Origin of the sequence: Bacillus sp. L75 (genome assembly GCF_003676355.1) — a bacterium.
GTDB classification, from domain to species: domain Bacteria; phylum Bacillota; class Bacilli; order Bacillales; family Bacillaceae; genus Bacillus; species Bacillus velezensis.
The window spans coordinates 115,343-230,685 of sequence record NZ_ML064902.1 but is presented as its reverse complement, the minus strand read 5'-3'; the positions used below and the strand labels follow the sequence as shown (position 1 = coordinate 230,685).

Here is a 115,343-nt window from a genome sequence, read left to right as displayed (position 1 = left end):
AATGGGCGCTACCTTTATCGTTCCGGAGAAGCTTGGGGCAAGCCTCGGCCATGAAATGCTGTTAAACGGCGGCCACTACCGCGGCGGTGACCTGGAGAAAAGAGGGGTGCCTTTTCCGGTGCTTCCTCGGCAGGAAGTACTAGACTATGCGCAGGAATTGGCCCGTGAGCTAGCAGAAAAACCGAGAAACTCTTTAATTACATTGAAAAGGCACTTGGTGACGCCGTTTCGCGAGCAGCTTCCGGCCGTCATTGAGAAGGAGTTAATCATGCACGATGAGACGTTTCATGATGATGAAGTGAAAAAACGAATCACGACGATGTACGGAGTATAAGACATACATCTTACATACAGATGAAATGGAGGCAGCTCTATGAAAAGTGATATGAAGGCAAGCGGGTTACTCAAGCCATCTGTCAGCTATGGAAAATCATTGCGGCTTTCAGCGGATCAGCCGATGACGATTCCTGAAGTCCTGCACAAAACCGCCGCGGCAGCGGGAGATCAAAAGGGCATCACATATATACAGCCTGACGGCACCAAAGTGTACCAGACTTACAGCAGCCTGAAAAAGATCGCTCTTTCGATTGTGAAAGGGCTCCGCCAATCAGGAGTGAAGGCTCAGGATGAAGTCATATTACAGCTCAGTGACAATTCCCAGCTGATTCCTGCTTTTTGGGGCTGTGTTTTTTTAGGAGCGATCCCGGTTCCGCTTGCGGCCGCTCCGGCTTATACAGAAATGAACAGCGGGACGCAAAAACTGAAAGACGCCTGGACGCTTTTGAATCAGCCGTATGTCATCACAAGCCGTGACGTGCTGCCGGAGATGACTGAATGGGCGGAGGAGCAGGAGCTTTCCGGGTTTTGCGCTTTGGCGGCAGAAGATCTCAGTGCGCACGAAATGGATACGGACTGTCATCATCCCCGTCCGGAAGATTTGGCGATGCTGCTTTTGACCTCGGGAAGCACGGGCACGCCGAAAGCCGTGATGCTCAGCCATGAAAACATCGTCTGCATGGTCAAAGGAAATATTCAGATGCAGGGCTATACAAGTGAGGATGTCACGTTTAACTGGATGCCTTTTGACCATGTCGGCGGCATCGGAATGCTTCATCTGCGTGATGTTTATCTCGGATGTGAGGAAATCAACATACCGAGCGAATCCATTTTGATGGACCCTTTAAAATGGCTCGACCTGATTGATCATTACCGCGCTTCGGTCACGTGGGCCCCAAATTTTGCCTTTGGGCTGCTTGCTGATTTTGCAGAAGAGATTCAAACGCGGAAATGGGACTTATCTTCCATGCGTTACATGCTGAACGGCGGGGAGGCCGCGGTTGCGAAAGTCGGACGCAGAATTATGGAGCTTTTAGAGCCGCACGGTCTGCCGGCTAATGCCATCCGTCCCGCATGGGGAATGTCCGAAACGTCTTCGGGCGTTATTTTCTCAGATGAGTTTACACTGGAAAACACGAGTGACGACGATCGTTTCGTCGAGATCGGTCTGCCGATCCCGGGATTTAATATGAGAATTACGGATGACCGCAATCAAGTGGTGGAAGAAGGAGAAATCGGCCGCTTCCAAGTGTCGGGTCTGACTGTAACGAGCGGATATTATGAGCGCCCGGACTTAAACGAGAGTGTCTTTACAGAAGACGGCTGGTTTGAAACGGGAGATCTCGGATTTCTGCGTGAAGGCCGCCTGACGATAACGGGGCGCACGAAAGATGCCATCATTATCAACGGTGTGAATTATTACAGCCATGCCATTGAATCAGCCGTTGAGGAATTGCCGGAAATTGAAACGTCATATACAGCGGCATGCGCCGTCCGGCCGAATCAAAGCACGACAGATGAGCTGGCGATTTTCTTTGTGACATCTGTTCCGTTGGATGAGAACCGCATGACGAAGCTTCTTCATCACATTCACCAGCACGTGACACAGAGAATCGGCGTTACCCCTGATTATCTGCTTCCGGTCGCAAAAGAAGACATTCCTAAGACGGCGATCGGGAAAATCCAGCGCACTCAGCTGAAACATTCATTTGAACAAGGGCAATTTGATTCATTACATAATAACAGACAAGAAGGCGGCAATTCAGACACGGCTTCTGCAGAGAAAGAAATTGAACGGGATTTTATCCGTTTTCTGAAAGAGGAACTTTCCATCGCGGATGAGCTCGTTGATCCAAATACACCGTTTCAAAGTCTTGGCGTCAATTCCATCAAGATGATGAAACTCGCCAGATCAATTGAAAAAACGTATCACATCCGGCTGACGGCAAGAGAGCTGCACAAAAACCCGACGATTGGCGCTTTAGCGGCTTATACTGCTGAAAAAGCGGCAAACATGTCAGCGGACCATCATCCCCAAAAAGCCGAACCGCCGGCAGAACGGGAGAGACGGCAAACGGCGCCAGCGTTTTCAGAAGTCCAAAAAGGGCTGTGGACATTGCAGAAAATGTCGCCTGAAACGACTGCATACCATGTCCCGCTCTGTTTCCGATTCACATCCGGAATCGACAAAGAGAAACTGAAACAGGCGTTTCAGCTCGTATTAAAGCAGCATCCGATGCTCAAAAGCGCCGTGAATGAAACAGACGGCGGGTTTTATTTCATAGAAGCGGCAGATCCTTTTGTATTCTCGGAAGAAGATATTTCTGACGTCAATGAATCACAAATATCCGCTCTGATACGGAAAAAAGTGAAAGAGCCGTTTGTCAAAGAAGGCGGGCCTTTGCTGCGCGTGCAGCTGCTTTCAAAATCCGCCGAGGAACATTATCTTTTGACGGTCATTCACCACATCGTGTTTGACGGCATTTCATCCATTACATTTATTCACAGTCTGCTGGATCATTATCAGGCGCTGCTGGAGGGAAAAGAAGAGTTTACGGCTGCTGCTCCCGGTATTCATCCCGATTTCGCGGCTTGGGAAAAGGGGTATTTAGCGGGTGAAGAAAGCAAAGCTGCCCGCGCTTACTGGATGAAACAGCTCGAGGGCGATCTGCCTGACCTTCAACTTCCGCCGATGCGCACGGAAAGCAGTGTTCCGGAGTTTACAGAAGATACGCTGACACGCCGTCTTCCCGAACGGCTGCTGAATAATATAACGGCGTTTGCCGCATCCCGTTCGATTCATTTGTCTACCGTCATGCTGAGCTGCTATATGGTGCTTTTAAGCAAATATACGGATAAGGAAGATATTGTGACAGGTATGCCTGCAATGGTCAGACCCGAAGAACGCTTTGACGGAGTGGTCGGCCATTTCCTTAACATGCTTCCCATACGGAGCAGAGCCGGACGAAAAGAAACATTTGCTGACTTTGTTCAAAAGGTGCAGGATGCCGTTCTGGACGGGCTGGATCACTCCTTTTATCCGTTTCCGAAAATGGTGCGTGATGTGCATGCGAAACCCCGGCAGAACGGTTCGCCTGTTTTCAGCAATGCCTTTTTCTATCAGAACTTTCTGCAGCATTCGAGCTATCAATCGATGCTTGATGAATACAAGGAATTCTCCTGTGAGTTTGTAAAAGACATTCATCAGGAGGGGGAATATGATCTTGTATTTGAAATGTGGGAAGAAGCATCAGGCATGGATCTTACGATTAAATACAGCACCGAACTATTCGACGAAGCAGGGGCGGCCAGGCTTTTCAGCCAATTTGTACAGGCTGCTGAAGCTTTGACGGCGAATCCGGATATGCCGCTTGAGAACGTTTCTCTCATGACAAAAAGAGAGGAGCACATGCTTCTTAAGACTTGGAATGAAACAAGCCGTGAATATCCGGATGCCTGCTTCCATGAATTGTTCGAACGTCAGGCGGCAGAAACGCCGGACGCTTGTGCGGTCGTGTATGAAGAGCAAAAGCTGACGTACCGTGAGCTTGATGAAAAAAGCACGAAGCTGGCGCTCTATTTGCAGGCGCACGGTGCAGGCCCTGATGACCTCATCGGCATTTATACAGACCGTTCATTGCATATGGCTGTCGGCCTTCTCGGCATTTTAAAAGCAGGGGGAGCGTATGTGCCGCTTGATCCTTCTTATCCCGCTGACAGATTGGAATATATGATCGCCGACAGCAGGATTTCAATGTGCCTGACGACAGCTGATTTAGAGCACTCTTTGAACTGGGGAGGCGTGCAGACAACTGCCATTGACCGCGATTGGTCTCATATTGAAAGTACAGCCGCGGAAAGACCGTCGCTGAAGCGGTTAGTGACACCTGACGATCTGGCGTACGTCATTTACACGTCGGGCAGCACGGGCAAACCGAAAGGCGTGATGATTCCGCACCGGGCGCTGACCAATTTCTTACTCTCGATGGCGAATGAACCGGGGCTTTCGTCTAAAGACAAACTGCTTGCCGTCACGACATATTGCTTTGACATCGCGGCACTGGAGCTTTACCTTCCTTTAATCAAAGGAGCGGAGTGCAACATCTGTAAGACAGAAGTCACAAAAGACGCACGGAAGCTGAAAGAGCTGATTCAAGAGTACAAACCGACGATCATGCAGGCGACCCCGTTTACGTGGAAAATGCTCTTTCATTCCGGATGGTCAAATGAAGAAAATGTGAAAATCCTTTGCGGCGGAGAGGCGCTTAGCGAACAATTGAAGCAGCAGTTTCTCGATACGAAAAGTGAGGCTTGGAATATGTTCGGGCCGACAGAGACGACAATCTGGTCCGCGGTGCAGCGGATAACGGAGAATGAGAGCGCGCTTACGATCGGACGCCCGATCGCCAATACCCGCGTGTATATTATGGATTCCGGTCTCAACCCTGTTTTAGAAGGGGTGCCGGGAGAACTTTGTATTGCGGGAGACGGATTGGCAAGAGGGTATTTCAACAAGCCTGAGCTGACAGATAAAGCTTTCGTCAGCCACCGGCTCGAACTGGGATCAAAGCTTTATAAAACAGGCGATATGGCGCGTTTTCTTCCCGGCGGCCGCATTGAATACATGGGACGGATGGACACCCAAGTCAAAATCCGCGGCTACCGCATTGAACCCGGAGATATTGAGAGCAGGCTGAATGCCCATCCGGCCGTACAGGAAAGTGTAGTGGTTGTGAACAATCACTCCGGAAATGAGAAGCTTTGCGCGTTTTATATCCGGAAAAACGGAGAGCCGCTTCCGTCTGCAAAGGAATTGCGCAATCATTTGAAACAAGCGCTGCCGGCCTATATGACGCCAGCTTCGTTTATCCGTCTTGAAGAGCTGCCGCTCACACCGAACGGAAAAGTGGACCGCAAGCTTCTTGCTGCCCGCGATCTGACGGAAAAGCAGCCGGACACACAAACATTTTCATCATCTCATATCCAGCAGGCGGTGCTGGCGATTTGGCAGGATGTATTGAAAAGCAAAGATATAGAGCTTGATGACCGCTTTTTTGATGCGGGGGGAGATTCGCTTCTTGCCGTGACTGTCACTGACCGGATGACGCAGGAATTGGATTGTGAATTCAGTGTAACGGAGCTGTTTGAATACGCGACGGTAAAAGACATCAGCCGGTATATCGCTGAACAAAAACCGAAAGAAGCCGTTTTGGCTCCTGTACCGCAAAAGAAAGTGAATGCAGAAGACCGGGAACACCCGGCGGGAGAATTTCCCGATTATTACGAGGACAGTCTTGCGGTTATCGGTATATCCTGTGAGTTTCCGGGAGCGAAAGATCATTATGAATTTTGGAATAACATCAAAGAAGGCAAAGAAAGCATCACCTTCTTTTCAAAAGAAGAGCTCCGCCGATTCGGTATTTCTGAAGAACTGGCTGATCATCCCGGCTTCGTTCCGGCTAAATCAGTTTTAGAGGGGAAAGAAATGTTTGATCCCGGTTTCTTCGGCTTTTCACCGAAAGATGCGGAATATATGGACCCTCAGCTGAGAATGCTTTTGCTCCATTCATGGAAGGCAATCGAGGATGCGGGGTATATCTCCAAAGAAATTCCGGAAACAAGCGTGTATATGTCTGCCAGCACGAACTCTTACCGCAGCCTGCTGCCGGGGGAGACGACAGCACAGCTGGAAACGCCGGATGGCTACGTGTCATGGGTGCTTGCCCAAAGCGGTACGATTCCGACGATGATTTCTCATAAACTCGGGTTGAAAGGGCCGAGCTATTTTGTTCATGCCAACTGCTCATCTTCGTTAATCGGCCTGCATTCGGCTTTTCAAAGCCTGCAGTCCGGCGAAGCCAAGTACGCCCTTGTCGGCGGTGCGACCCTTCATACGGAATCAAGCGCCGGGTATGTTCATCAGCCGGGGCTGAATTTTTCGAGCGACGGGCATATTAAAGCGTTTGACGCGGATGCTGACGGAATGATCGGCGGTGAAGGGGCCGGCGCCGTGCTCTTGAAAAAAGCGTCTGATGCGGTTAAGGACGGCGACCATATTTATGCGCTGCTGCGCGGAATCGGCGTCAATAACGACGGAGCGGATAAGGTCGGATTTTATGCGCCGAGCGTCAAAGGACAAGCTGAGGTCATTCAGAAGGTCATTGATCAGACGGGCATCCATCCCGAAACGATCGCGTACGTCGAAGCTCACGGCACAGGAACAAAACTCGGCGATCCGATCGAACTGTCCGCACTTCAATCGGTGTACGGCCGATATACAGATAAAAAACAATACTGCGGCATCGGTTCAGTCAAAACAAATCTCGGGCATTTGGATACAGCGGCCGGAATGGCGGGCTGCATCAAGGTTGTCATGAGCTTATATCATCAGGAAATCGCGCCGAGCATCAATTACAAAGAGCCGAATCCGAATCTTCATTTAGAAGACTCTCCGTTTTACGTAGCGGGAGAAAAGAAAGAGTTAACCCGTGAGAACAGAGCGCACCGCATGGCTTTAAGCTCTTTCGGTCTTGGCGGAACAAACACACACGCGATTTTTGAACAATATCCGGATGCATCCGAAGCAGCAGACGCTGCCGGTCCGTTCATCATTCCGTTGTCTGCCAGAAAAAAAGATCGTCTGAAGGAGTACGCAAAACAGCTGCTGGCTTTTCTGGAAAGAAAAACGGACGCCGGCCTCGCTGATCTTGCCTACACGTTCCAAGTCGGAAGGGAAGCGATGGAAGAGCGTGCGGCCTTTATCACAAGCGGCACTGCGGAGCTGAAGCGGCAGCTTGCCGATTTTATCAATGATAAGCCGGCTGTAACAGGCTGCTTCAGAGGAGAAAAACAGCAGGTGAAAGATATTGCCTGGCTTTCTGATGATGATGACAGCGCTGAACTCATTGAGAAATGGCTTGCGAAAGGAAAAGGACCGAAGCTCTGTGAAATGTGGAGTAAAGGCGTCGCCATCAATTGGCACAAGCTTTACAAAGACAAGCATCCGAAACGAATCAGCGTGCCGGTCTACCCGTTTGCAAAGGAGCCGTACTGGCCGAAAAAAGCAGAAAAGAACACATCTGCCGCACACACCGGAGTCTCAGTTTTACACCCGATCGTGCAGCAAAATACGTCAGATTTGGCCGTTCAGCGGTTCAGCTCACGGTTTACAGGCTCAGAATTTTTCCTGAAGGATCATGTGGTCAGGGAAAAAGCGGTGCTGCCGGGAGCGGCATATTTGGAAATGTCTTATGAAGCGGTAAAACGGGCGCTTGGCGGCTTATTAAAAGACCAAGACAGAATAACGCTCCATCATACCGTCTGGATGAAGCCGATCGTCGTTCACGAACAAGAGCGCCAGGTCCATATTGCGCTGTTCCCTGAAGAGGACGGCATCATCTCATATGACATTTACAGCGTAAACGCTGACGGCGAAGAAGTGCTGCACAGCCAAGGACGGGCCGAAATCATTAAGGTTGAACAAGAGCCTGAGAGAGACCTTTCTGCCATACAAAACAGATGCACAGCGGACATTCTTGATCCGGCGGCCTTTTATCGGGAAGGCCGGAGCAGGGGGATGTTCCACGGAAAAGCCTTCCAAGGCATTAAGTCCGCCTTTATCGGCGAGAAAGAAGTGCTCTCGGACATACAGCTTCCGGATTCTGTTTCTTACACGAACGGACAATTTACGCTTCATCCGAGCATCATTGATTCGGCTATTCAGACGGCGACGATCTGCATTATGCAGGAGTTTTCCGGACAAAAGCTGATTCTGCCGTTTGCGCTGGAATATCTTGAAGTCATCAAAGCATGCACGCCGACTATGCGGGCGCATGCACGCTTCAGCGAAGGATATCAAACCGGTGATTCCGTGCAGAAAGCCGACATTGACCTGTTCGACGAAACAGGAGCGCTTTGCGTGAAGGTGAGAGGATTCTCTACGAGAGTGCTTGAAGGCGATGCAGAATCGGCTCAGCGGCTATCAGGCTCGGAAAAGGTCTTGTTTGCACCGGTCTGGAAAGAAGCCGCCGCATCCGAGAAAGCTTCTGTCCATGCTGATGAGCATTTGATCATACTTTGTGAAGATGCCTGCCGTATAAAAGATGAAGCGGCATCCGGCCTGAAAGACGCCGAACTGTTGATTGCAGAAGGTGAGGGTGAAACAGCCGCTGAACGCTTCCAAAGCTTTGCGCAGACAATCGCCGAACACATCCGGCGGATCATCAGCGAAAAAAGGCAGGGCCGCATTCTGATTCAGACCGTTATCTCAGCAGACGGCAGCCAGCAATTGTTTGCGGGGTTAACAGGTTTGTTAAAAACAGCCGAGCTGGAATACGGAAAACTTGACTGTCAGCTCATCGAAATGGAATCAATCGGCGAAATGCCGGCTGTCGCTCAAAAACTGAAAAACGACAGTCATCGGCCGCATGATAAACATATCCGTTATAAAGGAGAAAAACGGTATGTGAAGGCTTGGGAAGAAATGCATCCCGCAGGGGGCGGCATCGTCTGGAAGGACGAAGGTGTATATCTGATTACCGGAGGCGCGGGAAGCCTGGGCTTGATGTTCGCAAAAGAAATCGCAGGTCGCGTAAAACACCCGAAAATCATTCTGACCGGCCGCTCAAATCTGGCAGAAGCCAAACAGCGTGAGCTTGCTATGCTTCAGCACTCCGGCGCAAATGTCGTCTACAAAAAGCTGAATGCGGCAGACCGGCGGGAAAATGAAGCGCTGATCAAAGAGATTACGGCGGAATTCGGAAAGCTTAACGGAATTATTCACGCTGCGGGAGTGATACAAGACCGCTTCCTGCTGCAAAAAACGAAGGAAGAGTTCAGAGAAGTACTTGACCCGAAAGTCATCGGAACCGCTTATTTAGATGAAGCCAGCAAAGACTGCAATCTTGACTTTTTCGTATTGTTCTCCAGTGTTTCCGGCGTTCTCGGCAATGTCGGGCAGGCTGATTATGCCGCCGGCAACGCGTTTATGGATGCATACGCCGCTTACAGGCAATCCCTTACGGAGAATGGCCTTCGGCACGGAAAAACGGTCGCCTTTAACTGGACGCTGTGGAAAGATGGCGGTATGCAGGCGGGAGACGAGACGGAGAAAATGATGAAAAAAGCTTTCGGCATGGTTCCGCTTCAAAAGGCGTCAGGCCTGGCTGCATTTTATGAAGGAATGGCTCAGGAAAAGCCGCAACTTTTAGCAGCCGAAGGACACGCAGCAAAATTAAAACAGTCGTTCCTATCTGTTTCTGAAACTGAAAAGCCGCAGGTGCAGAGTATAGAGCCTGTATCCGCCGTTTCGGGAGACAAATGGCACGGTGCGCTTATCCGATTGGTCAGTTCAATTTTAAAAGTCGGCCAAGACGAGATTGATATTGATACGGAACTGAGTGAATACGGTTTTGATTCCGTATCGTTTACCGTCTTTACGAATCAATTAAATGAAGCGTATCAGCTGGAGCTGGCGCCGACGATCTTCTTCGAACACGGGACGATCCGCAGTTTAGCAGAGTATTTGACGGATGAGGCAGAAGCCGGCCTTCCTTCTCAGCCGGAAGAAAAACACGATGCAGAAGAATCTCTTCAAACGCTTCACACCGCTTTGACAGCCATGGTAAGCGGCATTTTAAAAGTTGACCGTGAGGACATTGAGACAGATACGGAATTGAGTGAATACGGTTTTGATTCCGTATCCTTTACCGTCTTTACGAATCAATTAAATGAAGCGTATCAGCTGGAGCTGGCGCCGACGATTTTCTTTGAGTACGGAACGATCAGCAATCTCGCCGGATATTTGGCAAAAGAGCATCCGGGCCGTTTCGGCGAAAAGAAGAAAGAGTCTCCGAAAAAAGAGCAGCCAAAAGCCCAAAAACCGAAAATGCAGCGGAAAAAGCGCTTCGCAACGGTAATGAACGCTGCGGCAGCGACACAAGAGCCGCGCCGCTTGGACCCGGTTGCCATTGTCGGAATCAGCGGCCGATTCCCGGGTGCAAAGGATATAGAGGAATTTTGGCGCAATTTGAAAGAAGGAAAGGATTCGATCACAACCATTCCGAAAGAACGCTGGGATTGGCAAGCGTTTGATGACGACCCGAATCTTGAAGGGAACAAAACGAATATCAAGTGGGGCGGCTTTATCGACGGAATAGCTGAATTTGATCCGCTGTTCTTTGGGATTTCACCGCGGGAAGCCCAATATTTAGATCCGCAGCAGCGGCTGTTATTGACTTATGCATGGCGGGCGATAGAAGATGCGGGCTGTAAGCCGGAAAGCCTTTCCGGCACAAATACGGGCGTCTTTATCGGCACCGGAAATACTGGTTATAAAGATTTGTTCACAAGGGCAGGTCTTGCGCCGGAAGGACATGCGGCGACAGGCAGCATGATTCCTTCCATTGGTCCGAACCGTTTGAGCTATTTGTTAAATCTTCACGGGCCGAGCGAGCCGATTGAAACGGCATGCTCAAGCTCGCTTGTGGCGATTCACCGGGCGGTATCCGCTATAGAAAACGGAGAATGCGACATGGCGATTGCCGGGGGAATCAACACGATTCTGACGGAAGAAGCGCATATCAGCTACAGCAAAGCAGGCATGCTCAGCAAAGACGGAAAATGCAAAACCTTCTCCAAAGATGCCAACGGGTATGTCAGAGGAGAAGGCGCGGGAATTCTGATGCTGAAGAAACTGACAGATGCAGAACGTGACGGCAATCCGATTTACGGCGTGATCCGCGGTACGGCTGAAAACCACGGCGGCCGGGCGAATACGTTAACCTCGCCGAATCCGAAACTGCAGGCTGATTTATTGGTGAAAGCATATCGGAAAGCGGGAGTGGACCCGAGCACCGTCACGTATATTGAAGCGCACGGTACAGGAACGGAATTGGGCGATCCGATTGAAATAAATGGTCTGAAAGCGGCGTTTCACGAGCTGGCGAAAACAAATCAAGAGCCTGAAGTCTCCGGTCACCGCTGCGGCATCGGTTCGGTCAAAAGCAATATCGGCCATTTAGAGCTTGCCGCGGGAGTATCAGGCGTCATGAAAGTGCTTTTGCAAATGAAGCACAAAACGCTGGTGAAAAGCCTGCATTGCGAGACGATCAATCCGTACATTCAGCTTGATGACAGTCCTTTCTACATCGTGCGGGAAAATCAGGAATGGACGGCAGCAAAAGATAGAAACGGAAATGCCATTCCGCGCCGGGCCGGGGTCAGCTCATTTGGCATCGGCGGGGTCAACGCCCATATCGTCATTGAAGAGTATGTCCCGAAAGCAGCCGCTCAGCCTGAGCATAGCCCGGAAAATCCGGCAATCATCCTTTTGTCCGCCAAATCAAAAGAAAAATTGTTTGAACAGGCGCAGCAGCTGCAAAAAGCGATCCGTCAAACGCCGTATACAGATCAAGACTTGGCGGGCGTCGCTTATACGCTGCAAACCGGAAGGGACGAAATGGAAGAGCGCTTGGCCATTCTTGCAGCGACGATGGCGGAATTGGAAACAAAGCTGGAAGCATTTACGAAAAATGAGAAAAACATCGCCGGGCTGTATACCGGCCAGTCTCACCGCAATAAAGATACGTTTGCCTTGTTCACGGCAGATGAAGATATGGACATCGTCATTGACGCCTGGATCAGAAAAGGCAAATTCGCCAAGCTGGCAGAGGTATGGGTGAAAGGCGGTGTGTTGAATTGGAACCGGCTGTATGAAAAGGGTACGCCGCGTTTACTCAGTCTACCGTCTTATCCGTTTGCAAAAGACACGTATTGGGTACCGGAGAATCCTGACAAAAATAAGGTCCATACAGAGGAACGGATGAAACGTATTCTGACGAAACAATGGGAACCGAGCCCGCTCGAACTGCGTGAACCGTGCCCACGTTCCGTTGCGATTTTGACAGGCGGGGACACGATCAATCTCGCAGAAGAGATCGCAGCGCATATGCCGAATCACCGTATTATCACAACATCAGACCTTACCGGTGTATATGACTGGCAGGCGTTTGGCGGAGTCATCGATCTTCTCGGCGCAGCGAAAGAAGAAGCTTCTGGAGATATGACCGGTATCAAATGGCTTCAGCAATTGATTGAGCATGGGCATAAAGAAGGGATAACACTGCTTTGTGTCACGAAAGACCTTGAGTCATTAAATAAAGAGGCCAATCAAACAACAGGAGCAAAACGGGCCGGTCTGTACAGAATGCTGGCATGTGAGTACGGTCATCTGTCTTCAAGGCATCTCGACCTTGAAGGAGCGCTTTCTGATGACAAACTGGCGAAGCAGATTGCCGATGAGTTTCATGCCCGTACTGATGACGCGGAAGTTTGCCGGAGGGACGGCTTGCGCTACCGCGCCGTATTGAGCGGCTCAGAAAATATGAATATGCAAGGCGAGAGAATTGATTTTCCGGACAACCATGTGCTTCTGATCACCGGAGGGACGAGAGGGATCGGTCTTTTATGCGCACGCCATTTTGCCGAACATTACGGAGTGAAAAAACTGGTGCTTACAGGACGTGAGACCCTTCCGCCGCGAAGTGAGTGGACAGGCGGACTGAATGGGGTGACGGCTTCTGTAAAAGCGAAAATTGAAGCTGTTCTCGACTTGGAATCCAAAGGTGTACAAGTGAAGGTATTGTCAGTCCCGTTAGCTGATGAAGCCGGGCTGAGACAGGAACTGAGTCAGATAAAACAGACGCTCGGACCTATCGGCGGCGTGATTCACTGCGCGGGTGTGACCGATAAAGAGACGCTCGCATTCATCAGAAAAACCGATGAAGACATACAGCGCGTGCTCGAGCCGAAAGTAGACGGGCTTCAGGCGTTATACAGTGTGCTCAGCGAAGAGCCGCTGAAGTTTTTCGTCTTGTTCTCTTCCGTGTCAGCTGCGATACCGGCGCTTTCGGCAGGACAGGCCGACTATGCCATGGCCAATGCGTATATGGACTATTTTGCAAACTCATACAAAGAGCAGCTGCCGATCGTAAGCATTCAGTGGCCGAACTGGAAAGAAACCGGAATGGGCGAAGTAACGAACAAAGCTTATAAAGAGAGCGGGCTATACAGCATCACGAATGCAGAAGGATTACAGCTCCTTGACGGCATACTTATTGAATCAGCAAGGGGCCCGGTGCTGCCGGCCGTTCTGAATCCTAAGCTGTGGAAGCCGGAGCGATTCCTGCGGCGGAGCAGGCAGGATCAGCCAATGAGTCCGGCTATGGTAAAACCGGCGGAAAAAACCGCTGATACTGCCGCAGACAACGCTCAATTAACAAGGAAAACAGAAGAATGGCTGAAAGAATTATTTTCTGAAGAGCTGCGGATTGACCAGGATCAGCTTGAGACAGACGTATTATTCCAAGATTACGGAGTGGACTCCATTATCCTTGCCCAGCTTCTGCAGCGGATCAATCGGAATCTCTCGGCATCGCTTGACCCGTCCATTCTGTATGAATATCCAACGATTCAATCTTTCGCAAATTGGCTTCTCGAAGGATATACAGAAGTTTTGTCAGAACGGTTTGATTTGGCGGCGGCGGAGCCTGTTATGAAGAAGCCGGCTGAGCCGGTAATTGAAACACAAGCCGTTAAGGTGCAAGAAGAGCCGGCCGAAAAACAGATTCACCGGGAAGATATCGCGGTCGTCGGCATGTCCTGCCGGTTTCCGGGGGCGGCTTCCTTAGAGGCATACTGGTCGCTTTTGGCTGAAGGCCGTTCGGCTATCGGTCCTGTTCCGGCTGAGCGATGGGGTTTGAAGACGCCTTATTACGCGGGAATGCTTGATGGAATTCATCAATTTGATCCGGACTTCTTTTTACTGGCTGAAGAAGATGTAAAGGCAATGGACCCTCAAGCTTTGGCCGCTCTGGAAGAATGTCTTAACCTGTGGTATCACGCGGGCTATACGCCGGATGAGATAAAGGGAGAAGCAATAGGTGTGTATCTCGGCGGACGCAGCCGTCACAGACCGGGTGAAGAGAAACTGCTGGACGCGAAAAACCCGATCGTCGCGCTTGGCCAGAATTATTTGGCCGCCAATCTCTCTCAATACTTTGATATGCGCGGCCCGAGCGTTGTCCTCGATACGGCTTGTTCTTCTGCTTTAGTCGGAATGAATATGGCCGTGCAGGCTCTTGTAACAGGAGAAATAAAAGCGGCCGTCGTCGGCGGCGTGAGCCTGTTTGAATCAGAAGAAACCCATAAATTATTTGAACAGCGCGGCATATTAAGTAAAGCGCAGTCGTTCCATGTATTTGACGAACGCGCCGATGGAGTCGTGCTGGGCGAGGGTGTCGGAATGGTTCTATTAAAAACCGTGTCTCAGGCGATTGAAGACGGAGATTCTATTTATGCCGTAGTGAAGGCGGCATCCGTCAATAATGACGGAAGAACGGCCGGCCCGGCTACGCCGAGTCTGGAAGCGCAAAAATCCGTCATGAAGACGGCTCTTGAAAAAAGCGGAAAACAGCCGGAAGACATTACTCATATTGAAGCGAACGGTTCAGGCACGGTCGTGACGGATCTGTTAGAACTGAAGGCCATTCAATCCGTCTACCGTTCAAAAGACGCCGGCCCGCTCGGAATCGGATCTGTGAAACCGAACATCGGGCACCCGCTTTGCGCGGAAGGAATTGCAAGTTTCATAAAAGTTGTTCTCATGCTGAAAGAAAAGAGCTTTATTCCGTTTTTATCAGGCGAGCATGAAAACACACATTTTGATAGAGAAAAGGCCAATATTCAGTTCAGCCGCACTCTGGCAGACTGGCCGTCACCAATACCGGCGGCAGGAATTAACTGCTTTGCCGACGGCGGAACAAACGCCCACGTCATTGTGGAAGCGTGGCAGGAAGACGAAGGGCGCCGAATCAAGCGCCATCCTTTAACACCGCCTGCATTAAATAAGCGGCTGATTTCGCCGGACAGCAAAGAAGAAACGAACGAAAAAGCTGCGGCAAACATCTGGGATACCTATGAAGTGGAGGTTTAACGTGAAGAACTTCAATAAGCAAATCACTTTATCGCTGAAAAATCCGTTTATTTTACATCATGACGTTTACGGACAAAAAGTCCTTCCGGGATTGGCTTATATTGATATGTTTTATCAGATTTTCAAAGAGCGCGGCTATTCATACGACGGGCTTCAGCTGCGCCATTTATCCATATATCAGCCGCTTATTGCGAAAGAAGACAGCGCCGTCAAGCTTACGGTCGAATGTACAAAGGTAAAAGAAGGGCGCTGGAAACTTACCGCAAAAGGGGCTGAGGTCAGCGGCGGACGAGTACAGCCGGAAGAACGTATTTACGTCAAAGCGGAAATGCACGAGACGGCACCCGCAATTTTCAGTGACACGCTTGATCTTGACTCTGTCAAACGCGAGGCGGAACGCACCATCGATTTAAATGAGCTGTATGCACAATGCAGAAGCCAGGAATTGGTTCACAGCGGATATATGAAAGCAGAAGGAGAAGTGTTTGAGGAGCGGGACGGCGTCATCTTTGATGTATCGCTCGGAAAAGACGCGATGGGACAGGCCGGGGGGCTTTTGTTCCATCCGACTCTCCTTGACGGAAGCGGCGTCGGCGCAAACCTATTGATCTCATCGCTGTTAAATGGGGAAAAGAGGCTGTTTCTGCCTCTTTTCTACGAATCTTTTACAGCTTCCGAACCTTTGCAGGCCGGCTGCATCACGAGAATCAAACGTTCGTCGCTTCGGCAGGAAAAGGAGCTCATTTACATTACACTGGAGTTTTTTAACGCATCCGGCCGAAAAGTAGCCGAGCTGAAAGATTTCACAAGCAAGCTCGTGCGGGATGCCGAGCTGATCAATACAGAACGAAAGACTGCTGAGAAATCTCCTGAAAAAGCCGGTTTACCGGAAGTTGCGGCATCGCTTGAAGGCGGACACCCGCATGAGGAAGCGGAACGGTATGTCATGAATCTGATGGCGGAAAAAATCGGCAAGCCGCTTGAACAGATTGATTCTCAAGTCGGCTACTATGAAATGGGGCTGACATCGTCCGGACTGCTTGACGTCGTCGAAACGATCAGCGAAAAAATCGGCGAAACCCTTTCTCCGACTTTGCTGTTTGAATATACGACGGCAGCAGAGCTGGCAGCTTTCCTGACTGAGCAGTACGGGAGCCATTTCAGCGCGTCTCCGGCAAAAATGGAGAAGCCGGTTGAGCCGCAAACAGAGAGAAGACGGAAAAGCAGTGTTCCGCAAGATGAAGATATCGCGATTATCGGCATGGCCGGCCGCTACCCGCAGGCCGAAAATATTCATGAATTCTGGGAAAACCTGAAAGAAGGAAAAAACTGTGTCACCGAAATTCCGGAGTCTCGCTGGGACTGGCGCCGGTTTGAAAATGTAAAGTCGCCTTCCGGAAAGAGCATTTCAAAATGGGGCGGATTTATTGATGATCCGGATTGCTTTGATCCCCAATTTTTCCGGATTACGCCGCGGGAAGCTGAAACAATGGACCCTCAGGAACGGCTGTTTTTACAAACATGCTGGGAAACGATTGAGGATGCCGGATATACGCCGAAGTCGCTCGCAGAATCGCGCGGACGGAATAAGAGACAGCGCGTCGGCGTCTTCGCAGGGGTGATGCATAAGGATTATACGTTGGTCGGGGCTGAAGCTTCTTCTGAAGATCATGTATTCCCGCTTTCTCTTAATTATGCGCAAATCGCAAACAGAGTTTCATATTTTTGCAATTTTCACGGGCCGAGCATGGCGGTCGATACGGTCTGTTCATCTTCGCTGACTGCGGTTCACCTTGCTGCGGAAAGCATTCGGCGCGGGGAATGTGAATCGGCGGTTGCCGGAGGCGTCAATTTGTCGCTGCATCCGAATAAATATCTGACATACGGTTTATGGGACATGTTTTCAACAGACGGGGTTTGTCATACATTCGGGAAAGACGGAGACGGCTATGTACCGGCTGAAGGAATCGGTGCCGTTTTATTAAAACCGCTGCGAGAGGCGGTAAAAGACGGCGACCGGATTTATGCGGTGATAAAGGGCAGTGCCGTCAATCACGTGGGGACAGTGAGCGGAATTTCCGTGCCGAGTCCTGTCGCGCAGGCTGATTTGATTGAAGAATGCCTGGACAAAGCGGGCATCGATCCGCGCACGGTCAGTTATATTGAGGCGCACGGGACGGGAACTTCTCTCGGCGATCCGATCGAGGTTCAAGGCCTTGTCAAGGCGTTCCGCCAGTACACACAGGACAAACAGTTCTGTTCGATCGGATCAGTGAAGTCCAATATCGGCCATGCGGAATCGGCTGCGGGCATCAGCGGCTTAAGCAAGGTTGCCCTGCAGCTTCACCATAAAACTTTGGTGCCGTCTCTTCATTCGGAGGAGCTGAATCCGTATTTAGATTTTGAACAATCACCGTTTTACGTCCAGCATCATACCGAAGCATGGCAGCAGCCATCAGTGACGGAAAACGGAACCGAAACCGTATATCCCCGGCGTGCGGGCATCAGCTCTTTCGGGGCGACAGGTTCAAACGTGCATCTCATTCTGGAGGAATTTATCCCTGAAGAATCACACGGAACAAATGCTGAACCGGCAGAAGAACAGACATTCATTTTCCCGGTTTCAGCCCGGAATGAAGAACGGCTAAAAGAGTATGTTGCGAAGCTGTCTGCATTTATTCATCCCGGCCTGCCGCTTGAGGATGCGGCGTATACACTTCAGATCGGCCGTGAACAGATGGAGGAGCGGGTTGCGTTCACCGCTCAGAATATGACACAGCTCAAAGAGCGGCTGGAAGGCTTTCTGGCGGGTAAAACGGTCAGCGGGTGCTGGCGGAACCGAGCTGATAAAAGCAAACAGGCAGAGCTTGCTCCGGACTTGATACATAAATGGCTTTCTTCCGGGAGTCTGGGGATGATTGCCGAAAAGTGGGCCGGCGGAGGAACGATGGATTGGAATCTCTTGTACGGTGAAAACAAACCGAATCGGATCAGCCTGCCGACGTATCCGTTTGAAAAAATCCGGTATTGGGTGCCGAAGGCGGAGAAAAGAGAATCGCTGCCGCAAAAAAATGCAGGCATGCTGCATCCGCTCCTGCATGAAAATGTATCAAACATGTCAGGCGTCCGTTTTCGGTCCTCGTTTAGCGGCGGAGAATTTTTCCTGAAAGATCACGTCGTCAAAAACGAGCGGACGTTACCGGGCGCGGCTTATCTGGAAATGGTCCGGGCGGCCGTTGAACACGCGGCAGAAACGAAGGAAGAAGGAACAGTCCGTCTGAAACATGTTGTATGGATACGTCCGTTTACAGCGGCAGATGAGTCCGCAGAACTGTATCTCCGCCTTTATGACGAAGAAAATGGAGAGATGGGATTTACGGTTTACAGTGAATCGGCTTCCTCGGAAGAAGAGCCCGTACTCTATGCGCAAGGAAGCGCAGCGTTTGTCCGAGCGGGCGAACCGGCCAAAATCGAGATTGACAAATTAAGAGAGTCACGCCGTCTGATCACACCTGACGCTTGCTATCAGGCATACAAACAAATGGGGATTGAATACGGGGATGCTCACAAAGCGGTCACGGAAATCTATGCAAAAGACAGCAAAGTGCTCGCGAAGCTCTCACTCCCGTCATCTATTTCTCATACAAAAGATCAGTTTGTCCTCCATCCGAGCCTTTTGGATGCGGCCTTCCACGCGACAATCGGGTTAATGCTTGACAGAGACGGGACTGACATACGGCCGATGCTGCCGTTTGCTCTCGAACAGATTGATGTGTTGAAAAGCTGTAAAAGCAATATGTGGGTTTCCATTGCGTACAGCGGCGAAAGCAAGCCTGAAGATGCCGTGCAGAAGCTGGATATTGATGTATGTGACGAACAAGGCAATGTATGTGTGAAAATGACTGGTTATTCCGCACGGGAAATTGAAACGGATAAAACAGATACACTATATTTTGAACACGTATGGGAAGAGAAGGCCGCTGTACATGAAAAAGCGCCGATCCATTTCAAAGCCCGTCACGTGATGATATCTGACCGGTTTACGGATCAAATGAACAGCATACAGAGAGACTTCAGCTGTCATGTGCTCCGTGATCAGCATAAGAGTGAAGACGAACGGTTTGAAGCTTGTGCGCTTCAGGCGTTCGAAGAAGTGAAGAAAATCCTCGCTTCAAATTCCGGCGGGCGCGAGCTCATTCAGATTGTCGTGCCTCAAGAAGCGGATACGCAGCTCCTTTGCGGCTTAACAGGGCTTTTGAAAACAGCGGCGCTTGAAAACCCGAACCTGACAGGCCAGCTGATTGAAACGGAGCCGGACGTCAAGGCAGACACGCTGTCCCGATATGTAAAAGAATGCAGCGCTCATCCTGATGACAAGCATATTCGCTATGAAAACGGCAGGCGCTATACGGCACAATGGCAGGAAACAGGGCTTGAACAGTTCGGCGCCGAAAAGCCGTGGAAGGATAAAGGTGTTTATCTGATCACAGGCGGTGCGGGCGGACTCGGATTTTTATTCGCCAAAGAAATCGCCCGGCATGCAAAAGACGCCGTTCTTATTTTAACGGGGCGTTCTCTGTTGGATAACCGTAAAAAAGCCCAGCTTCAAGAACTGTCCGATCTCGGCGCGCAAGCTGTGTACAAACAAACAGACATAACGGAAAAACAAGAAGTTCAATCGCTCATAGCTGACATCTGTCGGCAGTACGGCGGCTTAAACGGTATCATTCACAGCGCCGGAACGATAAAAGACAACTATATTCTGAAAAAGCACAAAGATGAAATCCGTGATGTACTGGCGCCGAAAGTCTCCGGGCTGGTTCATCTTGATGAAGCGGCAAAGGACATTGAGCTTGATTTTCTGATTCTTTTCTCTTCCGGAGCCGGAAGCGCCGGAAGCGCGGGCCAGGCTGATTATGCGATGGCCAATGCGTTTATGAACGCCTTCAGTGAAAAAAGAAACCGTAAAAAAGCCCGAAATGAACGCTATGGACATACCCTTTCAATCTGCTGGCCGCTTTGGAAAGACGGCGGCATGACGGTTGATGCTGAAACGGAAGCCATGCTGACAAAAGAAAGCGGCATGGTCCCTATGCAAACAGAAAACGGCATTCAGGCTTTATACCGCGGGTGGGCGGCAAACACATCCCAAGTCATGGTGACGGAAGGCTACGCCGCAAAAATCCGGGCGTTTCTGAAAAAATCAGCGGATGATCAGCCGGATAAGGGCAGCGAAACGGAAGAAACGGCAGGTCGTACAGCAGGCGGAGAGAACATGCTTGCAGAAAAAACGGAGCATTTCTTGAAACAAGTGCTTTCGGAAGTGACCAAACTTCCTGTCGGCAAAATTGATGCCAAGGCGCCTATGGAAGATTACGGAATTGATTCGATTATGATTATGCATTTGACGGGCCGGCTGGAAAAGAGCTTCGGCTCATTATCAAAAACATTGTTTTTCGAGTACCAGAATATCGAATCGCTGGCGCAGTATTTTATGAAAGCACACCGGGACACGCTGCTGGAAGTGACCGGGATGAAAACAGAAGAAACCCCTGCAGCCAAACCTGCGCTGTCTGAGAAAGCGAAAGTAAAGCCCGTTTTCAAACGGAATGAAGGCAAAAAAGGCTTTGCGCAAGTCCGTCCAGACACGCGGAAAAATCAGCAGCTGACAGAGCGTGAAGATATCGCAATTATCGGTATATCAGGACGATATCCGCAGGCCGAAAATCTTCAGGAATTTTGGAAGAATTTGAGTGAAGGCACTGACTGCATAACCGAAATTCCAAACGATCGCTGGGATCACAGTCTTTATTACGACGCTGATAAAGATAAAGAAGGCAAGACGTACGGAAAATGGGGAGGATTTTTGAAAGACGTGGACAAATTTGATCCGCAATTCTTCTCTATTTCGCCCCGGGATGCAAAATTGATGGACCCGCAGGAGCGGTTATTCCTGCAATGTGTCTACGAAACGATGGAAGATGCCGGTTACACGCGCAAAAAGCTCACGGAAAAATCGGGTGATTTGCTTGGCGCCAATGTCGGTGTTTACGTCGGCGTCATGTACGAGGAATATCAGCTTTACGGAGCCGAAGAACAGGCGCGCGGAAAATCGCTTGCGCTGACCGGAAATCCGTCATCAATTGCGAACAGGGCTTCCTATGTATTCGGTTTTAACGGCCCGAGCATGGCTCTGGATACGATGTGCTCTTCTTCTTTAACAGCCATTCATCTGGCATGCCAAAGCTTGCGGAACGGGGAATGCGAGGCAGCATTTGCCGGTGGTGTCAATGTATCCGTTCATCCGAATAAATATTTGATGCTCGGCCAGAACAGATTTTTATCAAGCAAAGGCAGATGTGAAAGTTTCGGAGAAGGCGGAGACGGTTATGTGCCCGGTGAAGGAGTGGGCGCCGTACTCCTTAAGCCGCTTTCTAAAGCGAAAGCGGACGGTGATCATATTTACGGCCTGATCAAAGGAACGGCCGTGAACCATGATGGAAAAACAAACGGGTATTCCGTACCGAATCCGAACGCCCAAGCCGCGGTGATCAAACAGGCGTTAAAAGACGCGGGAACCGATCCGAGGGCGGTCAGCTACATCGAAGCCCACGGCACCGGGACTTCACTCGGCGATCCGATTGAAATCACGGGTCTGACAAAAGCCTTTTCAGAACAAACACAAGATAAACAGTTTTGTGCCATCGGCTCAGCGAAATCCAATATCGGCCACTGTGAAAGCGCGGCGGGCATCGCCGGGCTGACGAAGGTGCTCCTGCAAATGAAGCATAAGCAGCTCGCACCGTCATTGCATTCCCGGACGCTTAACCCGAATATTGATTTTCCGAGTACGCCGTTCAAAGTGCAGCAGACGCTTGAAGAGTGGAAAAGACCGGTCATAAATGAAAACGGAGTAAATAAAGAATTGCCGAGAACCGCGGGGCTTTCCTCATTCGGAGCCGGCGGCGTCAACGCTCATATTGTCATCGAAGAATATTCCGCTGATGAGGATAAGGAGACGGCTTATGCTGCGCCTCATCCGTCGATGATCGTCCTTTCTGCGAAAAATGAGCAACGGCTTCAAAAACAGGCGAAACGTCTTCTTGATGCACTGCGGAGCGGGCGTTACCGGGAAGCAGATCTGAGCCGGATCGCATATACGCTTCAAATCGGCCGTGAACCGATGGAAGAGCGTCTCGGAATGATCGTCAGCAATTTACGCGAGCTTGAAGAGAAGCTTGACGAATTTACGGGCGGCAAGAAGTCAATTGACCAGCTCTACCGCGGACAAGTCAAACAGAATAAAGACACGATGGCGCTGTTTGCGGCTGATGAGGACATGGAAAAAACCATTGAGGCGTGGCTTGAAAAAGGCAAAGCCGCAAAGGTATTAGAGCTTTGGGTGAAGGGCCTTCCGCTGAATTGGGATAAGCTGTATCAAATGGGCAGACCGCAAAAAATCAGTCTTCCGGCCTACCCGTTTGCAAAAGACAGTTATTGGATCGACATATCAGCAGATGCAGCTGTCAAAAGACCGGCCGAAACACAGTCTGCGCCGATCGCACCGGCGGCCGCCCCGGAACCGGTCATTGAAGTAACAACTCTTCACGAGGAGACTGTCAAAGAAAAACCGTCAAACATTACACTGCAGTCTTTGAGCGGCGCGAAACCGAAAAGAACCGTACAGCCCGCTTCCCGTCCGGCGGTTTCCGCTGAAAAAGTAAGTGCCGTATTGACCGAAAGTTTGGCAGACGTTTTATATATGGATGCCGACGATATCGACGCAGACGACACATTTATTGATATCGGCATGGATTCAATTACAGGTCTTGAATGGATAAAGTCTGTTAATAAAGCATACGGCACGTCCCTTACGGTGACGAAAGTATATGATTATCCGACAATCCGCCAGTTTGCGGCCTTCTTGCAAAAAGAGCTCGGGACAGAACCGATCCTTGAGAAAGCAACCGAACCGCAGAAAACAGAAGCCGTGAAAAAACCGTCAAACATCATGCTGCAGCCTTTAAACGCTCATAAGCAGCATGTGATCCAAGCAGAAGCGGATATTCTGGAGGCGATGTCAGAAACGGCAGCTTCCGCCGAACCGGAACAACCGATTGAAGCGGTGCATGATGAGTTATCAAAAGCACTGGCTGATGTATTGTACATGGAGCGGCATGAAGTAGATATTGATGAGGCCTTTATTGACTTGGGTATGGATTCGATTACCGGTCTTGAATGGATAAAGGCCGTCAATAAACGGTACGGCACGGACTGTAACGTAACGAAAGTGTATGATTATCCGACAATCCGTCAATTTGCCGATTTTCTGCGTACGCAGCCGTCTGTCCGCGGAAGAAAAAAACAGGCGGTTCCCGTACGTCCAAAGCCGCTTACGCAGCAACATGCCCCGCAGGAGAAAACACCTGCCGAGCCGGAGAGATTAACGGTTCAAAAGGAACCTGAACCGGTGCAGGCCAAACGGGAGCCTAAAGACGAGATAGCGGACGCGATAGCCATCGTCGGCATGTCGGGCAAGTACCCGGATGCGCCGGACCTAAAGACATATTGGGACAACTTAGCCCGTGCGAAAAACGCCATTCGCGACATCCCGCTTTCCCGCTGGGATGTAAACAAATACTATGATCCGGCCTTAAACAAGAAGGGCAAAGTATACTGCAGATCAATCGGTATGCTTGACGGCATTGAAGAGTTTGATCCGCTGTTCTTTAATATATCTCCGTCTGAAGCGGAACTTATGGACCCGCAGCACCGGATATTTTTACAGGAAGGTTTTAAAGCCTTTGAAGATGCGGGTTACAGCTCAAAAGAATTAAACGGGAAAAATTGCGGCGTTTATTTGGGGATTATGAACAATGAATACGGCATGATGTTAAACAAACATCAGACAGGAGGAAGCGCGACGGGCAACAGTTTCAGCATCGCGGCGGCCCGCCTGCCTTATTATCTCAATTTGAAAGGACCGGCCATTCCGATCGATACGGCATGCTCTTCATCTCTCGTCGGGGCTCATTTGGCGCGTCAGGCGCTGTTGAATCATGAAATTGACATGGCGCTTGTCGGCGGTGTGACCTTGTATTTAACGCCTGAATCATACATCAGCATGTGTGAAGCCGGAATGCTGTCTCCTGACGGCCAATGTAAAGCATTTGATAACAGTGCGAACGGATTTGTGCCTGGCGAAGGCGCGGGGGCGCTCGTTTTGAAGAGGCTGAAAGATGCGGAAGCCGATCAAGACCATATTTACGGAGTCATTATCGGATCTGGAATTAACCAGGACGGAAAAACCAACGGCATTACCGCACCAAGCGCGAAAAGCCAAATGGATTTAGAGCGCCAAGTGTATGAAGCGCACAACATCCACCCTGAGAGCATCACCTATGCGGAAATGCACGGCACCGGCACAAAGCAGGGGGATCCGATTGAATTAGAAGCCCTGTCTTCTGTATTTAAGGAAAAAACGGACCGCAAACAATTTTGCGCCATCGGTTCGGTTAAATCGAATATTGGGCACACGTCGGCGGCGGCAGGTGTAGCAAGCGTCCAGAAGGTTCTGCTGTCGATGAAGCATCAGCAGCTTGTGCCGACCCTTCATTTCAGCACGCCGAATGAACATTTTGATTTCGATGACTCGCCTTTATTTGTCAATACCGAACTCAAACCTTGGGAAACAGGCGGAGCACCGCGGCGGGCCTGTGTCAGCTCGTTCGGCTACAGCGGCACAAACGCTCATCTCGTTATCGAAGAGTATCAGCCGAAAGACCGGGGAAGCCGAAAGCCTGATGAGACAAACATTTTTGTGCTGTCGGCGAAAAAAGCGCCTCAGGTAAAAACCTATGCCGAGTCTGTGATCGAATTTGCAAAAGCCAATCAGAATATCAATCTTTCAGATATGGCGTACACGCTTCAAACCGGGCGTGATGCGATGGATTACCGTCTTGCGGTTACAGCCGGTTCGAGAGAAGAACTGATCAGCCGTTTAACCGATTTTGTAAACGGAAATACGGGTGAAGGGATATATGAAGCCCATATCAAAACGGCTAAAAAAGAAATCAAAGCATTTGAAACGGACGATGACCTGAAGCAGCTTGTGAGGTCATGGTTCGATAAGAAAAAATACGCCAAAATAGCGGAATTATGGGCCAAAGGGCTTCAGATGGACTGGGACAGACTCTATCAAGGCAAAAAACCCCGCAGAATCAGTCTGCCGGCTTACCCATTTGCGAAGGAGCCGTACTGGCTGCCTGAGCCGAAAGCCGTACCGCAGGAAACAGAAGACCGGCGCGAGGCTGTGCTTTTAGAAAAGCAATGGGTTCCGTGTGAGATCGATTCGGCCGGTGAGAAAAGCGGCAAGACGGTCATGATTCTGGCTGATGGAAGAACAGCGGAGCTAGCCGAAGAGACTGCAAAGCATTTCGCTGACTCATTCATTCTCCCGGTCGATTCGGCTGACACTGCAGCTAGCGATTGGAATCACATAGATGGCGCAATCGATCTGACGGGATGCGGAGACGAAGACCCTTCACTGGAAGGGATCAGCCGGCTCCAGACTCTGATTGATACAAGCCGCCGGCAAGCGCGGCCGCTGACGCTGCTATATGTAACAAAAGGCTTGGAGCCATTTCAGCAGAAAACGATTCATCTTGCAGGAGCGGCAAAAAGCGGCCTGTACAGAATGCTTCAAAATGAGTATCAAAACGTGACGTCCAGACACATGGATGCCGATACAGATACGGATCAGCAGACGCTTGCCAAACAGATTGCAGATGAATTTTCGGCGGACTGCACAGAACCGGAAATCTGCCGCCGAAACGGACAGAGATACCGTGCTTTATTCAGGGAGATACCAAGCGGGAAGCGAGCAGAACATAAGCCCGCACCGTTTCCTGAAGACCATGTGCTTTTCATTACCGGAGGCACGAGGGGACTGGGTCTCTTATGCGCCCGCCATTTCACAGAAAAACACGGCGTGAAAAAAGTAGTGCTGACAGGCAGGGAGCCGATTCCTCCCCGCGATGAACGGTCAGCCGTTAATACGAGACTGAAAGAGAAGATACGGGCGATTGAAGAGCTTGAAGCAAAAGGAGTGCAGGTGGCGGTGATCAGTCTGAAATTGTCTGATCATGATGCGGCGGCAGCGGAAATTGAAACGATCCGGCGCACGATGGGACCGATAGGCGGCGTCATTCACTGTGCGGGATCGGTTAATTCAGTAAATCCGGCGTTTATCAGAAAGACTGCTGACGATATACAAGAAGTGCTGGAACCGAAAGTCGCCGGGCTTCAAACATTAAGCAGCCTTTTCACAAATGATCCTTTGAAATTTTTTGTCTTATTTTCTTCAGTATCTGCAGTCGTTCCGGCGCTCGCGGCGGGACAGTCGGATTATGCGATGGCAAATGCGTACATGGATTATTTCGCGGCGGCTCATCAGCATCAATATCCGTTAGTCAGCATTCAATGGCCGAACTGGAAGGAAACCGGATTGGGTGAAGTCCGCACAGAAAGCCTGAAGCAGACCGGGCTGCTGGGACTGTCCAACGCGGAAGGACTTGACTTGCTGGACCGCATTTTATCTGAAAACATCCGCCCGTCCGTTCTGCCGGCTATCATTGATCGGAGCGAATGGCATCCTGACAGGCTGCTCTGTCAAGAGAAAAAACAAAAAGAGACTGAAGCCGTAATAAACGGCAAAGCCGCTGAAAAACATTCAGACAGAGAACTGCTTATTGATACGAAGGCGTGGCTTGTGAAACTGTTTTCCGATGAGCTGAAAATCGCTCCGGAAGAACTGGAAACAGACGAACCGTTTCAGGATTACGGGGTTGATTCGATCATTTTAGCGCAGCTTTTACAGCAAATGAATCAAGCGCTCAAAGAGGACTTAGATCCGTCTGTTTTATATGAACATCCGACGATTGACGCGTTTTCCGAATGGCTTGTATCCAATGGGCAGCCGCTGCTTGCAGAAAGGGAGGAACCTGATACAGCATTGTTGGTTCCGGCTGCCGTACAAACGGTTCACACTGACCAAAAGCGTGATGCCGTAACTGAAGACATTGCTGTCGTCGGAATGAGCTGCCGTTTTCCGGGAGCGGAATCGTTAGAACAATATTGGGACTTGCTGAGAAGCGGCAGGTCCGCAATCGGCTCCGTCCCGGCGGAACGTTTCGGATATGCAAATCAATACGTTGCGGGATTGATTGACAATATGGATCACTTTGATTCCGAATTCTTTTTCATTCCGGAAAACGACGCGAAAGCGATGGACCCTCAGGCATTGGCGGTGTTGGAAGAGAGCTTGAAACTTTGGTGCCATGCCGGCTATTCCCGTGAAGAAATCAAGGGTATAGAGGCCGGTGTGTATATCGGAGGCCGAAGCCAGCATCAGCCTGATCCTGAAATTCTTGCGAATACCCGCAACCCGATCGTTGCGGGCGGGCAGAATTATTTAGCGGCAAACGTTTCGCAATTTTTTGATCTGCGCGGGCCGAGCATCGTGCTTGATACGGCTTGTTCATCGGCTTTGACAGGAATGAACATGGCCGTTCAGGCACTGAGAAGCGGCGATATCAAAGCGGCGGTAGTTGGCGGTGTCAGCCTGCTGAACACGGATGCGGCGCACCGGATGTTCCAAGAGCGCGGGCTGTTAAACGAAAAGCCGGCATTTCACGTATTTGACAAGCGTTCAGGCGGAGTTGTCCTCGGTGAAGGCGTCGGCATGGTGCTGTTAAAAACAGTAAGCCAGGCGCAAAAAGACGGCGACACGATACACGCGGTCATTAAGGCCGCCGCCATGAACAATGACGGCAGAACGGCAGGCCCGTCAGCTCCTAATATGCAGGCGCAAAAAGATGTCATGCAAAGCGCGCTTTTCAAAAGCGGCAAAAAGCCGGAAGACATCAGTTATATCGAAGCAAACGGATCGGGTTCCGCTGTAACTGATTTGCTTGAGCTGAAGGCGATTCAATCCGTATACCGCTCTGGCCAGCATGTTCCGCTCGGCATCGGGTCAATTAAGCCGAACATCGGGCATCCGCTTTGCGCAGAAGGCATCGCAAGCTTCATTAAAGTCGTATTAATGCTGAAGCATAAACAAACGGTTCCGTTTCTCTCAGGAGATGAACCGATGCCGCATTTTGATATAACAAAGACAGATTTTCATTTTCATAAAACAGCCGGCGAATGGGATGCAGCCAGACCGTCAGCAGCCATCAACTGCTTTGCCGACGGCGGAACGAACGCCCACGTCATTCTGGAAGCTTGGGAAGAAAAAGACACCCGAATGAAAAGAAAGCCGCTGCCGGTACCGTCATTAAGACGTAAGGCTCTGGTAAAAGAGCCTGACGCACCGGCGGAGAAACAAGAGCTTCCTGCGAAAAAAATGTTTTGGAAAGCATTTAAATGAGAGAGGAGTGGGAAGGAATGATATCGGAAAAAATCAATATCTCACTGGATCATCCCATCATGAAGGGCCATAAGGTCTTTGGTGAAGCGGTATTGCCCGGTCTTGCTTATATCGATTTGATTTATCAGGTTTTTCAGGAACACGGTTATGTATACAATGAGCTCGAATTGAAGCACGTTACGATTTATCAGCCTTTAACCGTCAGTGAAACGGCTGCAATCATTCTGACCATTCAATGTTCTGATAGCGGAGATGGAAAGTGGCTCATCTCCCTTTCAGGGCAGAAACAGCAAGGTGACGAGCTGTCAGACAATATACAATATGCGACAGCTGAAATGGTGAAAAGAGACGCTGTGACATTTGACGAAACCATTGATTTCGGCGATGTGAAGCAGTCAGGCAGATCTCTGAATCTTGATGACATGTATAACCGATGCCTGGATCATGACTTGGTTCATTCCGGCATGATGAAATCGAACGGACGATTGTACGAAACAGAAGGCGGAATGCTGGCTGAGCTTTCTTGCGAAGAAGGAAAAGATTTCTTTTTATTCCATCCGGCACTTTTGGATGCGAGCGGAATCGGGGCGAGCGGTTTGCTTTCTGAAACAAACCGGCTTCATCTGCCTTTATATTATGAATCGTTCACGGCCGCCGACAGGCTGCAATCTGAGTGCACGGCGCGTATCGCCGCTTCCGGCGTCCGTCAGGAAAAAGAACTCACAACGATGACGATCGAGTACTTCAGCCGATCCGGACAAAAGGTGGCGGAGCTTAAAAACATTACGGGAAAAGCGGTTCGGTTCGAAGAAGACGAGAATACAGCCGAACAGAATCAACAGGCTGCAACTGAGCCGGAAAGCGCAGATGAAAAAGACATCATTCTGTTTTTAAAGAAGCTTTTGGCTGATAAGCTTGGGCAGCCTTGGGAGACGCTGGACGTTCTTGCAGGCTACTATGAGCTTGGGCTGGATTCATCTTCTTTGCTTGAGATTGTACAGGATATCAATAAAAAGACGGGTGCGGACCTCGCGCCCACTCTTCTCTTTGAATATACAAATATAAAAGAACTCGCAGCCTATCTGAAAAAGACCGTTTCATTTGAATGTGCGGAACGTGCAGCCGAACCATCACGGTCTGAAGCTGAAGCGCCGGACGCGCCAGAACATCATAAAAACACCGGAGACATCGCGATTATCGGAATGGCCGGCCGCTATCCGAAAGCGAAAAGTGTGGCGGAGTTTTGGGAAAACCTGAAGGCAGGCACGGATTGCATCACTGAAGTTCCGAAGTCCCGATGGGATTGGAAAACATATAAAAACGTAACGTCCCCGTCAGGAAAAACAGTATCAAAATGGGGCGGTTTCATTGAAGATGCCGACTGCTTCGATCCGCAGTTTTTCAGAATCTCACCGCGTGAGGCGGAAACGATGGACCCGCAGGAGCGCCTGTTTTTAGAAACATGCTGGGAAACGATTGAAGATGCGGGGTATACGCCTGAAACGCTGGGAAATAAAGGGGAGAAACAGCATCCGATCGGCGTATTTGCAGGGGTGATGCATAAAGATTATTCCTTAATCGGCGCAGAACAATTATCTGAGACTGATCCGTTTCCGGTTTCACTGAATTATGCGCAGATCGCCAACAGAGTGTCCTATTATTGTGACTTCCACGGGCCGAGCATCGCGGTGGATACCGTTTGTTCCTCATCATTGACCGCCGTCCATCTGGCCATTGAGAGCATCCGCCGCGGCGAATGTGAGGCCGCGCTTGCGGGAGGGGTGAACTTGTCACTGCACCCGGCGAAATATCTCAGCTACGGAAGCGTGGGCATGCACTCAAGTGACGGCCGCTGCCGTACATTCGGCGAGGGCGGGGACGGCTACGTTTCCGGAGAAGGAGTCGGTGCGGTATTGCTGAAGCCGCTGGAAAAAGCCGAACAAGACGGCGACCGCATTTACGCGGTCATTAAAGGAAGCGCCGTTAACCACGTCGGGAAAGTAAGCGGAATTACCGTCCCGAATCCTGCTGCACAGGCAGAAGTCATTAAGGCCTGTCTGAAAAAAGCAGGTATCAGCCCGCGGACCGTCAGTTATGTGGAAGCCCATGGCACAGGTACTTCGTTAGGAGACCCGATTGAAATTGAAGGTCTGTCAAAAGCGTTCAGCCAAGGGACGCAGGATCAGCAATTTTGTTCCATCGGTTCGGTCAAATCAAATATCGGTCACGCAGAATCAGCGGCGGGGATCAGCGGGTTAACAAAAGCGGCGTTGCAGCTTCATCACAAAACGCTTGTCAAATCACTGCATTCTGCGGAATTAAATCCTTACCTGAAATTTGAGGAATCTCCTTTTTACGTACAGCAGCAGACTGCTCCGTGGAAGCAACCGTCAGCTGAAGAAAACGGTAAAGTCACACATTATCCGCGCAGGGCCGGGCTCAGTTCCTTCGGTGCATCAGGTTCGAATGCCCATATCATTTTAGAAGAATACATTCAGCCTGAACAAAAAGCGCCTGCACCTGAGAACGATGCAGCAAAACTCATCCCGCTGTCAGCAAGAAATAAAGACAGGCTTCTGGCCTATGCGGAAAAACTAGCCCGATCGCTTTCAGAAAAGACGGTGCTGTCTGAACTGGCTTATACAATTCAGACAGGACGTCAAGCAATGGAGGAGAGAGCTGTCTTCCTTGTAAATGACATCCGCGACTTGAAGCAAAAGCTGAATGATTTCGTAAAAGGAAACGAAAACATCCCCGGTTTATGGCGCGGACAAGCTGAGCTGCCGGAGATGAGCGAAGCCGCTCCTGAGACGGATGATCCGATACGGCTTGCCGAGGTATGGGCAGAAGGGAAAACAGTAGATTGGAATAAGCTGTACGGTTCGGATAAACCGCGTAAAACAAGCGTTCCGACTTATCCGTTTGCAAAAGAACGCTATTGGATTCCGAAGCAGAAAAAACAGGAGAAAAGCCCGTCAGGCACAGTGCTGCATCCGCTTTTACAAGAAAATACGTCAGATTTTTCGCAGCAGCGCTTCACGTCTCTTTTTACGGGAGATGAATTTTTCCTATCTGACCATGTCGTCAACGGACAAAAAATACTGCCGGGCGTCGCCTATTTGGAAATGGCCGCAGAGGCGGTCAAAAAGGCTGCTGCCGTGACGGAAAAAGACCATAGCGTCACACTCAGGCAGGTTGTTTGGGTCCGGCCGGTCATGATTGAAGACAAACCGAAGGAAATACATATTGCCCTTTACCCAGAAGATAATGGTGAGATTACCTATGAAATATACAGTGAGGCAGAAAACGGCGAAGATCCGGTTATTCACAGCCAGGGTGAAGCGGTCATTACCGAACCGGGAAGCGCCCAGATTGATATCGAGTCTGTCAAAACTTCCTGCAATTTAGGAATTGTGACTGCGGAAGAATGTTACGGTGCTTTTGAGAAGATCGGTCTGGATTACGGAGAGGCATACAGGGGCGTACAGCAATTGCTGATCGGAGAAGACCGATTATTGGCCCGTATTTCACTCCCAGCAGCTGTACATGACAAAAAAGAACAGTATACGCTTCACCCGAGTATGATGGACGCCGCTTTTCACGCATCCGTCGGTCTGCTTGTCCGATCGATACATGACGATGCAGACAGCCACGAGCTTTCTTTGCCGTTTGCGATGCAGGAAGTGGAAGTGTTCGGGCCGTGTCCTGAACATATCTGGTCATATATCCGGTACACAGAAGGCAGCAAAGCAGATGACAACGTAAGAAAATTTGACATTGATATGTGCGATGATGCCGGTACAGTTTATGTCCGGATGAAAGGCGCGTCCGTCCGGGCGCTTGACACAGGCCAAACAGCGGGCGGAGAAACCTCGGAGGCGCCTGTCGGCCATACAATGCTGATTCCGGCTTGGGAGCCTGTTGCGCTTGAAAAAGCCGGGGAAGCAGCGGTGGATAAGCAGACGGCAGTATTCGGCGGAACGGATTCGAGACATACGCGCATAAAAGAACACCTGCCGAACGCTTCCTATTATCCGATCAGAGGTACGGATGATATCACATCTCTTACGCACATGCTTGAAGGACAAAAAGAACTGGAGCAAATCATTTGGCTTGCTCCGCAGGCTGAGAGTGCGGACAGCCTCAAAGAACAGGAAAGAAACGTTCTTCATGTGTTCAAGCTGATGAAAGCATTACTTGCCTTAGGGTACGGAGAAAAACGTTTGGACTGGTGCATCGTCACAGCAAATGCCCAGCCGTTTTCGGATCAAGACAGCGCCGACCCGTCACAAGCCGCAGTCAGCGGACTTGCCGGAACAATGGCGAAAGAATATCCGCACTGGCATATCCGCATGATTGACACAGAAACGGACGGCAGCTGGCCGATCGAAGAGGCGCTCAGTCTTTCTGCCGGGAAAAACGGTCAAATTTGGGCGTACCGCAATCAGCAACTGTTTGAGCGGCAACTGATACCGCTTGACAATATGCCGAAAAACGGCACGCTGTACCAAACAGGCGGGGTTTATGCCGTGATCGGAGGCGCGGGGTATCTTGGCGAGGCATGGAGTGAATACATGATCCGCCGCTACAAAGCACGCATCATTTGGATCGGAAGAAGCACACTGAATGATTCCATACAGGCGAAACTCGACCGGCTCAGCGCATTCGGCCCGGCGCCTGAATATGTTTCCGCCGATGCCGCCGACAGTGCTTCCTTAGAGAGGGCTTATCAGTTCATAAAAGAGCACCACACAAAAATAAACGGAATCATCCACTCGGCAATGGATCTGTCTGAGCAAAGCTTAAATAATATGAAGACAGAAGAGTTCAAATCGGTGCTGCGGGCAAAAGCCGATGTAAGTGTGTCCATGGCGGAGGTATTTGGACGGGAGCCGCTTGACTTTGCGCTCTTCTTCTCCTCGCTTGTGGCATTTATTCATAACGTGAAACAAAGCCATTATGCCGCGGGATGCGCTTTCAGTGACGCATTTGCGAAAGAACTTGATCAGACATGGAATTGTCCGGTCAAAGTGATGAATTGGGGCTATTGGGGCAATAGCGAAGCGGCTGAAGACGGGGATTTTATTCAGCTGATGGATCAGATCGGATTGGGATTAATCGAACCGGACGCTGCAATGGAGGCGCTTGAAACCCTTATGACGCTGCCGGTTGATCAGGCGGCTTTCATTCATACGACAAAACCGGTCGCAGTCGAAGGGATGAATGAAAGAGAAAAGATTTCCGTTTATCCGCCTCAGCCGCTTGTCTTTTCACAACAGCCGAAGGTCGCTCCGCCCGGCGCACGTCTTGTTAGAGAGGCTGAACATCAGGAGCTTGATGATTTTCTGTATCAGCTGTTGATCGCCCAGCTTAAAGAAGCAGACTTGCTGACGCCGCAAAGCCTTAAAGCGTATGAGCCCGAACATGAATACTTTAAAAAATGGCTCAATCAAACGATCGCTTTCCTTCTGGAACATGGCTATCTGGAAGGGAATGCGGATTCATATAAACTGTCGGCGCGAGCCGAAAACACAACCGCCGCGCTATGGCAAAAATGGGAGCGGGAAAAAGAGGAATGGCTCAATAACGCCGATACAAAAGCGATGACTGTTTTAGCCGAGACGATGCTTAAAGCACTGCCGGACATTCTGCGCGAAGACGTGCCGGCGACAGATATCATGTTCCCGCACTCTTCAATGGAACTTGTTGAAGGAATTTATAAGCACAATCAAGTCGCGGATTACTTTAACAGCGCCCTGTCAGATACATTAACGGCTTATGTGAAAGAAAACATCAGCAAACATTCAAAAGCCGAGATCCGCATACTGGAAATCGGAGCGGGCACAGGCGGCACAAGCGCAGGCATATTTGAAAAGCTTAGGCCGTATCAAAACCATATAAAAGAATACTGTTACACCGATGTATCGAAAGCTTTTCTCGTGCATGCGGAGACGGAATACGGCAAACGGAATCCTTATCTGACGTATAAGCTTTTTAACGCAGAAGCGCCGCTTGCCGGCCAGGACATAGAGCCGGGCGCATACGACATCGTCGTTGCGGCCAATGTGCTCCACGCGACGAAAGACATCCGCCAGACGCTGAGAAACGCCAAAGCCGTTTTAAAAGACAACGGTTTGCTGCTCTTAAATGAAATGGCGGGAAACAGCCTGTTCCCGCATATTACTTTCGGACTACTTGAAGGCTGGTGGCTGCATGAAGATTCTGCCCTTCGTATTCCGGGGTGCCCGGGCTTGTATCCGGAAAGCTGGAAGCGCGTGTTAGAAAGTGAAGGCTGGCATTCTGTCTTCTTCCCGGCAGAAGCGGCACATGAATTAAGCCATCAGATTATAGCGGCAAAAAGCAACGGCATTGTTCGCCAAAAAACGCTTAAATCAGGGGCCGGAAAACGGACCTCTCCGCCAAAAGCAGTACATGCGCCGGAACTTCAGGCGCAAACAACGGTGCAAAAAGGCGACACGTCTTTAACAGAAAAAAGCACCGAGTACTTGAAAACGTTAATCGGAGAAACATTAAAAATTCCGCCGGCTCAAATTGATCCGAAAGCGCCGCTTGAAAAATACGGAATTGATTCTATCGTCGTCGTACAGCTGACAAACGCGTTACGAAATGTATTGGACCAAGTCAGCAGCACTTTATTTTTTGAATATCAGACGATTGAGGCGCTCGTCGCTCACTTAATCAAAACGAAAAAAGACGCGATGATCAAACTGACGGGACAAACGCCTGTTCAGGAAGAACGGAAGGCATCACCAGAACCGCAGGCTGTACAGCCTGCTAAGCCGCTTCGCACTGACTGGCGGCGGAGGGAAAAACGGGCAGCCAAAGAGACCGTCCGGCAAAGTTCGGTTCGCGACGTGGCCATCATCGGTGTTTCAGGACGCTACCCGCAGGCAAAAACAGCGGCTGAGCTTTGGGCTAATATTAAAAAAGGAAAAAACTGCATAGAAGAAATCCCGCGGGAACGCTGGAACTGGCAGGATTACTACGATGAAGAGAAAGGTAAAGAAGGCTCTATTTATACGAAATGGGGCGGCTTCATTGAGGATATGGACAAGTTTGATCCGCTGTTCTTTCAGATTTCTCCTTTGGAAGCGGAGCGAATGGACCCGCAGGAGCGATTATTTTTAGAAACGGCGTATGCGAGTATCGAGGATGCCGGCTATACGCCTGACAACCTGTGCCAAAGCAGAAAAATCGGTGTTTTTGCCGGCGCGATGAACAAAAACTACCCGACAGGCTACGGCTATTGGTCCATTGCCAACAGGGTATCTTACCTTTTTGATTTCCAAGGGCCGAGCATTGCCGTTGATACAGCCTGCTCCTCTTCTTTGACGGCCATTCATCTGGCGCTTGAGAGCATATACAGCGGTTCAAGCGAATGTGCGATTGCCGGGGGCGTAAACATAGTGACCGACCCGATCCATTATATGAATCTGTCAGTCATGAACATGCTTTCCGCAGGCGACACGTGCAAATCGTTCGGAGACCGCGCGGATGGTTTTGTCGACGGAGAAGGGGTAGGAGCGGTCGTATTAAAGCCGTTGGACCGGGCGATTGCCGATAACGATCACATTTACGGTGTGATTAAAGGAAGCACCATTAACAGCGGAGGCAAAACGAACGGATACACCGTTCCGAATCCGAATGCGCAGGCCGCCTTAATAAAAGAAGCTTTCGAAAGGGCAAACGTCCCGGCGCGCACCGTCAGTTATATTGAAGCCCACGGTACGGGGACCGCATTAGGAGATCCGATTGAAATCGCCGGATTAACGAAAGCATTTGAAGAGGATACAACAGATAAACAGTTTTGCGCCATCGGCTCCGCAAAATCAAATATCGGTCATTGTGAAAGCGCCGCGGGCATTGCGGGTCTGACAAAAATACTATTCCAGCTCAAAGACCGCCAAATTGCGCCGTCCCTGCACGCGGAACAGCTGAATCCGAATATTGATTTCGCGTATACGCCGTTTGCCGTTCAGCAGGAGCTCGGTGAGTGGAAACGTCCCGTCATCGGCGGCAAAGAGCTTCCGAGAAGGGCGGGGTTAAGCAGCTTCGGCGCGGGAGGAGCAAACGCCCACCTCGTCATAGAAGAATATACGGCAGACAAAGAACCTGATGAGACGCCGGCAGATCAGCCCGCCATCATCGTCCTGTCCGCGAAAAACAGCGAACGGCTCACTGAAAAAGCAAAACAGCTCAGAGACGCCATCCGTGAAAAAAGATACAGCGGCAGCGACCTTATGAGCATAGCCTTTACTCTTCAGACGGGCCGGGTGCCGATGGAAGAGCGTCTCGGTTTTATCGTCCATTCACTTCATGAACTTGAGGAAAAACTGAATGGATTTATCGCCGGACAAAACAGCGCCGGACTGCACCGTGACGGCACGGAAGAAAACAAACGGATGCTTGCCGTATTTTCGGCGGATGATGATCTGGAAACAATCATAGACGCTTGGATCAGCAAACGGAAATATTCTAAGCTGCTTGAGCTTTGGGTAAAAGGATTGGACATCGATTGGGCGAAATTATACGGAGACCGTCCTCCGGCCCGCATCAGCCTGCCTGCTTATCCGTTTGCGAAAGAACGCTTCTGGCATCAGCAGCCTGTACAAAGCAAGGCTGCGCCCGTTAAGGCGCCGGCTGATGAAAGTGATCCGGCGGAACAGTTTGAAGTGATGGCTTTTAGAGAAGTTCTTAAAGAACAGGCTCTGCCGGCTGCCGGAGAAAAGCAAGTCAAAACGGTGATTTCTTTCTTATCTGATCAGAAGAAGCAGCAGGAAGCCGTCTCTGTGATCAAATCGTATGACAGTGGCATTGACGTTATTTTTATCGCTCAGGGAGACCGGTATGAGGCTCTGTCCGCCGGCCGCTGCCAAGTGGTGCGGGAAGATCCGCAATCATATGTGAACGCTTTTGCGGATATTCAAAAAGAGTACGGTGAAGCTTCTGCCATTTTGTATTTATGGGCGCTTGAAGATAAAAGCTGCATCGAAGATTATTCATGTATCGTCCATATTCTCAAAGCAATGGCTGAGACCGGTCTGCAGCCGGAAAGGCTGTTATTGGCGGGGGAATATGCATCCGGTCTGGAAAGGTGCTACTTGGAATCATGGATCGGCTTTGAGCGTTCGCTCGGCATTGTTCTCCCGAAAACAAGTGTTACCGGCCACTTCAGAAAAGCCGGAGCGGCCATAACGGACTGGATGAGAACCATTTGGGACGAGCTGAAAGCTGAAACAGACCATACCGTTTTCTTGGAAGAGGGAAAACGATATGTCTATCACACCGAACCAACCGGACTAACGAAAGAAAACGGCAGGATCAGAACCGGCGGAACATATCTCATTACAGGCGGATTAGGAGGGCTCGGCTACTTATTTGCCCGCCATCTCGCCCGGAACTACCAGGCAAATGTCATTCTCACGGGGCGGTCGCCGATCAATGAAGAAAAGAAAGAAAAAATGAAAGACCTGGAAAATCTCGGCGCAGGTGTTCTTTACGCCGAAGCCGATGTTTGTGATCCGATCGGAATGGGCGACTGCATCAAGCGCGCGAAAGAACGATTCGGAGCCATTCACGGCGTCATTCATGCGGCCGGCATCGAAAGCAGAACATCCGTCTTTGAAAATGAAATCGGGAATTTCCGCAGTACGCTTGAACCGAAAATAAACGGAAGCCTGCTTCTTGACGAGTGGCTGAAAAACGAAACGCCTGATTTCATCTGCTACTTTTCATCCACATCGGCTGTTTTAGGAGATTTCGGCTGCTGTGATTATGCGGTCGCGAACAGGTTCCAAATGGCGTATGCCAACTATAAAAACGAACAATCAGAAAGCGGAAACGCTTTTGTCATCAACTGGCCGGTCTGGAAAAACGGCGGAATGGCCGTCGGCGGTGAAGAGACGACGGGCATGTACCTGAAATCAAGCGGCCAGCGCCTGTTAGAAACAGATGAAGGCATTGAGCTATTTGAGCGCGTCATTTCTCAAGACAACACCCAGTGCCTTGTCATTGCCGGCGAAAGAAGCCGTGCCGAACGATTTTTAGGCATACGGCGGGACGATTCATCAAAACCGGATGCGCTTTTGGAAACCGTGAGCCGCCGCATCCCGGAAGAAAGCGCAGAAAAACGGCTCGAAGCGGATTTGAAAGAGCTGATACACAGTCTGCTGAAAATATCGAAAGATAAACTCGTCCTGCATAAAAACTGGGCGGAATTCGGATTTGATTCCATCTATTTAGCCAAATTTGCCGCTCTTTTGACGAGTCATTACGGCATTGAAGTCACTCCGGCGTTATTTTACAGCTATGCCACGCTCGGAGACGTCATCAGCTATTACTTGACAGAACACAAAGAAACGATCGAAACGTTTTACAGAACGGAAGAAACCGAAACAGAAGCCGCCGCTCCGGATAACAAGGAGTATACGGATCAGGAGATCATCGCCATGATGAAACAGGTCTCTGAGGGGACATTAGATTTTAAAAGAGTGCAAGACATCATAGAAGGGAGTAAGACCTATGAATCATAAAGAACTTCTCGATGCCTACAGATCAGGAACGCTCACCATCGCTGAAGTAGAACAAAAGCTTCAGGCTTTCAAGCGGACAACTGCAAAACGTCCGCTTTCTGAAGGCCAGAAAGGTTTGTGGATGCTTCAGAAAATGTTTCCGGAGATGAGCGCATATAACATTCCGTTATGCTTTCGTTTTCAAAAGCTGGATATCGAGACATTCAAAAACGCCCTTTTGTCCGTGCAGCGCCAGCACCCTATTTTGACCAGTGTGATAAAAGAGGAAAACGGCCTTCCGTATCAGATAGAAGATACGGATCGGCATTTTCCGATTGAAGAAATGGATCTTTCTGAATTAAGCGGGCGTGATGCGCTTACGTTTATTAAAGAAAAAGCAAAAGAACCGTTCTCGCTTGAAACCGGGCCGCTCCTGCGTGTTCAAGTATTCCGGCGGGCGAAGCGGGAGCCGATTGTGTTAATCACCATTCACCATATCATTTTTGACGGCGTCTCTCTTATGACGTTTATGTCGGCGCTGCTGGACGCTTATGTAAAAGCAAGCGAAGGCAAAGAACCTGTCATGCTTCAGCAGGCCGCAGATTATCATGACTTTGTGAAATGGGAAAAAGAGCTGCTGGAAAGCGAAGCGGGAAAAGCGCATCTCTCTTATTGGAAAAAGCAGCTGGAAGGACCGCTGCCGGTGCTTGAGCTTCCGTCGGATTATCCGAGATCATCGGTTCAAACGTGCAAAGGGCAGGCGTATCAGCGCTTGCTTCCTGATGAACTGAACCGGCAGATTAAAGTTTGCGCCCAAAAACATAATGTCAATGAATCCGTTGTGTATCTCGCTATTTTCAAAGGACTGCTTTATCAATATACGAATCAGGAAGATGTCATCGTCGGCATGCCGACGATGGGGCGTTCTGAGGCTCAATTTGAGTCTGTCATCGGATACTTTATTAATATGATCGCGGTCAGGAGCAGGGAGACGGGCGCCAAATCTTTTACGGCGTTTTTGAAGGAGCTGCAGCTGACACTGGCAGAAGGGCTGGACCATGCCGCGTATCCGTTTCCCGCACTTGTCAAAGAATTGAAGACGGAACGCTCGCCTGCGGTTTCGCCTGTTTTTCAAACCGCGTTTTTCTATCAAAACTTCTTCCGGACAGAAGGAGCGGAAAAGCTGGCGGAACTATATCAATCACTCGGCATTGAAATGATAGAAGACATTCATCAGGAAGGCGAATTTGAGCTTGCGCTTGAAGTCTATAAAAAAGAAACGGGAACCGTCCTGCAATTTCTGTACAACCCGGATGTCTACAGCCCTTCTTTCATCGAACGAATGGCGGAGCATTATATGAAACTGGCAGAAAAGGTGCTTTCTGATCCGGAGATCGCTTTTGAAGCCTGTTCCGGCCTGCTCAATCAAAAACGGGATGAAAGCCGTTCATCCCATCAGCCGAATGAGCGCTGCATTCATGAAGTGTTTGCGGAAAAAGCCGGACGCCACCCTGACAGAGAAGCCGTCACATTCGGTGAAAACAGTCTTACATATCGCGAATTAGATGAACGAAGCACGGCGCTCGCTGTGTACCTGCAAGAAAAGGGCGTCACACCGGAATGCCCGGTCGGCATTTGTACGAAGCGTTCTTTTGAGATGGTCATCGGCATCCTCGCCATTTTAAAAGCGGGAGGCGCGTATGTACCGCTGGACCCGGCTTTTCCAAACGAACGGATGGCCCACGTGTTGACTGACAGCGGCGTGTCAATCGTATTAACACAGGAAAAGACGCGCGGCATGATTGAACAGTTGGCCATCGGCGGTGTGAGCACGGTGGAAATTGAAAACAGCGGACGTTCTGTCAGCGGGGCAAAACTGACGCCGCGTTCAAAACCGCATCATCTCGCTTATATTCTATATACGTCCGGAAGCACGGGAAAACCGAAAGGCGTCATGGTTGAGCACAGAGCCATTATGAATACGCTGCAGTTTTTGGAAGCTGAGTATCCGGTCGCACAAGAGGATGCCTATTTGTTAAAAACGAATTACGTATTTGACGTTTCGATTTCTGAATTATTCGGCTGGTTTATCGGAAACGGACGGCTTGTCATTTTGCCGCCTGGTGCAGAAAAAAATCCGCAGCTTTGCATGGAATATATCCAAACCCACCAGGTCACGCATCTGAATTTTGCGCCCGCCGTGTTTAATGTATTTCTGGAAACGGTAAAGCGGCATACGGCATTTACAGAAGACGGCCCTGTGAAATATGTGATGGTGGCCGGTGAGGCGTTTCCGAAAGATTTAGTTAAAAAGTCAGTTTCCATCTTCAAACATGCCAGAATTGAAAATATATACGGCCCGACGGAAACATCCATTTATGCCGCTTACTACAGCTGCGGCCAAAAGGAAATCACAAGCAGGAATACGCCGATCGGGAAACCGATTCACAATACGCGGCTTTATATCGTCGATGAAAAGCTCAGCCCCGTCCCTGACGGTGTGGCCGGGGAGCTTTGCGTGGCCGGCGCCGGTCTGGCCAGAGGCTATTACAATCAGCCTGAGCTGACGGCGGCATCATTTATTGATAATCCGTTTAGTGAAGGAGAAAAACTTTACAAGACAGGTGATTTGGCCAGATGGCTGCCTGACGGAAATATAGAATATGCCGGCCGGATTGACAGTCAGGTGAAAATTCGCGGCTTCCGCATCGAATTGGGAGCGATTGAAACGAAATTGAGCGAACATCCGGACATTCTTGATCAGGCGGTTGTGGTTCAGGAAAAGAACGGACATAAAAAGCTGATTGCTTATTATACGGCCCGCTCCGGTCATACGGCAGACGAAAAAGCGCTCCGCAACCATCTTTTATCGAGTCTGCCGGATTATATGGCGCCTGCCCATTTTATCCGTCTGGATGCGCTGCCGTTAACACCGAGCGGAAAAGTGAACCGCAAAGACCTAAAACAGCGCAAGGTAATCGTTCACCGGTCTGAAAAGACGGGCAGACTGCCGTTATCAGAAGCGGAAGCGAAAGTGACCGCAATATGGGAAGACCTGCTGAATACGGCGGGCATCAAAATCGAAGACGGCTTTTTCGATGTGGGAGGCGACTCGCTTCTGGCTGTTGCGGCGGCAGAACGCATTAAACAGGAGCTTGAATGCGATTTTACCGTCACGGATTTATTCGAACACTCTACCATTCAGGCGATCAGCCGATTTATTGTTGAAACAAAACAGGCGGCTGAATCAGAGGCGTCCTGCCAAGATGAGAGAGAAAGAGAACAAACACCGCAAAACGGGGTGCCGTCTTACTTTGATGACAGTGTGGCGATAGTGGGGATCTCCTGCCAGTTCCCCGGCGCGAAAAATCATCATGAGTTTTGGAAGCAGTTAAGAGAAGGAAAGGAAAGCGTCCGGTTCTACTCGGAAGAAGAACTTCGGGAAGCCGGCGTGCCTGAAGATTTGATCGAAAATCCCGACTATGTGCCGGCATTATCGACGATAGAAGGAAAAGATCTCTTTGACCCTGAGTTCTTTCACATTTCTCCGAAAGACGCAGAATTTATGGATCCTCAGCTTCGGCTTCTGCTGCTTCATTCTTGGAAAGCCGTCGAGGACGCGGGATATGTATCGAAAGAGATTCCGAAGACAAGCGTATATATGTCGGCAAGCAATAATTCGTATCGGTCGCTTTTGCCGGAAAAAACGACAGAAGGCCATGAATCTCCCGACGGCTATGTGTCATGGGTGTTAGCGCAGAGCGGTACAATTCCGACGATGGTTTCCCATAAGCTCGGATTAAAAGGGCCAAGCTATTTCGTTCATTCCAATTGCTCATCATCATTAGTCGGTCTTTATTCAGCCTACAAAAGCATAACGAGCGGAGAATCGGAATACGCGCTCGTCGGCGGAGCAACTCTGCATGCAGCGACCAGCATCGGCTATGTGCACCAAAACGGATTGAATTTTTCAAGCGACGGGCATGTCAAAGCATTTGACGCTTCAGCCGACGGTATGGCGGGCGGAGAAGGAGCGGCCGTCATTCTGCTGAAAAAGGCGTCACAAGCCGTTCAGGACGGAGATCACATATACGCCATGCTCAGAGGCATCGGTCTGAACAATGACGGAGCGGATAAAGTCGGTTTTTACGCACCGAGTGTAAAAGGTCAGACTGACGTCATCCAGCATGTTTTAGACAGCACGAATATTCACCCGGAGACGATTTCCTATATCGAAGCGCACGGCACAGGAACGACATTGGGTGATCCGATTGAAATGTCCGCGCTGCAGCAAGTGTATAAACGTTACACGGACCGGGAGCAGTATTGCGGGATCGGCTCCGTAAAAACGAATATCGGACATTTGGATACAGCAGCAGGTCTGGCCGGGTGCGTCAAAGTCGCCATGAGTTTATATCATCGGGAGCTGGCGCCTACCATTAATTACACGTCACCGAATCCGAATATCAAATTCAGCGGTTCGCCGTTTTATGTGGCGGATAAGAGAAAACCGCTGCCGGAGAGAGAGACGCCGCACCGCGCAGCGTTAAGCTCATTCGGACTCGGAGGAACAAACGCACACGCCATTTTTGAACAGTATGAAAACAAAACGATCAGCGGATCAAATGACGGACAGCCGCCTTATATCGTTCCGCTGTCAGCGAGAAATAAGCAGCGTCTTACTGCCTATGCATCTTGTTTATCCGGCTTTCTGGATGAAGCCGAAAACGATGTTTCCTTGCATGATCTGGCATTTACGTATCAGACCGGACGTGAAGCGATGGAAGAGAGAGCCGTTTTTATCAGTCATGATCGTCACGATTTGAATCGTCAGCTGCAGGATTTCATCAACGGCAATGACCAAAACATCTTACGGGGCGAAAAAGTGAGAAGCAGAGAAGTGTCAGCTCAGGAGATGGAAGAGCTTGCGGCATGTCAGACACGGGATGAAAAGCTGAAAGCACTCGCGGCGCTCTGGGTTGAAGGAGCGCGTGTCGATTGGGGCTTATTGTATCCGGATTCCGCGCCGCAAAGAATCAGTGCGCCGACCTACCCGTTCGCAGAGGAGCGCTTCTGGCCGGAGGAAACGGTGAAGCAAACGGATACCAAACTTTTGCATCCGCTGGTACATCAGAATACATCCGTCTTGCAGGAGCAGCGGTTCAGTTCGGAATTCACGGGAAAAGAGTATTTTATTGCTGAGCATATCATTAAAGGAATGGCGATCGTGCCGGCTGCCGTTACCCTTGAGATGGCACGGGCCGCGGCGGAGAAAAGCATCGGCGGGGCAACAGAGGAATCTCTGGGCCTGCGCTTAAAGAATATTGTATGGGTCCGTCCGGTGATAGCCGATCAGGAGGCTGTCCGTGTCCATATCGGACTTTATGAAGAAGAGGACGGACAGATTCAATACAGAATGTACGGGGATAACGATTCTATCGGTGAAGAAGCTCCTCTTTATAATCAGGGCATCGCTGAAATCATCCGGAAGGAACCGGAGGAAGCGGCGGATATTGAGCAGCTGAAGCGCCGGTGCACACAGGGAACAATCGAATCTCAAGCGTTTTACAAAGGAATGATCGGTGCTGATTACGGGCCGGGTTACAAAGGGGTGCAGCTTGTATACAAAGGCGAAGACCGGCTGCTTGCTAAATTGAAGCTTCCTGAATCCGTCTCTCATACAAAAGCTGATTATATCCTTCATCCGAGTATGATGGACGGTGCGCTTCAGGCCGCCGAATATTTGCAAAACGTGACGAGAGCGCTGCTTGCAGAAAGCGGGGAACCATTCAAAGCCGCATTGCCGTTTGCTTTAGAAGAGCTGGACGTTCTGAATCCGTGCGCTGATGATATGTGGGTGCACGTCACATTCAGTGCGAACAATAAAGCCGGCGATTCTATCCAAAAAGCCGATATTGATTTATATGACAATAACGGCGGGCTTTGTGTGCGGATGAGAGGTTTCTCAACACGGATCATGGAAGAAAACGCGGGTGCCGGCGTTTCGGTCAGCCGTACGGACACATTGCTCGCTGAACCGGTCTGGAAAGAGCAGCCGGAACCGGCCGATCACGACCCTTCGTATGAAGAGCATATTATTTTCCTTTGTGAGTACGATGAAGCCGTAAAACAAGCTGTCGAAGCAAAGCTTGAACATGCAAGCGTCATTATCTTGGACGATCGTCCCGCATCCATTGCAGAGCGGTATCATTCTTATGCGGGCCAGCTGTTTGACCATATCAAAACCATAATGAAAAGCAAGCCGAAGGGCAGCGTTCTTTTTCAGGCTGTTACGCGGTCAGCAGGCTTACAGCAGGTGTTCTCAGGCATTACCGGCCTCTTAAAAACCGCATGCCTTGAACATTCCAAGCTGATCTGTCAAATGATCGAAGCCGAAGAGAAAGAAAGTGCTGAAGGCATAGCGGAAAAAGTGTCCGAAAACCGTATGCATGCCGAAAGCGTCCATGTGAAATATGAAAACGGCAAGCGCTTTGCCGCTGATTGGGGAGAGATGGATATTTCTCAAGCGGAGCCGGACATTCCGTGGAAAGACGAAGGTGTTTATCTCATTACAGGAGGTGCCGGAGGTTTAGGTCTGATCTTTGCAAAAGAGATCGCAAACCGTACAAAAGACGCCGTCATCATACTAACCGGCCGATCCGTTCTCAGAGAAAAGCAGAAAGACATGCTGGAAACAGTACGTGCTGCCGGCGCTTCTGTTTTCTATGAGCAGACCGATGTCACGGACGAAGCAGAAGTATACCGATTGATCCGCAATATCCGCAAACGGCATGGCAAGCTGGACGGGATTGTTCACAGTGCCGGCATTATAAAAGACAACTACATGGTGAAGAAGACGGCAGAGGAATACCAACACGTTCTCGCTCCGAAAGTGAAGGGCCTTGTGTATCTTGATGAAGCGTCACAACATGAGAAATTAGATGTCTTTATTGTCTTTTCATCCTTATCAGGTGTGCTTGGAAGCGTCGGCCAGGCTGATTATGCGTCTGCAAATGTCTTTATGGAGATGTATGCCGAGTACCGCCGTTCTTTACAAGCCGCAGGACAAAGATACGGAAAGACGCTTTCTGTCAGCTGGCCGTTATGGAAAGAAGGCGGAATGCAGGCAGGAAAGCAGACGGAAGATATGCTGATGCAGGAGGCGGGAATCGCACCGCTCGGCACAGATGCCGGCATCAAGGCTTTATATCAAGGCTTGATGAGCGGGACAGCCCGGATGACGGTTGTTGAAGGAGATGTGAAACACATGAAAGCAAAACTGTTCCGCAAAGAGAATGATCATCCGGAAGCAGAGACCGGCGTACGTCATGACATTGATGCTGACAGCCTGCTTGAAAAAGTGAAGCATCTGTTAAAACAGCAGACGGCCTCACTGTTAAAAGTAAACATTGACAAAATTGATCCTCATGAAGAAATGACAAAATACGGGCTGGATTCTATCTCGATGACTGAGTTTACGAACCAGTTAAACAAAACGTACCGGCTTACGTTAACGCCGACGATTTTCTTTGATCATCCGACAATCCATGAATTTGCCGTTCATTTAATCAGTGAATACGAAGAGGAATTTGCCGGACGGTTTGCGGTAAATACAAAAACGGTTCAATCGGCAAGACCGGTAAAAGAGACTCAAATCACGCGCCCTGCCGTTAAGCGACGCCGCACTCTGCCTGAGACACTTCCGCAGACAGTGCAGCGGGGCCAAGGGCCGGAACCGATCGCAATCGTAGGCATCAGCGGGATTTTCCCGATGGCAGAAGACATTGAAGCTTTCTGGCAGAACCTGAAAGAAGGCAAAGACTGCATGACCGAGATTCCGAAAGACCGCTGGGACTGGCGGGACTATTACGGGGATCCCGCAAAAGAAGCCAATAAAACAAACGTCAACCAAGGCGGGTTTATTGACGGAATTGCTGAATTTGATCCATTATTTTTCGGGATTTCACCCCGGGAAGCGGAGCAAATGGACCCTCAGCAGCGTCTCTTGCTGACGTACGCGTGGAAAGCGATCGAAGATGCCGGATATGCGTCAAAGAGTCTCTCAGGCACAAAGACAGGTGTGTTTATCGGGACCGGAAATACCGGCTACGGTTCTCTTTTAGCCAATGCCGATGCGGAGATTGAAGGGTCATCCGCAGCGAATACAAGTCCGTCTGTCGGACCGAACCGTGTCAGCTATACGCTCAATCTGCACGGGCCGAGCGAACCGATTGATACCGCCTGCTCAAGCTCGCTCGTTGCCATACACCATGCCGTTTCTTCAATTGAAGAAGGGACGTGCGAGATGGCTTTGGCGGGAGGAATCAATACGATTGTGCTTCCGGACGTGTATATCAGTTTTGACAAAGCGGGCGCGCTGAGTAAAGAAGGAAGATGCAAAACGTTCTCTGATCAGGCTGACGGTTTTGCCCATGGTGAAGGAGCCGGTCTCTTTTTCCTCAAAAAGCTGAAAGCCGCTGAGGCGGATGGGGACCATATTTACGGCGTCATTAAAGGAAGCGCGGTGAATCACGGCGGCCGCGCGGCATCTTTAACAACGCCTAACCCGAAACAACAGGCGGAAGTCATTAAAGCCGCATACAAAAAAGCGGGCATTGATCCGAAAACAGTCTCTTATATCGAAGCGCACGGCACCGGAACAGAACTGGGAGATCCCGTTGAAGTTAACGGACTGAAACAAGCGTTCAGCTCGTTTGCAGACGGAAAAGAGAAAGCGGCCGGCTATTGCGGCTTAGGGTCGGTCAAAACGAATATCGGCCATTTATCCCTTGCCGCGGGAGCAGCGGGCATTATTAAAATTTTGCTGCAGATGAAGCATCGGACACTAGTAAAAAGTCTCCACTGTGAGACGGTAAATCCGTACATTCAGCTTGAAGACAGCCCGTTTTATCTGGTGCGGGAGACAATGGAATGGAAGACGCAGACGGACGAACGCGGAAACGAACAGCCTCGCCGCGCGGGCATCAGCTCATTCGGCATCGGAGGCGTAAATGCCCACGTCGTCATCGAAGAATACATTCCAGAAGACAGAGAGGAAGCAGATGATTCTCATATCGACCCATGTCTTTTCGTTCTGTCCGCCAAAAATGAAAAACGCCTGAAAGAGCAGGCAAAACAGCTGAAACGTGCGCTTACTGAAAAACGGTACGATCAATCCTCCCTCGTTTCTATGGCATATACCCTCCAAATCGGAAGGGACGCCATGGAAGAACGCCTGGCGGTTATTGCCGGATCTGCAGAAGAACTGCAGGAAAAACTGTCACAGTTTATCACTGGAGATAAGCACGCGGACTTGTACAGAGGAAGAATAGACAAAGGCACGCTGCAAATGCTGACGGAAGATGAAGAAATTCAAGAAGCCGTTGAAAAATGGATGGCACGCGGCAAATACGCGAAGCTGCTTGAATTATGGGTCAAAGGGCTGAACGTCGATTGGGCGAAGCTGTATGGAGACCGTCGGCCTAAACGCATGAGCCTGCCATCGTATCCTTTTGCAAAAGACCGCTATTGGGCGGCAAAAAGCACCGGAAAACACGAAAAAACAAGCACTGTATCTGCCGGAAAACAAGACGCGCTTCATCCGCTTCTGCACAGAAATACTTCAAACCTTGCAGAACAGCGGTTCAGTTCAATCTATACAGGAAAAGAATTTTACCTTGCGGACCATGTTGTAAAAGGCGTACCGATTTTACCGGGAGTGGCACATCTTGAAATGGCGCGCGCAGCAATGGAACAGGCATCTGAAGTTCCGGCCGGACAAGGAAGCGTCAAGCTTAAGAATACGGTTTGGGTGCGGCCGATCACCATTGAAGACGAGCCGGTTCATGTCAACATCCGTCTCATTCCTGAAACGGCAAATGACGTTCAATTCGACATTTACAGCGGCCGGGAAACAGATCAGCCGTCCGTTTACAGCCAAGGGGCAGTATCAGTCCGCCCTGACGCCGAGGCTCCGGTCATTGATCTCCAAAAGCTGAGATCACAATCCGCCGAGACACCGTTTTCTGCAGATGAAGTGTACGATATGTACCGCAAAATCGGTTTTGATTACGGCCCGGCTTTCCGGGGTGTCAAAGCGATTTATACAGGTGATGATTTCGTATTGGGCAGACTGTCACTTGATGCGGCTTGTGCGGACACGGTACAGGAGTATGTCATGCATCCGGGCTTAATGGACTCTGCATTGCAGGCATCAAGCATATTAACCGGAACAAATGATGAAAAACTGATGCTTCCGTTTGCGGTTCAGGAGCTTGAAGTATTCAGCGCATGCGCTGCCGAGATGTGGGTTTACGCCAGACTTTCTGAAGACCACAAAGCCGGCCAGATTGAAAAACGCGATCTTGATATTTGTGATGAAAACGGCAAGGTTTGCGTAAGGCTGAAAGGTTTGTCATTCAGAACGGCTGAAAAAGAACCTGAGAAAAAAGAAAAAGCTCCGGAAACGCTCATGCTTGAGCCGGTATGGACCCGAAGTGATGAAACCGCCGTTCAAACGGAACCGGTTTTTGCCCGGCATATCGTGTTGCTTTGTGACACAGAGGCCGGATTGAAACAAGCCGTTGAAGCCGCGGGAGCTGCATGTATTGAAATGACCTCCCAGCACGGGAAAGCGGCGGCGCGCTTCCGTGATTATACAGGACGGATATTGGAGACGCTGCAAAAACTGCTGAAGGAAGAGACGGATGGAGACGTCCTCATCCAGACGGTTCTCTCTAAAACAGATAAGCATCAGCTGCTCTCAGGCATTTCAGCTTTGTTAAAAACAGCCGGCCTGGAACATAAAAAACTGAAAACCCAGCTGATTGAAATAGAACCGGCGGAAAACGGCAGAATCACAGACATCATCAGAGAAAATAAAACACGGGCTGATGACAGCCATATCAAATATGAAAACGGCATCCGATACAGCGCAGATGTCAAAGAAACGGCCGTGTCCGGCGGCAAAATACGCATTCCGTGGAACGACGGAGGCATATATCTCATTACCGGAGGAGCCGGGGGCTTAGGCTTTATTTTCGCGAAAGAAATCGCCCGCAAAGTCAAAGAGCCGACACTGGTTTTGACAGGCCGTTCCGCATTAAGCGAGAATCAGCGGATGCAGCTGCAATCGCTTGAATCACTCGGAGCAAAAGCGGAATACAAGCAGGCTGACGTAACAAACGCTCAAACTGCGGCAGACCTGGTCAAAACAATTGAGACGGAATATGGCGGCCTTCACGGCATCATTCATAGCGCGGGTGTGATGAAAGATCAGTATATCGCAAAGAAAACAACCGAAGAGTTTTACAGTGTATTGGCTCCTAAAACGGACGGATTTGTCAACCTTGATGAAGCAACCGAGCATTTAGCGCTGGACTTTTTCATCGTTTTCTCATCCATTTCCGGCGTCACCGGGAATGCGGGACAGGCGGATTATGCGGCGGCAAACGCATTTATGGACAGCTATGCGGCATACCGCAACGCGCTGGTTACCGCAATGTACCGCCACGGTCACACATTGTCGGTCAATTGGCCGCTTTGGAAAAACGGCGGAATGCAAGTCAATGAAGAAATGGCGAAGCTCACCGAAAAAAGAACCGGCGTAACGCCGATGCGCACTGAGACCGGAATAGAAGCTCTTTACAAAGCATGGAGCACGGGGAAAACAAGCGTGCTCGTCATGGAAGGAAACCGCGCCGTAATGCGGGAAAAGCTGCTTCAAAAGACTCCTGCGGCCGCTTTTGCACCGGTTAAGAAAACGGATGAAACGCCTGCGCCGAAAGACCTGACGGCAAAACTTCAGGAATTGCTGGCAAAAGAGGTTTCCGGGCTTCTGAAAATAAACATTGAAGAAATCGATATCGAATTGGAGTTCAATCAATACGGATTTGATTCCATTACGCTGACGGAATTCGCCAACAAGCTGAATGACACTTACCAGCTTGATCTGACACCGACCGTATTTTTTGAATATGCGACGATTCAAGCCTTGGCGCATCATTTAGCAGAAGACTATCAAACACAATTTGCCGGCAGCACACAGCCGAAAGAAGAAAAACAAAGCAGCGTAACTGATGATGGCGGTATCAGACTGGCAGGGAACAAACGATTTGCAAAAACTGCCGTACAGCCTGTTCAGACGGCGGCTGAACATAAACCGGAACCGATCGCCATTGTCGGCATGAGCGGAGTGTTTCCGAAGGCCGCAAATATTGATGAGTATTGGCGCAACTTAGAAGAGGGAAAAGACTGTATAACAGAGGTGCCGGCGGATCGCTGGGACTGGCGTGAGTATTACGGTGACCCGCTTAATGAAGCCAATAAAACAAATGTAAAGTGGGGCGGATTTATTGACGGAGTTGCGGATTTTGATCCGCTGTTCTTCGGAATTTCACCGCTGGAAGCCGAACAGATGGATCCCCAGCAGCGCTTGTTAATGATGTATGCGTGGAAGGCGATAGAAGATGCGGGATATTCCGCTAAAAGCCTTTCCGGCACGAAAACAGGCCTGTATATCGGCACGGGGAATACCGGATACGGCTCACTGTTTTCCGACCTGGATATCGGCGGTGCGTCAGCCGCAAATATGAGTCCGTCAGCGGGACCGAACCGCGTCAGCTATATGCTTAATCTGCACGGGCCGAGTGAACCGATCGACACGGCTTGTTCCAGCTCGCTGGTCGCGATTCATCACGCCGTATGCGCCATTGAAAACGGGAACTGCGATATGGCGATCGCCGGCGGCGTGAATACCGTCGTCACTCCGCAAGGCCACATCGCTTATGACAAAGCGGGGGCGCTGAGCAAAGAAGGGAAATGTAAAACATTCTCCGACAGGGCGGACGGATTTGCCGTCAGTGAAGGTGCCGGAATTCTGTTTTTGAAAAAGCTGTCAGAAGCGGAAAAAGCGGGCGATCATATTTACGGCGTCATTAAAGGCAGCGCGGTCAACCACGGCGGACGCGCGAACTCCTTGACGACACCGAACCCGAAAGCCCAGGCGGAAGTCGTCAGAACGGCTTATGACAAAGCCGGCATTGATCCGAGAACCGTCACTTATATAGAAGCGCACGGAACCGGAACGGAGCTTGGCGATCCGGTCGAAATCAACGGCCTGAAATCCGCCTTTCAAAAGCTGTACGAAAAAACAGGCGATTCCGCCGTTTACGCGAGTCACTGCGGTCTGGGTTCGGCCAAAACCAATATCGGCCACCTGTCACTGGCAGCCGGTGTCGCGGGTGTGATCAAAGTGCTGATGCAGATGAAGCATAAAACACTTGCAAAAAGCCTCCACAGCGAGGTCATCAACCCGTATATCAAGCTGAAAGACAGTCCGTTTTACATCGTACAGGAAAAAAGAGAATGGACGGCATTGAAAGACGAAAACGGCAATCATCTGCCGCGCCGTGCGGGAATCAGTTCTTTCGGCATCGGCGGCGTAAACGCCCATGTCGTCATTGAAGAATATATCCCGAAGGAAGAAAGAAAAACAGCTGTTTTCACACACCCTCAAATCTTTGTGCTGTCGGCCAAAGAAGAAGAACGTCTGCAGGAACAGGCGCAGCAGCTGGCGCAAGCTTCTTTTACGGATGCGGATCTTGCCGATGTTGCTTACACGCTTCAGCAGGGGCGTGATGCCATGGAAGAAAGAGCGGCCATTATCGCTTCCTCGGCCGAAGAACTGCGGGACAAGCTAAAGAGCTGTGCGAAAGGACGTTATGATATAGCGGGCATTTATAAAGGAAAAGCGGGTAAAACCTCCCTGAAATCCATTCTGGCAGGTGCAAACGGCGAGGCGGATATCGAAGAGCTGATAAGCCGCCGAGAGAATGACAAGCTTGCGGAATTATGGGTGCAGGGCGCGGATATCAAATGGGACGGCCTATATTCTGATATCAAGCCTCAACGGATGAGTCTTCCTGCTTACCCGTTTGCGAAAGAGCGGTACTGGATCACGGACAATCGGCCGAAAGCAGAGAAACCGCAAGCTGTGCCGACGTCGCGGGTGCTGCACCCGCTGCTTCACGAAAATGTATCAGATTTAACAGAGCAGCGGTACCGATCCGAATTTACGGGACAAGAGACGATTTTCACCGATCATCTTATTAAGGGCAAGCCGGTTATGCCGGGCGTTGCCTACTTGGAAATGGCTAGGGCGGCGGTTGCTCAGGCAGTCAAAGGGCAAAAGGAACGTCCATCTGTCACCCGCCTGAAAAACATCGTTTGGGTTCGGCCGATCGAAGCGGGAAACCGCCCGATTGAAGCGCAAATCAGCCTGAACCCGAGGGAAAACGGTGAAATCGTGTATGACGTTTACACGGATTCACAAACAGAAGCAAGCGGCAGGCAGATACACTGTCAGGGGGCTGCCGGCATTCTCAGCGCCGGGGAGGCTCCGCACCGTGATATAGGCGCACTGAAAGCTCAATGCGGCCTCAGTATACTGACTTCTGAACAGTGTTACGGCTTATTCAGCAAAATCGGCATTGACTACGGTCCCGGACAACAAGGAATTCAGCAGATTCATATCGGAAGCAATCAAGCATTGGCTGAGCTCCGGCTGCCTTCCTTCCTCGAAGAAACGGCAGATCAATACGTTCTTCACCCGTGTATGCTTGATTCAGCTTTACAAGCGACAATCGGTCTGAAGCTGCACGCAGATGATAACCAGCTGTCACTGCCGTTCGCCCTTGAAGAACTGGACATTTTCAGCCCGTGCACGACAAGCATGTGGGCGTATGTCAGCTCCCGGGGAACGGATGAAAAAATACAGCGTATGGACATTGACTTATGCGATGAGACAGGCCGGGTCTGTGTCAGAATTAAAGGGATTTCTTCCAGAATGATGGAAGGCCCCGCGCCGGAAACATCATTAAATGGAGCAAACCTTCTGGCTCCGGTGTGGGATCTCGCGGAATTCCGTGATCAAAGCCCGGCATATAAGACGGAAGAGGTTGTCTTTATCGCGGGGGATGAGGAAAGCGCGGCTTTTCAATTGCATCATCCTTCTGCGAAACGGCTTCATATCACCCCGGAGGATGAAATAGAGGCTGTTGCGGCTGAACTGAAAGCAACAGGGTCTTTCGGGCATATCGTATGGATCGCTCCTTTTCACAGCGCTGATGACATGGTAAAAGCTCAGGATGCGGGCGTCATCCAGATGTACAGAGTGATTAAGGCCATGCTTGCTTTAGAATATGGAGGCAAGCGAATCAGCTTGACTGCAGTCACAATAAAAACACAGTCCGTACAGCCGGCGGACATTATTGATCCGGCTCATGCAGGCATTCACGGTTTGGTCGGCTCGCTCGCAAAAGAATATCCGAACTGGCAAACAAGGCTGATTGATGCCGGCTGTCCGGAAGACGTTTCAAAGGCGGAGCTGTTCTCAGCGCCGTTTGATGAGCAAGGCAATACATGGGCGTACCGGAACAATCACTGGTACAAACAGCGCCTCATTCCTGTACAGCAGCCGGTGTCAAGCCGGCCCGCCTACCAAAAAGGCGGCGTTTATGTCGTCATCGGCGGTGCGGGGGGCATCGGCGAGGCATGGAGCGAATATGCCGTGAAAACGTATCAGGCGCGAGTCGTTTGGATCGGCAGACGAAAACATAACAGCGCCATCCAGGAAAAAATCGACAGACTCAGCCAATTCGGCCCGGCGCCGATTTATATTGAAGCTGACGCGGCAAATCCGAATGAGCTCACACGGGCGTATGAAACGATCAAACGCACGCACCCGCAAATTAACGGAATTATCCATTCCGCAATTGTTTTAGAGGATCAGAGCCTGGCAAATATGCCGGAAAGCCGTTTGAAAAGCGTGCTCGCTGCGAAAGTCAATGTCAGCGTGAATATGGCCCGCGTGTTCCAAAATGAGCCGCTGGACTTTGCTTTGTTCTTCTCATCTGTTCAATCATTTGCACGAGCGGCCGGACAAAGCAATTATGCTGCCGGATGCAGTTTCAAAGATGCCTTTGCCGCTCATTTGGCTCAAGTTCGGCCGTATTCGGCGGCAGTGATGAATTGGAGCTACTGGGGCAGTGTCGGAATCGTATCATCTGCCGACTATCAAGAACGGATGAAACAGGCGGGAGTCGGATCAATTGAAGCGCCGGAAGCAATGGCGGCGCTTGAACGATTGCTCGGCGGCCCGTTGAATCAGTTCGTCATGATGAAACAGGCGGAAGAGCCGGAGGAAAAACCGGAAGAAATGATAGAAGTATACCCTGAACATCACGGCTCGGCGATGCAAAAACTGCGAAGCTATCAGCCTAAAGTAACAAGACATGTACAACAATTGAGTTAAGGAGGGGACGGCTTTGCAAAACACTGAAGATCTTCTTTACAAACTATTGGCAGGCCAGCTGAAATCTGTCGGATTTTTCACGGAAAACGAAACGCAGCCTGTCATGCAGGGGTTTTACGGCAGGTGGCTGGAAGAAAGCATCTCCATCTTGGTGCAAAAAGGCTTTTTGAAACAGTCAGGCAGTACGTATGTGTTAACAGGTCCGATAGAGCGTGCGGACGTTCTGTGGCAAGAATGGGATGAAAAGAAAGCTCCTTTACTCAAGGACAGCAGCAAACAGGCGATGATCACCTTAGTGGAGACCGCTCTCAGAGCTTTGCCGGATATTTTATCCGGCAGAGTTTCTGCCACTGATGTTCTGTTTCCTGATTCCTCAATGGAATTGGTGGAAGGAATCTATAAAAACAATGAAACGGCAGACTACTTTAATGAGGTGCTCGCTGACACATTGACGGCTTTCATTGAAGAACGCCTGAAAGAAGACCCGAACGCGGAAATCCGGATATTAGAGATCGGAGCGGGGACGGGCGGGACGAGCGCGGCCGTTTTCAAAAGATTAAAAGAGTACAAACATCATGTGAAAGAATATTGCTACACCGATCTGTCAAAGGCCTTTTTCATGCATGCTGAAAAAGAATACGGTCCCGACAATCCGTATTTGACTTATAAGCGGTTTAATGTGGAAGAGCCCCCGGCTTTGCAGGGTATAGAGGCGGGCGCATATGACGCGGTAATTGCGGCAAATGTGCTTCACGCGACAAAAAATATTCGGCGGACACTTCGCAATGCCAAAGTGGTGCTTAAAAAGAATGGGATTTTGTTATTAAATGAGATTAGCAGCCATTCGGTTTATTCTCATCTGACATTCGGTCTTTTGGAAGGCTGGTGGCTGTATGAAGACGCCAAACTGCGCATTCCCGGATGCCCGGGGCTGTATCCTGAAGCGTGGCAGTCTGCGCTGGAAAGCGAGGGATATCGGTACGTTACATTTATGGCGGAATCGTCACATCACCTCGGCCAGCAGATCGTGGCGGCAGAAAGCGACGGCGTCATCAGGCAAAAGCAGCCGGACGCGCAGGCGGTTGAAGAAACTGCGGCTTCCAAAGAGCAGGCTGATTTCACAGAACCGTCTTTCTCAGTCACAGACCGGACTGTGCAATTCATAAAAGAAACGTTAGCCAAGTCCATAAAGCTTGCTCCCGAGCGCATTCAGCCGGAAACCAGCTTTGAAAAATACGGCATCGACTCCATTTTGCAGGTGAATTTTATCCGTGAACTGGAAACATTGACGGGCGAGCTGCCGAAAACGGTCTTATTTGAACACACGAATACGAAAGAACTTGCCGAGTATTTGCTGGAAACTTACCCGGATAAGCTGCAACAGGCATTCGGAGCCGAACAAGCGCCTCCTGAAACAAAGCATCCGGAACCTGCAATGAATGAACCGGTGCCGCTTGTCACGGAAACGCGGCGGTTTATCACTGAACAAAAAGAGCCAAAAGCGCCAAAGCCGGAAACAGAAACCGTCACCGTTAATCGTTCTGATCGTGACGACATTGCCATTATTGGCATCAGCGGCCGCTATCCCGAGTCTGAAACCCTCGATGAGCTGTGGGAGCATTTAAAAGCCGGAGACAGCTGTATTACGAAAGCTCCGGAAAACAGATGGAAGTCCGGTCTTCTGAAAACGATGGCAAAAGAAACACGAAAAGAAGAACACAAAACACGGTACGGCGGATTTCTGCAGCATATTGACGCTTTTGACCATCACTTGTTTGACATCCGGGAAGACCATGTGATGGAGATGACGCCTGAGCTCCGTCTAAGCTTAGAAACCGTATGGGAAACATTTGAAAACGGAGGCTACTCGTTAGAAAGAGTAAACGAATGGCAGGAATCAGACAGCGGCATCGGTGTATTTATGGGCAGTATGTACAATCAATATTTCTGGAATATCCCGTCATTGGAAAAAGCTGCGCTCAGCTCTAACGGAGGGGATTGGCATATCGCCAACCGCATTTCCCACTTTTTCAATTTAACGGGCCCGAGCATGGGCGTTACGACCGCATGCTCCAGCTCACTGAGCGCCATTCATCTCGCCTGTGAAAGCCTGAAGCTTAACAGCTGTTCCATGGCGATTGCCGGAGGGGTCAATCTCACGCTTGAACCGTCTAAATATGATGCGCTCGAACGGGCGAATTTGCTTGAACAGGGAAGTGAAAGCAAAAGCTTCGGAACCGGCACGGGCCTGATGCCGGGAGAAGGAGTCGGGGCGGTGCTCTTGAAGCCGCTCTCCAAAGCGCTTGCCGACAAAGACCATATTTACGGGGTCATTAAAAGCAGCGCGTTGTGCCATAGCGGCGGAAGGCAGATGTACACGGCTCCGGATCCGAAACAGCAGGCGAAGCTCATGGCGGCTTCCATCGACAAGGCCGGAATCAATCCGGAAACAATCAGTTATGTTGAATCAGCGGCAAACGGCTCTGTATTGGGAGATCCGATTGAGGTCATTGCCCTGACAAATGCGTTCGCGCAATATACTGATAAAAAACGTTTTTGCGCGCTTGGATCCGTCAAGTCAAATCTCGGTCATTTAGAGGCGGCTTCCGGCATGTCCCAGCTCGCGAAAGTGCTGCTGCAAATGGAGCGGGAAACATTAGTCCCGACGATTAACGCAAAACCGCAAAATCCGAATATCAACCTTGAACAAACGGCTTTTCACCTGCAGGAAAAAACCGAGTATTGGGAGCGTATGAGGGATGCCGAAACGGGGGACATCATCCCGCGGAGAAGCATGATTAATTCCTTCGGGGCAGGCGGGGCATATGCAAATCTCATCGTAGAAGAATATATCAGCCCGAATTCCGATCAGGCCCGTCACGGCGATGAGGAATATATTTTCCCTGTGTCAGCGAAAACAAAATGGAGTTTTGAAGCCTATCTTGACAGACTGGCGGCCTTTTTAGAAAAGACGCCATCTCTTCATCCGGCCGCCATCGCATCCGCGCTGCAAAAAAGAACGCATCATTCGGAGTATCGGGCGGCATTTACGGCTGCTTCCGTTCAGGAACTGCTGGAAAAGCTGGCCGCTTACCGCATGGATCAGCGGAATCTCAATTTCTCTGAATCTGATATTGGCCGGCGTGCGCGGCAATGGGAAAAAGGAGAGAATATCGCGTTTGATCAGTTGCAGCAAGAGCACGCCGTTCATCTGCCGGCCTACGCTTTTGACCACGGGACTTCTTTTCAATTCAGTGAATCAGAAAACGCTGCCGGCGTTCAGGCGGTATACAGTGATGACGATCCATACGTGAAAGGGCATCAATTCAGCGGAGAACCGGTACTCGTCGGCGCTACATATAACAGTCTGGCAGTCGATCATTTTTGTGATCTTTTTCCTGAAGCGGAAGGAGGACAAATTAAAAAACTGAATTACGTCAGCCCCATTACCGTAAAAAAAGGCGATCGCATCGAGCTGAAAACAGAATCGAAACAAAACGGGGATGGATTTGAACTGAGCATAATGCACCGCAGCCGCACGTCTCCTGATTGGAGCATAGCGGCGTATGCCGAGTGCAGCCCCTATCCGTTTCAAAAGCAGCACGCGGATCTGGCGGCCATTCAGCGCTCTTACCGGGAAGTGGGCCGGATAGATGAGTTATACGGAGACGGAACGGGACCCGTCGTGTGGGGAGAAGAATTTAAAACGATTACCCGCCTGTACAAAGGCTCTGATGCCGTTTTAGCGAAAGTGAACCTGAACAATAGCGACTCACAACAAGCGCATCATTATGCCGTAAATCCGTTCATCGCCAACAGTGCTTACTTGGCCTCACTTTCTTTATTGGATCAAACGGAGGCGGAAAGCTATCTGCCGTTCGGCATTAATTCCGTCACCTTCAGCAGCCCTGAAGATCTTATCGATTGCTGGCTGCACATCAAGCTGACCAAACAAACGGGGGAAATGATTCTGATTAACGCAGATGTCATCAGCAGCCGATCGGAAGTGGTGATGCGTTTTGAAGGCTATGCCCTGAAACGGTTCCGTCCGAAAACCGAACAGATGAATCAGCCGGCCCGAACGGCTGTTAAGAATGCGGGAGCACCGATTTCTGCCGGCAGTCTGACAGATGATATCCGCAGCTACGTCCTTGGCAAGCTCGCCAAGATGATGGATGAACCCGGGCCATCTCTTCGTTCTGACGCGAATATCATGGAATTGGGACTTGATTCAGCAAGCCTGATCGGGCTGACAAAAGAGATCGGCCAAGAGGCGGACATCGATGTGAATCCAACATTGTTTTTCGAGTATCCGACCGCGGAGGAGCTGACCCGCCACTTCGCGTCAGCATATGAGAGCAAGTTTTCTCAATTGCTTGCCGATCATAAGCATTCAGAAGAGGCCAGGGTCACGGAAACAGAAGAGCGCACTTTACCGAGGAAACAGCATACGCCTTGTGATAACGCCGATGTCAAGCAAGGAATCGCGATTATCGGTATGTCAGCTCAGTTTCCGCAATCCCCGGATATCCAGTCTTTTTGGGAGCACATCGTAAACGGGGATCACTGTATTACCGAAATTCCGGCGGACCGCTGGGACTGGCGCCGTTACGCCGGTGATGAGAATGACACGAGTCTCAGATGGGGCGGTTTTATTGACGGTGTCGGCGAATTTGACCCGCTCTTTTTCGGAATTTCCCCTAAAGAGGCATCACAAATGGGGCCGGAGCAGTTTCTGCTTTTGATGCATACATGGAAAGCAATGGAGGATGCGGGCCTGACAAATAAGGCGTTATCAAGCAGACCGACAGGCGTTTTCGTTGCCGCGGGCAACAGCGATCCGAACAATGGAACAGCCATCCCGTCCATCATTCCGAACAGAATATCATATGCCTTGAATTTACAAGGACCGAGTGAATATTACGAGGCTGCCTGCACGTCAACCCTGGTGGCATTGCACAGGGCGGTTCAATCAATCCGTCATAACGAATGTGAGCAGGCTGTCGTGGGCGCCGCCAATATTCTGCAGTCGCCGAAGGGCTTTATCGGTTTTGACTCAATGGGATATTTAAGCAAAAACGGCCGGGCGAAATCGTTCCAAAAAGATGCCGATGGCTTTGTCAGAAGCGAAGGGGCGGGCGTTATCATCATCAAACCGCTTGAGGCGGCAATTGAAGACGGCGATCATATTCACATGGTCATTAAAGGAACAGGAGTGTCTCACGGCGGTAAAGGCATGTCGCTTCACGCACCGAATCCGGCGGGAATGAAGGCCGCGATGAAAAAAGCGTACGAAGACACCGATGTTGATCCGCAAACTGTCACTTATATTGAAGCGCACGGCATTGCCTCCGAAATGGCAGATGCGCTGGAGTTTAATGCAATCAAAGCGGGTTACGGCGAGTCTGCAAATCAAGAGGAAAGCGCGCCTTGTTATATCAGCACCGTGAAACCTTGCATCGGGCACGGCGAACTCGCTTCCGGACTGGCCGCCCTTATAAAAGTGGCGATGGCCATGAAGCATCATACCATCCCGGGTATTCCCGGATTTACAGCTGCAAATGAGCAAATGGCCATTCAGAAAAGCCGCTTCCGTTTCACCGAAGACAATCAGGAATGGACACAGCTCACCGACCATACGGGCAGACCGATCCCGCGCCGGGCCGCAATTAACAGCTATGGCTTCGGCGGCATGAATGCGCATGTCGTCTTGGAACAGTACAGCCCGAGCCATAAAGACAAAGAATCTGTGCATGAACCGCAGCTTATCGTGCTTTCTGCTAAGAGCGAAGGGCGTCTTAAGGCGGTCGCAAGTCAGCTGGCTGATTTTGTGCAAACTGGAGATACTCTGTCATTGCGGGATATTGCTTATACGCTTCAGACCGGCCGTGAGGCGATGAACTGCCGCCTGGCACTCGTTGCCCGCAATCAAGATGAATTGCTGGAAAAACTGAAAGAGTACAGAGCATTTTCCGAAGAAAGCAATGGAATGAAAAGCTTCTTTACAGGCAGTCAGCAGACTGGATCAGGAGATATCGGCGTTTTACTGGAAGGGACTCTCGGTACAGTCGTCACGGAGACGCTGTTGGCTGAAAACAATCTCGAAAAACTTGCATTTTGCTGGGTGAAAGGTGCGGATATACCGTGGGACAGACTCCACCAAGGCAAATCTGTTCAAAGAGTGCCGCTTCCGACATATCCTTTTGAAAACCATAAGTATTGGAACGGCGGTCAGCCAGAAGACATCAGCCTTGCACCGGTTTCACAGAATCCTCAGATCCGCTGCGAGAGCGCGGCTGACATTGTGGCAGACATTTTGGGGATGAAGGCAGCGGAAATTGATCAAAATAAGCCGCTGACTGAATACGGCTTCGATTCAATCTCCTCTATTCAGCTGTTGAAGAAACTTGAGGACGGAGACAGCCGCATCAGTCTGGAGGCTCTTCAGAAATGCAGCACTCTTCAGGAGATCTGCATGCTGTTAAAAACGAACCAACCGCAGGAGACGGGCCGGAATTTTCCCGAACTCGTCAAGCTGAATGAAAGAGAAAAAGGCCGTCCTGTTTTTTGGTTTCACGGCGGAACGGGAGGCGTGGAAGCATACCAGCCATTCGCCAAAAAGAGTCAGCGACCTTTTTACGGCATCCAGGCAAGAGGTTTGACAGGGAAAGAGCCGCTGCAAGGAATCGAAGAGACGGCCGCTTCTTATATGAGAATCATCCAAGCGGTACAGCCGAAAGGCCCTTATGACCTCGGCGGATATTCCTTGGGCGGCATGCTTGCATATGAAACCGCGCGCCTCTTGCAGGAGGAAGGTCATACGGTAAAAAGCGCCGTCATGATCGACACCCCGTACAGTGAAAAATGGAAAGAAAGAAAACCATCTGTTAAGTCAGTCATGCTGCAAACGATCAATACGATGCTTACAGCATATCTTAAGCCTGAAAACCTTGAAGAGGCATTAATCAGCAGAGAAGACATTACCGTCCAGGCTGAGGAAGAAGAAGTATTGAAAGAATTGATCGGCCTTGCCAAAAAGCGCGGTCTGCCAAAATCCGAAGAAGCGATCCGGATGCAGCTGGAGCAAATGATGAAGACGCAGCTCGCTTACGGAATGGAAGAGTATGACATGAAGCCGCTGCCTCATCCGGAAGCGCTGCAATGCTACTACTTCCGTAATAAAAGCGGTTTGTTCCTCGGACATCTTGAACGTTATCTGACAGCAGAGGAAGAACAAATTCCGTTAGACCATGATGCGTATTGGAAAGAATGGGAACGCCAGATGAAACAGTTTCACCTGTTGGACGTTCACTCTTCCAATCATGTCACAATGCTGTCGGAACCAAAGCCGCAAAACGCCATTAAAGCATTCTGCGAAAAACTGTACGCAAACAAAGGAACGATAAGCGCAAATTTCCTTAAATCTTTCAGAAAAAAGCTGGACGAAACAAATGAGTTGGTAAAACGGTAATAGAGAACGGCCGGAGCAATCCGGCCGCTTTTTTTATCCATATAGAACTAAATTTACTATGTACTAAATTTTCATTGTCGTATTGATTTCTGTTTATAAGACATTAAAAAAACCCCCGATAAACAGGGGGGGAGATGTTAAAATCTGACAGGAAATGTTTCAAGCCCTCTCAAAAACACATTTTTTCTCCATGTTACATCCTCGGGCGCGCCTTTCAGCTCTATATTCGGAAACCGTTTTAAAAGCGCAGTAAAGGCAATGGATGCTTCCATCCGGGCGAGCGGAGCCCCGAGACAAAAATGAATGCCGAATCCAAAAGAGATATGACGGTTCGGTGTTCTCGCTATATTTAATGTATCAGGATCATCGAAATATTCCGGGTCCCGATTGGCTGAACCGATGCCGATAAATATCATATCGCCTTTTTTAATGGAAACATCTTTATAGGTGAAATCTTCAATCGCCCATCGATTTGCCATCATGATGACGGGAGAGGTATAACGCAAAAGCTCTTCGACCGCCGTCTGGATATTTTCCGGCTGCCGCTTTATCTTCTCCATCTGGTCTTTGTGCAGAAGAAGCGCCAGGGTGCCGGAGCCGAGAAGGTTAACCGTTGTTTCAAGCCCGGCAACGACTAACAAAAACAGCATGGAATACAGCTCTGATTCACTCAGCTTTTGGCCGTCCTCTTCAGCGTAAATAAGCTTGCTTGTCAGGTCTTCACCCGGATGTTTTCTTTTTTCTTCGATCAGTGTTTTCATATATTGTTTAAATTCTTTGAGAGCCTGGTTGGTCGCATCTTGTCCGCTTTCTGACGTGTCGACCATTGCGTTTGTCCACACTTGAAATTTGGCGCGGTCCTCTTTCGGAATCCCGAGCAGTTCGGAAATGACGATAAACGGAAGCGGTGCGGCGAAATCTCTCATGATATCAGGGTCTGCTTTTGTTTCCATTTCATCCAGCAGCTCTTCTGTGATCTGCTCTATCCCGGTGCGAAGCTGCTCAATCATCCGGGGAGTGAACCCCTGATGCACCAAAGATCGAAGTCGTGAATGATCCGGAGGGTCTTTTGCCAGCATATGCTCTGAGACAAAATCGATATCTTCACTGACATTCAGCTTCGCGATCAGCTCCTTCGGCATGACTCGTTTTACATCTCTCGTAATTCTGCCGTCTTTCAAAAACGCCATACAATCATCATAACGCGTGATGAGCCAAGCCGGAAAGGTGCCTCCGAAACGCTGCAGTTCGAATTTATGTATGGGGTCCTGCTCTCTGAATCTGCTTAAAACCGCAAAAGGGTTTTCGTGAAACTCGGGTGAGTGTGGGTGAAACATTGTTTTTTCCATCTGGATTTCCCCGCCTTCATGTTTTTGAAAAGACATAACAAACAGCCGGTGCCTGCCGACCGGACGGCATTCCTCCTTTTATCTGCCGAAGACACTGATCACAACGGCTCATAAGTATGTCTAAAATATATAAGGAAACAGAAGCCGGTTCAATAGACAAATCGTAAAGCCGCCATTTTCGTTGATTATCAACAAAACAGCAAACTTTTTTTGCCATTTCATCATGTGTGTTAAATCCGGCTAATATACATATTTACGCTTCATATCAACTTCTTAAGGAGGATGTGAATGAATGCGTTTATGAAATGGGCGGCAAGTCTGCTTTTGGTGATCTCTCTTCAGTTCGGCCTTACGGGCGCCGGCATCCATTCGGACAGTGCTGCTCGTGCCGCATCCCGATACGATCAGGTGCTGTATTTCCCGCTGTCAAAATATCCGGAGACGGGAAATCATATAAAAGACGCCATTTCGGCAGGTCATTCTGAGATTTGTACAATTGATCGGGGCGGAGCGGAGAATAGAAGGAAAGAATCATTGAAAGGAATTCCGACAAAGCCCGGGTTTGACCGTGATGAATGGCCCATGGCAGTCTGCACAGAAGGCGGGGCGGGGGCTGATATCAGATATGTAACCCCGTCGGATAACCGCGGAGCCGGTTCATGGGTTGGAAATCAAATGAGCGGATATTCCGACGGCACGAGAGTATTATTTATCGTTCAGTAGCTTCTCCGGTTCGCCGGAGTTTTTTTATGCTCTGAAAAAGCGGCACGCCGGCTGGACATATGAAATGGCAAAGAGTAAACTTATATGTTGGAATCAGCATGAGAAAGGATTGGATCACATTGACAGTGACTACATACCGAAATATTGCACTTTTACTTCTTTGTTTAACAGCGGGAATTGTGGATGTGATCGGTTATTTAAGCCTGGGACATATCTTTACCGCCAATATGACGGGGAACATCGTTCTGTTCGGCCTGGCGATCGGCAACTCGTGGCACCTTGCCGTACTCAAATCGTTAACCTCGTTAATCGGATTTATTGCCGGCGTTATTGCCGCGGCCCTGCTTGTGGGCAATAAAAAGAAATCATTCTGGCCCCCTGCGGTAACTGCCGCTTTAGCTATTGAAGGAGCTGTTTTGCTGCTGTTTGCTTTGTTCTCCTGCTTTTTTGCAGATGCCATTTCTGTTTATGTGCTGATTATGCTGCTCAGCTTCGCAATGGGAATGCAGACGACAGCCGCGAGAAAACTTGGTGTAGCGGGGATTTCCACGACCGTATTAACGGGAACGCTCGCTAATTTTTTTGAAGATCTCACCGCAAGGTTTTACAAAGCGGACAAGCGGAAGCAGTTTACGAGAGATGCTGTATTGCGCGCGCTTGCCTTGGTGCTGTATTGCTTTGGAGCGGTCATCGGCGCTTTTGCCGAACCGGATTATAAGTTTGCCGTGATCTGGCTTCCGATTATCATTATTTTAGGCATTATGCTTTGCGCATTCACGATGTTCCACGGATATTCAGAAGAAAAAAACCAATAAAAAAACGCCGCTGATTCAGGGCGTTTTTTCTTTTTATTGCTCTTTCCGGGTCCCGATTGTATAAACGGCCCGATCTGTATGTACCTTTAATCCGTCTTGCTCCTTTTGGATGGTGATGTCGCCGAGCAGAGGGATTTCATACGCATCTTGGGGAAGCGGGACATTTCCTTCCTCCGTATAGGTTGTGCCGTGCCCTTTTAAGACGAGTTCTTCGTCCGCTACATAGTCATCGGGATGGTTTGTCCGGCGGACGAGAACATCATCAAGGTGAAGCATGATCTGATCCATATCAGAAATCTCGTTTCGGCTGTCTGTCAGCTCTCCTTTCCTGATATCAAGCGTTTGTCCGATCTGTTTTTGCAGCCATTCAGACAATTCGGTGTTTGTAAGTGCCATTGTGATTCCTCCTTTTATCTACACCATACTTATTCCCTATTTTTTTAGAAATACACTGCCTTGCATTGATCTTTTTTTCTGACAGCCGGTTCTGGAGCATTCCGAGTTCCTTCATTATAAATGTTTCATCTGTTCACCTAAAAAACGGGGTCATCTGCAGGTTTAGACGACCCCGTTCTCATGATAAAAAGGTTACTCTTTCGGCACGGCGTTTTCAGCGTTTACTGCGCCCGCTCCGTAAATGTTCGGATCTTCATTTGTCCACTTATCCGGACTTTGTTTGATCAGTGTTTTCACTTCGTCAGGCGAAAGCTGCGGGTTCTGCTGAAGGATTAAGGCGGCAATGCCCGCACAGATCGGAGTGGCCATGGACGTGCCCGACAGACTGAAATACAAGGAGCCTACACGGTTTGATTTCTGTAATTTGTCAAGGTATGAACGCGGAGAACGGAGAGATACGATATCGACCCCGGGCGCAAGAATGTCAGGCTTCTCTTTTCCGTACACCGTCGGGCCGCGGCTTGAGAAAGAAGCGACCGTATCGTCCTCATTGCCGGCCGTATCATTGTCATCATAGGCGCCTACTGTGATGACCTTCTCGCTGACACCGGGGCTTGAAATCGTTTGAGCTTCCGGACCGGAGTTGCCCGCGGCGACGCAGACGACGATTCCTTCATTCCATGCCTCTTCAACGGCCTTGACGAGCGGGTCGTCCGTTTCTTTATCATATCTGAGCGCATCTCCGCCCAGTGACATGCTGATGATTCTGATCGGATTCTTTGTGTGTTCTTTATTATATTGTATGCACCATTCCACACCTTCAATGATATCAGCCAAGGTTCCTGATCCTGATTTGTTTAATACCTTGACTCCGATCAGATCGGCTTCCGGCGCCGGCCCCTGATATTTACCGGAAGATGAAGCGCCGCTGCTTGCGATATCACCGGCGCAATGGGTGCCGTGTCCGTTGTCATCATACGGTTCTGTCTTTTGGTTGACAAAGTCCGCAAATCCGATAACTCTGCCTTCTAAATCGGGATGCTGATAGATTCCGGTATCAATAACGGCGACGGTTACGCCTTTTCCTGTTAATACGGTGCCGTTACGGGTCACTTCTTTTGCATGAGACGATTCAGCTGCCGTATCAAGGAGCGCTTTTACTTCACGGTTTAAATAGATTTTACGGATATCCCGGCATTGCGAAAGAAGCATGTGAAGGGCGGACGGAGTGACTTCGGCGCTGCAGCAATTGATTGTTTGAAACTGCTTTTTTATGGTGCAGCGTTTTTCTTTTGATAAGACCTGTCCTGTGCTGTGAAAACCGGATTCATGGCAGCCCTCTTCAAATTCAATGATGACTGACATTTTCTTTCTGTTTTTCACCTTTTTTTCGAAAAACTTGTGCAAAAAGCAAGGTGTCCATTTGAAAGGTTTATATAACTGTAATACGTTTTCTCTGAGCGGCCAGTCCAGCTTATGAGCATTTGACCGCACCATTTGTACCATTGAGTAACCAAACATATATACTTTTCCTCCCATTCTGGCGATTCTCTCTATACCATATGAACAGGCCGTATGTTCGGTCAGTTTGTTTGTCCTTCAGGAGCGCTGGTTACTTGCGGCTTTTTCAGGAGAAGAAATCGAGTTGAAACGGAACGTTTGTTCGTTTATAGTGAAGCCGGCGGAAGGAGGTATATATATGAACATAATATTGAGACATTCCTTGGAAAAACAGCTTCCGATTGATATTATATATATGAAAAAAGACGGCTCCATTTCAAAACGGACCATTATGATAAAAAAAGGGGATGAGCGGGCTGTAACGGCATTTTGCTGTACAAAAAGGCAGATGAGAACTTTTTTGACGGGCTCCATTCTGTCCTGTGCATTTGCTTCGGGAGGCGGATATTCATTTTTAAAAGCGTATTCCTGATGCCGTCCGTTTCCGGCCGTGAATCTCCCGCCCCTGAAAATTCGGGCGTTCCTCCCTTTTTTTTTGCCCTCTCTCAACCTTTTTTCACTGATGCCCGGCATTTGAGCGCTTGAACCGTGACAATCCATTGATTTTTCGAAACCGGGAAGTTTTTCACTGATGATAATGTTAATAGAATGTTAAGATAAGACCTATTGACAAAAATCCATATAATGAACATGTCATTTTTCAGAAAGGAGCAAAGAAGGAGAGCTGATGAAAAGAATTTTACTTAATGTCATCATTATCGTAGCAATGGTCTTACTAATAAGATGTGCTCATTATGCGTCAGACCCTGATCCCTCGAATTCTTCTGATACATACACAGATTTTAAAGATTTGGCTGAACATGAAGACCCCGATGATTATCATATATCGTACAATAAGCGAAAGGGGAGCCCCGTATTGATCATGTCGCCGCACGGAGGGAGAATTGAGGGCGGGGTGAGCGAGATCGTCCGCTCTTTCAGAGATGATTATTCAACCTATCTGTTTGAGGGATTAAAAACGCATGATAACCAGACTCTTCATATTACGAGCACCAGGTTCGATGAGCCTTCAGCAGTCGAAAGCATTAAGCAGCACCATTATGTTATCGCAGTTCACGGTTATAAAGGCGACGAGAAAAATACTCTTGTCGGAGGAAGCGACCGGAAGCGGGCGAAAAAATTGGTGAGAGCTCTCGAACGAAACGGATTTTCTGCAGAATTGGCAACCTCAAAAACCGGTCTGGCCGGGGTTGACACCGAAAATATCAATAACCAGGCGCAAACCGGGCTGAGCATACAGCTTGAGATCAGCAGAGAACAGCGGGAAGCGTTTTTTGATAATTTTGATTACCGCGAAAGGGAATTCACAAAAACGGAGGAATTTTACCGGTTTGTCCGTACGATAAAAAGAGTGATCAATCAAGAGTATTCGTAAGCTTAAAAAAAGACAAACGAGTGAAAGATGAGTAAACTGAAAAAAAGGAGGTTTGTCCCTTGGCAAAACATCACTTTTATTTAAAAGCAAATTGGCCCGGAAATCGCAATGACGTCGGCGATATTAAAAGCGGCCGGCTGGAAACGGCTGTGTCCATTCCTAAGGAAATGGACGGACCCGGAGAAGGCACAAATCCTGATGAAATGCTGCTTGGAGCGGCCGCGACCTGTTATATTATAACGCTTGCGGCGATGATGGAAAGAAGCGGCTTGGATAAAGAAGATCTACATATGGAATCTGAAGGAATTGTAGACGTCACAAACGGTGTGTTCACGTACCAGAAAATCATTCACCGCCCGTTTATATTATTAAAGCCGGATGCAGCCGAAACGGACTTTATGCTCGCCAGGAAGTTAGCGCAAAAAGCAGAGTCCTCATGTATGATTTCACGAGCGGTCCAAGGAAACGTGGAGATGGAGCTTGAGGTTGAAGTAAAAGCTGCCCGCGCTTGACGAGTTCAAACGGTCAGCTCCGGGCCGTTTGATTTTTTTTAGCTTTTTGAGACTTGGAACGGTTCAGCAGGATGACGCCCGTGATGACCAAAACAAGCCCGATCATCATTTTGACTGTCATGGCCTCCTTAAAAACAAAAAAGCCGACAATTGCCGTTAAAGCGGTGCCGACACCTGACCATGTCGCGTATGCGGCGGATAAATCAAGGCTTTTCAAAGAGAAGCTCAAAAACATAAAAGAGGCTCCGATTCCGGCGATGACGCCGAGAGCGGGCCACAGGTGCGTAAAACCGTCCGACAGCTTCAGCATCGTGCTCCCGAACACTTCTGATACAATGGCTAATGCCAAGCAAAGTAATCCTTTCATCAGCATGCCTCTCCTTTCTACCAATTCATCAAAATGACACCGGCCAATAAGAAAAAGAGTCCGATGACGGCCTGCTTGTCCAGTTTTTCATGAAACCATTTCGCTCCGATAATGGATGCGAGCACCGTTCCGGCTCCGCTCCATGTTGCATAGGATAAGCTAAGCGGAATGAGATTCAGTGTCAGTGAAAGCATATAAAAGGCCAATGAATAGCCTGCCACTACAAGCGCGCTCGGCAAAAACCGCGTAAATCCGCGGGAGACCTTCAGCATGGCCGCGCCGATTGACTCTGATAAAATAGCAATTGTGAGGAAGATATAACCCAGAATCATATCAAATCCCCCTCTCATCATAATCCTTATGCCTTTTGTTTAAGGCAGTAAAATAAAATAATATCCGAACTTTGCCCGCCAAGTCAAGACATTAGGCCTATACAAAAAGGCCCCTGAAAGGAGCCCTTTTTGATTGTCTTAGTAGTAATACGGATAGTAAGGGTAGCCGTAACCTCCGTACAAATACGGATTGAACAAAGCGCTTCCGACAAGCCCCCCGACAAGCCCTCCGACAAACGGTCCGCCGTAAAAACCAAACGGCCGTCCGAACCCGCCAAACCAAGGGCGGCCAAACCAAGGCCGGCCAAAACCAAAACCCGGCCGTCCGAAGCCGAATCCGAATCCGGGACGCCCGAACCCGAATCCCGGCCGTCCGAACCCAAATCCGGGCCGTCCAAACTGTCTCATATCACTATCTGCTTCGTATGTGTATTCTTCATTCATAATTTAGGTACCTCCAAGAATAAATTTGAGATGATAACAGAGTATTCAGCCCACCAATTTTTGATTGGGCGTTTATCAAAAAAATAAAGGAGTGAGCTTTTGTGGGCCTGTATCAGTCCGATTGGTCAAAAAAACCTCCGCACACACACGCATACCGGGCTGTTACGGATGTAGTGCAGGGACATTACCATGTGATCGAAGGCTTTTCGCAACCGGAGAACGGCAGCAATACAGATGAGCATACACATTTCTATACGGGCATCACCTCGTTTGAAAACGGCCATTTTCATAGGTATTACGGCATTTCCGGCCCTGCCATCCCGAGGGTTGACGGAACACATTACCATGAGCTTTCAGAGACCACCTTTGCCGCCTACAATGAGCCGATTCAGATCCAGCACGGCGGTGTCGTTTACGATCCGTGGGAGGAAGGACGGAAAACGCACCGCCATACGCTCAAAGGAAAAACGAGAGAGGTTGTCGGAAACGAGCCGATCGGGTGGTAGCGGACGTTTAGCGCTCAGGAAAAAGGGCAAAATGGATAGGTGCCTGAAGAAATGAATGCTATAATTAGGGGGAGATTTATAAAAGAGAGTGATACATATTGAAAAATAAAAAACAGCCTGTCGTCATACTTGTCGGACCGACGGCAGTCGGAAAAACAAAACTAAGCATCGGACTCGCGAAAATGCTGAATGCGGAAATCATCAGCGGAGATTCCATGCAGGTATATAAAGGGATGGACATCGGAACGGCCAAAGTCACCGAAGAAGAGACAGAAGGCGTGCCGCATCACCTGATTGATATTTTGGAGCCGTCCGACACTTTTTCAACGGCGGATTATCAGAAAATGGTAAGGGGAAAAATCACCGAGATTGCCGATAGAGGAAAGCTGCCGATGATTGTCGGGGGAACGGGTCTGTACATTCAGTCCGTGCTGTATGACTATACGTTCACGGAAAACTCCGGCGACCCTGTATTCCGGGAGCGCATGGAGAAACTGGCGGCTGAAGAAGGGGCGGAAGCGCTTCATGCCAAGCTTGCGGCAGCCGACCCGGAAGCGGCGGCAGCCATTCATCAAAACAACACGCGAAGAGTCATCCGCGCGCTCGAAATTCTGCATGTATCGGGAAAAACAATGTCAGAGCATCTTAAAACCCAAAAACGGGAGCTGCTTTACAATGCGGTTCTTATCGGTCTTACAATGGACAGAGAAGTGCTGTACGGCCGGATTAACGAGCGCGTTGACCTGATGCTGGAAACCGGCCTTCTTGACGAAGTAAAGCGGCTGTATGATATGAATATCCGGGACAGCCAATCGATTCAGGCGATCGGCTATAAAGAGCTGTATGAATATCTTGATGGAAAAGTGCCGCTCCCTCAGGCTGTGGAGCAATTAAAACAAAATTCTAGGCGATATGCGAAACGCCAGCTGACCTGGTTTCGCAATAAAATGCCCGTTTCATGGACAGATATGACGCCGCCTGTTGATATTGAGCAGAAAAAAAAGGAAATTTTCGAGTGCATAGCAGGAAAACTGGAAATTTAATCGAAACAGTATTGTATTGAGAACCAAGGAGGACGAAACATGAAACCGATTAATATTCAAGATCAGTTTTTGAATCAAATCCGAAAAGACAATACGTTCGTCACGGTGTTTTTACTCAACGGCTTCCAGCTTCGCGGCCAGGTAAAAGGCTTTGACAACTTTACCGTTTTGCTCGAAACGGAGGGGAAGCAGCAGCTTATTTATAAACATGCCATCTCCACGTTCGCCCCGCAAAAAAACGTCCAGCTTGAGCTTGAATAGACTTTTTGAAAAAGACCATGAACAATGGTCTTTTTCTATGCGCATCTGTATATTGCAGGCCGTATATCGGAAACATAAAAGGGGGTTCGGAAAATCGTGTTCGAAAGTGAAAATGAACTGAGAAGAATCAGGATTACGCTCGTTTGGATCGCTGTTTTTTTGCTGTTTGGAGCTTGCAGCAATCATGAGACGGTGGTGACGGATGATGACGGCGGCTCATCGGATGCCGAACCGCAGACAGAAGGCATGGTGCAGCTGGAACATAATCGTTTCGGCATCGTCGAGGACGGTTACTTAAAAATATACCGCTATGATGAAAAAACGAATAAAATCGAACTGAAAAAAGAAACGGCGCTGGATGAGCTTGAATAAATTTCACAAGCGTTCGAATTTACAAAGCGGGCCGCACAAGCTACACTAAGTACTGACATTGATCATGCAGAGGGTGAGACGATTGAAACACAAGGTGATAATCAACCATTGGGAAGAAACTTGTGAAGATGATTCCTGCTATGAATATGGAACCAGCATCATCGTTGACGGCAAAGAACTGATCAGAGAGGCTTCCATCACAAGCGCTCTGAAAGCCGTACTGAAAGAAATCGGTGCTGATGTGGAGATTGAAGAAACCGTTGAAAGCGAAAAAAAATGTGATTCTTACAAAAAATAAGAATAAAAGTCTAGACTACTAAGCAGTTTTTTTTCATGTTATGATAGACATCGGCTTACACATGACACCTTGAGTAGGATGAGAGATGATTCTCGTTCTGCTCTCTTTTTTGGGCGTTAATCGGGCCAGAGCCAAAGTCCGCTCTTTCAAAAATATGAATTTTTTATAAATCGATCTCAATATGTTGTGTTTTTCTGAGAGGTTAGTATACTATATATAGTGTTAAGAGATTCATTATTTTTGATAGGTCGTGATAAGGATGGTTCAAATCATATTTGATTCAAAGACAGGGAATGTTCAGCGTTTTGTGAATAAAACAGACTTTCAGCTGATCCGCAAGGTGGACGAAACGGACCACGTGGACACTCCGTTTGTTTTGGTCACATACACGACAAACTTCGGCCAGGTACCGGCATCAACACAATCATTTCTCGAAAAATACGCCCATCTCTTATTAGGAGTCGCTGCGAGCGGCAACAAAGTATGGGGCGATAACTTTGCAAAAAGCGCCGATACCATTTCGAGACAATATCAGGTGCCGATCTTGCACAAATTTGAACTCAGCGGCACATCTAAAGACGTTGAATTGTTTACTCAGGAGGTAGAAAGAGTTGTCACAAAATCAAGTGCCAAAATGGATCCAGTTAAATAACGAAATCATGATCCAACAAGATGGAAAATTCCAGTTTGATAAAGATAAAGAGGCTGTACATAGCTATTTTGTTGACTATATCAATCAAAACACAGTTTACTTTCACGATTTAAAAGAGAAGCTGGATTATTTGATTGAAAACCAATACTACGAAGAGGAATTCTTAAGCCTTTACTCTTTTGAAGACATTAAAGAAGTGTTTAAGACAGCTTACGCAAAGAAGTTTCGTTTTCCTTCCTTCATGAGTGCGTTTAAATTTTATAATGACTATGCTTTGAAAACGAATGACAAGAAAAGAATCCTCGAGCGTTATGAGGACCGAATCTCAATCGTCGCGCTGTTCTTCGCAAACGGCGATACTGAGAAAGCAAAAGAATATGTAAACCTGATGATCAACCAGGAATATCAGCCGAGTACACCGACATTTTTGAATGCCGGCAGAAAACGCCGCGGAGAACTGGTGAGCTGCTTCTTGCTCGAAGTCAATGATTCCTTAAACGATATTTCACGGGCGATCGATATTTCCATGCAGCTGTCTAAATTGGGCGGCGGGGTTTCTCTTAACCTGTCCAAGCTTCGCGCGAAAGGCGAAGCGATTAAAGATGTTGAAAACGCCACAAAAGGCGTTGTAGGCGTCATGAAGCTTCTTGATAATGCGTTCCGTTACGCTGACCAAATGGGACAGAGACAAGGCTCGGGCGCGGCGTATTTAAACATTTTCCACCGCGATATCAATGATTTTCTTGATACGAAAAAGATTTCTGCGGATGAAGATGTGCGCGTCAAGACGCTTTCTATCGGTGTCGTCATTCCGGATAAGTTCGTTGAGCTTGCACGTGAGGACAAAGCGGCTTATGTATTCTATCCGCATACGATTTATAAAGAATACGGCCAGCATATGGACGAAATGGACATGACGGCGATGTATGAGGAGCTTGTCGACAACCCGCGTGTCAAAAAAGAAAAAGTGAATGCGCGCAAATTGCTTGAAAAGCTTGCCGTTCTCCGTTCTGAGTCAGGTTATCCGTACATTATGTTCCAGGACAACGTAAACAAAGAGCACGCGAATAACCACGTATCAAAAGTGAAATTCTCGAACCTTTGCTCTGAAGTGCTTCAAGCGTCACAAGTTTCGGCTTACACAGATTATGATGAAGAAGACGAAATCGGCTTGGACATTTCCTGCAACCTTGGTTCATTAAATATTTTGAATGTCATGAAACATAAATCGATTGAGCGCACGGTGAAACTCGCGACGGATTCCCTGACTCATGTATCTGAGACGACGGATATCCGCAACGCGCCGGCAGTCAGACGCGCGAACAAAGCGATGAAGTCGATCGGTTTAGGCGCCATGAACCTCCACGGCTACCTTGCCCAAAACGGCATCGCTTATGAAAGCCCGGAAGCAAGAGATTTCGCGAATACGTTCTTTATGATGGTGAACTTTTATTCCATCCAGCGTTCAGCTGAGCTTGCGAAAGAAAAAGGCGAAACGTTTGAGCATTATGAAGGCTCCACTTATGCAACGGGAGAATATTTCAATAAATACATCGAAAAAGAGTTCTCACCGGCATACGAAAAAATCGCTGCGCTCTTTGAGGGCATGCACATTCCGACAATCGAAGACTGGAAAGAGCTGAAGGCGTTTGTCGCTGAACACGGTATGTATCACAGCTACAGACTGTGCATCGCGCCGACAGGCTCCATTTCCTACGTCCAATCCAGCACGGCGTCCGTTATGCCGATCATGGAACGGATCGAAGAAAGAACATACGGAAATTCAAAAACGTATTACCCGATGCCGGGATTAGCGTCTAATAACTGGTTCTTCTACAAAGAAGCTTATGATATGGACATGTTCAAAGTGGTGGATATGATCGCGACAATCCAGCAGCATATCGATCAGGGAATCAGCTTTACCCTGTTTTTGAAAGATACGATGACAACTCGTGATCTGAACCGTATTGATCTGTATGCCCACCATAGAGGCATCAAAACCATTTACTATGCAAGAACGAAAGATACCGGGCAAGATAGCTGCCTTTCTTGTGTTGTTTGATTAAAGGAGAGTTTATAGTGACGAAAATTTATGACGCAGCAAACTGGTCAAAGCATGAAGACGACTTTACCCAAATGTTCTATAACCAAAATGTGAAACAGTTCTGGCTTCCGGAAGAGATTGCTTTAAACGGCGATATCCTCACATGGAAGTACCTCGGGAAAAACGAGCAAGACACGTATATGAAGGTACTGGCCGGATTGACTCTTCTTGATACAGAGCAGGGGAATACAGGAATGCCGATCGTGGCTGAACACGTAGACGGCCACCAGCGGAAAGCCGTGCTGAATTTTATGGCGATGATGGAGAACGCCGTTCACGCAAAATCGTACTCTAATATTTTCATGACACTGGCACCGACTGAAACAATTAATGAAGTATTCGAATGGGTCAAACAAAACAAATTTTTGCAGAAAAAAGCGCAAATCATCGTCGGACTCTACAAAGCGATTAAAAAAGATGACGAGATTTCACTGTTCAAAGCCATGGTTGCATCTGTGTATTTAGAAAGCTTCCTATTCTACAGCGGTTTCTATTATCCGTTATATTTCTACGGACAAGGAAAACTGATGCATAGCGGTGAAATTATCAACCTGATCCTTCGTGATGAAGCGATCCACGGTGTATATGTCGGACTGCTTGCCCAAGAAATATACAATAAACAAACAGAAGCGAAAAAAGCGGAACTTCGCGAATTTGCGGTTGAGCTTTTAGAAGAGCTTTATCACAATGAGCTTGAATATACAGAGGACTTGTACGATCAAGTCGGACTCTCACACGATGTAAAGAAATTCATCCGCTATAACGCCAATAAAGCTTTGATGAACTTAGGGTTCGATCCTTACTTTGAAGAAGAGGATATTAATCCGATCGTATTAAACGGATTAAACACCAAAACAAAATCACATGATTTCTTCTCCATGAAAGGGAACGGCTACAAAAAGGCGACGGTAGAACCGATTAAGGACGAAGATTTTTATTTTGGCCAAGATGAAGAGCAGATATAATATCTGCTCTTTTGGCTTGAATGGAGAGGTAAGACAGGAGGAACGGGCATGAATAAAATGGATGAAATCATCTTGGCTGCACCGCGGAGTGACGTCTTTCAAAACGAAATGCTGACATTTCAGGGAGTCAACAGCGAGGATGAACGTATCGTAAACATTATGGCTCAAATTGAGGCGCATTTTTTTGAAATCAGAAGAGGCGACGCGGAAGAGGACCCGCGATTTAAACAGCCGATTCCGTATGTCGTCATCCGCCGCGATGATGAGGTGTTTGTGTATGAACGGCTCGCCGGCGGAGGGGAATCGCGCCTCCATAATAAGCTTTCTCTCGGCTTCGGCGGACACATGAACCCTATGGAAGGAGCGGCTTCATTTTCGGAAGTGCTGAAACAGAATACCGACCGGGAGCTGGCGGAAGAACTGTACATTCGCGAGGAGGACAAACAAAACATTGTCACACTCGGCCTGATCAATGATGATGAAAACGATGTAGGGAAGGTGCATATCGGCATCCTTTCTGCGCTCCAGTTAGCGTCTGCGGCACAAGTCGAAGTGAAAGAAAAAGATCAAATCGCCGGCCGCTGGATGAAACTGAGCGAACTGAAAGAGGAAAATGTGTATCAGCGTCTTGAAGCTTGGTCTCAGTTTGTCGCCGATATACTTCAATAACAAAAAACCCCCGTTCGTCCCAAAAAAGGGAGAGCGGGGGTTTTTCATTTAGTCTTGTATAATGAAGGCATCAAATCCGGCTTTTTCGGCCCGCGCGGCCAACGCTTCAGCGTAATCTCTGGAAGAGAATGCGCCGATCTGCACTTTAAATAAGCCGCCTTTTGGAAGCACAATCGCGTCAAAACCTTTAGACTCCGCATCGGCGGCAAGCGCATCAGCATTTGCTTTCACTTTGAATGCACCGATTTGCACTTTATATAAGTCAGCCTTTTTTTTTAGACCGAAAGCTTGCTCCAAGCCCTTGGCATGTCCTCTTGCAAGGCTTTCAATAAAACTGGCTGTTTTCAGTTTGTTTGCATCAGCTGACGTATCAACAAAACCATTCTCCGTCAAAATCGCCGGCATACTTGTCTCCCGCAGCACATGGAAGTTGGCTGTTTTTTTTCCTCGGTCATTAAAACCCGATGCTTGAATCACTTGCGTGTGGACGGCTGATTGGTAAGTCGAGGTCGGCGCTCCGACACCGGGGTAAATATAGCTTTCGAATCCGGTTCCGCCTCCTGAGTTAATATGAATGGATAAAAAATAATCTGCGCCCCAGCTGTTGGCGGCATCCGTTCTTTCCGTCAGGCTGACCGTCTTATCGCTTGTCCTGCTCATCGTGACAGAAACTCCTTCATACTCATTCGTCAGAATCGTGCGCAAAGCCAGCGCGATCTCCAGCGTGACCGCTTTTTCCTGAAGTCCGTTTCCGGTTGCACCTGAATCAGTTCCGCCATGACCGGGGTCTATAAAAATTTTAACCATTCTCCATCACCTCATTACAGCATATGATGATATTCAAAAGGTGCTTGTACGGCTGTCATTCATGAAAAAAATGAGAAATATACCCAACATTTCCCGGAAAATAAAAATAAATGGTTTGTCCTCCCGTTTCTGTTGAATACAATAAGAAATGAAAAATATTTCTCGGGAAAGCGCAGGATTCAACATCATTCCCGAAGAGAACGGAAAAAGTGACAGATAAAGAGGAAAACGGGTCTCATGATGATAGGCGGATGTCACGGAACCGCTTCATCATGAGTAAGATAAAGAGAGAACAGAGAGGTGAGCATGTTGGAGCGCGCTGTAACCTATAAAAATAACGGACAAATTAACATCATTCTTAATGGCCAAAAGCAAGTGCTGACAAATGCAGAAGCTGAGGCGGAATATCAGGCCGCCCTGCAAAAAAATGAAGCCAAACACAGCATTCTGAAAGAAATTGAAAAAGAAATGAACACATTAGTGGGTATGGAAGAAATGAAACGCAACATTAAAGAAATTTACGCGTGGATATTCGTCAACCAAAAACGGGCCGAACAAGGGCTGAAAGTCGGAAAACAAGCTCTTCATATGATGTTCAAAGGGAACCCTGGCACCGGGAAAACCACCGTTGCGAGACTGATCGGCAAGCTTTTCTTCGAAATGAACGTGCTTTCCAAAGGACATCTGATCGAAGCGGAACGTGCCGATCTGGTCGGTGAATACATCGGACACACGGCGCAAAAAACCAGAGATCTGATTAAAAAATCGCTCGGGGGCATTTTATTCATTGATGAAGCATACTCACTTGCAAGGGGCGGAGAAAAGGATTTCGGTAAAGAGGCGATTGATACGCTTGTCAAGCATATGGAAGACAAACAGCATGAATTTATTCTGATCCTGGCAGGGTACTCGAGAGAAATGACACATTTCCTGTCATTAAATCCCGGCCTGCAATCGCGTTTCCCTATCAGCATTGATTTTCCGGATTACTCTGTCACTCAGCTGATGGACATCGCAAAGCGCATGATAGCAGAGCGGGAGTATCAATTAAGCCAGGAAGCCGAGTGGAAGTTAAAAGATTACTTAATGACAGTGAAAAGCACGACAAGCCCCATTAAATTCAGCAACGGGCGCTTTGTCAGAAACGTGATTGAAAAATCAATCCGCGCTCAGGCCATGAGACTTTTAATGGGAGACCAATACTTAAAAAACGATTTAATGACGATCAAGAGCCAGGATTTACTTATAAAAGATGAGGCGGCAGCTTACGAATAGACCTCTCAGCCGGTTTGAGGGGTCTCTTTTTTATTTCTCTCTTTAAAACCCGCCGGATGTGTGGTATACGCCCTGCGGGTTTGGTATGATAGTACTACTGCCCAATACGACACAGAAAGGAACATCCATTTGAACGAACAGGAAGGAAAAAAAGAAACGGTCATTTTGGTCGGCTGCCAGCTTCCGCACATGACAGATGAGCACTTTGAACATTCCATGGAAGAGCTTGCTTCATTGACAAAAACGGCTGACGGAACGGTGCTGACCCGGATTACGCAAAAACGGAACAGAGCGGATGCCGCTACATATATAGGCAAGGGGAAAGTAGACGAGCTGAAGGCGCTGTGTGAAGAGCTTGAAGCGGATCTGATCATTTTTAATGATGAACTGTCACCGAGCCAGCTTAAATCACTCGCCACTGCAATTGAAGCGAAGATCATCGACCGCACGCAGCTTATTTTGGATATTTTCGCAAAAAGAGCGAAGACGAGAGAAGGAAAGCTTCAGATCGAATTGGCCCAGCTTCAATACGCGCTGCCCCGTCTAAGCGGACAAGGAATCAATCTCTCAAGACAAGGCGGCGGAATCGGGACGAGAGGGCCTGGTGAGACAAAGCTTGAAACAGACCGGCGCCACATTAGAAACCGCATACACGAAATTAACGTGCAGCTTTCAACGGTTATCCGCCACAGAAGCCGTTATCGGGAGAGACGTAAAAAGAACGGCGTGCTTCAGGCTGCACTCGTCGGTTATACCAACGCCGGAAAATCAACATGGTTCAATCAATTAACAAGCTCAGACAGCTTTGAAGAAGATCTGCTGTTTGCAACACTTGATCCGATGACGAGAAAGATGGCGCTCCCAAGCGGCTACAGCGTCCTTTTGTCTGATACGGTCGGCTTCATTCAGGACCTGCCGACGACGCTGATTGCGGCTTTCCGCTCAACGCTTGAGGAAGTGAAGGAAGCAGACTTGATCATTCATGTCATTGATTCATCCAATGAAGATTATGCCGGACATGAACAGACTGTCCTCGGTCTGTTAAAAGAGCTTGAGGCAGATGATATTCCGGTGCTGACCGCTTATAACAAACGTGATGATACACTTCCTGACTTCATCCCGACAGCGGGAGAAGGCCACATCATGATCAGCGCCAGAATCGCCGGGGATGAAGCAAAACTAAAAGCGGAAATCGAAGCTTATTTGCGCCGGGAGCTGATGACGCCGTATGAAGTTCATGTGCCTGCCGCCGAAGGCAAATTGATGTCACGCATCAAATCAGAGACCATGATCGACAGCCTTTATTTTAATGAAGAAAATGAACGCTACGAAGTCTCAGGTTATGTACAGGAAGAACAAAGCATACTCGGAGAACTGAAGAAATTCATGTAAGGAAGGTATACACAACATGTTTGACACACTGACCCATGGCGCTCTTTTACAAAAAACCGCCGAAGAAACAGAAGCGGAAATCTCCGCCGTTCATAAAAGAATAGAAGAAATCAGTGAACGGAATGAATGGAGAGTCCTGCAAAGCTACAGAAAACATAAAGTAAGCGATACGCATTTTACGCCTTCAACCGGATACGGTTATGATGATATCGGACGAGATACACTGGAGAAGATCTATGCTGATGTGTTCGGAGGAGAGGCGGGACTCGTGCGGCCGCAAATCATTTCCGGAACGCATGCGATTTCAATCGCGCTCTTCGGTGTGCTGAGACCCGGGGACGAATTGCTTTATATAACAGGCAAGCCTTACGATACACTCGAGGAAATCGTCGGAGTAAGAGGCGGGGAGTATTCAGGCTCGCTTAAGGAATTTCAAATCGGATACAATGCAGTCGATTTAACATCAGAAGGCAGAGTGGACTTTGAAGCGGTCCGGGCTGCAATCCGGCCGAATACAAAAGTGATCGGCATCCAGCGTTCAAAAGGATATGCGAATCGTCCGTCTTTCAGAATAAATGAAATTAAAGAGATGATTCGTTTCGTAAAGGAAATCAAAGAAGATGTCATTGTTTTTGTGGACAATTGCTACGGAGAATTTGCAGAAGAGCGGGAACCCTGCCACGTCGGAGCGGATCTTATGGCCGGCTCCCTGATCAAAAACCCGGGCGGCGGCCTTGCTAAAACGGGCGGCTATCTTGTAGGGAAAGCCAAGTGGATTGAGGCCTGCTCTTACCGGATGACCTCCCCGGGAATCGGAAGTGAAGCCGGCGCTTCGCTTTATTCACTGCAGGAAATGTATCAAGGTTTCTTTCTCGCTCCGCATGTAGTGGCGCAAAGCTTGAAGGGAGCGGTATTTACCGCCCGTTTTCTTGAAAAGCTCGGCTTTACGTCAAACCCTGCATGGAATGCGCCGAGAACGGATCTGATTCAATCAGTTGAGTTTCAGGACCCTGATAAGATGATCGCTTTTTGCCAGGCGATACAATATGCTTCACCGATTAATGCGCATGTGACGCCTTATCCGAGCTATATGCCGGGATATGAAGACGATGTCATTATGGCAGCGGGCACTTTCGTACAGGGAGCAAGCATTGAATTATCAGCAGATGGACCTATCAGACCGCCTTATGTCGCGTATGTCCAAGGAGGATTAACCTACGCGCACGTGAAAAATGCGATTTGCAGCGCCGTAAATGCTTTAATGGAAAAAGAGCTGATTTAGGCCGTTTGCAATTTTCAAAGAATTTGATGTTAAGATTCCTTACATTGTGTTGACACAAAATATAACATCACCTATAATGAGACTAAGATAAGAAAAGGAGGAAATTGAGATGAGTGATAACATTCGCCGCTCAATGCCTTTATTTCCAATTGGGATTGTCATGCAGTTAACAGAACTTTCTGCCCGGCAAATTCGATATTATGAGGAAAATGGATTGATATTTCCAGCGAGAAGCGAAGGAAATAGACGATTATTTTCATTCCATGATGTAGATAAACTGTTAGAAATCAAAAATCTGATTGAACAAGGCGTCAATATGGCGGGGATCAAACAAATTCTGGATAAGGCATCTGCCGAACCGGAAGAAAAATCCGAAAAAACCGCCAAACCGATGAAGCACAATCTGTCTGATGACGAACTCAGAAAGCTTCTGAAAAACGAACTGATGCAGGCAGGCCGTTTCCAGCGGGGAAATACTTTCCGCCAAGGTGACATGTCCCGATTCTTTCATTAATCCGTTAGCAACTGTTTTGCTATATACATTTACCTTTTAGAGGAGGAGTTTTACGAAATGGCAAAGTACACAAGAGAAGACATCGTAAAATTAGTAAATGAGGAAAACGTAAAGTATATCCGCCTTCAATTCACAGACATTCTCGGAACGATTAAAAACGTGGAAATTCCTGTGAGCCAGCTTGAAAAAGCACTTGATAATAAATGCATGTTCGACGGTTCTTCCATCGAAGGTTTCGTCCGTATCGAAGAGTCTGATATGTACTTATATCCTGATCTGAACACATTTGTAATCTTCCCATGGACGGCTGAAAAAGGTAAAGTAGCACGCTTCATCTGTGACATTTACAATCCGGACGGCACGCCGTTCGAAGGTGACCCGCGTAACAACCTCAAACGGATTCTGAAAGAAATGAAAGAACTCGGTTTCAGCGATTTCAATCTTGGACCTGAGCCTGAATTCTTCCTGTTTAAATTAGATGAAAAAGGCGAACCGACGCTTGAATTGAACGATAAAGGCGGATACTTCGACCTGGCTCCGACTGACTTGGGAGAAAACTGCCGCCGCGATATCGTGCTTGAGCTTGAAGAAATGGGCTTTGAAATCGAAGCATCTCACCATGAAGTTGCTCCGGGTCAGCACGAAATCGATTTTAAATATGCTGGTGCCATCCGTTCTTGTGACGACATCCAAACTTTCAAACTGGTTGTCAAAACGATCGCCCGCAAACACGGTCTGCATGCGACATTCATGCCAAAACCGCTGTTCGGCGTAAACGGTTCCGGTATGCACTGCAACCTATCACTCTTTAAAGATAGCGTTAACGCGTTCTTTGATAAAGACGCTGATCTTCAGCTGAGTGAAACAGCAAAACATTTCATTGCCGGTATCGTAAAACACGCGACAAGCTTTACGGCTGTCACAAACCCGACAGTGAACTCTTACAAACGCCTTGTTCCGGGCTATGAAGCACCTTGCTACGTGGCATGGAGCGCGCAAAACAGAAGCCCGCTGATCCGTATCCCGGCTTCCCGCGGCATCAGCACGCGTGTTGAAGTCCGCAGCGTAGACCCGGCGGCAAACCCGTACCTGGCGTTAAGCGTATTGCTTGCAGCAGGCCTTGACGGAATCAAAAACAAACTTGAAGCACCGGCTCCGATTGACCGCAACATCTACGTCATGAGCAAAGAAGAGCGCATGGAAAACGGCATCGTAGATCTTCCGGCGACGCTGGCGGAAGCTCTCGACGAATTCAAATCAAACGAAGTCATGGTTGCGGCACTCGGTGAGCACCTGTTCGAACACTTCATCGAAGCAAAAGAAATCGAATGGGATATGTTCCGCACACAGGTTCATCCGTGGGAGCGCGAACAATACATGTCTCAGTATTAATCTCTCAATCCCTTGGCACTATTGGTGCCAGGGGATTTTTTGGTTTTGGTCATAAGATTAAAAGAACAACATTTTTGGTCCTTGACCAGAATATGACCAAAAAAAATTGAAGTTATAATTGAGGACACGTATTTATTGTAACCCCTTATTCGGTTTAGGATGAAGGCTAAATGAAGCTAATTATGTTCTAAAATTGAACCGGCCATTTTTATTTTCAAAAAGCAGGAGCAGGAAATTCATCAATTTTGATACGAAGTAAACTATAAGGTTTCTGTCGTAAGTCTTTTCCATAATGAAATCTAGCCTGCCGATGTAATTGGTTCACGATGACATATAAGTATTCATCCGGACCAATCGAAAAAGTATCCGGCCATAAAATTCTCGGATCATGTGCGATGGTTTCCATTGTGCCATTCGGCAGCATCTTTCGAATACTATTGTTCTCATAATCTCCGGCATAAATGGCTCCTTTCGCATCTGTAATCATTCCATCAGACGCGCCTTTTTCTCCCCAATACGCCACATGATAAAGTAAATCCATGTCCGGTATATTTCTATCTCTCAGGGCTTCTGTTGAGATCGAGAACAGATGACGGCTGGTCAGTGGACAAAAAAATAATACCTTTCCGTCAGGAGAAATCGCAATACCGTCGGATGCCAGCCTAAATGGGGAAGTTGAACCATCCCTGTTACGATTCATCAAAATTTTGCCTTCTATTTTCGGTATAAAATAGGAATCCGGTGAAGTTGGATTTGCTCCATTTAACCGTCTAAATGCGTTTCCGGTTTCTAAATCCACGACGATAATAGCTCCTGGTCCTTTGGAAGAAGAATCCGTTATATAGGCATAACCTGCAGTTCCAACACGAAAATCAAATCGGACATCATTCAGGTAAGTTGTTGGAAGGACAACATCTTCTGTAAAGGTATAAACTCTTCTGATTGTATTGGTTTTTAAATCAACAGCGACTAATTTTGCCCCGCCTTTAATTGGTTCAGAAAAATTGGGTGCCGCCGTATCTAGTACCCAAAGCGTTCCTCTTCCATCAGTAACTACACTTTGGACACTGATGAAAGTCATTTTGATATTCTCAGGGTTAACCAAATTGGTTTGTAAATCAGGATAAGGCTGCAATTTATCCCCAATTATCTCCGCCACCGTAAATTTAACATCGTCTCCCCATTTCGGAAAACAAATGAAAATACGACCAGTTTCTGAAACAGTAACACCGGTAGGCATAGCTCCATAAAATGCATAAATCAGTTCTAAATCCCCAAAATATTTTTCAAAAGGCAGCATAGGTTTCATAATATCCTCCTCAACCAATTAAACGGGATATCACTTATATATGATTCGCATTTTTTCAAGTGCATGTTTCTTAATAAGTTTTTCTAAACAAAAGATGATGGAAGTGCTTATCATTTAATAAATCAGTCAGGTGACACAGGGGGTTTACTTAACGTCTGTCGAAGCAGTCGGCAATTACAACATGGTATGTCCTTTGGTCGGTTTTAAATTCTCTGAAAAAAGAGTTGAAAAAGCAGAAAAGATTTTATAATATGAAATCAAGTTAGTTTGTTCGATCAACAAACTAATAAAACCACTTTAATTGTCCATCATGTAAAGGTCTTAAATGGGAGGGGGATAAGAGGCTCGGTTTAATTGGAGGTATATAAAAAGCGAAAGCCAAGCTTTTATCCTGTTCACTGCTATCTGATCACCATTTGGATGTTGAAAATGCTCTGTGAAAGTAAACCGCTATCATTTTTTTGAAAGCGCTTTTATATGCCGCTCACTGGCCGATAATTTTAAAGAAATGTTATACCATTTCATCATGTTCCTTATGTAAAGGATCGAAAAGGGGAGAAATCATGCTCAGTGAAAATGTAAAGAAGATCAGCATGGTTGAAAAAGTTGGATATGCGTCTGGAGATTTTGCATGTAATTTAATTTATGCAACAGTGTCTACGTATCTTTTGTTCTTCTATACAGATGTTTTTGGTTTATCGGCAGCAACAGCCGGTACGATGTTTTTAGTGGTTAGAATCATCGACGCTCTCGCTGATCCTTTTATTGGAACAATAGTTGACAGAACAAATAGCAGGTTTGGCCGCTTCAGACCGTATCTTTTATTCGGAGCTTTTCCCTTTGTCATATTGGCAATACTCTGTTTTACAACCCCGGATTTTTCGGATATGGGGAAATTAATATATGCCTATATCACCTATGTCGGCTTATCGCTTACATACACCATGATAAACGTGCCATATGGCGCGTTAACATCTGCAATGACCAGAAATAATCAAGAAGTTGTTAGTATAACGTCTGTCCGTATGTTATTTGCGAATCTTGGAGGACTTGTCGTTGCATTTTTTGTTCCCTTACTGGCTGCTTATTTAAGCGATAATTCCGGCAGCGAATCTCTTGGCTGGCAGCTAACCATGGGTATTATGGGAGTTATAGGCGGGTGCCTTTTAATCTTTTGTTTTAAAAGCACAAAAGAGCGTGTCACGCTTCAAAAATCGGAAGAAAAAATTAAATTTTCGGATATATTTGAGCAATTTCGTGTTAATCGGCCTCTAGTTGTATTAAGTATTTTCTTTATTATTATTTTTGGAGTGAATTCAATCAGTAATTCGGTTGGCATCTATTACGTAACGTATAATTTAGAAAGAGCGGATTTAGTGAAGTGGTACGGTTTGTTGGGAAGTTTGCCTGCTTTGGTCATTTTACCGTTTATTCCAAAGCTTCATCAATTATTAGGGAAGAAGAAATTACTAAACTATGCATTATTACTGAATATGATCGGCCTCTTAGCTTTACTTTTCGTTCCGTCAAGTAATGTATTCCTGATACTTTCCTTTCGATTGCTGGCTGCTGCAGGAAGTCTCACTGCCGGGGGATATATGTGGGCGCTTATTCCTGAAACAATTGAATATGGAGAGTATAAGACCGGGAAAAGAATGGGCGGTCTCATATACGCTATTATCGGATTTTTCTTTAAATTCGGCATGGCCTTGGGAGGGGTTGTACCGGGTTTGGTTCTAGATCAGTTTGGATATGTGGCAAATCAGGTGCAAACGCCGGAGGCATTGACGGGAATTTTAATTACAACAACCATTATTCCCGTGTTCTTACTGGTTCTGGCCATGATTGATATTAATTTCTATAACTTAGATGAGAAAAAATATAAAAGCATGGTTCGAGAATTAGAGAATAGAGACAAAGTTTATTTGGATCATATTGACGATTTCAAAGCTTAAAACATGATGAGTCAACAGAAAATAGCTGAGGAGGAGTTCAAAATGAAGATCATCAATCCAGTACTTAAAGGATTCAACCCCGATCCGAGTATTTGCAGGGTTGGAGAGGATTATTATATCGCTGTATCTACATTTGAGTGGTTTCCGGGAGTCCAGATACACCACTCAAAAGATTTAGTCAATTGGCACTTAGTTGCACATCCATTACAGAGAGTTTCGCAATTAGACATGAAAGGAAATCCTAATTCAGGCGGGGTCTGGGCGCCATGTTTAAGTTACAGCGACGGAAAGTTTTGGCTGATCTATACGGATGTTAAGGTTGTAGATGGCGCCTGGAAAGATTGCCACAATTATTTAGTGACTTGTGACACGATTGATGGTGATTGGAGGGAGCCGATCACATTAAACAGCTCGGGTTTTGATGCTTCTTTGTTCCATGATACGGATGGGAAAAAATATTTATTAAATATGTTATGGGATCAGCGTATTGATCGGCACTCCTTTGGAGGCATTGTCATGCAGGAATATTCTGATAAGGAGCAAAAACTAATCGGTAAACCGAAAGTGATTTTTAAAGGAACTGAAAGAAAGCTGACAGAAGCGCCGCACCTTTACCGTATCGGGAACTATTATTATTTATTAACCGCAGAAGGAGGAACACGGTTCGAACATGCTGCTACAATTGCCCGTTCTGCAAATATTGAAGGCCCATATGAAGTACATCCTGATAATCCAATCTTAACGTCATGGCATGCGCCGGAAAATCCGCTGCAAAAATGCGGACATGCATCCATTGTACAAACACATACAGGTGAGTGGTATTTAGCTCATTTAACGGGACGTCCCATTCATCCGGACGATGATTCAATTTTTCAGCAGAGAGGATATTGTCCTCTGGGCAGAGAAACAGCTATTCAAAAGCTCTATTGGAAAGATGGCTGGCCTTATGTAGAAGGCGGAAAAGAAGGGAGCTTGGAAGTGGATGCGCCTTCTATACCAGAAACAATGTTTGAAGAAACCTATCCGGAAGTTGATGAATTTGAGGATGCAACATTAAATATTAATTTTCAAACGTTAAGAATCCCGTTTACGGAGAAATTAGGTTCATTAACTCAAGCGCCAAATCATTTACGATTATATGGCCATGAATCCTTAACTTCGACATTTACTCAGGCATTTGTAGCCAGACGCTGGCAAAGCCTCCATTTTGAAGCGGAAACGGCTGTTGCGTTTTATCCGGAAAATTTTCAGCAAGCCGCTGGTTTGGTGAACTATTACAATACAGAGAACTGGACGGCTCTTCAAGTCACGTATGATGAAGAACTTGGCCGTATTCTTGAATTAACGATATGTGATAACTTTTCTTTTTCACAACCGTTAAAAAATAAAATTGTGATTCCTCGTGAAGTCAAGTATGTCTATTTAAAAGTGAATATTGAAAACGAAAAATATTATTATTTGTATTCATTTAACAAAGAAGATTGGCACAAAATCGACATTGCATTAGAATCGAAAAAATTATCAGATGATTACATCCGCGGCGGGGGATTCTTTACAGGAGCTTTTGTAGGGATGCAATGCCAAGATACGAGCGGTCATCATATTCCGGCCGACTTCAGATATTTTCGTTATAAAGAAAAATAATTAGCACATGAAAAAGGAGATTTCTATTTTAGAACTCCTTTTTCATATTAGAAGGTGCCTATGTCAGTATTGATTCAGAAATACTCCTAGAATAAAAAAACCCATCTTTAAAGATGAGCGTAAAACATAGAAGTATGTACATTCAGTTATGAACCATGTCGAGAAAATGATCAATAACAATAGAGGACATTCCTAGAGCAGGGGCATTTTTTCCTAAGATAGATGGTAATAATTCATAGCTATTGTCTAGTTGGGAATAAACCCTGGATGACACTTCGCTTTTAATTGAATGTAAAACCATAGGATGCGATTCAATGATGCTGTTTCTTAAAATGATGGCTTGCGGATTAAATGTATTTAAAATATTGGTCAGGCCTATTCCTAAATAGAAACCAAAATTCTGTAATGCCTGTAAAGTTCCAACATCATTCAGATGGGCAAGGTCTATGATATCTTGGCTGGACACTTTTTTCTCTTTCGTCTGAAGAGATGTTAATAAAGCCTTCTCTGAAGCATACAATTCCCAGCAGCCTCGGTTTCCGCAGCTGCATTTAGGACCCTTAAAGTCTATTGTCATATGTCCCATTTCTCCAGAGAATCCGCCAACCCCTCTATATAAATGATTGTTGATCATAACGCCGATCCCTATTCCTGTACCGATACTTGCATAAATGATGTTATCGTGATTTTTTGCAGCTCCAAATACTTTTTCTCCGTATGCGCCGGCATTTGCCTCATTTTCAATAAAAACGGGCACATTGAACTTCTTTTGGATGAAAGATTTTAAGTCAATATCTCTCCAGTTGGCGTTCGGAGCGAAAACAATTTTTTGATTTTTGTCAATCAGCCCGGGCGCGCATATCCCTATACCAATAAGAGCGTATGGAGATTGCGGCATGTTTGCAATAAAGTGATGAATCATCTCAATTAAAATATCTTTAGTGATTTCTGGAGAATTGCATTCCAAATGATGGTGTTGATCAAGGACGATCGTCCCTTCAAGATCTGTTAAAATGCCATTAACATAATCCACGCCAACATCTATTCCTACGGAGTATCCTGCTTTTTTATTAAAAACAAGCATAACAGGTCTTCTGCCTCCGCTTGATTGTCCCTGACCGATTTCAAATACGAGGTTTTCTTTCATTAATGTGTTTACCTGTGACGAAACAGTTGATTTATTTAATCCGGTCATTTCAGATAATTTTGCTCTTGAAATAGGAGAATTCTTAAGTATTTCGTTTAGTAATAACTTTTGGTTAACTTTTTTGACAAAGGCTTGATCAGCGATATCCACTTCATCCACTCCATTTGTATAATCTTTAAATTAAGTTGAACGTTCTCTGTTATCGTGCGAAACGCAGTACATAGCGAATCCAACCTTTATTATATCTAATGTGTTCGTAAAAAACTAAAAAAAATATTGAAAATACTGATGAGGTTATATAAGATGAAAATAAGTTAGTTTGTTTGGTCAACAAACTAATGTGCAACATGACATAAAAGCATTTGTATTTGAATGATCATGTTTAGAATTTATTTTTAAGGGGGAAATCACACATGGCTCACTCTCATTCCGGTTCGGTCAACTATTTTGAAAGCGCAAACAAAGTGATTTACGAAGGGAAAGAATCCACGAATCCTTTAGCATTTAAATACTATAATTCTCAAGAAGTAATTGGCGGAAAAACGATGAAAGAGCATTTGCGATTTTCTATTGCCTATTGGCATACATTTACCGCTGACGGCACAGACATTTTTGGCGCAGCTACGATGCAGAGACCGTGGGATTACTATAAAGGCTTGGATCTGGCGAGAGCGAGGGTAGATGCAGCATTTGAGCTGTTTGAAAAACTGGATGCGCCATTTTTTGCTTTTCATGACCGGGATATCGCACCGGAAGGAAGTACGTTAAAAGAGACAAATCAAAATCTGGATATAATCGTGGACATGATAAAAGACTACATGAGAACCAGCGGCGTTAAGCTATTATGGAATACTGCAAACATGTTTACGAATCCCCGTTTCGTCCATGGTGCGGCGACTTCTTGTAATGCAGATGTATTTGCGTATGCCGCAGCCCAAGTAAAAAAAGGATTAGAAACAGCAAAAGAGCTTGGCGCCGAGAACTATGTATTTTGGGGCGGACGTGAAGGGTACGAAACTTTGTTAAATACCGATTTAAAATTTGAGCTTGATAATATGGCCAGATTTATGCATATGGCAGTGGATTATGCGAAGGAAATCGGGTATACAGGGCAGTTTTTGATTGAACCAAAACCAAAAGAGCCGACCACCCATCAATATGATACGGACGCAGCAACAACCATTGCCTTTTTAAAGCAATATGGCTTAGACAATCATTTTAAATTAAATCTCGAAGCCAATCATGCCACATTAGCCGGGCATACATTCGAACATGAATTACGCATGGCGAGAGTGCATGGCCTTCTTGGCTCTGTTGACGCGAATCAGGGTGATCCGCTTTTAGGCTGGGACACAGATGAATTTCCGACAGATTTATATTCTGCGACATTAGCAATGTACGAAATTCTGCAAAATGGCGGTCTTGGAAGCGGAGGATTAAACTTTGACGCAAAGGTCAGGAGATCTTCTTTTGAGCCTGATGATTTACTATATGCCCATGTTGCAGGGATGGATACATTTGCAAGAGGGTTGAAAGCCGCCCACAAATTAATCGAAGATCGTGTGTTTGAAGATGTGATTCAACACCGTTACCGCAGCTTTACTGAAGGGATTGGTCTTGAAATTGCAGAAGGAAGAGCTGATTTTAAAACACTTGAGCAATATGCGCTGAACAATCAGCCAATTAAAAACGAATCAGGGAGACAGGAGCGGTTAAAAGCGATATTAAATCAATACATTTTACAGGTATAACAAATGAAAAAAGAAGCTCCAGATCCCGCTGTAAAAAGATGCAGGCAGCCAAGTTCCCGGAATGGCCCGTCATGAAGTTACTGTTATGGCGGGTCAATTCAATGGGGATCTATTTAGAGAGGAAGGAGTGAAAAAATGAAGTATGTCATTGGAATAGATCTTGGTACGAGTGCCGTTAAAACCATTTTAGTCAATCAAAACGGCAAGGTTTGTGCAGAAACGTCCAAAAGTTACCCGCTCATCCAAGAGAAGGCGGGATATAGTGAGCAAAATCCTGAAGACTGGGTGCAGCAAACAATTGAAGCATTGGCTGAATTGATTTCGATATCCAACGTTCAAGCCGGGGATATTGACGGGATTAGCTATTCAGGACAAATGCATGGGTTAGTACTGCTTGACCAAGATCGGCGGGTGTTGCGTCATGCGATTCTTTGGAATGATACCAGAACGACGCCTCAATGTAGCAGGATGACCGAGACATTTGGCGATCATCTGCTTGATATCACAAAAAACCGTGTCCTTGAAGGGTTTACATTACCTAAAATGTTATGGGTGAAGGCACATGAGCCTGAACTTTTTAACAAAACCGCTGTTTTTTTGCTTCCGAAAGACTATGTGAGATTCCGCATGACTGGCGCCATTCACACTGAATACTCCGATGCGGCGGGAACGTTACTTTTACATATGACCCGCAAAGAGTGGAGCGATGAGATTTGCAATCAATTTGGTATTTCAGCGGAAATTTGTCCTCCGCTTGTTGAATCCCATGACTGTGTAGGATCACTGCTTCCGAGCGTTGCGGCGGAGACTGGGCTGTTGGAAAAAACAAAAGTGTACGCCGGGGGAGCAGACAATGCTTGCGGTGCTGTCGGAGCCGGTATTCTTTCTTCCGGAAAAACATTATGCAGTATCGGGACGTCAGGAGTCATACTTTCCTGTGAAGAAGACAAAGAAAGGGACTTTAAAGGGAAAGTGCACTTTTTTAATCATGGAAAGAAGGATTCTTTTTATACGATGGGAGTCACGCTCGCTGCTGGATACAGCTTAGACTGGTTCAAAAGAACGTTTGCGCCGAACGAATCGTTTGAACAATTATTGCGGGGGGTGGAATCTGTTCCGATAGGAGCAAATGGACTGCTGTACACTCCTTACTTAGTCGGTGAAAGAACGCCGCATGCTGATTCATCTATTCGGGGAAGCTTGATCGGAATGGACGGAGCCCATAAAAGAGAGCACTTTTTGAGGGCGATAATGGAAGGCATCACATTCTCTTTATATGAATCAATTGAGCTATTCCGCGAAGCGGGAAAATCAGTTGATACGGTTGTCTCTATTGGCGGGGGAGCTAAAAATGAAACGTGGCTTCAAATGCAGGCTGATATTTTCAATACGAGGGTTGTTAAGTTAGAGAATGAACAAGGTCCCGCCATGGGGGCTGCGATGTTAGCTGCCTTCGGAAGCGGGTGGTTTGACTCTCTTGAAGAATGTGCAGAGCAGTTCATTCATGAAGCAGCTGCATTTTATCCAAAAGAACAAAATGTTCAAAAATATAAAACACTATTCGAGTTGTATAAGAACATTTACGTTCACACAAAAGATCTCAATACAGCTTTAAAGAGCTTTCGACAAAAATGAAGAAAGAACCTCGCCAAATTGGCCAGGTTCTTTTTATATTGCACAAAAACAGACACGGTGATATAATCAGAACACGCGCGCTTTCTTTGTGAAAAGTCATAGATATCCATCTTATATTATGATTATATCATGCTGAAAAGCTCTTGTCAAATTTTTTTGAAGGGGAGATATAGAATGAGTTCTTTGGTTCTCGGCATTCACGAAATTGAAAAAACACAGCCTTTGCTCGTTGGAGGAAAAGGGTTACATTTAGGGGAATTATCAAAAATTCAAGGAATACAAGTACCGGAAGGATTTTGTGTCACAACCGCAGGATATCAAAAAGCCATTGAACAAAACGAAACGTTACAAGCGCTGTTGGATCAACTGACCATGCTGAAAGTGGAGAATCGGGATCAAATTGGTGATGTCAGCAAAAAAATCCGGCAAACCATTATGGAAGCAGAAATTCCTTCAGATGTAGTCAAAGCAGTTGCTTGCCATCTCTCCCGGTTCGGCGAAGAACATGCCTATGCCGTACGTTCCAGTGCGACAGCTGAGGATTTACCGCATGCCTCTTTTGCCGGTCAACAAGACACCTATTTAAATATTACCGGCTTAGATACGATCTTGCAGCATATCAGTAAATGTTGGGCGTCCCTATTTACGGATCGCGCTGTCATTTACCGTATGAAAAATGGGTTTGAACACAGCCAAGTTTATTTATCCGTTATCATCCAAAGGATGGTGTTCCCTCAGGCTTCGGGAATTTTATTTACCGCTGATCCGATGACCGGAAACCGAAAGCTGCTATCCATCGATGCCGGTTTTGGACTTGGTGAAGCACTGGTCTCCGGCTTAGTCTCTGCCGATTGTTATAAAGTACAGGACGGGCAAATCGTCGATAAGAGAATAGAAACTAAAAAATTGGCTATCTATGGACGAAAAGAAGGCGGAACAGAAACACAGGAGATCGCTCTTGATCAGCAAAAGATTCAAACACTGACTGATGAACAAATTTTACAGCTGGCACGTATCGGGAGACAGATCGAAGCTCATTTCGGCCAGCCGCAAGATATCGAATGGTGTTTGGACCGCGATACTTTTTATATTGTCCAAAGCCGTCCGATCACAACGTTATATCCCGTTCCTGAAGCGAACGATCAAGAAAATCACGTCTATATCTCTGTTGGTCATCAGCAAATGATGACGGATCCCATAAAACCCCTTGGATTGTCTTTTTTTCTGTTGACGACTGCTGCACCCATGCGTAAAGCCGGCGGAAGGCTATTCGTTGATGTCACACATCAACTGGCATCCCCTAATGTCAGAGAAGTTTTCTTAAAAGGCATGGGGCAGCACGATCCGCTCTTAAAAGACGCACTTATGACCATAATAGAGCGAGATGATTTCATTAAGCCGATACCTGATAAAACGGCGCCGATTCCCGGCAAAGGCAATGCAGATATGCCGGAACAAGCTGAAAACGATCCGGCAATTGTTTCTGATTTGATTAAGAGCAGTCAAGCATCGATAGAAGAGTTAAAACAAAACATCCAGACGAAATCAGGATCTGATTTATTTCGTTTTATTTTGGAAGATATCAAGGAATTAAAGAAGATTCTATTTAACCCAAAAAGTTCGGTGTTGATTCGAACTGCAATGGATGCTTCATCATGGATTAACGAAAAAATGAACGAGTGGTTAGGTGAAAAAAACGCAGCAGATACGCTTTCTCAATCTGTACCCCATAATATTACTTCAGAAATGGGGCTTGCGCTATTGGACGTCGCCGATGTGATCCGCCCTTATCCAGAAGTAATTGCCTATTTAGAGAATGTAAAAGATGATCACTTTTTGGATGGGCTGGTGACGTTTGAAGGCGGGCGGGAAACCCGTGACGCTATCTATGCTTATCTCAACAAGTACGGAATGCGATGTGCCGGAGAAATTGATATGACAAGAACTCGATGGAGCGAAAAACCAACTGCACTTGTCCCTATGATTCTTAATAATCTCAAAAACTTTGAGCCAAATGCCAGCCAGCGGAAATTTGAGCAAGGGCGGCGGGAGGCGTTGAAGAAAGAACAAGAGTTATTAGACCGATTGAAGCAATTACCGGATGGTGAACAAAAAGCCAAAGAAACCAAACGAATGATCCGCATCATCCGGAACTTCAGCGGGTTCAGAGAATATCCAAAATACGGCATGATCAGCCGCTACTTCGTTTATAAGCAGGCTTTACTGAAAGAAGCCGAACAACTCGCAAAAGCGGGCGTTATTCATGAAAAAGAGGACATATACTATCTCACTTTTGAAGAACTTCAGGAAGTCGTACGCACACATAAATTGGATTACCAAATCATCAGCACACGAAAAGGCGAGTACCAAGTATATGAAAAACTATCTCCGCCGCGTGTTATCACATCTGACGGTGAAATCGTTACAGGCGAGTACAAACGAGAAAATCTCCCGGCCGGAGCGATTGCAGGGCTGCCCGTTTCCTCGGGAGTCATAGAGGGGCGGGCACGGGTTATTTTAAACATGGAAGATGCCGATTTGGAAGATGGGGATATATTAGTTACCTCCTATACTGATCCCAGCTGGACACCATTGTTTGTATCCATAAAAGGCCTGGTCACTGAAGTTGGCGGACTGATGACCCACGGAGCGGTTATCGCGCGTGAATACGGCTTACCTGCAGTTGTCGGAGTTGAAAATGCAACCCAATTGATAAAAGATGGGCAGCGAATACGCGTTCATGGAACAGAAGGCTCTATTGAAATATTATAATAGCGGGGGTGTGCAGCACGTCACCAGATATTTCCCGCATTTTAACTAAAAAAGACCGGAACCTCTTAAAGGAGGAATCCGGTTTTTTTATGTGAAAATGACTCAATGTGTGAACACCGCATTTTGTGGGTGAGCCCTTCAGTGACTAAATCTTTTTATGAAGGTGAGTAATATCCTTTTTAAGTTCACAACATCTGTAATCCGATGAATTAAAAACGCCTTAGTAACAATTATTTAGGAGCTATGTTCATGAACAAGTCTTTATTCAAAACAAAATGACCTATTGGGTTAATGGCGTTAAAGATGAAGATAAGTCTGGTGTCTTTGAAAGAGAAAAGTCTGCAGAAGATACAACGGGCCCATCATCAAACATGATGAGTGGTTGGACTGGATATGTATCAGGTTGTTTAGGCGATAAGAATATAAGCCAATGGGCAATCACAGGTTTAGCTATTTTATATGGAACTGCTTGCGAATTGTTGATTTTCGGAATCGTTTTTAAAGAATGGATCACAACACCTTTTGGATTGTTCGCCTCATTCTTCATAGCGGCAATATTGGCGCAGGCAGGGGAGGAAACTCTCCCGCTTACCAGAGTAAAAATAAAAAATGTTTATCTCAGATTGGTTTTTTTAAAAAGTAAAAACGCCATAAAACTTCTTATGGCGTCTGTCCGAACTAAGGGATGCAATGTTTGGGAGACGAATATAAATCGTCAATGTGCTAGAAAAGGAATGCAGCACCTACAATGATTAACAAAATGAACAGCACAACGATCAATACGAAAGAGCTTCCGCCATAATTTCCACCGTAGTTCCCCATATTATTGCCACCTCCTGTTGTTAGGATAGTACATAATATGCCGGACGATAAAATTCGACATAGATTTAAGTCTAAATAAGAAAAAATGAATGTTATGTCTAAAATGAAGAGCTTCTAAAACAATAAAATAATGGGAGGTTAACTGAAAGAGAGAAATGGATGGGACGGTTTGCTGTTTAAAGAGGAGGGATATGGCTAAACATGCAATAAAACTGTGTATGAAAGTGGTGAGCCATGAAGTTACTTCATCATGCAGAGCCACATACGAAGAGGTACAGGGAAATTATAGTTAACGAAAATATTCATCATTTCCCGGGCAAGCGCAGTATACGACAAATCAAAACAAATCACAAAGGGACGGAAGGTACGATACAAGGAGGCTGCTTGCGGGTTTGTGATGCCGATAAAGTTTCCGTTTCAAAAAGGTCATATGTTTATTCGACACTTCACCTTTATTCCTGCAGAATGCTTGGAAAAGAAAGTCGGCAAAACTGCCGACTTTCCTAACGGAATTTAGATCTCAACAGATCTAAAGAAACCATTGACACTATCACCGGTGCCGCTATCATATTTCAGGATGTATTCTCCTTTTTGGTTAACGCTGAATTCTTGAATGAACGTTTTCCCCGCATTTAATGTCGTAGAGGATATAAGGAAGAAGTTGCCTGATTGAGTGAGGTATAACGATGACCGGGACGGCTGAGGATCAACTGAAACGAAGTATATTCCCGGGCAAGGAATATTTCTTTAACCTGAAACTTTTATAAAGCATTAACGTATTACTTTATAAAGGTAAGTAAGGAGGCTTCTGAATGGGATTAAAAAATTTCTTTAATACTGAGTTAAAATGCTCTATCTGCGGAAAAACATTAAAATCAGGGGATCAGATAACAGCTTATCTTACACTTCCGAGTGAGAAGAAGATGCCTGTGGGGAGAATGGATAAAGTGTTAAGCAAACACTCTGATAAGGTCTGCTGTAAAAAGTGCAGTGAATAGGTTTTTAGTGTTATGAGGAACCTCTGGCGGGTTTCCTCATAACAAATATCAACCAATTAAATTAGAAAAAAGCGAAATTGTGATGATTAAAGTAGATAAAGAACTGAGGGATACCAAAGGGATCATTTTTCGTTTACTTTGCTTTTTTGAAGGTTTGTTTAGCTCGTGGATCACTGCACCCCATAAAAGCATGGATGCTAAAATGATAAGACTCATATGTAACAACACTCCTTTGTTTCTATAAATTTTACCATATATATCACAAGGATGTCGATTGAACGAACATCTCTATAAAAAGAAGATGTTTATCTAAAATTGTTGAAAGATTCAGTGAACTATTATGCAGATTAAATTGGGCCTGTGAAGATGAAGCTGTATACATAGCAAAGGTTCAACAGCCGTTTTATTGAATATCAGATGAATTTGCGGCGTCTTATGAAGAACTGGCTTCACAGTTTGAAGAATGGATGAATAGCCAAACCGATGTAGAACAAAAAATGAACTTAAATAACCCTTGGTTAGGTTACAGAGAAACTGCTTACTCAGAAATTTTATTCCATGTTGCCAATCACGGAACTTATCATCAGGGCAGCATAACAACTATGTTAAGACAGCAGGGCTACGCTTCGGCAATGAATGACCTTGCATTATATTGGTATCAGGATTAGTTCAGAGAGTACTTGCAAAATGCATAACCGCCGAATGATCTGTAGAGCTTCTTTTCTGAACTAAATGACAAAGTCTCATTCAGTCTGGGTGGGGCGCCGAGCAAGAATCGAGATCAAAGGCTGCCGTATCATTCCCGGCAGCCTTAATGATTAGGAAGTAAAATCGATAACCATGCGGCCGGTCACTTTACCTTGCTCCATTTCTTCAAAAATATCATTCACATCTTCAATCGGGCGTTTTGTCACTTTAGGTACAACTTTACCGTCTGCAGCAAATTGAAAAGCTTCCTTCAGGTCTTCTCTGGTACCTACTAATGAACCTACAACCTGAATTCCATCTAACACGAGACGGGGAATATCTAAATCCATTTTGTCCACCGGTAAACCGACAGCGACTACGCGAGCTCCTGCTTTTACAACATCAATCGCTTGATTGAAAGGGGTTTTAGAGACAGCCGTGATGACCACAGCATCAAGCCCTAAATCGTTAGTCACTTCTTTTGCTTTAGCGACGGGGTCTTCGTTTAAACTGTTTACAACCGCGTCAGCGCCTAAGCTCTTAGCAAAATTCAATTTTTCGTCGCTAATGTCGAACGCAATCACTTTAGCGTTAAAGACATTTTTTGCATATTGAACAGCCAAGTTGCCTAAACCGCCGACTCCAAATACACCGATCCATTGACCTGGCTTAATTTCACTGACTTTAACGGCTTTATAAGTTGTTACACCTGCACAAGTAATGCTGCTTGCTGCTGCAGGATCTAAATTTTCCGGCACCTTTATTGCATAATCAACCGCTACGATTGCTTCTTCAGCCATTGCGCCGTCAACTGTATAGCCGGCATTTTTTACATCGCGGCACAAGGTTTCACGGCCAGTTAGGCAATATTCACAGCAGCCGCAGCTTTCAAACATCCAGGCAATAGAGACGCGGTCGCCCTTTTTCAAACTTGTTACACCTTCACCGATCTCAGTTACAATGCCTATTCCCTCATGACCTAGAGTGACGCCAGTAACATCCCCGAAATCAGCATTTTTAACATGCAAGTCAGTATGACATACACCACAGTATTCCATTTTAACTTTGGCTTCACCATGTCGTAAAGGACGTAATTCTTTTTGTACGATCGCTATACTTTTGTCTTTTGTTGCTACTACTGCTTTCAAATCATGCACCCCTTTCGAATATTGGCAGAAAATTTTTACTTATCTTACAATTTAGCACACTGCTCTCCTTTTGAAAACCCTTACATTTTTTTGCGGACAAGTGTCTCTACAAAAGTTGAGGGAGCTATGCATTTGTCATCCGAATGGTGTTTAAATGGGGGGGGTAGTCTCCAAATGCACAGAATGCTTTGAATTTGTGGTCGTAATCTTTCTGTCGATATTTGACTTGCACTGCAGAGAATTACACTGGCAGGATATGATTTTACCCTTAGTAAAAAGAATTTCACGGATAATCATTTGAACTTGAGCGCGGCTGATAAGGTGAATGGTGATGCAAACAGAAATCATTACTTATTGATCACAAAAGGAGCCGGCTGCGGAGATGTGTGGATTAAAGGCTTTTACGGATTCGAACATGATGAGCCGGATGCAGATTGGTGAGCGATACACAGTCAAGGTATTTCCTTGACCTTTTTTAATGGCAATTAAAATTTGGATATTAAGATAGTGAATTGATGATCTGCCAAAAAAACATAGATCTTTTAAAGTGATGGATATATACTGATTTTAAACAATAGGAAAAAAATGAGAAATGTATTTTTATAAAAAGCAGGTGAACTATATGGAAGCAGCGTCTTGGAGCAAAAGTCAAAGCTATACTTACACATTGGCTTTTTCAAGTTTGTCGTATGGTTTGATCTTCGGGCTATATATGTTTGTATACTCGGGTTTTGTGCCATTTGCATTGGTTACTGTAGTTATCATTGCTTTTTATGCATTTATTACTTACTTTTTGTTTGCTGTTCCTGTGCAACTATGGCTAAGAAAGAAGCCTAAAAAGTTTAGTTTGGTTCATCTTTTCATTTATACAGCAGTCGCTTTTTTAGCCGTGTTCTTGTTCTGGCACATAGATAATCCGTCAATTGATTTCACAGTTTTCAGAAGTTTCATTTATTACATAATGAGCATTGTTGCTGCGTTCATATATTGATTCTGGGACTCTATATTTCTGAGAAATTACAATGTTCACTGCAAGTAAAGCTGATGTTTCCAAAAGAAAGCGGGTGAGGAAAAATGGAATACATTGAGTTGACTAGGGACAATATTAATGACAATCATATTTGCTGTGCATTAGGTGCGAAACAATATGAGGATGCGGTAAATGAAAAGAAGAGCTGGCTCAAAGATCGGATGATTGATGGCTTGGTGTTCTATCGCCTAAACGAACGGGCAAAAGTTTTTATTGAATATTTACCTGCAGAAGAAGCGTGGGTTCCGGTAAGCGCACCTCATTTTATGTTTATTAATTGTCTTTGGGTCTCAGGTAAATATAAGAATAACGGACATGCGAAACACTTGTTAGAAAAATGTGTGTCAGATGCAAAATCCCGCGGTATGGATGGGATAGTTCATATAGTGGGGAAGAAAAAACTCCCTTATTTAAGTGATAAGCATTTCTTTGAACATATGGGATTTGCTGTGCAAGATGAAGCAGAACCCTATTTTCAGTTGATGTCACTGACGTGGAATAAACATGCATATCCTCCTGTATTTAAAAAACAGGTGAAAAGTAATTCCGTTAATAATGAGGGTATTTTATACAGCCCAATGCCCATTTGCAGTCGGATTGTTAAAGGATTTAAAGGAACTGACTGAAAAGAAAGGACTTCATTTTCAGGCCCGGCGAATAACGTCAAAAGATATGGCGCAAAAATCCCCGGCAGTTTGGACGACTTTCAGCGTGTTTTATAATGGGACATTTCTCACTCATGAGATGATGAGCGTGAATAAGTTTGAAAAAATACTCAATAAGCTTTTAATGGCTTAACTTTGTTTTAATTACTATTGCTCGTTTCTATATTCGATACTGAGGGTTTTTCACGAAAATTGTTCAGTACTTTACATGCGGGCGCCAAATGAATGATTATTGTTTTTGACAAAGATGATAACGTCCATCATTATAGTAAAAATAGATTGAGATAAGTTCTTCAACAAACGAATAAGATCTGTTGAAGAAGTTCTTTTCAAAGATCGATAACAATGAAACAGGAGACTGCAAATGCAAAAAATTGAAACCCTTCGCTTAATTTTAAGAAATTTTACCGAGAGAGATGCGTAAGGTCTGTTGGAATATTCTGCACATCCGAGAGTGAATTGCTTTCTTGATGACAGAATGTCTACGTTAGAAGAAGCTGCCGTAAACGTTCAAAAAAGAAGCCGAGATGACTCTTATATTGCAGTTTGTTTAAAAGACAGTAATGATCTAGTCGGAGAACTATTTTATTTAAAAGAAGAGCCAGATACCTATTCTGTTTGTTGGAATTTCAATGCCCGTTTTGAAGGGAAGGGATACGCAAGTGAAAGTGCGAAGGCTTTCTTTGAGTATCTCTTTATGCAAAAAAAAGCAAGAAGGCTTTATGCATATGTTGAAGATGATAACTGCAGGTCACAAAAATTATGTGAAAGATTAGGAATGCGTAAAGAAGGTTATTTTCTTGAATTTATTTCATTTACTGCACACGAGGATGGAACACCTAAATATGAAAACACTTACCAATACGCATTGCTAAAGAAAGAATGGTTAAAACAAAAACATAGTTAATAGAATTTGTGGGGAAATAATCTCCCCTTTGTCGAAAAAACCTTGCTGAAAAAGCAGGTTTTTTTGTATTTAAGTTAAATACTTCATTAGGTTACCGATCATACCAATGGATTATGGAATTGAAAAAAGTACTTAGATTAGTAACGATCAAAAAGATTAAGCTTGAAGGTTGGGAAAATCATGAAATTCATTATAGCAACGTTGTAAAATTGGAGAGAGGATGAATGTGATGGACATTTTGCAGTTTAACGACAGAAGGAGCGGGAAGTAATCGAATCAGCAATGATGCGCTCGAGAATGGAAAAGTGGTTGATACTCAAAATGTTAAAAGCTGTTCAGAATGAAATCACCAGTTTGATTATTGGAAATCCAGAATAACTGGTGGACGAGTTGTAACTGAAACTGATAATCAAGTGCTGGATATCATCAAACAAGCATACAATCTTGGAATGGTTGCGAATGATAAATATGCTTTTGAGAAATCAAGCAATTAACGCTTATAAAACATCTATTTAATTTTAAATCGGCGTTTCAGGTGAACTTTATATGATTTCTTTTTTCGTAAACTTATTTAAAAACGAAATAAGAATTAAAATATGCAGACAAAGCGGCGAAGCATATCGCATAAAAGGTGTTATCAGATGTATGACCGTTCCTAAAAATAAAACTTATGAAGAAAGGAACTCTAACTTGAAATCAAATTTAGTTTCGTTTCTATTAGCATTGTCAGGATTTATATTCAGTATTTATATGCAGTCAATGGCTTACTGGAGCAATGACTCTATGCTGTGGTATTGGGTCGGTGCGGTTTTGTCGTATCTATTTGCTGCAGGATCAATGGTTACTCTGATTCTTAACAAAAACAAAGACTCAATTCTAACAATAAGTTGTCTCATTTTAATGATTGTAACCGTTATGCTTATTTTAGTCACAACTTTTTGGACGACTTTTATCATTATTGCATGGCAGTCTGGGATGTGAAGCTAAGGGGAATATGATCTTCTTAGTATTTTTTTATTCCTGGAATTAGAATCCCTTTTTATTATTCTTTCAAATTAAATGTAACAATTCTAATATTCATACGTTCTAAATGATAAAGGCGGGATGTCATGAAAAAACGTAAAGTCATTAAAAAATTGCTGGTTATTATCACTGTTCTCATAATAGCAGCCGGATTTGCACTGTTTTCTTTAATTTCAGGAGAAAAAGTTAAATATATCGGCTATAGCCAAAGCAAGACGTGGGAAGCGTCAATCGAAAAATCAGGCAAGACCTCTATCGGCCCTAACTATTTCTTGAATTTGTATTACAGAGGTAATAAAGTGAATGAAAAGAACACGGTGATTAAGAGATTAACATTATTTGTTGACGGCCGGAAATATGGTGAAGATAAAGACTATCATCTTTCAGAATACACCGGAGAGAAATTAGAAGGCGGCGGAACGGGAGAAGACCATATTCAAACGTTTGAATATATGCCGGAACATGAAGTAATCGGTCATGAAATCACTGTTGAAGCAGCATGGAAAACCGATCATGAGTCCTATTCAGAAAAATTCAACCTGAAAAGAACGCATTGGTATGACTGAAAGAATAAAAAGAGGGCGGTATAACCCTCTTTTTGACCAGAGCCTTTATTTTTGACTGTTTTTCCTCGATGTGCTGAAGTCGATAAAAGAGGCATTGGAGCCGATAAAATTACTTACTAAGACATACATAAAGAAACCATTGACAGCTCCCTGCCGGCATCCGTAAAAAAGAATGGATAATGAGATAAGCAATACAGCCGTAAGCAAGTCTGCAGCCAGACCTATTTTACGGTGAGACCGGAAATATTCTCTCAATCTTCTGATGTTGTTCAAAGCGGACACCTCTTGATGCTTATGTATAAGAAAATAATACCATTGAAATATATGTAATATCAATGAATAGGGTTGGAAACGGAGGGGTTCAAAGTTGGGGCGATCTTATGTAAAAGAAAGGATCAGGATGAATGTGACCAGCATCCACCCTGATCAATGGGGTTCACAGTGTTCCATTTCATTGTATTCCAATCGGAATAATATTACAAGGGTGAAAAAGAAATAAGCGGAATGTTTTCGGCTTCTTCTGCCTCTGGAGCGGGAAAAGGAAAGTGAGATGTTTGAATGAAAATAAATGATTATCTGAAGGAAAGGCTTCCGACTTTAAAATTAGTGTCCGGCGTTTATCATCAATGGGACGTGGGAATTCTCTCGGCGGCAATATGTATCAATTTAATGAAAGCGGTGCTTTGAATCTTGAGTATTTTCAGCTTGTTCATCATCAAACCGCCGCATTTTTCAATGAGATGTTTGAACATAGCGATGACATGTTCCTTGTTGCCAACGTGTATAAGCACAAATCTCAAGGTAATCACGCGAGAAAATTAAAGGTTTATCAGCCGTTTCTGAAGTGTAAGGATGACTTATATCGGATTCAAGTGAAGACCTGTTCATGCCCGGTCGAAGAAGAATATGAAATGCAGCAGTTTTCTTTATTATGTAAACGGAAAGATCTGCGTATCCCCCAATTACTTAAGGCAGCCGTCCACGAAGATTTTCCGCTGAAGCCAAGGTTCGGGGGCTGTTCCGTTGGGTATCCCGATGTTTTCTTTGTGAATATGACAAAAGATATTATTTTCTTTCTGTATGATGACAGAGGGTGTGAAGTCATTGCTCTTGATGCCGGAAGAATACGAAAGCTTTATGATCAATATCACGATTGGATTGAATTGGACTGAAAATGAACACATGAATTCGAATCCGCTTGTGCCGGCTTTGTTCTTGCCTAGTCCGGCTGCATGAGTATAATGGGCAGAATTGAAGGACGCCTGAAACTTTTTTTTCTCTCATACCGACCTTCTGTATTTATTTTGAACGAATTCCTATTTGTAAAACGGCTGAATAGAATAACATAAAAGCTTTTTTACTCAGTGCAGGAGGAGAGAAATGTGAGGGCTGAACACCGTGATTGTATGGAAATTGGAATTTATTCATTTGCAGAATTATATCCCGATCCTCTGACAGGGAAAACAGTCAGCGCAAAGCAGCGGATAGATGAATTGATGAAGCTGGCGAAACTGGCTGACGACGCAGGGCTTGATGTATTCGGTGTAGGCGAGCATCATCGTCTTGATTATGCGGTATCTTCGCCGCCGGCCATCTTATCAGCGATTTCACAGATCACTGAAAATATTAAGCTGACCAGTGCCACGACTGTATTATCCACCGCAGATCCCGTCCGTTTATTTGAGGATTTTGCAACGCTTGATCTGATTTCAGACGGCCGGGCGGAAATCATTGCGGGACGGGGCGCATTTTTAGACTCGTTTCCTCTTTTCGGTTATGACGTAGGCCATTATAAAGAACTGTTTGAAGAACACATTGACCTTTTTTTAAAATTAAATTCCGGGGAAGAATCGGTTACCTGGAAAGGACGTTACCGGCCGCCGCTGCGCGAGGCAGAGATTTCTCCGCGGCCTTTTCGCGGAAGCATTCCGCTATGGTTAGGTGTTTCGGGGACTCCGGAAAGCGCAGAACGGGCCGGGCGTGCAGGTGCGGGGTTGGCATTAGCTGTACTGAGCGGTGATCCGATGTCATCTAAGCCGCTTGTTGACAAATACCGGGAAGCGGCTTCTAAAGCCGGTCATCCTCCGGAAAATGTGAAGGTTGCCGTAACCGGACATATGTTCATTTCAAAAACGAATGAACAGGCAATACAAGAATTTTATCCGTATCATTCAAATTACTGGTCTCACGTTCATTCATATCACGGGATCGATGAGCCTTTAACGAAGGAAGATTTTGAGCGGGCGTCCGGAAAAGAAACAGCTTTATTTGTGGGAAGCTCACAGCAGATCATTGAAAAAATCATGCATCAATACGAGTTATTCGGACATCAGCGATTTCTCGCGCAAATCGATATAGGAGGTATGCCGTTTAAAAAAGCCGCGGAAAACATCGAACGATTAGCAGCGGAAGTAGCACCGGTTATCCGAAAGGAAACCGGCAAATCCAGCGAATGAAGTTCTGCGCAAAAGGGGCGGGCCGGTCAATCGCGGATTCGATAACAGAATCGGCCCGGCTTTTTCTTTATGATTATAAAAAACAAAGGGAAAAGCGCCAACCTCATTGCTTTTTCCTATCAAGAAAAGGAAGGTCATTTCATCCTCCATCGTGAAGTGTATACACTGAAGGGTTTTTATTAACAAAAGAGGGAGGATGATGCAGTAATGAAAGGTTTAGTCAAAGCTGCAGTTTTAACTGTTACTCTTGGTATTGGAGGCGCTTTCTATTCAAGTGATGCATCTGCACACGGGTATATAAAAGAGCCCGTCAGCAGAGCGTACATGGGAGCATTAGAGAAACAAACATTGGGCTGGACGGCCGCTGCGCAGAAATATGGCTCCGTCATTGATAATCCTCAGTCTGTAGAAGGGCCGAAAGGATTTCCGGCTGCAGGTCCGCCGGATGGAAGAATCGCGTCTGCAAATGGGGGATCGGGACAAATTGACTTCGGTTTAGACAAGCAGACTGCAGATTATTGGGTAAAACAAAACATCCGCGGCGGTTTTAACACCTTTACTTGGTACTACACGGCCCCTCATGCGACATCAAAGTGGCACTATTATATCACCAAGAAAAACTGGAATCCGAATAAACCTTTGTCAAGAGATGAATTCGAATTAATCGGAACGGTAAACCACGACGGTTCCAAGGCAGATACGAATCTGACTCATAAGATTTTTGTGCCGACTGATCGAAGCGGGTATCATGTCATTTTAGGGGTATGGGACGTTGCGGATACTTCCAATGCCTTCTATAACGTCATCGATGTAAATCTTACACAATAATCTATGAATTATTGATCGGCTGCATGTTGATACATCGGCCGATCTTTTTAGTTTTAATGTGTGAATGAAAAGGGGAAAAACAGCAGAGCGCCATAAACATTTCATTTATGGCGCCGTACGATCATGGAGGTGCTGCTGACATGGATGCGGAGGTAAGAGGATTCTTAATAACCGCCGAGGAAAGAAGCCCCAACGATGATTAATAAAATGAATAGCACCACGATTAACGCAAAGGAGCTACCATAACCACCTGAGAATCCCATATAATCTCACCTCCTAAAGAGGATTAATACATATTATGCCGAAATGAAAAGTTTGATAGGGATGCTAGTTTACTTTTTGAAAAAAAGTTTTTTTAGTCTGCATATATTTTCTTCTCACATTTCTTTTAAAGGGGGACCGTAAATGCTTCCTGTAATAGAAACGGACAGACTTATTCTTAGAGAAGTTGAAAAGAAAGATGCAAAGCAAATATTTGCTTGTTTTTCAAATGCAAATGTAACACGCTATTATGGTTTGGAACCTTTTGATTCAATGGAACAGGCTGAAAAAATGATTGGCTGGTTTAAAGATCAATATCATGATAAAAAGGGAATGCGATGGGGAATCGAGAGAAAAGATGCGAAGGGAATAATCATCGGAACTATTGGTTTTAACTCTTGGGTGCCCAAGCATAAGCGGGCGGAGGTCGGTTATGAGATTCATCCGAATTATTGGAGGAATGGCTATGCTTTTGAAGCGTTGGAGAATGTTCTTTCTTTTGGGTTTGAAAAGCTTGGGCTGCATCGTATAGGCGCTGTTGTTTTCATTGAGAATGCAGCGTCTCATCAATTACTGATAAAGGCGGGGTTTCAATCTGAAGGAATTTTGAGAAGATATATGTATCAAAACGGACTGCCCCATGATACACGTGTATATTCTATACTGAATGAGATCGTTAACGAATAAATTGAAAATTCGTCGTTTTGTCAGGTGTTCTGTGGTATAAAAAGCCGGTGAAGACTTATTGCAGAACCTTAAAATTGATTCGAAGCCATAAAGCATTTTTTTGCTGTGCTTTCTGCAGACGGAGTTTGATTGTAAGAAACGATTCCGATAATCACTAACAAGATGATGAACACCAATATGCTCCACAACACTATTTTTAAAGACTTTGACATAGTATACCCTCACTTTGAAAGACTTTACCGGGGCTGCGATCAGAGCCCGCGCTTCAAGTATAGTCGTTATAACGGTGAAAAATGTGCAGTCCAGTTAAAAAAACTTGCGGGCGCTGCCGCAAGTTTTCTCCGTATTAAGGTCTGTGGAATTCAATATGCTGATTATCACGATCGAACCACCCTCTGAATGCCCAATTGATCCAGCCCCCGTCTCCTTTGTTATCGAAGGACCCGTCTTCGAAGACCCAGATTCCGTAAGTAATACCGTCATAAACGGCTGATCCGTAAAACTGAACGCCGTTAAAGCGGTCTTCATATTCTTGATTTAAATTGAACACCATGACGTTGTACTTCTGTCCTGATGCGTAAAATGTTGTTTCCATGACATTTTTTACCCAGCCGGTTCGGTTTTGATCTGACTTAACCGCTTCAGCAATGCGATCTGAGATTCCGAGAACATCTACGTTTACGTTCAGCCCGGCATCAACACCTGCTGCTTTTACGTTTTGGTCTGCTGTTTTGGATAATTTACTTTCTAACGGATTTGCAACGGGTGAAACGTGAGGCGCGTTTGCGTGTTCAGACTGACTGGCTGCTGAGGCACTGGCTGTGAAAGGAATTGTTAGAGATAAAGCTAAGCATGATCCGACTATCGTTCTGGCGATTTTCATGGCTATGACCTCCTGAGGAAATTTTTGAAAATTGTTGCAAATTCATGGTATCGCAGAAAAATTGAGCAAGCAAAGAGTAGATTTTCTCAAAAGTCATGTCATTCTATTTGTGTTGTTTTCTGTAAATGAAATACTTTTCATTAGGCGAAAAGGGAAGAAAATAATAGAGTCTTTTTATGTATTGTGATAGGATGACCGGATTTTGGGTGAAAATAGCCCGGAGAAACGCCATAATAAGAAAAACACCCGGAGTTTACCGGGTGTAAAAAGTGTTGATATGTCAAGTTAGCAGCATTTTTTACATTTTTTGCATTTTCTTTTATAAACAACGATGTAATCATAATCAAGATGCTTTTTATCTTGTTTCTTCTTTTTTTGTTTAGGCTGTTTTGGGTGGTGATCATAATGTCCGTTCATATCCATATCCATATCCATATCCATTCCCATACCCATATCCATACTCATATTCCTCCTTTTTTCATCTGACGGTAGTATTCTATGACAGAAAGCATGGATGGCTTGGACAAATGAAACGGTATGCTGAAAAAGAGGCATCTCATTCGGTATAAAAAACAGGATCATACCCGCCCGATAGAAAAGAGAGGAGATGATCCTGATATTGAGACCCTATTTGATAACCGCAATTGCAATGCCGTACCCTTTTTCAGAACTGTATAAGGCCGTCAGTTTCAATACCTTCCAGCCTTCCGCGGCTTTAGTCCCGATTCCGTTATGGGCCGTGATATAATCTCCCGGGCTGACCGTACTGTCGACCCGTACGTAATGCCGGCCGTTGAGTCCGACAATGTGCCATTCGTCTCTGGCCGCGCGTGCTTCATAGTCAGCTTCAAGAGCCGGACTGCAGTCTGGGTTTTGTTTCGGCACGCGTACCGTTTCTCCTGTTTCCTCGTCAGTCACATTTTCGTATATGAAACCGCCGAACTCGTTTGTCAAAAAGCGGCTTTGCCATCCGAAGCTTGCGGCTCCTGAGATAAAAGCGGCTGTTTCTGAAATGACGCCGAGCATGTAATCTCCGACGTGAGCCGATTCAATTTTTTCGCCTTTCACTGTGACGATTGTCCCGGCGGGAATTGTCTGGCCGGTTACACTTTCAAAGTATTCTCCGTACCCTGACAGGGAAGAGGTGACAGCTCCGGCGAACGTACCGTGGCCGCCCGCTGAATCCAATTTCCATTTGATGGACTGATGCCCTCCGGCAACCGTGTATGGTTCTTCCAATGTAATGCTTTCTGATGACAGAATCGTTCTGGAGACTTTGCTGCCCGTAATATGGACATTGTTTGAAGCGGCGATAAATGCCCTTGAACCTTCAGAACTTGAACCTCCGGAAGAGCTGATGATCGCATTTCTGTCACCTCTGGCTGTAATATCGCCTGTTCCCGCAATAACGGCGCTTGTCGGGTTGAATGCAAAACCGGAGCTGGTCGCGAGCTGTGCGCCTCCCTTTAAATTGACGGGGATCTGCTCATAAGTCTGTCCTTTTATAGATGCGGCCGCGCTGTAACCTTCCGCTTGCACCCCGAGAATGACGGCCTGACTGTTAGGGGACGTAATTCCGACGGAACCGCCGTCTCCGATCATCGTACCGTTCATAATATTTACGTTATATTGGCCTCCTCCGATTGAGATGCCTTTAGGAGATGACTTGTATATATCAAAATTTAAAATTTTAACATAATCGGTTTTATTTGATCCGCCGGATATATTGATGTCAACACCGGCTTGTGTAAAGCCGCGTATTTTAATGCCGTTGATCGTGATATTTTGACTGCGGTATTGAAGAGCCACGACTGGATTCCCGCCATAGTCGTATGAGGGATCACCAATAGCTGTGAATCCGTTTACATTAACGTTTTTATAGGCAGAGATGACCAGCGCCCTCGGGGTCACACCGTCATAGAGAGCATTGAATACCGGTTCAATCGCGGTGCAATCGGTTAAAGTAACATCATAAGCCGTCGTGCTTTCGGGGTCTGAGGCCTGATGATGGCCGATATGACGAATATCAAATGAACGTACATCACGATACGAAACATGACCGATAATATGAACATTTTGAGAAGCCGGCCACAGGCTGTGCGCCTTTACCTCAATCCCGCGGATATTTCCGCTCGTATAGTTATTTAAAAGCCATACATGTTTAGAGCCGTCGTCAATTTCAATGCCGTTCGAGTTTGCGCTGCCCTCAGCATGCTCTGTGCCGCGGGGGTTGCCGGAATGGCAGTTGGAGATGAAAATATACTCGCTGTAATGGGTGGTAATGCCGTCGTCTCCGGCGCCGTATGCCACACAGTTATCAATCCATATATATCGGCAGCCGTCTTTCGTCCATTCTGTTTCAGGCAAATGATCGTAAGTCGGAGATGTAATATCAATACCATGGAGACCCGCGTTAACCGTTTCAACATTCTTAATCCAGCCGTATTGCACATTAGCAAACGTTAAACAGCTGGAAAACTGTCCTCCGGGGTTCCTGACCCCGCATTGACGATCAGGATTCCAGTCTAAAGTCATGTTTTCCACAAAAATATTACGGTTTCCATTTTCGTAATCATCGTTAGTAATGACCCATTCGAATGCGGGAGTGTCCTCATGAAGCTTAAGCACGGTAATCCCTTGTCCCTCACCGGAAATGGTAGTCCATGAGGGGAGTTTTATCCCTTGAACCAAAAATTCTCCTGCGGGAACATTTACTTTGACCCGGCCGTTCCCGATCGCTCTCCGAAAAGCTTCTGTATTGTCCCGGCCGTCAGGGACCGCTCCGTAGTCCTCCACATTCACTTCCCGGGTGATTTTATTCATAAGCATTTCGTATTCTGTATCAAGCCGTTCTTTTAAAAGTGAGGTGACCATTCCTTCCGCCGTCACCCGGGCATCTGCGATCTCAAGATTATCATCCGTTGCGGAATGCTTAATAAAATTCTGCATCCTTGCTTTGAGATGCTCCAATTCAGAGGGCTGTGCAGGGCGAGACTGCAATGGGGCGTTTAAAGACGGATCAGGAAAGTTTTTAAATTGAACCATTCTAAAGACACCTCTTTCTTTTGATATAAGCGCCTGAGGCAGGGGACAGAAAAGAGTCGCGCGCCCTTTAAGCGCTTATTCTTCAAATTCTTTATTCAGAACGAAATTCCTTTTGAAACCAAGGTGAAATTTTAAAAAAGCTCTGTTGAAAGAACGGATATAAAGCTTTGCATTATTGTAATTGAAGCTGTCATGTGAAAATGGAGGAAAGACTGATAGGAGGGGCCCTCATTTTAGGTTTATTCTCATTGGCTTCGCAGTGCTTCCTCTTCGGCTGCATATACACCAAAATTAACATTCTTATCAGTTAAATGGTATAATGGGGCACGGATTGGTCATCAATACGACTGAAATAGGGAAGCAAAAGGAGCAGCGAACATGACTTTACAAATCAAAATTAAATATTCAGATGATACGCAAACGAGAATCAGTAAAATTGAACAGGGCGATTGGATTGATCTGCGGGCAGCTGAAGATATAACAATCAAAAAAGGTGAATTCAAACTTATCCCGCTTGGAGTTGCGATGGAACTGCCGGAAGGATATGAGGCCCATGTCGTTCCGCGTTCAAGTACATATAAGCATTTCGGTATCATTCAGACAAATTCAATGGGAGTCATTGATGAATCTTATAAAGGCGACAATGACTTCTGGTTTTTTCCTGCATTCGCGCTTCGGGATACCGACATTTCCAAGGGGGAGCGGATCTGCCAATTCAGAATCATGAAGAAAATGCCTGAAGTGGAGCTGATCGAAGTAGACAAGCTCGGGAACAATGACCGCGGCGGACTGGGATCAACAGGTACGAAATAAAACGAAAAAAGACTGCTTAACAGCAGTCTTTTTTTTATGGAAACAGCAGTTACATTCAATTTGTTTCGGGGATTCTTGAATTGGGAAATCATACGTCACGTTCGAATTTGACATCGAAATAACCGGCCGCTCCGTAACCGTCTATGCCGGAGCAAATATTTGAGCCGGACGCCAGCCCAGCTCAGCATATTGATAAAATGATTTCCCTGCAGTCCTCACTCTCCTCCAAAACTGGAGAAGGGTTTCATTTTTATCATTTAAGCCTTCCGTCTCTTTGAACAGAAAGACTTTTTTAGGTTAAAGGATAGAAGTTGTTTTGATGTTTTTATTCTTCAAGATGAACGGAGGTTTTGTCCAACGTATATAATATTGTGACAAAAGTGTAAACAAAAGAAAGGATGATGTTATGGCAAAAAGGGTTAGAAGAATAGACCGTAAAGCAGCTGGCAAAGAGGCAGAGCAGAAGAAACCGTCCAAAGTCACCCTGTTCTGCCGTTCGCTTCAAAGGCTGAAGCATTTGTATTGTAACATAAACATACAAATGCCATCAATAACCAAAAAAGGAATTTTAGTTTTAATTTTACCGTTTTTGCTTCTGCCGTTCTTTCGGGCTGATGCCGCTTCAGATATTTACGGCAGTTTCGAGGAATTAAAGCTGAATGAAGATCCTTCCGATTTTTCCATTTCAACGCGAGAGCATGACCCTTCTGTCCTCATATTAGCTATACACGGCGGAGGCATAGAGCCGGGGACCAGTGAGTTAGCCAGAGAAATTGCCGAAAACCGGAGTTTATATTTATTTGAAGGGTTAAAATCAGCCGGTAATGCGGCTCTGCATTTGACAAGTTCGCATTTCGATGAACCTAAGGCCGTGCAAATGGTGAAAGAGCACTCTCATGTCATTTCATTGCACGGTTACGGCAGTGACGATAAAAAGATAAAAATCGGCGGTACAGACAGAGAACGGGCCGAACTTTTGACCGATGTGCTGAAACGGCACGGGTATCCTGCCGTTCTTCTTGGCATAAATGATAAATATGCAGGCGTCAGTCCGAACAACCTTGCCAATCAATCTTCATCCGGATTGAGTATTCAAATCGAAATGAGCACCGGCTTCAGAAAATCACTATTTGACACTTTTACGCTGAAAAGCAGAGCATCCACACAAAACGGGACCTTTTACCAATTCACAAAAACGATTTCTGATTTTATCAGTGACAAATATTAATAAGCACGCCTATTTTGTCGGCGGGGCTTTTTCTTTTGAAATTTATGAAACTTTAAGTTCTTAAGATCGTATACATAATTGACAGGATGAAAGAAAAGAGGTGGGCAAATGAAAGTGATGATCGGGTCTATCATTCTTCTTGTCATCATCGGATTCGGTTTATGGCTGATGCTTAGTCCAATCTTTAAACAAGTGGGAAGCGGAGCCAAAAAATTCAAAAAGTCATGGGAGGAAGAAGATCAGCATGAGCGAAAATAAGCGCGGAAACAAAAAAAAAATTATCGGCGGTGTGATTATAGGTGCAGCCCTTTTAATTGCGGGCGTTACAGCGTCACTATTCATTGAAAAAATACCGAACGGTTATGTCGGGGTTGTATACTCACCGAATGGCGGGGTAAAATCCGACACATTGGACCAAGGCTGGCACTTAGTCGGATTATTTAATAAAGTAACGGAATATCCGGTGCGTATGCAGACAGTGAATAATGAAAATATAAAAGTGGCAACCTCAGACGGTAAAAATATAGAAATGGATATCGCTTACAACTATGTCGTGCAGCCTGATAAAGTAGTCGATCTGTTTAACAAATTCGGAGCGGTAGACGTTGAAACGATTGAAAATACATATTTAAAAACAAGGCTGTG

At 46.8% G+C, this 115,343-nt stretch carries 59 protein-coding genes and 5 pseudogenes (2 of these 64 running past the window's edge); 48 read left to right on the top strand and 16 right to left on the bottom strand.

The annotated features are described in order from the left end of the window. The 6 genes in view from D5S11_RS04395 to D5S11_RS04370 are tightly spaced (at most 39 nt apart) and all read left to right on the top strand, a layout consistent with a single transcriptional unit that may run on beyond the window. On the top strand, positions 1-334 hold the 3' end of the coding sequence (locus tag D5S11_RS04395; protein WP_003154094.1) for a polyketide synthase. It extends 416 nt beyond the left edge of the window; the window shows 334 of its 750 coding nt (coding positions 417-750); the start codon falls outside the window, past its left edge; its stop codon occupies positions 332-334. Between the two features lie 39 nt (positions 335-373). Then, complete coding sequence (locus D5S11_RS04390) at positions 374-15,328, top strand: non-ribosomal peptide synthetase (RefSeq protein ID WP_108724966.1); 14,955 nt, start codon at positions 374-376, stop codon at positions 15,326-15,328. A 1-nt stretch (position 15,329) separates the two neighbouring features. Further along, positions 15,330-28,757 (top strand): type I polyketide synthase, encoded by a 13,428-nt coding sequence (locus D5S11_RS04385; protein ID WP_108724965.1) that lies wholly within the window; start codon positions 15,330-15,332, stop codon positions 28,755-28,757. 17 nt (positions 28,758-28,774) lie between these two features. Continuing rightward, entirely contained in the window at positions 28,775-39,310 is a 10,536-nt protein-coding gene (locus D5S11_RS04380) for a type I polyketide synthase (protein WP_108724964.1), read from the top strand. Then, entirely contained in the window at positions 39,300-55,601 is a 16,302-nt protein-coding gene (locus D5S11_RS04375) for a non-ribosomal peptide synthetase (protein ID WP_108724963.1), read from the top strand. Before D5S11_RS04380 ends, D5S11_RS04375 begins: the two co-directional genes overlap by 11 nt. A 13-nt stretch (positions 55,602-55,614) precedes the next feature. After that, positions 55,615-63,072: a beta-ketoacyl synthase N-terminal-like domain-containing protein gene (locus D5S11_RS04370; protein WP_108724962.1), complete on the top strand. Its 7,458-nt coding sequence runs from the start codon at positions 55,615-55,617 to the stop codon at positions 63,070-63,072. Between the two features lie 137 nt (positions 63,073-63,209). On the opposite strand, the gene D5S11_RS04365 is transcribed toward D5S11_RS04370, so the two are convergent. Then, the gene (locus D5S11_RS04365; protein ID WP_007409852.1) at positions 63,210-64,421 is read right to left on the bottom strand and encodes a cytochrome P450 family protein; all 1,212 of its coding nucleotides are present in this window, start codon (positions 64,419-64,421) and stop codon (positions 63,210-63,212) included. A 288-nt stretch (positions 64,422-64,709) separates the two neighbouring features. Here D5S11_RS04365 and D5S11_RS04360 point away from each other — a divergent pair, with 288 nt between their 5' ends. Both D5S11_RS04360 and D5S11_RS04355 read left to right on the top strand, forming a co-directional pair. Continuing rightward, positions 64,710-65,144 (top strand): NucA/NucB deoxyribonuclease domain-containing protein, encoded by a 435-nt coding sequence (locus tag D5S11_RS04360; protein ID WP_007611576.1) that lies wholly within the window; start codon positions 64,710-64,712, stop codon positions 65,142-65,144. A 59-nt stretch (positions 65,145-65,203) separates the two neighbouring features. Next, on the top strand, positions 65,204-65,959 hold the full coding sequence (locus D5S11_RS04355) for a YoaK family protein (RefSeq protein WP_003154084.1): 756 nt from the start codon (positions 65,204-65,206) through the stop codon (positions 65,957-65,959). Between the two features lie 33 nt (positions 65,960-65,992). On the opposite strand, the gene ymzB is transcribed toward D5S11_RS04355, so the two are convergent. Continuing rightward, positions 65,993-66,355: a protein YmzB gene (gene ymzB / locus D5S11_RS04350; RefSeq protein ID WP_007410383.1), complete on the bottom strand. Its 363-nt coding sequence runs from the start codon at positions 66,353-66,355 to the stop codon at positions 65,993-65,995. A 192-nt stretch (positions 66,356-66,547) separates the two neighbouring features. Then, the gene (locus D5S11_RS04345; protein WP_047935736.1) at positions 66,548-67,876 is read right to left on the bottom strand and encodes a serine protease AprX; all 1,329 of its coding nucleotides are present in this window, start codon (positions 67,874-67,876) and stop codon (positions 66,548-66,550) included. Positions 67,877-68,054: 178 nt separating this feature from the next. Here D5S11_RS04345 and D5S11_RS04340 point away from each other — a divergent pair, with 178 nt between their 5' ends. From D5S11_RS04340 to D5S11_RS04330, 3 genes are all read left to right on the top strand, one after another. Next, positions 68,055-68,288, top strand: a complete 234-nt coding sequence (locus D5S11_RS04340; protein ID WP_015239897.1) for a hypothetical protein — start codon at positions 68,055-68,057, stop codon at positions 68,286-68,288. Positions 68,289-68,543: 255 nt separating this feature from the next. Next, complete coding sequence (locus D5S11_RS04335) at positions 68,544-69,251, top strand: poly-gamma-glutamate hydrolase family protein (RefSeq protein WP_007410381.1); 708 nt, start codon at positions 68,544-68,546, stop codon at positions 69,249-69,251. A 59-nt stretch (positions 69,252-69,310) separates the two neighbouring features. Continuing rightward, a complete protein-coding gene (locus D5S11_RS04330; RefSeq protein ID WP_007410380.1) occupies positions 69,311-69,763 on the top strand; it encodes an OsmC family protein in 453 nt (150 codons plus the stop codon). A 13-nt stretch (positions 69,764-69,776) separates the two neighbouring features. Here D5S11_RS04330 and erbB read toward each other — a convergent pair whose 3' ends face one another. From erbB to D5S11_RS04315, 3 genes are all read right to left on the bottom strand, one after another. Beyond that, a complete protein-coding gene (erbB, locus tag D5S11_RS04325; RefSeq protein ID WP_007410379.1) occupies positions 69,777-70,130 on the bottom strand; it encodes an SMR family multidrug efflux transporter EbrB in 354 nt (117 codons plus the stop codon). Between the two features lie 17 nt (positions 70,131-70,147). Then, positions 70,148-70,462: an SMR family multidrug efflux transporter EbrA gene (gene erbA / locus D5S11_RS04320; protein ID WP_007410378.1), complete on the bottom strand. Its 315-nt coding sequence runs from the start codon at positions 70,460-70,462 to the stop codon at positions 70,148-70,150. Between the two features lie 138 nt (positions 70,463-70,600). Then, positions 70,601-70,906 (bottom strand): hypothetical protein, encoded by a 306-nt coding sequence (locus D5S11_RS04315; protein ID WP_015239898.1) that lies wholly within the window; start codon positions 70,904-70,906, stop codon positions 70,601-70,603. 101 nt (positions 70,907-71,007) lie between these two features. On the opposite strand from D5S11_RS04315, the gene D5S11_RS04310 reads away from it, so the two are divergent. The 9 genes from D5S11_RS04310 (at position 71,008) to D5S11_RS04270 (ending at position 77,776) form a co-directional block, all read left to right on the top strand. Further along, on the top strand, positions 71,008-71,412 hold the full coding sequence (locus D5S11_RS04310; RefSeq protein ID WP_108724961.1) for a YmaF family protein: 405 nt from the start codon (positions 71,008-71,010) through the stop codon (positions 71,410-71,412). 98 nt (positions 71,413-71,510) lie between these two features. Beyond that, complete coding sequence (gene miaA, locus D5S11_RS04305; protein ID WP_007410375.1) at positions 71,511-72,455, top strand: tRNA (adenosine(37)-N6)-dimethylallyltransferase MiaA; 945 nt, start codon at positions 71,511-71,513, stop codon at positions 72,453-72,455. 39 nt (positions 72,456-72,494) lie between these two features. After that, positions 72,495-72,716 carry an RNA chaperone Hfq gene (gene hfq / locus D5S11_RS04300; RefSeq protein ID WP_003154064.1) on the top strand — a complete coding sequence of 74 codons (222 nt, stop codon included), beginning with the start codon at positions 72,495-72,497 and terminating at the stop codon, positions 72,714-72,716. Positions 72,717-72,812: 96 nt separating this feature from the next. Further along, positions 72,813-73,088 carry a YmzC family protein gene (locus D5S11_RS04295; RefSeq protein WP_007410374.1) on the top strand — a complete coding sequence of 92 codons (276 nt, stop codon included), beginning with the start codon at positions 72,813-72,815 and terminating at the stop codon, positions 73,086-73,088. A gap of 82 nt (positions 73,089-73,170) precedes the next feature. Further along, on the top strand, positions 73,171-73,386 hold the full coding sequence (locus tag D5S11_RS04290) for a hypothetical protein (protein ID WP_003154062.1): 216 nt from the start codon (positions 73,171-73,173) through the stop codon (positions 73,384-73,386). Positions 73,387-73,645: 259 nt separating this feature from the next. Continuing rightward, positions 73,646-74,038, top strand: a complete 393-nt coding sequence (gene nrdI, locus D5S11_RS04285; RefSeq protein ID WP_003154061.1) for a class Ib ribonucleoside-diphosphate reductase assembly flavoprotein NrdI — start codon at positions 73,646-73,648, stop codon at positions 74,036-74,038. After that, positions 73,998-76,100 carry a class 1b ribonucleoside-diphosphate reductase subunit alpha gene (gene nrdE, locus D5S11_RS04280; protein ID WP_007410373.1) on the top strand — a complete coding sequence of 701 codons (2,103 nt, stop codon included), beginning with the start codon at positions 73,998-74,000 and terminating at the stop codon, positions 76,098-76,100. The genes nrdI and nrdE overlap by 41 nt, the downstream gene beginning before the upstream one ends. A 17-nt stretch (positions 76,101-76,117) precedes the next feature. Then, entirely contained in the window at positions 76,118-77,107 is a 990-nt protein-coding gene (gene nrdF / locus D5S11_RS04275; protein ID WP_007410372.1) for a class 1b ribonucleoside-diphosphate reductase subunit beta, read from the top strand. 48 nt (positions 77,108-77,155) lie between these two features. Continuing rightward, positions 77,156-77,776, top strand: a complete 621-nt coding sequence (locus tag D5S11_RS04270; RefSeq protein ID WP_012117609.1) for a hypothetical protein — start codon at positions 77,156-77,158, stop codon at positions 77,774-77,776. Positions 77,777-77,824: 48 nt separating this feature from the next. On the opposite strand, the gene D5S11_RS04265 is transcribed toward D5S11_RS04270, so the two are convergent. Then, positions 77,825-78,583 carry an N-acetylmuramoyl-L-alanine amidase gene (locus D5S11_RS04265; RefSeq protein ID WP_053104415.1) on the bottom strand — a complete coding sequence of 253 codons (759 nt, stop codon included), beginning with the start codon at positions 78,581-78,583 and terminating at the stop codon, positions 77,825-77,827. A 306-nt stretch (positions 78,584-78,889) separates the two neighbouring features. On the opposite strand from D5S11_RS04265, the gene spoVK reads away from it, so the two are divergent. The 5 genes from spoVK (at position 78,890) to glnA (ending at position 84,438) form a co-directional block, all read left to right on the top strand. Continuing rightward, entirely contained in the window at positions 78,890-79,858 is a 969-nt protein-coding gene (gene spoVK / locus D5S11_RS04255; protein ID WP_095352126.1) for a stage V sporulation protein K, read from the top strand. 129 nt (positions 79,859-79,987) lie between these two features. Beyond that, positions 79,988-81,250, top strand: coding sequence for a GTPase HflX (hflX, locus tag D5S11_RS04250; protein WP_108724960.1), 1,263 nt, complete (start codon positions 79,988-79,990; stop codon positions 81,248-81,250). A 16-nt stretch (positions 81,251-81,266) separates the two neighbouring features. After that, positions 81,267-82,532 carry a methionine gamma-lyase family protein gene (locus tag D5S11_RS04245; protein ID WP_047935741.1) on the top strand — a complete coding sequence of 422 codons (1,266 nt, stop codon included), beginning with the start codon at positions 81,267-81,269 and terminating at the stop codon, positions 82,530-82,532. Positions 82,533-82,641: 109 nt separating this feature from the next. Beyond that, the gene (locus D5S11_RS04240; RefSeq protein ID WP_007410366.1) at positions 82,642-83,046 is read left to right on the top strand and encodes a MerR family transcriptional regulator; all 405 of its coding nucleotides are present in this window, start codon (positions 82,642-82,644) and stop codon (positions 83,044-83,046) included. 57 nt (positions 83,047-83,103) lie between these two features. Next, a complete protein-coding gene (gene glnA, locus D5S11_RS04235) occupies positions 83,104-84,438 on the top strand; it encodes a type I glutamate--ammonia ligase (RefSeq protein WP_007410365.1) in 1,335 nt (444 codons plus the stop codon). Positions 84,439-84,652: 214 nt separating this feature from the next. On the opposite strand, the gene D5S11_RS04230 is transcribed toward glnA, so the two are convergent. Then, complete coding sequence (locus D5S11_RS04230; RefSeq protein WP_042635220.1) at positions 84,653-85,747, bottom strand: L-dopachrome tautomerase-related protein; 1,095 nt, start codon at positions 85,745-85,747, stop codon at positions 84,653-84,655. A gap of 563 nt (positions 85,748-86,310) precedes the next feature. Here D5S11_RS04230 and D5S11_RS04225 point away from each other — a divergent pair. Both D5S11_RS04225 and xynB read left to right on the top strand, forming a co-directional pair. Then, a complete protein-coding gene (locus tag D5S11_RS04225; RefSeq protein ID WP_007410362.1) occupies positions 86,311-87,702 on the top strand; it encodes an MFS transporter in 1,392 nt (463 codons plus the stop codon). 42 nt (positions 87,703-87,744) lie between these two features. After that, a complete protein-coding gene (xynB, locus tag D5S11_RS04220; protein WP_108724959.1) occupies positions 87,745-89,346 on the top strand; it encodes a xylan 1,4-beta-xylosidase in 1,602 nt (533 codons plus the stop codon). A gap of 142 nt (positions 89,347-89,488) precedes the next feature. Here xynB and xylR read toward each other — a convergent pair whose 3' ends face one another. Continuing rightward, positions 89,489-90,643, bottom strand: coding sequence for a transcriptional repressor XylR (gene xylR / locus D5S11_RS04215; protein ID WP_108724958.1), 1,155 nt, complete (start codon positions 90,641-90,643; stop codon positions 89,489-89,491). Between the two features lie 263 nt (positions 90,644-90,906). Here xylR and xylA point away from each other — a divergent pair, with 263 nt between their 5' ends. From xylA to D5S11_RS04195, 4 genes are all read left to right on the top strand, one after another. Beyond that, a complete protein-coding gene (xylA, locus tag D5S11_RS04210; protein WP_108724957.1) occupies positions 90,907-92,244 on the top strand; it encodes a xylose isomerase in 1,338 nt (445 codons plus the stop codon). A 135-nt stretch (positions 92,245-92,379) separates the two neighbouring features. Next, on the top strand, positions 92,380-93,879 hold the full coding sequence (gene xylB, locus D5S11_RS04205) for a xylulokinase (RefSeq protein WP_108724956.1): 1,500 nt from the start codon (positions 92,380-92,382) through the stop codon (positions 93,877-93,879). Between the two features lie 174 nt (positions 93,880-94,053). Further along, the gene (ppsA, locus tag D5S11_RS04200; protein WP_108724955.1) at positions 94,054-96,651 is read left to right on the top strand and encodes a phosphoenolpyruvate synthase; all 2,598 of its coding nucleotides are present in this window, start codon (positions 94,054-94,056) and stop codon (positions 96,649-96,651) included. Between the two features lie 275 nt (positions 96,652-96,926). Next, positions 96,927-97,403: a hypothetical protein gene (locus D5S11_RS04195; protein WP_108724954.1), complete on the top strand. Its 477-nt coding sequence runs from the start codon at positions 96,927-96,929 to the stop codon at positions 97,401-97,403. On the opposite strand, the gene D5S11_RS04190 is transcribed toward D5S11_RS04195, so the two are convergent. Beyond that, entirely contained in the window at positions 97,375-97,473 is a 99-nt protein-coding gene (locus tag D5S11_RS04190) for a YjcZ family sporulation protein (protein WP_003154037.1), read from the bottom strand. The genes D5S11_RS04195 and D5S11_RS04190 overlap by 29 nt on opposite strands. An 812-nt stretch (positions 97,474-98,285) precedes the next feature. Here D5S11_RS04190 and D5S11_RS04185 point away from each other — a divergent pair. Both D5S11_RS04185 and D5S11_RS04180 read left to right on the top strand, forming a co-directional pair. Continuing rightward, positions 98,286-98,471, top strand: coding sequence for a hypothetical protein (locus tag D5S11_RS04185; protein WP_108724953.1), 186 nt, complete (start codon positions 98,286-98,288; stop codon positions 98,469-98,471). A 413-nt stretch (positions 98,472-98,884) separates the two neighbouring features. Continuing rightward, positions 98,885-99,139: pseudogene (locus tag D5S11_RS04180) on the top strand (DinB family protein); the annotation flags it as partial. Between the two features lie 150 nt (positions 99,140-99,289). On the opposite strand, the gene adhP reads toward D5S11_RS04180, so the two are convergent. After that, on the bottom strand, positions 99,290-100,306 hold the full coding sequence (gene adhP, locus D5S11_RS04175) for an alcohol dehydrogenase AdhP (protein ID WP_020955863.1): 1,017 nt from the start codon (positions 100,304-100,306) through the stop codon (positions 99,290-99,292). Between the two features lie 297 nt (positions 100,307-100,603). On the opposite strand from adhP, the gene D5S11_RS20450 reads away from it, so the two are divergent. The 7 genes and pseudogenes from D5S11_RS20450 (at position 100,604) to D5S11_RS04140 (ending at position 104,497) form a co-directional block, all read left to right on the top strand. Further along, positions 100,604-100,747 carry a hypothetical protein gene (locus D5S11_RS20450; protein WP_007611678.1) on the top strand — a complete coding sequence of 48 codons (144 nt, stop codon included), beginning with the start codon at positions 100,604-100,606 and terminating at the stop codon, positions 100,745-100,747. 181 nt (positions 100,748-100,928) lie between these two features. Then, the gene (locus D5S11_RS04165) at positions 100,929-101,297 is read left to right on the top strand and encodes a UPF0715 family protein (RefSeq protein WP_108725296.1); all 369 of its coding nucleotides are present in this window, start codon (positions 100,929-100,931) and stop codon (positions 101,295-101,297) included. Between the two features lie 83 nt (positions 101,298-101,380). Beyond that, a pseudogene (locus D5S11_RS04160) lies at positions 101,381-102,134 on the top strand (GNAT family N-acetyltransferase). Between the two features lie 231 nt (positions 102,135-102,365). Further along, a pseudogene (locus D5S11_RS04155) lies at positions 102,366-102,908 on the top strand (GNAT family N-acetyltransferase). A 275-nt stretch (positions 102,909-103,183) separates the two neighbouring features. Continuing rightward, positions 103,184-103,424: pseudogene (locus tag D5S11_RS20385) on the top strand (hypothetical protein). A gap of 30 nt (positions 103,425-103,454) precedes the next feature. Further along, positions 103,455-103,889 carry a DUF3902 family protein gene (locus tag D5S11_RS04145; RefSeq protein ID WP_032866003.1) on the top strand — a complete coding sequence of 145 codons (435 nt, stop codon included), beginning with the start codon at positions 103,455-103,457 and terminating at the stop codon, positions 103,887-103,889. 128 nt (positions 103,890-104,017) lie between these two features. Continuing rightward, the gene (locus D5S11_RS04140) at positions 104,018-104,497 is read left to right on the top strand and encodes a DUF4944 domain-containing protein (RefSeq protein WP_032871562.1); all 480 of its coding nucleotides are present in this window, start codon (positions 104,018-104,020) and stop codon (positions 104,495-104,497) included. A gap of 45 nt (positions 104,498-104,542) precedes the next feature. On the opposite strand, the gene D5S11_RS04135 is transcribed toward D5S11_RS04140, so the two are convergent. Beyond that, entirely contained in the window at positions 104,543-104,779 is a 237-nt protein-coding gene (locus D5S11_RS04135; RefSeq protein ID WP_228842175.1) for a hypothetical protein, read from the bottom strand. Between the two features lie 276 nt (positions 104,780-105,055). On the opposite strand from D5S11_RS04135, the pseudogene D5S11_RS04130 reads away from it, so the two are divergent. The 3 genes and pseudogenes from D5S11_RS04130 (at position 105,056) to D5S11_RS04120 (ending at position 107,781) form a co-directional block, all read left to right on the top strand. Then, positions 105,056-105,669, top strand: a pseudogene (locus tag D5S11_RS04130) (DUF3885 domain-containing protein). Between the two features lie 210 nt (positions 105,670-105,879). Continuing rightward, positions 105,880-106,953, top strand: coding sequence for an LLM class flavin-dependent oxidoreductase (locus D5S11_RS04125; RefSeq protein WP_012117638.1), 1,074 nt, complete (start codon positions 105,880-105,882; stop codon positions 106,951-106,953). Positions 106,954-107,160: 207 nt separating this feature from the next. Beyond that, positions 107,161-107,781, top strand: a complete 621-nt coding sequence (locus tag D5S11_RS04120) for a lytic polysaccharide monooxygenase auxiliary activity family 9 protein (RefSeq protein WP_003154023.1) — start codon at positions 107,161-107,163, stop codon at positions 107,779-107,781. A 164-nt stretch (positions 107,782-107,945) separates the two neighbouring features. Here the strand turns inward: D5S11_RS04120 and D5S11_RS04115 are convergent, their stop codons facing one another. Further along, on the bottom strand, positions 107,946-108,044 hold the full coding sequence (locus D5S11_RS04115; protein ID WP_003154022.1) for a YjcZ family sporulation protein: 99 nt from the start codon (positions 108,042-108,044) through the stop codon (positions 107,946-107,948). A 142-nt stretch (positions 108,045-108,186) separates the two neighbouring features. Here D5S11_RS04115 and D5S11_RS04110 point away from each other — a divergent pair, with 142 nt between their 5' ends. After that, positions 108,187-108,729, top strand: coding sequence for a GNAT family N-acetyltransferase (locus tag D5S11_RS04110; protein ID WP_007410340.1), 543 nt, complete (start codon positions 108,187-108,189; stop codon positions 108,727-108,729). 346 nt (positions 108,730-109,075) lie between these two features. On the opposite strand, the gene D5S11_RS04105 is transcribed toward D5S11_RS04110, so the two are convergent. From D5S11_RS04105 to D5S11_RS04095, 3 genes are all read right to left on the bottom strand, one after another. Beyond that, positions 109,076-109,612: a hypothetical protein gene (locus D5S11_RS04105; RefSeq protein WP_032866002.1), complete on the bottom strand. Its 537-nt coding sequence runs from the start codon at positions 109,610-109,612 to the stop codon at positions 109,076-109,078. A gap of 285 nt (positions 109,613-109,897) precedes the next feature. Then, entirely contained in the window at positions 109,898-110,077 is a 180-nt protein-coding gene (locus tag D5S11_RS04100; protein WP_128424599.1) for a hypothetical protein, read from the bottom strand. A 162-nt stretch (positions 110,078-110,239) separates the two neighbouring features. Further along, positions 110,240-112,657, bottom strand: coding sequence for a peptidase G2 autoproteolytic cleavage domain-containing protein (locus tag D5S11_RS04095; RefSeq protein WP_007410336.1), 2,418 nt, complete (start codon positions 112,655-112,657; stop codon positions 110,240-110,242). 378 nt (positions 112,658-113,035) lie between these two features. Here D5S11_RS04095 and D5S11_RS04090 point away from each other — a divergent pair, with 378 nt between their 5' ends. The 4 genes from D5S11_RS04090 to D5S11_RS04075 all read left to right on the top strand — a co-directional run. Beyond that, the gene (locus D5S11_RS04090; protein ID WP_003154017.1) at positions 113,036-113,470 is read left to right on the top strand and encodes a dUTP diphosphatase; all 435 of its coding nucleotides are present in this window, start codon (positions 113,036-113,038) and stop codon (positions 113,468-113,470) included. A 406-nt stretch (positions 113,471-113,876) separates the two neighbouring features. Next, positions 113,877-114,698 (top strand): poly-gamma-glutamate hydrolase family protein, encoded by an 822-nt coding sequence (locus D5S11_RS04080; protein WP_007410335.1) that lies wholly within the window; start codon positions 113,877-113,879, stop codon positions 114,696-114,698. Between the two features lie 108 nt (positions 114,699-114,806). Continuing rightward, the gene (locus D5S11_RS19820; RefSeq protein WP_007410334.1) at positions 114,807-114,956 is read left to right on the top strand and encodes a hypothetical protein; all 150 of its coding nucleotides are present in this window, start codon (positions 114,807-114,809) and stop codon (positions 114,954-114,956) included. Next, positions 114,943-115,343, top strand: the start of a protein-coding gene (locus D5S11_RS04075; RefSeq protein ID WP_042635232.1) for a prohibitin family protein. It continues 430 nt past the right edge of the window; 401 of the gene's 831 nt are visible here — the first part of the coding sequence; the start codon lies at positions 114,943-114,945; its stop codon lies off the right edge, out of view. Before D5S11_RS19820 ends, D5S11_RS04075 begins: the two co-directional genes overlap by 14 nt.

Coding starts and splice junctions, on each gene's coding strand:
- D5S11_RS04390 (WP_108724966.1), top strand. CDS start 374: ATGAAAAGTGATATGAAGGCAAGCGGGTTACTCAAGCCATCTGTCAGC.
- D5S11_RS04380 (WP_108724964.1), top strand. CDS start 28,775: ATGATATCGGAAAAAATCAATATCTCACTGGATCATCCCATCATGAAG.
- D5S11_RS04375 (WP_108724963.1), top strand. CDS start 39,300: ATGAATCATAAAGAACTTCTCGATGCCTACAGATCAGGAACGCTCACC.
- D5S11_RS04365 (WP_007409852.1), bottom strand. CDS start 64,421: ATGGAAAAAACAATGTTTCACCCACACTCACCCGAGTTTCACGAAAAC.
- D5S11_RS04360 (WP_007611576.1), top strand. CDS start 64,710: ATGAATGCGTTTATGAAATGGGCGGCAAGTCTGCTTTTGGTGATCTCT.
- D5S11_RS04355 (WP_003154084.1), top strand. CDS start 65,204: ATGAAATGGCAAAGAGTAAACTTATATGTTGGAATCAGCATGAGAAAG.
- ymzB (WP_007410383.1), bottom strand. CDS start 66,355: ATGGCACTTACAAACACCGAATTGTCTGAATGGCTGCAAAAACAGATC.
- D5S11_RS04345 (WP_047935736.1), bottom strand. CDS start 67,876: ATGTTTGGTTACTCAATGGTACAAATGGTGCGGTCAAATGCTCATAAG.
- D5S11_RS04340 (WP_015239897.1), top strand. CDS start 68,055: ATGAACATAATATTGAGACATTCCTTGGAAAAACAGCTTCCGATTGAT.
- D5S11_RS04335 (WP_007410381.1), top strand. CDS start 68,544: ATGAAAAGAATTTTACTTAATGTCATCATTATCGTAGCAATGGTCTTA.
- erbB (WP_007410379.1), bottom strand. CDS start 70,130: ATGAAAGGATTACTTTGCTTGGCATTAGCCATTGTATCAGAAGTGTTC.
- erbA (WP_007410378.1), bottom strand. CDS start 70,462: ATGATTCTGGGTTATATCTTCCTCACAATTGCTATTTTATCAGAGTCA.
- D5S11_RS04315 (WP_015239898.1), bottom strand. CDS start 70,906: ATGAATGAAGAATACACATACGAAGCAGATAGTGATATGAGACAGTTT.
- hfq (WP_003154064.1), top strand. CDS start 72,495: ATGAAACCGATTAATATTCAAGATCAGTTTTTGAATCAAATCCGAAAA.
- nrdI (WP_003154061.1), top strand. CDS start 73,646: ATGGTTCAAATCATATTTGATTCAAAGACAGGGAATGTTCAGCGTTTT.
- D5S11_RS04270 (WP_012117609.1), top strand. CDS start 77,156: ATGAATAAAATGGATGAAATCATCTTGGCTGCACCGCGGAGTGACGTC.
- D5S11_RS04265 (WP_053104415.1), bottom strand. CDS start 78,583: ATGGTTAAAATTTTTATAGACCCCGGTCATGGCGGAACTGATTCAGGT.
- spoVK (WP_095352126.1), top strand. CDS start 78,890: ATGTTGGAGCGCGCTGTAACCTATAAAAATAACGGACAAATTAACATC.
- D5S11_RS04245 (WP_047935741.1), top strand. CDS start 81,267: ATGTTTGACACACTGACCCATGGCGCTCTTTTACAAAAAACCGCCGAA.
- D5S11_RS04240 (WP_007410366.1), top strand. CDS start 82,642: ATGAGTGATAACATTCGCCGCTCAATGCCTTTATTTCCAATTGGGATT.
- glnA (WP_007410365.1), top strand. CDS start 83,104: ATGGCAAAGTACACAAGAGAAGACATCGTAAAATTAGTAAATGAGGAA.
- D5S11_RS04230 (WP_042635220.1), bottom strand. CDS start 85,747: ATGAAACCTATGCTGCCTTTTGAAAAATATTTTGGGGATTTAGAACTG.
- D5S11_RS04225 (WP_007410362.1), top strand. CDS start 86,311: ATGCTCAGTGAAAATGTAAAGAAGATCAGCATGGTTGAAAAAGTTGGA.
- xynB (WP_108724959.1), top strand. CDS start 87,745: ATGAAGATCATCAATCCAGTACTTAAAGGATTCAACCCCGATCCGAGT.
- xylA (WP_108724957.1), top strand. CDS start 90,907: ATGGCTCACTCTCATTCCGGTTCGGTCAACTATTTTGAAAGCGCAAAC.
- xylB (WP_108724956.1), top strand. CDS start 92,380: ATGAAGTATGTCATTGGAATAGATCTTGGTACGAGTGCCGTTAAAACC.
- ppsA (WP_108724955.1), top strand. CDS start 94,054: ATGAGTTCTTTGGTTCTCGGCATTCACGAAATTGAAAAAACACAGCCT.
- D5S11_RS04195 (WP_108724954.1), top strand. CDS start 96,927: ATGACCTATTGGGTTAATGGCGTTAAAGATGAAGATAAGTCTGGTGTC.
- D5S11_RS04190 (WP_003154037.1), bottom strand. CDS start 97,473: ATGGGGAACTACGGTGGAAATTATGGCGGAAGCTCTTTCGTATTGATC.
- D5S11_RS04185 (WP_108724953.1), top strand. CDS start 98,286: ATGGGATTAAAAAATTTCTTTAATACTGAGTTAAAATGCTCTATCTGC.
- D5S11_RS04165 (WP_108725296.1), top strand. CDS start 100,929: ATGGAAGCAGCGTCTTGGAGCAAAAGTCAAAGCTATACTTACACATTG.
- D5S11_RS04145 (WP_032866003.1), top strand. CDS start 103,455: ATGATTTCTTTTTTCGTAAACTTATTTAAAAACGAAATAAGAATTAAA.
- D5S11_RS04140 (WP_032871562.1), top strand. CDS start 104,018: ATGAAAAAACGTAAAGTCATTAAAAAATTGCTGGTTATTATCACTGTT.
- D5S11_RS04120 (WP_003154023.1), top strand. CDS start 107,161: ATGAAAGGTTTAGTCAAAGCTGCAGTTTTAACTGTTACTCTTGGTATT.
- D5S11_RS04115 (WP_003154022.1), bottom strand. CDS start 108,044: ATGGGATTCTCAGGTGGTTATGGTAGCTCCTTTGCGTTAATCGTGGTG.
- D5S11_RS04110 (WP_007410340.1), top strand. CDS start 108,187: ATGCTTCCTGTAATAGAAACGGACAGACTTATTCTTAGAGAAGTTGAA.
- D5S11_RS04105 (WP_032866002.1), bottom strand. CDS start 109,612: ATGAAAATCGCCAGAACGATAGTCGGATCATGCTTAGCTTTATCTCTA.
- D5S11_RS04100 (WP_128424599.1), bottom strand. CDS start 110,077: ATGAGTATGGATATGGGTATGGGAATGGATATGGATATGGATATGGAT.
- D5S11_RS04095 (WP_007410336.1), bottom strand. CDS start 112,657: ATGGTTCAATTTAAAAACTTTCCTGATCCGTCTTTAAACGCCCCATTG.
- D5S11_RS04090 (WP_003154017.1), top strand. CDS start 113,036: ATGACTTTACAAATCAAAATTAAATATTCAGATGATACGCAAACGAGA.
- D5S11_RS04080 (WP_007410335.1), top strand. CDS start 113,877: ATGGCAAAAAGGGTTAGAAGAATAGACCGTAAAGCAGCTGGCAAAGAG.
- D5S11_RS19820 (WP_007410334.1), top strand. CDS start 114,807: ATGAAAGTGATGATCGGGTCTATCATTCTTCTTGTCATCATCGGATTC.